This is a genomic window from Escherichia sp. MOD1-EC6162, from assembly GCF_002965125.1.
GTDB classification, from domain to species: Bacteria; Pseudomonadota; Gammaproteobacteria; order Enterobacterales; family Enterobacteriaceae; genus Escherichia; species Escherichia marmotae.
The window spans coordinates 57,672-159,105 of sequence record NZ_PTSB01000009.1; the positions used below are offsets into that span (position 1 = coordinate 57,672).

Annotated in this window: 92 protein-coding genes, 1 tRNA gene, 4 pseudogenes and 1 other annotated feature (1 of these 98 running past the window's edge); of the genes and pseudogenes, 39 read left to right on the forward strand and 58 right to left on the reverse strand. The window is 51.1% G+C overall.

Annotated elements, in window-relative coordinates:
• The 3 genes in view from spoT to recG are tightly spaced (at most 6 nt apart) and all read left to right on the forward strand, a layout consistent with a single transcriptional unit that may run on beyond the window.
• Window positions 1–1,793: the 3' portion of a bifunctional GTP diphosphokinase/guanosine-3',5'-bis pyrophosphate 3'-pyrophosphohydrolase gene (gene spoT / locus A9587_RS09750; RefSeq protein ID WP_000280466.1), read on the forward strand. It extends 316 nt beyond the left edge of the window; the window shows 1,793 of its 2,109 coding nt (coding positions 317–2,109); its start codon lies off the left edge, out of view; the stop codon is at window positions 1,791–1,793.
• Window positions 1,794–1,799: 6 nt separating this feature from the next.
• Entirely contained in the window at window positions 1,800–2,489 is a 690-nt protein-coding gene (gene trmH, locus A9587_RS09755) for a tRNA (guanosine(18)-2'-O)-methyltransferase TrmH (protein ID WP_001070171.1), read from the forward strand.
• Between the two features lie 5 nt (window positions 2,490–2,494).
• Window positions 2,495–4,576, forward strand: coding sequence for an ATP-dependent DNA helicase RecG (recG, locus tag A9587_RS09760; protein ID WP_105263480.1), 2,082 nt, complete (start codon window positions 2,495–2,497; stop codon window positions 4,574–4,576).
• 33 nt (window positions 4,577–4,609) lie between these two features.
• Here the strand turns inward: recG and gltS are convergent, their stop codons facing one another.
• A complete protein-coding gene (gene gltS / locus A9587_RS09765) occupies window positions 4,610–5,815 on the reverse strand; it encodes a sodium/glutamate symporter (RefSeq protein WP_000468834.1) in 1,206 nt (401 codons plus the stop codon).
• 278 nt (window positions 5,816–6,093) lie between these two features.
• On the opposite strand from gltS, the gene xanP reads away from it, so the two are divergent.
• Together xanP and A9587_RS09775 are read left to right on the forward strand one after the other, a co-directional pair.
• Window positions 6,094–7,485: a xanthine/proton symporter XanP gene (gene xanP / locus A9587_RS09770; protein WP_001517446.1), complete on the forward strand. Its 1,392-nt coding sequence runs from the start codon at window positions 6,094–6,096 to the stop codon at window positions 7,483–7,485.
• A gap of 120 nt (window positions 7,486–7,605) precedes the next feature.
• Window positions 7,606–9,315 (forward strand): AsmA family protein, encoded by a 1,710-nt coding sequence (locus A9587_RS09775; RefSeq protein WP_105263481.1) that lies wholly within the window; start codon window positions 7,606–7,608, stop codon window positions 9,313–9,315.
• 51 nt (window positions 9,316–9,366) lie between these two features.
• On the opposite strand, the gene yicI is transcribed toward A9587_RS09775, so the two are convergent.
• Entirely contained in the window at window positions 9,367–11,685 is a 2,319-nt protein-coding gene (yicI, locus tag A9587_RS09780) for an alpha-xylosidase (RefSeq protein ID WP_105263482.1), read from the reverse strand.
• Between the two features lie 9 nt (window positions 11,686–11,694).
• Window positions 11,695–13,077, reverse strand: a complete 1,383-nt coding sequence (locus tag A9587_RS09785) for a glycoside-pentoside-hexuronide family transporter (RefSeq protein ID WP_000834449.1) — start codon at window positions 13,075–13,077, stop codon at window positions 11,695–11,697.
• Window positions 13,078–13,369: 292 nt separating this feature from the next.
• On the opposite strand from A9587_RS09785, the gene A9587_RS09790 reads away from it, so the two are divergent.
• From A9587_RS09790 to A9587_RS09800, 3 genes and pseudogenes are all read left to right on the forward strand, one after another.
• Window positions 13,370–13,464 (forward strand) — tRNA-Sec (locus A9587_RS09790).
• Between the two features lie 185 nt (window positions 13,465–13,649).
• Window positions 13,650–13,754 (forward strand): annotated as a pseudogene (locus A9587_RS09795) (DUF4942 domain-containing protein); the annotation flags it as partial.
• Between the two features lie 73 nt (window positions 13,755–13,827).
• Window positions 13,828–14,865 (forward strand): virulence RhuM family protein, encoded by a 1,038-nt coding sequence (locus A9587_RS09800; RefSeq protein WP_001280590.1) that lies wholly within the window; start codon window positions 13,828–13,830, stop codon window positions 14,863–14,865.
• A gap of 413 nt (window positions 14,866–15,278) precedes the next feature.
• Here A9587_RS09800 and fliB read toward each other — a convergent pair whose 3' ends face one another.
• Entirely contained in the window at window positions 15,279–16,493 is a 1,215-nt protein-coding gene (fliB, locus tag A9587_RS09810; protein WP_001517443.1) for a flagellin lysine-N-methylase, read from the reverse strand.
• Between the two features lie 186 nt (window positions 16,494–16,679).
• On the opposite strand from fliB, the pseudogene A9587_RS09815 reads away from it, so the two are divergent.
• A pseudogene (locus A9587_RS09815) lies at window positions 16,680–17,604 on the forward strand (carboxylate/amino acid/amine transporter).
• 3 nt (window positions 17,605–17,607) lie between these two features.
• On the opposite strand, the gene nlpA reads toward A9587_RS09815, so the two are convergent.
• On the reverse strand, window positions 17,608–18,426 hold the full coding sequence (gene nlpA / locus A9587_RS09820) for a lipoprotein NlpA (protein ID WP_000779416.1): 819 nt from the start codon (window positions 18,424–18,426) through the stop codon (window positions 17,608–17,610).
• Between the two features lie 220 nt (window positions 18,427–18,646).
• Between nlpA and yicS the strand changes: the two genes are divergently transcribed.
• The gene (gene yicS, locus A9587_RS09825; RefSeq protein WP_000843473.1) at window positions 18,647–18,940 is read left to right on the forward strand and encodes a protein YicS; all 294 of its coding nucleotides are present in this window, start codon (window positions 18,647–18,649) and stop codon (window positions 18,938–18,940) included.
• 41 nt (window positions 18,941–18,981) lie between these two features.
• On the opposite strand, the gene nepI is transcribed toward yicS, so the two are convergent.
• The 3 genes from nepI to adeQ form a co-directional block, all read right to left on the reverse strand.
• A complete protein-coding gene (gene nepI, locus A9587_RS09830; RefSeq protein ID WP_105263483.1) occupies window positions 18,982–20,172 on the reverse strand; it encodes a purine ribonucleoside efflux pump NepI in 1,191 nt (396 codons plus the stop codon).
• 219 nt (window positions 20,173–20,391) lie between these two features.
• Entirely contained in the window at window positions 20,392–20,844 is a 453-nt protein-coding gene (locus A9587_RS09840) for a DUF1198 domain-containing protein (RefSeq protein WP_001517442.1), read from the reverse strand.
• 52 nt (window positions 20,845–20,896) lie between these two features.
• Window positions 20,897–22,231, reverse strand: a complete 1,335-nt coding sequence (gene adeQ / locus A9587_RS09845; RefSeq protein ID WP_010377843.1) for an adenine permease AdeQ — start codon at window positions 22,229–22,231, stop codon at window positions 20,897–20,899.
• A gap of 174 nt (window positions 22,232–22,405) precedes the next feature.
• On the opposite strand from adeQ, the gene adeD reads away from it, so the two are divergent.
• The gene (gene adeD / locus A9587_RS09850; RefSeq protein ID WP_061090988.1) at window positions 22,406–24,172 is read left to right on the forward strand and encodes an adenine deaminase; all 1,767 of its coding nucleotides are present in this window, start codon (window positions 22,406–22,408) and stop codon (window positions 24,170–24,172) included.
• Between the two features lie 42 nt (window positions 24,173–24,214).
• Here adeD and uhpT read toward each other — a convergent pair whose 3' ends face one another.
• The 7 genes from uhpT to ivbL all read right to left on the reverse strand — a co-directional run bounded on the left by uhpT (window position 24,215) and on the right by ivbL (window position 31,429).
• Window positions 24,215–25,606 (reverse strand): hexose-6-phosphate:phosphate antiporter, encoded by a 1,392-nt coding sequence (gene uhpT, locus A9587_RS09855; RefSeq protein WP_000879190.1) that lies wholly within the window; start codon window positions 25,604–25,606, stop codon window positions 24,215–24,217.
• A gap of 137 nt (window positions 25,607–25,743) precedes the next feature.
• Entirely contained in the window at window positions 25,744–27,063 is a 1,320-nt protein-coding gene (gene uhpC, locus A9587_RS09860; protein ID WP_001517439.1) for an MFS transporter family glucose-6-phosphate receptor UhpC, read from the reverse strand.
• A 9-nt stretch (window positions 27,064–27,072) separates the two neighbouring features.
• Window positions 27,073–28,581 carry a signal transduction histidine-protein kinase/phosphatase UhpB gene (gene uhpB / locus A9587_RS09865; RefSeq protein ID WP_001517438.1) on the reverse strand — a complete coding sequence of 503 codons (1,509 nt, stop codon included), beginning with the start codon at window positions 28,579–28,581 and terminating at the stop codon, window positions 27,073–27,075.
• Window positions 28,581–29,171 (reverse strand): transcriptional regulator UhpA, encoded by a 591-nt coding sequence (gene uhpA, locus A9587_RS09870; RefSeq protein WP_000633662.1) that lies wholly within the window; start codon window positions 29,169–29,171, stop codon window positions 28,581–28,583. The genes uhpB and uhpA overlap by 1 nt, the downstream gene beginning before the upstream one ends.
• Before the next feature lie 72 nt (window positions 29,172–29,243).
• Window positions 29,244–29,534, reverse strand: coding sequence for an acetolactate synthase small subunit (gene ilvN, locus A9587_RS09875; protein ID WP_001181706.1), 291 nt, complete (start codon window positions 29,532–29,534; stop codon window positions 29,244–29,246).
• A gap of 3 nt (window positions 29,535–29,537) precedes the next feature.
• Window positions 29,538–31,226, reverse strand: a complete 1,689-nt coding sequence (gene ilvB, locus A9587_RS09880) for an acetolactate synthase large subunit (protein WP_105263484.1) — start codon at window positions 31,224–31,226, stop codon at window positions 29,538–29,540.
• A 104-nt stretch (window positions 31,227–31,330) separates the two neighbouring features.
• Window positions 31,331–31,429 (reverse strand): ilvB operon leader peptide IvbL, encoded by a 99-nt coding sequence (gene ivbL / locus A9587_RS09885; protein WP_001300753.1) that lies wholly within the window; start codon window positions 31,427–31,429, stop codon window positions 31,331–31,333.
• Window positions 31,430–31,832: 403 nt separating this feature from the next.
• Here ivbL and emrD point away from each other — a divergent pair, with 403 nt between their 5' ends.
• Window positions 31,833–33,017: a multidrug efflux MFS transporter EmrD gene (gene emrD / locus A9587_RS09890; protein ID WP_001517436.1), complete on the forward strand. Its 1,185-nt coding sequence runs from the start codon at window positions 31,833–31,835 to the stop codon at window positions 33,015–33,017.
• Window positions 33,018–33,024: 7 nt separating this feature from the next.
• On the opposite strand, the gene A9587_RS09895 is transcribed toward emrD, so the two are convergent.
• From A9587_RS09895 to A9587_RS09905, 3 genes are read right to left on the reverse strand one after another with little or no spacing between them, the layout of a single operon-like run.
• Window positions 33,025–33,522 (reverse strand): radical SAM protein, encoded by a 498-nt coding sequence (locus tag A9587_RS09895; RefSeq protein ID WP_000148082.1) that lies wholly within the window; start codon window positions 33,520–33,522, stop codon window positions 33,025–33,027.
• Window positions 33,519–33,881 (reverse strand): DUF202 domain-containing protein, encoded by a 363-nt coding sequence (locus tag A9587_RS09900; protein ID WP_001113441.1) that lies wholly within the window; start codon window positions 33,879–33,881, stop codon window positions 33,519–33,521. The genes A9587_RS09895 and A9587_RS09900 overlap by 4 nt, the downstream gene beginning before the upstream one ends.
• On the reverse strand, window positions 33,871–34,218 hold the full coding sequence (locus A9587_RS09905; protein WP_000703955.1) for a YidH family protein: 348 nt from the start codon (window positions 34,216–34,218) through the stop codon (window positions 33,871–33,873). Before A9587_RS09905 ends, A9587_RS09900 begins: the two co-directional genes overlap by 11 nt.
• Before the next feature lie 106 nt (window positions 34,219–34,324).
• Between A9587_RS09905 and yidI the strand changes: the two genes are divergently transcribed.
• The gene (yidI, locus tag A9587_RS09910) at window positions 34,325–34,774 is read left to right on the forward strand and encodes a protein YidI (RefSeq protein ID WP_105263485.1); all 450 of its coding nucleotides are present in this window, start codon (window positions 34,325–34,327) and stop codon (window positions 34,772–34,774) included.
• Window positions 34,771–34,854 (forward strand): annotated as a pseudogene (locus A9587_RS24715) (GntR family transcriptional regulator); the annotation flags it as partial. The gene yidI and the pseudogene A9587_RS24715, both read left to right, overlap by 4 nt.
• On the opposite strand, the gene A9587_RS09915 reads toward A9587_RS24715, so the two are convergent.
• The 3 genes from A9587_RS09915 to ibpA all read right to left on the reverse strand — a co-directional run bounded on the left by A9587_RS09915 (window position 34,851) and on the right by ibpA (window position 37,661).
• Window positions 34,851–36,512: a putative transporter gene (locus A9587_RS09915; RefSeq protein WP_001279777.1), complete on the reverse strand. Its 1,662-nt coding sequence runs from the start codon at window positions 36,510–36,512 to the stop codon at window positions 34,851–34,853. The pseudogene A9587_RS24715 and the gene A9587_RS09915 sit on opposite strands and share 4 nt — an antisense overlap.
• A 195-nt stretch (window positions 36,513–36,707) precedes the next feature.
• Complete coding sequence (gene ibpB / locus A9587_RS09920) at window positions 36,708–37,136, reverse strand: small heat shock chaperone IbpB (protein WP_001243426.1); 429 nt, start codon at window positions 37,134–37,136, stop codon at window positions 36,708–36,710.
• 111 nt (window positions 37,137–37,247) lie between these two features.
• Window positions 37,248–37,661, reverse strand: a complete 414-nt coding sequence (gene ibpA, locus A9587_RS09925; RefSeq protein ID WP_001243437.1) for a small heat shock chaperone IbpA — start codon at window positions 37,659–37,661, stop codon at window positions 37,248–37,250.
• Window positions 37,655–37,727: a sequence feature (ROSE (Repression Of Heat Shock gene Expression) occurs in the 5'-region of heat shock genes and acts as an RNA thermometer to modulate expression.), on the reverse strand. Its footprint overlaps the gene before it by 7 nt.
• Window positions 37,728–37,965: 238 nt before the next feature.
• On the opposite strand from ibpA, the gene A9587_RS09930 reads away from it, so the two are divergent.
• A complete protein-coding gene (locus tag A9587_RS09930) occupies window positions 37,966–38,298 on the forward strand; it encodes a YceK/YidQ family lipoprotein (RefSeq protein WP_010377863.1) in 333 nt (110 codons plus the stop codon).
• A gap of 1 nt (window position 38,299) precedes the next feature.
• On the opposite strand, the gene A9587_RS09935 is transcribed toward A9587_RS09930, so the two are convergent.
• Complete coding sequence (locus A9587_RS09935; protein WP_016249427.1) at window positions 38,300–39,514, reverse strand: DUF3748 domain-containing protein; 1,215 nt, start codon at window positions 39,512–39,514, stop codon at window positions 38,300–38,302.
• Between the two features lie 100 nt (window positions 39,515–39,614).
• Between A9587_RS09935 and cbrA the strand changes: the two genes are divergently transcribed.
• Window positions 39,615–40,715, forward strand: a complete 1,101-nt coding sequence (cbrA, locus tag A9587_RS09940; RefSeq protein WP_016249428.1) for a colicin M resistance lipid reductase CbrA — start codon at window positions 39,615–39,617, stop codon at window positions 40,713–40,715.
• On the opposite strand, the gene A9587_RS09945 is transcribed toward cbrA, so the two are convergent.
• From A9587_RS09945 to dgoR, 5 genes are all read right to left on the reverse strand, one after another.
• Window positions 40,676–41,968, reverse strand: coding sequence for an MFS transporter (locus A9587_RS09945; RefSeq protein ID WP_000354284.1), 1,293 nt, complete (start codon window positions 41,966–41,968; stop codon window positions 40,676–40,678). The two genes, cbrA and A9587_RS09945, sit on opposite strands and share 40 nt — an antisense overlap.
• A 119-nt stretch (window positions 41,969–42,087) precedes the next feature.
• Complete coding sequence (dgoD, locus tag A9587_RS09950; protein WP_000705001.1) at window positions 42,088–43,236, reverse strand: galactonate dehydratase; 1,149 nt, start codon at window positions 43,234–43,236, stop codon at window positions 42,088–42,090.
• Window positions 43,233–43,850 (reverse strand): 2-dehydro-3-deoxy-6-phosphogalactonate aldolase, encoded by a 618-nt coding sequence (gene dgoA / locus A9587_RS09955; protein ID WP_105263486.1) that lies wholly within the window; start codon window positions 43,848–43,850, stop codon window positions 43,233–43,235. The genes dgoD and dgoA overlap by 4 nt, the downstream gene beginning before the upstream one ends.
• Window positions 43,834–44,712 (reverse strand): 2-dehydro-3-deoxygalactonokinase, encoded by an 879-nt coding sequence (gene dgoK / locus A9587_RS09960; RefSeq protein ID WP_016249429.1) that lies wholly within the window; start codon window positions 44,710–44,712, stop codon window positions 43,834–43,836. Before dgoK ends, dgoA begins: the two co-directional genes overlap by 17 nt.
• Window positions 44,709–45,398, reverse strand: a complete 690-nt coding sequence (gene dgoR / locus A9587_RS09965; RefSeq protein WP_001517430.1) for a D-galactonate utilization transcriptional regulator DgoR — start codon at window positions 45,396–45,398, stop codon at window positions 44,709–44,711. The genes dgoK and dgoR overlap by 4 nt, the downstream gene beginning before the upstream one ends.
• A 279-nt stretch (window positions 45,399–45,677) precedes the next feature.
• Between dgoR and A9587_RS09970 the strand changes: the two genes are divergently transcribed.
• Window positions 45,678–46,334 carry a hypothetical protein gene (locus tag A9587_RS09970; RefSeq protein ID WP_105263487.1) on the forward strand — a complete coding sequence of 219 codons (657 nt, stop codon included), beginning with the start codon at window positions 45,678–45,680 and terminating at the stop codon, window positions 46,332–46,334.
• Window positions 46,335–46,377: 43 nt separating this feature from the next.
• On the opposite strand, the gene yidA is transcribed toward A9587_RS09970, so the two are convergent.
• From yidA to dnaA, 6 genes are all read right to left on the reverse strand, one after another.
• The gene (gene yidA / locus A9587_RS09975) at window positions 46,378–47,190 is read right to left on the reverse strand and encodes a sugar-phosphatase (protein WP_061090992.1); all 813 of its coding nucleotides are present in this window, start codon (window positions 47,188–47,190) and stop codon (window positions 46,378–46,380) included.
• A 114-nt stretch (window positions 47,191–47,304) separates the two neighbouring features.
• Window positions 47,305–47,703, reverse strand: a complete 399-nt coding sequence (locus A9587_RS09980; RefSeq protein ID WP_000522197.1) for a YidB family protein — start codon at window positions 47,701–47,703, stop codon at window positions 47,305–47,307.
• A 239-nt stretch (window positions 47,704–47,942) separates the two neighbouring features.
• Window positions 47,943–50,357 carry a DNA topoisomerase (ATP-hydrolyzing) subunit B gene (gene gyrB / locus A9587_RS09985; protein ID WP_000072079.1) on the reverse strand — a complete coding sequence of 805 codons (2,415 nt, stop codon included), beginning with the start codon at window positions 50,355–50,357 and terminating at the stop codon, window positions 47,943–47,945.
• Between the two features lie 28 nt (window positions 50,358–50,385).
• A complete protein-coding gene (recF, locus tag A9587_RS09990) occupies window positions 50,386–51,459 on the reverse strand; it encodes a DNA replication/repair protein RecF (RefSeq protein ID WP_000060099.1) in 1,074 nt (357 codons plus the stop codon).
• Window positions 51,459–52,559 (reverse strand): DNA polymerase III subunit beta, encoded by a 1,101-nt coding sequence (gene dnaN / locus A9587_RS09995; RefSeq protein ID WP_000673456.1) that lies wholly within the window; start codon window positions 52,557–52,559, stop codon window positions 51,459–51,461. The genes recF and dnaN overlap by 1 nt, the downstream gene beginning before the upstream one ends.
• 4 nt (window positions 52,560–52,563) lie before the next feature.
• Window positions 52,564–53,964 (reverse strand): chromosomal replication initiator protein DnaA, encoded by a 1,401-nt coding sequence (dnaA, locus tag A9587_RS10000; protein ID WP_016249432.1) that lies wholly within the window; start codon window positions 53,962–53,964, stop codon window positions 52,564–52,566.
• 296 nt (window positions 53,965–54,260) lie between these two features.
• On the opposite strand from dnaA, the gene A9587_RS25650 reads away from it, so the two are divergent.
• The 13 genes from A9587_RS25650 (at window position 54,261) to yieF (ending at window position 65,453) form a co-directional block, all read left to right on the forward strand.
• A complete protein-coding gene (locus A9587_RS25650) occupies window positions 54,261–54,332 on the forward strand; it encodes a hypothetical protein (RefSeq protein WP_122983130.1) in 72 nt (23 codons plus the stop codon).
• A 238-nt stretch (window positions 54,333–54,570) separates the two neighbouring features.
• A complete protein-coding gene (gene rpmH, locus A9587_RS10010) occupies window positions 54,571–54,711 on the forward strand; it encodes a 50S ribosomal protein L34 (RefSeq protein WP_000831330.1) in 141 nt (46 codons plus the stop codon).
• Window positions 54,712–54,727: 16 nt separating this feature from the next.
• Window positions 54,728–55,087 (forward strand): ribonuclease P protein component, encoded by a 360-nt coding sequence (rnpA, locus tag A9587_RS10015; protein WP_000239730.1) that lies wholly within the window; start codon window positions 54,728–54,730, stop codon window positions 55,085–55,087.
• Entirely contained in the window at window positions 55,051–55,308 is a 258-nt protein-coding gene (yidD, locus tag A9587_RS10020) for a membrane protein insertion efficiency factor YidD (RefSeq protein WP_001307474.1), read from the forward strand. The genes rnpA and yidD overlap by 37 nt, the downstream gene beginning before the upstream one ends.
• Window positions 55,309–55,310: 2 nt before the next feature.
• Window positions 55,311–56,957, forward strand: a complete 1,647-nt coding sequence (gene yidC, locus A9587_RS10025) for a membrane protein insertase YidC (protein ID WP_000378258.1) — start codon at window positions 55,311–55,313, stop codon at window positions 56,955–56,957.
• Window positions 56,958–57,062: 105 nt separating this feature from the next.
• Window positions 57,063–58,427, forward strand: coding sequence for a tRNA uridine-5-carboxymethylaminomethyl(34) synthesis GTPase MnmE (gene mnmE, locus A9587_RS10030; RefSeq protein ID WP_001282361.1), 1,365 nt, complete (start codon window positions 57,063–57,065; stop codon window positions 58,425–58,427).
• Between the two features lie 242 nt (window positions 58,428–58,669).
• Window positions 58,670–58,744 carry a tryptophanase leader peptide gene (gene tnaC / locus A9587_RS10035; protein WP_010377944.1) on the forward strand — a complete coding sequence of 25 codons (75 nt, stop codon included), beginning with the start codon at window positions 58,670–58,672 and terminating at the stop codon, window positions 58,742–58,744.
• 218 nt (window positions 58,745–58,962) lie between these two features.
• Window positions 58,963–60,378, forward strand: a complete 1,416-nt coding sequence (tnaA, locus tag A9587_RS10040; RefSeq protein WP_001517426.1) for a tryptophanase — start codon at window positions 58,963–58,965, stop codon at window positions 60,376–60,378.
• Window positions 60,379–60,469: 91 nt separating this feature from the next.
• Entirely contained in the window at window positions 60,470–61,717 is a 1,248-nt protein-coding gene (gene tnaB, locus A9587_RS10045; RefSeq protein ID WP_105263488.1) for a low affinity tryptophan permease TnaB, read from the forward strand.
• Between the two features lie 132 nt (window positions 61,718–61,849).
• Window positions 61,850–63,025: a multidrug efflux MFS transporter MdtL gene (mdtL, locus tag A9587_RS10050; protein ID WP_000086015.1), complete on the forward strand. Its 1,176-nt coding sequence runs from the start codon at window positions 61,850–61,852 to the stop codon at window positions 63,023–63,025.
• Window positions 63,000–63,959: an HTH-type transcriptional regulator YidZ gene (gene yidZ, locus A9587_RS10055; protein WP_001517424.1), complete on the forward strand. Its 960-nt coding sequence runs from the start codon at window positions 63,000–63,002 to the stop codon at window positions 63,957–63,959. The genes mdtL and yidZ overlap by 26 nt, the downstream gene beginning before the upstream one ends.
• A 156-nt stretch (window positions 63,960–64,115) precedes the next feature.
• Window positions 64,116–64,865 (forward strand): 4'-phosphopantetheinyl transferase family protein, encoded by a 750-nt coding sequence (locus A9587_RS10060; RefSeq protein WP_001517423.1) that lies wholly within the window; start codon window positions 64,116–64,118, stop codon window positions 64,863–64,865.
• 21 nt (window positions 64,866–64,886) lie between these two features.
• Window positions 64,887–65,453 carry a class I chromate reductase YieF gene (gene yieF / locus A9587_RS10065; protein ID WP_001517422.1) on the forward strand — a complete coding sequence of 189 codons (567 nt, stop codon included), beginning with the start codon at window positions 64,887–64,889 and terminating at the stop codon, window positions 65,451–65,453.
• A gap of 54 nt (window positions 65,454–65,507) precedes the next feature.
• Here yieF and adeP read toward each other — a convergent pair whose 3' ends face one another.
• Window positions 65,508–66,845, reverse strand: coding sequence for an adenine permease AdeP (adeP, locus tag A9587_RS10070; protein WP_010377951.1), 1,338 nt, complete (start codon window positions 66,843–66,845; stop codon window positions 65,508–65,510).
• Window positions 66,846–67,011: 166 nt separating this feature from the next.
• Here adeP and yieH point away from each other — a divergent pair, with 166 nt between their 5' ends.
• Window positions 67,012–67,677 carry a 6-phosphogluconate phosphatase gene (gene yieH / locus A9587_RS10075; protein WP_000078042.1) on the forward strand — a complete coding sequence of 222 codons (666 nt, stop codon included), beginning with the start codon at window positions 67,012–67,014 and terminating at the stop codon, window positions 67,675–67,677.
• Window positions 67,678–67,770: 93 nt separating this feature from the next.
• On the opposite strand, the gene phoU is transcribed toward yieH, so the two are convergent.
• From phoU to asnC, 20 genes are all read right to left on the reverse strand, one after another.
• Window positions 67,771–68,496, reverse strand: coding sequence for a phosphate signaling complex protein PhoU (gene phoU / locus A9587_RS10080; RefSeq protein WP_000377803.1), 726 nt, complete (start codon window positions 68,494–68,496; stop codon window positions 67,771–67,773).
• A 14-nt stretch (window positions 68,497–68,510) separates the two neighbouring features.
• Window positions 68,511–69,284 carry a phosphate ABC transporter ATP-binding protein PstB gene (gene pstB / locus A9587_RS10085; protein WP_000063126.1) on the reverse strand — a complete coding sequence of 258 codons (774 nt, stop codon included), beginning with the start codon at window positions 69,282–69,284 and terminating at the stop codon, window positions 68,511–68,513.
• 90 nt (window positions 69,285–69,374) lie between these two features.
• A complete protein-coding gene (gene pstA / locus A9587_RS10090) occupies window positions 69,375–70,265 on the reverse strand; it encodes a phosphate ABC transporter permease PstA (protein WP_001252002.1) in 891 nt (296 codons plus the stop codon).
• The gene (pstC, locus tag A9587_RS10095) at window positions 70,265–71,224 is read right to left on the reverse strand and encodes a phosphate ABC transporter permease PstC (protein WP_105263489.1); all 960 of its coding nucleotides are present in this window, start codon (window positions 71,222–71,224) and stop codon (window positions 70,265–70,267) included. The genes pstA and pstC overlap by 1 nt, the downstream gene beginning before the upstream one ends.
• An 86-nt stretch (window positions 71,225–71,310) precedes the next feature.
• A complete protein-coding gene (pstS, locus tag A9587_RS10100; RefSeq protein ID WP_000867170.1) occupies window positions 71,311–72,351 on the reverse strand; it encodes a phosphate ABC transporter substrate-binding protein PstS in 1,041 nt (346 codons plus the stop codon).
• A 310-nt stretch (window positions 72,352–72,661) separates the two neighbouring features.
• The gene (gene glmS / locus A9587_RS10105) at window positions 72,662–74,491 is read right to left on the reverse strand and encodes a glutamine--fructose-6-phosphate transaminase (isomerizing) (RefSeq protein ID WP_000334041.1); all 1,830 of its coding nucleotides are present in this window, start codon (window positions 74,489–74,491) and stop codon (window positions 72,662–72,664) included.
• 161 nt (window positions 74,492–74,652) lie between these two features.
• Window positions 74,653–76,023, reverse strand: coding sequence for a bifunctional UDP-N-acetylglucosamine diphosphorylase/glucosamine-1-phosphate N-acetyltransferase GlmU (glmU, locus tag A9587_RS10110; RefSeq protein WP_000933745.1), 1,371 nt, complete (start codon window positions 76,021–76,023; stop codon window positions 74,653–74,655).
• A gap of 377 nt (window positions 76,024–76,400) precedes the next feature.
• Entirely contained in the window at window positions 76,401–76,820 is a 420-nt protein-coding gene (locus A9587_RS10115) for a F0F1 ATP synthase subunit epsilon (protein WP_001251965.1), read from the reverse strand.
• A gap of 20 nt (window positions 76,821–76,840) precedes the next feature.
• A complete protein-coding gene (gene atpD, locus A9587_RS10120) occupies window positions 76,841–78,223 on the reverse strand; it encodes a F0F1 ATP synthase subunit beta (protein WP_000190506.1) in 1,383 nt (460 codons plus the stop codon).
• Between the two features lie 26 nt (window positions 78,224–78,249).
• Window positions 78,250–79,113, reverse strand: coding sequence for a F0F1 ATP synthase subunit gamma (atpG, locus tag A9587_RS10125; RefSeq protein ID WP_000896498.1), 864 nt, complete (start codon window positions 79,111–79,113; stop codon window positions 78,250–78,252).
• A 50-nt stretch (window positions 79,114–79,163) separates the two neighbouring features.
• The gene (gene atpA / locus A9587_RS10130; RefSeq protein WP_001176745.1) at window positions 79,164–80,705 is read right to left on the reverse strand and encodes a F0F1 ATP synthase subunit alpha; all 1,542 of its coding nucleotides are present in this window, start codon (window positions 80,703–80,705) and stop codon (window positions 79,164–79,166) included.
• 12 nt (window positions 80,706–80,717) lie between these two features.
• Complete coding sequence (gene atpH, locus A9587_RS10135) at window positions 80,718–81,251, reverse strand: F0F1 ATP synthase subunit delta (protein ID WP_105263490.1); 534 nt, start codon at window positions 81,249–81,251, stop codon at window positions 80,718–80,720.
• 14 nt (window positions 81,252–81,265) lie between these two features.
• Window positions 81,266–81,736 (reverse strand): F0F1 ATP synthase subunit B, encoded by a 471-nt coding sequence (gene atpF, locus A9587_RS10140; RefSeq protein ID WP_001052219.1) that lies wholly within the window; start codon window positions 81,734–81,736, stop codon window positions 81,266–81,268.
• A 61-nt stretch (window positions 81,737–81,797) separates the two neighbouring features.
• Window positions 81,798–82,037, reverse strand: a complete 240-nt coding sequence (gene atpE, locus A9587_RS10145) for a F0F1 ATP synthase subunit C (protein ID WP_000429386.1) — start codon at window positions 82,035–82,037, stop codon at window positions 81,798–81,800.
• Window positions 82,038–82,083: 46 nt separating this feature from the next.
• The gene (gene atpB, locus A9587_RS10150) at window positions 82,084–82,899 is read right to left on the reverse strand and encodes a F0F1 ATP synthase subunit A (protein WP_000135618.1); all 816 of its coding nucleotides are present in this window, start codon (window positions 82,897–82,899) and stop codon (window positions 82,084–82,086) included.
• An 8-nt stretch (window positions 82,900–82,907) separates the two neighbouring features.
• The gene (gene atpI, locus A9587_RS10155; RefSeq protein WP_000116664.1) at window positions 82,908–83,288 is read right to left on the reverse strand and encodes a F0F1 ATP synthase subunit I; all 381 of its coding nucleotides are present in this window, start codon (window positions 83,286–83,288) and stop codon (window positions 82,908–82,910) included.
• Window positions 83,289–83,904: 616 nt separating this feature from the next.
• Window positions 83,905–84,528 (reverse strand): 16S rRNA (guanine(527)-N(7))-methyltransferase RsmG, encoded by a 624-nt coding sequence (gene rsmG, locus A9587_RS10160; protein WP_000932858.1) that lies wholly within the window; start codon window positions 84,526–84,528, stop codon window positions 83,905–83,907.
• A 63-nt stretch (window positions 84,529–84,591) separates the two neighbouring features.
• The gene (mnmG, locus tag A9587_RS10165; RefSeq protein ID WP_001517417.1) at window positions 84,592–86,481 is read right to left on the reverse strand and encodes a tRNA uridine-5-carboxymethylaminomethyl(34) synthesis enzyme MnmG; all 1,890 of its coding nucleotides are present in this window, start codon (window positions 86,479–86,481) and stop codon (window positions 84,592–84,594) included.
• A 378-nt stretch (window positions 86,482–86,859) separates the two neighbouring features.
• A complete protein-coding gene (gene mioC, locus A9587_RS10170; RefSeq protein ID WP_000763754.1) occupies window positions 86,860–87,303 on the reverse strand; it encodes an FMN-binding protein MioC in 444 nt (147 codons plus the stop codon).
• Window positions 87,304–87,392: 89 nt separating this feature from the next.
• The gene (gene asnC, locus A9587_RS10175; protein WP_000433019.1) at window positions 87,393–87,851 is read right to left on the reverse strand and encodes a transcriptional regulator AsnC; all 459 of its coding nucleotides are present in this window, start codon (window positions 87,849–87,851) and stop codon (window positions 87,393–87,395) included.
• Between the two features lie 151 nt (window positions 87,852–88,002).
• Here asnC and asnA point away from each other — a divergent pair, with 151 nt between their 5' ends.
• Window positions 88,003–88,995: an aspartate--ammonia ligase gene (gene asnA, locus A9587_RS10180; RefSeq protein ID WP_000845139.1), complete on the forward strand. Its 993-nt coding sequence runs from the start codon at window positions 88,003–88,005 to the stop codon at window positions 88,993–88,995.
• 4 nt (window positions 88,996–88,999) lie between these two features.
• Here asnA and viaA read toward each other — a convergent pair whose 3' ends face one another.
• Window positions 89,000–90,451 (reverse strand): ATPase RavA stimulator ViaA, encoded by a 1,452-nt coding sequence (viaA, locus tag A9587_RS10185; RefSeq protein WP_001517416.1) that lies wholly within the window; start codon window positions 90,449–90,451, stop codon window positions 89,000–89,002.
• Window positions 90,445–91,941, reverse strand: coding sequence for an ATPase RavA (gene ravA / locus A9587_RS10190; protein ID WP_105263491.1), 1,497 nt, complete (start codon window positions 91,939–91,941; stop codon window positions 90,445–90,447). Before ravA ends, viaA begins: the two co-directional genes overlap by 7 nt.
• 222 nt (window positions 91,942–92,163) lie before the next feature.
• Here ravA and kup point away from each other — a divergent pair, with 222 nt between their 5' ends.
• The 7 genes from kup to rbsR all read left to right on the forward strand — a co-directional run bounded on the left by kup (window position 92,164) and on the right by rbsR (window position 100,069).
• On the forward strand, window positions 92,164–94,032 hold the full coding sequence (gene kup, locus A9587_RS10195; RefSeq protein WP_000102299.1) for a low affinity potassium transporter Kup: 1,869 nt from the start codon (window positions 92,164–92,166) through the stop codon (window positions 94,030–94,032).
• Window positions 94,033–94,199: 167 nt separating this feature from the next.
• Window positions 94,200–94,619, forward strand: coding sequence for a D-ribose pyranase (gene rbsD / locus A9587_RS10200; protein ID WP_001517414.1), 420 nt, complete (start codon window positions 94,200–94,202; stop codon window positions 94,617–94,619).
• A gap of 7 nt (window positions 94,620–94,626) precedes the next feature.
• Complete coding sequence (gene rbsA / locus A9587_RS10205) at window positions 94,627–96,132, forward strand: ribose ABC transporter ATP-binding protein RbsA (protein WP_000387763.1); 1,506 nt, start codon at window positions 94,627–94,629, stop codon at window positions 96,130–96,132.
• A gap of 4 nt (window positions 96,133–96,136) precedes the next feature.
• Window positions 96,137–97,102: a ribose ABC transporter permease gene (gene rbsC / locus A9587_RS10210; protein ID WP_000211871.1), complete on the forward strand. Its 966-nt coding sequence runs from the start codon at window positions 96,137–96,139 to the stop codon at window positions 97,100–97,102.
• Between the two features lie 24 nt (window positions 97,103–97,126).
• A complete protein-coding gene (rbsB, locus tag A9587_RS10215) occupies window positions 97,127–98,017 on the forward strand; it encodes a ribose ABC transporter substrate-binding protein RbsB (RefSeq protein ID WP_001056270.1) in 891 nt (296 codons plus the stop codon).
• Between the two features lie 126 nt (window positions 98,018–98,143).
• Window positions 98,144–99,073 carry a ribokinase gene (gene rbsK, locus A9587_RS10220; RefSeq protein WP_001517412.1) on the forward strand — a complete coding sequence of 310 codons (930 nt, stop codon included), beginning with the start codon at window positions 98,144–98,146 and terminating at the stop codon, window positions 99,071–99,073.
• Between the two features lie 3 nt (window positions 99,074–99,076).
• A complete protein-coding gene (gene rbsR / locus A9587_RS10225) occupies window positions 99,077–100,069 on the forward strand; it encodes a ribose operon transcriptional repressor RbsR (RefSeq protein ID WP_000224458.1) in 993 nt (330 codons plus the stop codon).
• 13 nt (window positions 100,070–100,082) lie between these two features.
• Here rbsR and A9587_RS10230 read toward each other — a convergent pair.
• Both A9587_RS10230 and A9587_RS10235 read right to left on the reverse strand, forming a co-directional pair.
• Window positions 100,083–100,262: pseudogene (locus tag A9587_RS10230) on the reverse strand (MFS transporter); the annotation flags it as partial.
• A gap of 21 nt (window positions 100,263–100,283) precedes the next feature.
• Complete coding sequence (locus tag A9587_RS10235; protein ID WP_001131156.1) at window positions 100,284–100,976, reverse strand: FadR/GntR family transcriptional regulator; 693 nt, start codon at window positions 100,974–100,976, stop codon at window positions 100,284–100,286.
• Between the last annotated feature and the right edge of the window lie 458 nt (window positions 100,977–101,434).

Sequence of the window (101,434 nt, forward strand, 5' to 3'; positions counted from 1 at the left end):
TCAAGTTCCGCGATAAGAAAGAGGCGCAGGCCGAAAACTTTCGCAAGATGATTATGGCGATGGTGCAAGATATCCGCGTCATTCTCATCAAACTCGCAGACCGTACCCACAACATGCGCACGCTGGGCTCACTCCGCCCGGACAAACGTCGCCGCATCGCCCGTGAAACCCTTGAAATATACAGTCCGCTGGCACACCGTTTAGGTATCCACCACATTAAAACCGAACTCGAAGAGCTGGGTTTTGAAGCGCTGTACCCCAACCGCTACCGCGTGATTAAAGAAGTGGTGAAAGCTGCACGCGGCAACCGTAAAGAGATGATCCAAAAAATCCTCTCTGAAATCGAAGGGCGTTTGCAGGAAGCGGGAATACCATGCCGTGTCAGTGGTCGCGAGAAACATCTTTATTCGATTTACTGCAAAATGGTGCTCAAAGAGCAGCGTTTTCACTCGATCATGGACATCTATGCTTTTCGCGTAATCGTCCATGATGCCGATACCTGTTATCGCGTGCTCGGTCAGATGCACAGCCTGTACAAGCCGCGTCCGGGGCGCGTGAAAGACTACATCGCCATCCCAAAAGCGAACGGCTATCAGTCTTTACACACCTCAATGATTGGCCCGCACGGCGTTCCGGTTGAAGTCCAGATTCGTACCGAAGATATGGACCAGATGGCGGAGATGGGTGTTGCCGCGCACTGGGCGTATAAAGAGCACGGCGAAACCAGCACTACTGCACAAATCCGCGCCCAGCGTTGGATGCAGAGCCTGTTGGAGCTGCAGCAAAGCGCCGGCAGCTCGTTCGAATTTATCGAGAGCGTTAAATCCGATCTCTTCCCGGATGAGATTTACGTTTTCACACCGGAAGGGCGCATTGTCGAGTTGCCTGCCGGTGCCACACCTGTCGACTTCGCATACGCAGTGCATACCGATATCGGTCACGCCTGCGTGGGCGCGCGCGTCGACCGCCAGCCGTACCCGCTATCGCAGCCGCTATCCAGTGGTCAAACCGTTGAAATCATTACCGCACCGGGCGCTCGCCCGAATGCCGCATGGCTGAACTTTGTCGTCAGCTCGAAAGCGCGCGCCAAAATTCGCCAGTTGCTGAAAAACCTCAAGCGTGATGATTCCGTAAGCCTCGGTCGCCGTCTGCTCAACCATGCATTAGGTGGCAGCCGCAAGCTGAATGAAATTCCGCAGGAGAATATCCAGCGCGAACTGGACCGCATGAAGCTGGCAACGCTTGACGATCTGCTGGCTGAAATTGGCCTTGGTAACGCAATGAGCGTGGTGGTCGCGAAAAATCTGCAACATGGTGACGCCTCTATTCCACCAGCGACCCAAAGTCACGGGCATCTGCCGATCAAAGGTGCCGATGGCGTGCTGATCACCTTTGCGAAATGCTGCCGCCCAATTCCTGGCGACCCGATTATCGCCCACGTCAGCCCCGGTAAGGGTCTGGTGATCCACCATGAATCCTGCCGTAACATCCGTGGCTATCAGAAAGAGCCAGAGAAGTTTATGGCTGTGGAATGGGATAAAGAGACGGCGCAGGAGTTCATCACCGAAATAAAAGTTGAGATGTTCAACCATCAGGGCGCACTGGCAAACCTGACAGCAGCGATCAACACCACTAATTCCAATATTCAAAGTCTGAATACAGAAGAGAAAGATGGTCGCGTCTACAGTGCCTTTATTCGTCTGACCGCACGTGACCGCGTACATCTGGCAAATATCATGCGCAAAATCCGCGTGATGCCAGACGTAATTAAAGTCACCCGAAACAGAAATTAATGTTTTATGAACCCAACACGTTATGCACGCATCTGCGAAATGCTCGCCAGGCGGCAGCCTGACCTGACCGTCTGCATGGAACAGGTTCACAAACCCCATAACGTTTCTGCGATCATTCGTACCGCAGATGCCGTTGGCGTACACGAAGTTCACGCTGTCTGGCCTGGTAGCCGGATGCGCACCATGGCTTCGGCTGCTGCTGGTAGTAACAGTTGGGTACAGGTGAAAACACACCGCACCATTGGCGATGCAGTCGCCCACCTGAAAGGTCAGGGTATGCAAATTCTGGCAACCCACCTTTCTGATAAAGCCGTCGATTTTCGCGAAATCGATTACACCCGCCCGACCTGTATTTTAATGGGACAGGAAAAAACGGGCATCACGCAGGAAGCATTAGAACTGGCAGATCAGGACATCATCATTCCGATGATCGGCATGGTGCAGTCGCTTAATGTCTCCGTCGCCTCCGCACTTATTCTTTACGAAGCCCAGCGTCAGCGGCAAAACGCGGGTATGTATCTGCGTGAAAACAGTATGTTGCCGGAAGCAGAGCAACAACGCCTGCTGTTTGAAGGTGGCTATCCGGTGCTGGCTAAAGTCGCGAAACGCAAAGGCCTGCCCTACCCCCACGTCAATCAACAAGGCGAGATTGAAGCCGATGCTGAGTGGTGGGCTACCATGCAGGCCGCAGGGTAAGCGCTATGAAAGGTCGCCTGTTAGATGCTGTCCCGCTCAGTTCCCTAACGGGCGTTGGCGCGGCGCAAAGTAACAAACTGGCGAAAATCAACCTGCATACCGTGCAGGATTTACTGTTACACCTTCCCCTGCGCTATGAAGATCGCACCCATCTCTATCCCATAGGTGAGCTGTTGCCGGGCATTTATGCCACGGTGGAAGGCGAAGTACTGAACTGCAATATCTCCTTCGGCGGTCGCCGGATGATGACCTGTCAGATTAGCGACGGTTCCGGCATTCTCACCATGCGCTTTTTCAACTTTAACGCCGCGATGAAAAATAGCCTGGCGACAGGTCGACGCGTGCTGGCCTATGGCGAAGCAAAGCGCGGCAAATATGGCGCGGAGATGATCCACCCGGAATACCGCGTACAGGGCGATCTCAGCACGCCGGAGTTGCAGGAGACGCTCACGCCAGTTTATCCAACCACCGAAGGCGTAAAGCAGGCAACGCTGCGCAAATTAACCGACCAGGCGCTGGATCTGCTCGACACCTGCGCCATTGAAGAACTCCTGCCGCCAGAACTGTCACAAGGAATGATGACGCTGCCGGAAGCGTTGCGCACTTTGCACCGCCCGCCACCGACATTGCAACTTAGCGATCTGGAAACCGGGCAGCATCCGGCGCAACGTCGTCTGATTCTGGAAGAACTGCTGGCGCACAACCTCAGCATGTTAGCGTTACGCGCCGGTGCCCAACGTTTTCATGCTCAGCCGCTTAGCGCCAGTGACGCGCTGAAGGACAAACTGCTCGCTGCCTTACCGTTCAAGCCAACGGGCGCGCAGGCGCGTGTGGTGGCGGAGATTGAGCGCGATATGGCGCTGGATGTGCCAATGATGCGTCTGGTACAGGGCGATGTAGGTTCCGGTAAAACACTGGTTGCCGCTCTCGCTGCGCTGCGTGCTATCGCTCACGGCAAACAAGTGGCACTGATGGCACCAACCGAATTGCTTGCCGAACAGCACGCCAATAATTTCCGCAACTGGTTTGAACCGCTCGGTATCGAAGTGGGCTGGCTGGCGGGCAAACAGAAGGGCAAAGCGCGGCTGGCACAGCAAGAAGCCATCGCCAGCGGTCAGGTGCAGATGATTGTCGGCACCCACGCTATCTTCCAGGAACAGGTACAGTTTAACGGTCTGGCGCTGGTGATTATCGACGAACAGCATCGTTTTGGCGTGCATCAACGCCTGGCGTTATGGGAGAAAGGCCAGCAGCAGGGCTTTCATCCTCATCAGTTGATCATGACCGCCACGCCAATTCCCCGCACTCTGGCGATGACCGCGTATGCCGATCTCGATACCTCGGTCATTGATGAACTGCCGCCAGGACGTACCCCAGTGACGACAGTGGCGATCCCGGATACGCGTCGTAACGACATTATCGACCGCGTGCGCCACGCCTGCATAACGGAAGGCCGTCAGGCGTACTGGGTTTGTACATTGATTGAAGAATCGGAATTACTGGAAGCGCAGGCAGCCGAAGCAACGTGGGAAGAGTTAAAACTGGCGCTGCCGGAACTGAACGTCGGTCTGGTTCATGGGCGGATGAAACCTGCCGAAAAGCAAGCGGTAATGGCGTCGTTTAAACAAGGCGAGCTACACCTGCTGGTTGCGACGACTGTTATTGAAGTAGGCGTCGATGTCCCCAACGCCAGCCTGATGATTATCGAGAACCCGGAGCGTCTGGGTCTGGCGCAGTTACACCAGTTGCGCGGGCGCGTAGGTCGTGGCGCAGTGGCTTCTCACTGTGTGCTGCTTTACAAAACACCACTCTCCAAAACGGCGCAAGTCCGCCTGCAAGTGCTACGCGACAGCAACGACGGATTTGTGATTGCGCAAAAAGATTTAGAGATTCGCGGCCCTGGTGAACTGCTGGGCACGCGCCAGACAGGCAATGCAGAGTTTAAAGTGGCTGATTTGCTGCGCGATCAGGCCATGATCCCGGAAGTTCAGCGCCTGGCACGCCATATTCACGAACGTTATCCCCAGCAGGCAAAAGCCCTGATAGAACGCTGGATGCCGGAGACGGAACGCTATTCGAATGCGTAAAAAGCGGCGGTATTTGCACCGCCGCTTCATCAGTTAACCCGCAAAAATCGGCAACATCAGGTAGAGCTTAATCACCAGGGCATTGACAATATCGATAAAGAACGCACCGACCATCGGCACCACCAGGAAGGCCATGTGCGACGGGCCAAAGCGTTCGGTGATCGCCTGCATGTTGGCGATTGCCGTGGGCGTTGCACCAAGGCCAAAACCACAGTGCCCCGCGGCCAGCACCGCCGCATCGTAGTTTTTCCCCATCATGCGCCAGGTGACAAAGATAGCGTACAACGCCATGAAGATGGTTTGCGCGACCAGAATCGCCAGCATCGGCAACGCCAGCGAAGCCAGCTCCCACAGTTTCAGCCCCATCAACGCCATCGCCAGGAACAGCGACAGGCTTACGTTACCAAGTACGGATACCGCGCGCTCAAAGACGCGGTAAAAGCCCAACATTGACAAGCCGTTGCTCAGAATCACGCCCACAAACAGCACGCAAACAAAGGTTGGCAATTCAAAAGCAGTGCCAGCCAAAAGTTGCGCAACGATTTTCCCTACCGTCAGACAGATAGCAATCAGCGCGATAGTTTCAATCAGTACCAGCGAGGTGATCATGCGCCCTACGTCGGGCTTTTCAAATGCGGTGGGGACTTCCTGGTCATCAGGTATGCCGTTCGGCGTGGTGGAGTGTTTCACCAGGTAACGCGCCACCGGGCCGCCAATCAGCCCACCCAGAACCAGACCAAACGTCGCACAGGCCATCGCCACTTCCGTCGCGTTGGTGAAGCCATAACGTTCAATGAACAATTTACTCCACGCTGCGCCGGTCCCGTGACCGCCAGAAAGCGTAATAGACCCCGCCAACAGCCCCATCAGCGGATCAAGCCCTAACAGGCTAGCCATGCCAATGCCGATGGCATTTTGCATCACCAACAGACCAACAACCACAATGAGGAAAATCCCCACTACGCGTCCACCGGCACGCAGGCTGGCAATATTGGCGTTCAGGCCAATGGTGGCGAAGAAAGCCAGCATTAATGGATCGCGCAAGGACATATCAAAATTAACTTCCCAGCCCATGCTTTTTTTCAACACCAGCAGAGCCAGTGCCACCAACAACCCTCCGGCAACCGGTTCTGGTATGGTGTATTTTTTCAGAAAGGAGACGGAATGGACCAACTTGCGCCCGAGCAGCAACGTCAGCGTTGCGGCAACAAGCGTTGCTAAAGTATCGAGATGAAACATAGTTACTCCTTTGTATCCGCACCACTCTTCATACTCGTCATACTTCATCGCGCAATCATAGTAAGACGAAATATGACGAGTATCGAGTCATGCTTTCCCGGTTCGAATTCTTAGCTGAAAATAAAAAAATGGCATGGATTTTAAGCAGAAAACAACCAAAAGTTATATAAAAAAGTGCATTTATCGCATTTAAATATTTAGAAGAATGATTGGCAAACGTTTGCTTTTGCCTTTCGGTCAGCTAAAATGCCCGCTTTGCTACCACGGGATTGTTTTCGATGTCTGTTTCCACCTTCGAGTCAGAAAATGCGCAACCGGTTGCGCAGACTCAAAACAGCGAACTGATTTACCGTCTTGAAGATCGTCCGCCGCTTGCTCAAACTCTGTTTGCCGCCTGTCAGCACCTGCTGGCGATGTTTGTCGCGGTAATCACGCCAGCATTGTTAATCTGCCAGGCGCTGGGTTTACCAGCACAGGACACGCAACACATTATTAGTATGTCGCTGTTTGCCTCTGGTGTGGCATCAATTATCCAAATTAAAGCCTGGGGTCCGGTTGGCTCCGGTTTGTTGTCTATTCAGGGCACCAGCTTTAACTTCGTTGCTCCGCTGATTATGGGCGGAACAGCGCTGAAGACCGGTGGTGCCGATGTTCCTACGATGATGGCGGCTCTGTTCGGCACACTGATGCTGGCAAGCTGCACCGAAATGGTTATCTCCCGCGTTCTGCATCTGGCGCGCCGCATTATTACGCCGCTGGTTTCCGGCGTCGTGGTGATGATTATTGGCCTGTCACTGATTCAGGTTGGGCTAACATCCATTGGTGGCGGTTATGCGGCCATGAGCGATAACACCTTTGGTGCACCGAAAAATCTGCTACTGGCGGGCGTGGTCTTAGCTTTAATCATCCTGCTTAATCGCCAACGTAACCCCTACTTACGCGTAGCCTCGCTGGTGATTGCGATGGCGGCAGGATATGCACTGGCGTGGTTTATGGACATGTTGCCAGAAAGCAACGAGCCGATGACGCAAGAGCTGATTATGGTGCCAACGCCGCTCTATTACGGACTTGGTATTGAATGGAGCCTGCTGCTACCACTGATGCTGGTCTTTATGATCACCTCACTGGAAACTATTGGCGATATCACAGCCACCTCCGACGTTTCCGAACAACCGGTTTCTGGCCCACTGTACATGAAACGTCTGAAAGGCGGCGTGCTGGCAAACGGCCTGAACTCGTTTGTGTCGGCGGTGTTTAACACCTTCCCGAACTCCTGCTTCGGGCAGAACAACGGTGTGATCCAATTGACCGGTGTTGCCAGCCGTTATGTCGGTTTTGTCGTGGCGCTGATGTTGATCGTGCTGGGCCTGTTCCCTGCGGTGAGCGGTTTTGTCCAACACATTCCCGAACCTGTTCTGGGCGGCGCTACGCTGGTGATGTTTGGTACTATCGCCGCATCCGGTGTGCGTATCGTTTCTCGTGAGCCACTGAACCGTCGGGCGATTCTGATTATTGCCCTGTCGCTGGCGGTCGGTCTGGGTGTTTCTCAGCAGCCACTGATTTTGCAGTTTGCCCCTGACTGGCTGAAAAATCTGCTCTCCTCCGGGATTGCCGCTGGCGGTATCACTGCCATTGTACTGAATCTGATTTTCCCGCCAGAAAAGCAGTAATTTACTCGCGGCGGTAAAATTCTTTACCGCCGTAACCACTCTCTTTCTCCATTCCTGCCTTGAGGAATGCGCGTAAATCGTGCATAACTCCCTTATGTGCATTTCACGGGATGGAAGACCATGAAATTTATTGGGAAGCTGCTTCTCTACATTTTCATCACGCTGTTAGTGGCGATAGTTGGCCTCTATTTCCTTCTGCAAACCCGCTGGGGAGCAGAGCATATCAGCGCATGGATTTCCGAGAATAGCGACTATCATCTGGCCTTCGGGGCGATGGATCACCGTTTTTCCGCGCCGTCTCATATCTTGCTGGAGAACGTCACATTCGGTCGTGATGGTCAACCCGCCACTCTGGTTGCAAAAAGTGTCGATATCGCGCTAAGTAGTCGGCAACTGAGCGAGCCACGGCATGTCGATACTATCCTGCTGGAAAACGGGACGCTGAATCTCACCGACCAGACCGCGCCGCTACCGTTTAAAGCGGATCGTTTGCAACTGCGTGATATGGCATTTAACAGTCCCAATAGCGAGTGGAATCTTAGCGCACAGCGAGTCAATGGCGGCGTCGTTCCGTGGTCGCCGGAAGCCGGTAAAGTACTAGGCTCAAAAGCACAAATTCAGTTCAGTGCTGGCTCTCTGTCGCTCAATGATGTTCCTGCCACCAATGTGTTGATTGAAGGGAATATTGATAACGATCGCGTCACACTGACTAATCTGGGTGCCGACATCGCCCGCGGGACATTAACCGGAAATGCGCAGCGTAACGCCGACGGTAGCTGGCAGGTGGAAAATCTGCGCCTGGCGGATATCCGTCTGCAAAGCGAAAAATCGCTCACCGACTTCTTTGCGCCCTTGCGCTCTGTCCCGTCATTGCAGATTGGCCGCCTGGAAGTGATCGACGCCCGCCTGCAAGGCCCGGACTGGGCGGTGACCGATCTCGATCTCAGCTTGCGCAATATGACCTTTATTAAAGATGACTGGCAGACACAGGAAGGCAAGCTATCAATGAACGCCAGCGAGTTTATTTATGGTTCGCTGCATTTATTTGACCCGATTATAAACGCGGAATTTTCCCCGCAAGGCGTAGCGCTGCGCCAGTTCACCAGCCGCTGGGAAGGGGGGATGGTCAGAACGTCAGGAAACTGGCAGCGCGATGGAAAAACGCTGATCCTCGACGATACAGCGATTGTTGGACTGGAATATACCTTACCTAAAAACTGGCAACAGTTATGGATGCAGCAAACTCCCGCCTGGTTAAACACTCTGCAACTGAAGAGATTCAGCGCCAGCCGCAATCTAATCATTGATATTGACCCAGCCTTCCCGTGGCAGCTCACAGCGCTGGATGGCTACGGCGCGAATCTGACACTGGTAGCCGATCATAAGTGGGGCGTCTGGAGTGGCACGGCAAATCTGAATGCTGCCGCTGCAACATTCAATCGTGTTGATGTGCGCCGCCCGTCGCTGGCGCTAACCGCCAACAGCAGCACGGTGAATATCAGCGAACTTAGCGCGTTTACCGAGAAAGGCATTCTGGAAGCCACTGCCAGCGTCTCACAAACGCCGCAGCGCCAGACCCATATCAGCCTGAACGGACGCGGTGTACCGGTAAATATTTTGCAACAATGGGGATGGCCAGAATTACCCATCACTGGAGATGGCAATATTCAGCTCACCGCCAGCGGCGATATTCAGGCCGATGCACCGCTAAAACCCACGGTTAACGGACAGCTCCACGCCGTAAATGCTGAAAAACAACAAGTGACCCAAACCATGAATGCTGGCGTGGTTTCCAGTGGTGAAGTTACATCGACGGAGCCGGTACAGTAAAATCAATCTCGCCGGGTACGACACAGACGTACCCGGTATTTCTTCAACAAATTACAGCGTAATTGTCAGCTCATTCCCTTGCGGGGTCACCACCACACCCAACTCACTTTCAGCCTGCGAACCGCCTTGCAGACCATTTACTTTAGCGATATTGCGTAAGCACAGCGTCCAGTTCTTCGCTTCTCCCGTACCAGTCACAGTAATGATGTTGCCAGTACGTGCCGCTTTCAGGGTGAAGATCACCGAACCATCAGCGGCTGGGACTTCGCAGACGGCTTCACGCCCGTCTTGCAGATTAAAGAGCTGGAAGGCCGTGCCTTCGTGCCACGCATAATCGGGGCGTTGTTCATTGTTGCCCAGCCCCAGTAGGGTGTTATCACGCACATATACCGGCAGACTCTGAAAGCCGTGTTGTTGTTTATGCCAGCGGCTGCCGTCTATTTCATCGTTATGCCACAGGTGCGTCCAGCGACCTTCAGGCAAGTAGAATTGCACATCGCCAGCTTCAGTGAACACCGGCACGACCATCACGCTGCCGCCCAACATGTATTGGCGATCAAGGTAATCACAGGCCGGATCGTCCGGAAACTCCATTACCATTGCGCGCATCATCGGCGTACCCAGCGCGTTCGCACGAGCAGCTTCACGATAAAGATACGGCATCATGCGGCATTTCAGTTGCGTGAAGAAGCGCACCACGTCACAGGACTCATCATCGTAGGCCCACGGCACACGATAAGATTTGCTGCCATGTAAACGGCTATGGCTGGAGAGCAAACCAAACGCGCACCAGCGTTTGTAAACGTGCGCCGGAGCGGTATTCTCAAAGCCGCCGATATCGTGGCTCCAGAAGCCAAAACCAGAAAGGCCAATAGACAAACCTCCGCGCAGGCTTTCCGCCATTGATTCGTAATTGGCGTAGCAATCACCGCCCCAGTGCACCGGAAATTTCTGCGCACCTACGGAAGCCGAGCGGGCAAACAAGACGGCTTCTTCCTCGCCAACGGTTTCCTTCAGCACGTTCCATACCAGTTCGTTGTAGATGTATGCATAATGGTTATGCATTTTCTGTGGATCACAACCGTTAAACCACTGAACGTCTGTTGGAATACGTTCGCCAAAGTCGGTCTTAAAACAATCGACACCCATCGCGATCAGACCTTTCAGTTTATCGGCGTACCATTTGCAGGCATCCGGATTAGTAAAGTCATAAATCGCCAGCCCTGGCTGCCATTTATCCCATTGCCATAGCGAGCCGTCCGGGCGTTTGAGTAAATAGCCTTTCTCTTGTAACTCCTTAAAGACTGGAGATTTCTGCCCAATATAGGGGTTAATCCAGACGCAGATTTTCAGCCCTTTTGCTTTCAGGCGGCGGATCATGCCTTCCGGGTCCGGAAAGGTCAGCGGATCCCACTCAAAATCGCACCATTGGAAGGCTTTCATCCAGAAACAGTCAAAGTGGAAAACATGCAGCGGCAGATTGCGTTCCGCCATACCATCGATAAAACAGTTAACCGTCGCTTCGTCGTAGTTAGTGGTAAATGAAGTGGTTAACCACAGACCGAAGGACCACGCGGGCGGCAGCGCCGGACGGCCGGTAAAACGGGTATAACGATCAAGTACCGCTTTCGGCGTCGGGCCGTCGATAACAAAGTATTCGAGGTATTCACTCTCCACGCTGAACTGCACTTTGGAGACTTTCTCCGATCCCACTTCAAAAGAGACGCATTGGGGATGATTGACCAGTACACCATAACCACGGTTAGTCATGTAGAACGGGATATTTTTATACGCCTGTTCAGTACTTGTGCCGCCATCCCGGTTCCAGGTTTCTACCGTCTGACCATTGCGCACCAGGGCAGTAAAACGCTCTCCCAGCCCGTAAACCGTTTCACCGACGCCAAGATCCAGCCGCTCAAACATATAATTTCGTTGATTATTAGTGTCCTGCACATAGCCATTATTTTTCACCTGGCTACCGGTAATACGTTCGCCATTACGCAGAAAATCCAGTGACCAGAACTCACCTTTACTGACACGCGCGCTTAAGTTGCCACTTTTAAACTCAGCGTAACTTTCTGTGTTTTCGATTGTGACATTCGCGTCCTGCAAAATATTGAGCGGATAATGAGGGCCGTTATCCAGCGCCCCCTGAAAATGCTCAATCCGTACACCGACAATACCTTCCTGTGGGGAGAAAAAACGCAGCGTAAATAAAGGCGTGTCAAGCTGCCAGGTACGTTCACGCACATCACGGGGGGCAGCATAGACCACCATTTCATCACCCTGCTGTTCAACCTCGAACACCTGAAGCGGGTGAATCAAATTGAGGCCAGGTTGAATCAACCAGTTTCCATCGCTAATTTTCATTGCCGTTCCTTAGTTCTGCACTTCTTGAGAGGTGAATTGCTGCTGGCAACGGCGTTTGCCCTGAGCCAACTGTTCCATAACGGTTTTCAGATTGTGCGTTGTGAGAGAGTAGTAGCGTTTAGCGACAATCGCGCTCAGCAAATAACAGATCGCCGGAACAATCGTGAATAGCGCGATAATGATGCTAATTGTGGCGCTGTTCTGCGCTTTTTCTGCTGCATCATATCCACCGTAAGCCAGCATCCATCCGATAAGTGCGCCTCCGAAGGCCAACCCCAGTTTGAGCACAAACAGCGTGCCAGCAAAACTGATCCCGGTGAGTCGTTTACCATTACACCACTCGCCGTAGTCAACGGTATCGGACATCATTACCCACTGGATAGGTGTCACCAGTTGATGCAACACACCAATCACGAAGATGAAGACAAACATGGTGATGCTGGCCTGCATGGGAACGAAGAACATCGCGAGGCTAATCACGGCCAGCAGGGCGTTCGTCCACCAGAAGACAGAGACTTTACATTTCCAGTCGGTCAGCGGTTTTGCCAGTGCGGAGCCAATCAGGTTACCCACGCAATAAGTAGTGAGAAAAGCGACAAACACTTCCGGCGTACCCAGAATCCACGTGACGTAATACATCATCGCCCCACCACGTACACACACCGCCAGAATATTAAAAATGGTGAGAATACCGACAATACGCCACTGGTCGTTTTGCCAGATATCACGTAAATCTTCCCGCATAGGCGTCGTCGTAGGTGGCGCTTCAACGCGTTCTTTAGTGGTGAAGAAACAGAAAGCCAGCATCATAAATGCCACCACGGAAAGCACCGCGATGCCGCCCTGGAAACCGAGTGGTTTATTATCACCACCAATTAAATTAACCAGCGGCATCATCAGCACAGTGGAGAGCATGCCTCCCGCGGTCGCCAGCACAAAACGCCAGGATTGCAGCGAGATACGCTGAGTCGGGTCATTGGTAATTACACCACCCAATGCGCAGTAAGGGATATTGACGACGGTATAAAGTAAGGTAAGTAGGGTATAAGTAATTGCTGCATAGATCATTTTACCGTTCATACTGAGATCTGGCGTGCTATATGCCAGTACACAGACCACACCAAATGGCAGTGCGCCAAACAGTACCCACGGTCGAAATTTACCCCAGCGAGAGCGCGTTCGATCGGCCAGCAACCCCATGCAAGGATCGGAAATCGCATCCAGTGCACGAGCGACCAAAAACATGGTTCCGACAAATCCGGCAGGAATACCAAAAATATCGGTGTAAAAGAACATCATATATAACATTACGTTATCGAAGATAATGTGGCTGGCGGCATCTCCCATGCCATAACCAATTTTCTCTTTAACGGACAACACTTCACTCTTCATCTGCTTTTCCTTGATGCTATGGGGGTGCTGAGACCGATAAAGAGTTTTGTAAACCATCCCTGCCAGAGTGAATATTCCGATATCTGGTTATTAATTTATGATTCTTGTTTTATGTGATCGTGGTAGCGATAAACCTACCCATATATCATTGGAATATATGATATTTATGTTAATTATAATGGGTTAGTGATAAAGCTTTGCGCATATTGCCCGGAAAAAAATGAACCAGGGGATGTAGAAACTCAAGGAAGTAGCTATAATGCGCCCCGCCTCCATGTAGCAATCGAGGCGCGGAAGATCGTCGTCTCCGGTGAGGCGGCTGGACTTCAAATCCAGTTGGGGCCGCCAGCGGTCCCGGGCAGGTTCGACTCCTGTGATCTTCCGCCAATTTGCCTCTTCTGAACTCTCCCGACATTCACAAAACCTCTTCTATTTCCTTATATACCTGGCTTTATTTGTATCCTGTGACCCGTCCTGAATAGCGTTATTTTTGGGGTATCAGGTTAGTTACTGGCGCACATCCCCCTGGATGATGGATTCGTCAAAAGCCGGAGGATGTCATGGCACTCGATTACCAGAAAGGCAGTGGGCATATCACATTCAAGCGGCTGGATCTGGTGGGTAAGATGAATGACATGGTGGCGAAGCACTATCCGTCAGCGTTATCAGCAAAATAACACTGTTCATATGCGGTTCTCTGGCATACTACGTGAGTTATAGCATTGCGGATTTGATTCTAACGGAGGCGGCATGTCAGACAAAGACTTAACCCAGTCCCCAGAAGGCGAATTTATTATGTTTGCCAGCGGTGACGGAGAAGTGCGTGTTGAATGTCGCTTTGAACAAGAAACACTCTGGCTCCCTCAGGCAACCATCGCAAACCTTTATCAGATCACTCCTCAGGCCGTCACGCAGCACATTAAAGCGATCTATGAAGAAGGCGAACTTGACCAAAACGCAACCTGTAAGTCTTACTTACAAGTTCAACAGGAAGGTAACCGCCAGGTAAGTCGCAACAAGCTACATTACAGCCTGCCTGTAATACTCGCTGTTGGCTATCGCGTTCGCTCGCCTCGCGGCACTCAATTCCGTCAGTGGGCAACGCAGACGCTTCAGGAATACCTGATCAAAGGTTTTGTGATGGACGATGAGCGACTGAAGAATCCCCCTGTCGGTTCATCGGTTGTGCCCGACTATTTTGATGAGATGCTCGAACGTATCCGCGATATTCGCGCCAGCGAGCGCCGGGTATATTTGCGGGTGCGGGAGATCTTTGCATTAGCTGCTGACTATCAGCCTTCGTTAAAAGAAACCACGCAATTTTTTCAAACCATCCAGAACAAACTGCATTTTGCCTGTACCGGGCATACCGCTGCTGAACTCATTCATCTGCGTGCCGATGCCAGCCAGCCGCATATGGGGCTGACCAGCTATAAAGGTGAAGAGGTGCGTAAGAGCGACGTGACGGTGGCAAAAAATTATCTCACCCAGGATGAAGTCAGCGAGCTTAATCGCGTGGTTAACATGTGGCTGGACTTTGCCGAGGATCAGGCCCGTCGTCGTCAGCAGGTCTTTTTGCGCGACTGGCAGGATAAGCTGGATCAGTTCCTGCAATTTAATGACCGTGAGGTTCTACACGGCGCGGGTAAAATCAGTAAGAAAATGGCCGATGAAAAAGCGCAGACGGAGTATGTTCAGTTTGCCAAACAACAACGGTGCTTAAAAGAGGCCGAAGGCGAGAAGGATATTGCCGCTTTGCTACAGTGGAATAAAGAGTCGAAAAAGTAGCTCAGAATGCCCCCAACTCCATATGCAAAACCATTTGGGGATACTTATGGGGGTTACTCATTTATCCAATTCAAAATATGAATATTAAATCAATAAATTAACCATCAAATACGACCCCGATAATCTTCCGCCAATTTGCCTCTTCTGAACTCTCCCGACATTCACAAAACCTCTTCTATTTCCTTATATACCAGGTTTTATTTGTATCCTGAGGTCAACCGACCTCAACCTGCGGCACGTTATTTTTGGGGGGTCATTGGGGGTATCTTACCTGACTGATCTGGCCGCAATCACCGGGAAATCCTGTTCCCCGATGCTGCTTCATATCGACCTGGCTTTACCAGCGCTAATGAAACAACGGGAGCTGAAGCTGGCATTCCCTGGGATTTCTGGCTTACTACTGCGCCTGTTTTTCAACAAATCAACAGCAAGCAGGAGAGATCGTCCCCGGTATTGATCATGTCGATCGCTTTATCCATCCGCTGATTGATAATTGGCGAATGCAAGGTTTTCTCAGCAAGGCTCGCCACAATCTTCAGCACCGTTGCCTCATCTGGAGTGACTTCCAGCGATATCACACTCAGCAAATGCTTTGTGTAGAAATAGTCGAGGATCAAACGGTAAACCTGGCGCATAACCGTTGAGAAATCAGCCTCAGGAAAATGGCTGTGGTAAATTTTGTAAGTCAGTAAATTGCGCAATACATGCGGAGCGCTGAGGATAGATTCCTGGCAAAGCTGCTGCCACTGCTTGTCCAGAACTGCAAACTTGTCAGCCAGAACCTGCTTATCCGGGCTGTTTGCTACGTCTAAATACACTGCCATCTTTCGATGCGCATCAGCAATAATACGATCCCTGCTGCTCTTATTCGCGACAAGCGAACCCAATACCGTCAGCGCACGCACCTTCAATCCCACCGACTCAGTAGGCGTTGATTGACTCATCAGGCTAATACCTGCCGCCAGCTCGCTTAATAACTCCTGATGGTACTGTTCAGCCTGCACAAAATAGCGGTGCAGATCGAACTCAATGCGCTGTAGGTAAACCATAAACTGTGCCAGCGCCATCAGATTCTCTTCAACGTTCAACGATGGCGACTGCAGGAGGTGCCAGGCAAAGAGATGCACAATCTGGTGGATCTGATTAACCGGCTGCCTGGCAGTGAAGGGGGTTTTCGCCTTCGCCAACAGCTCATCCTGTTCGTGCACTAACATGCTGTCGGCATCAAACAATACCAGTCGGGCTACTTCTGGACATGAGAGCACCATCGAATGGCGAGTTGTATCCGCGTAGTGCCTTTTGTTACGTGGATAAGTAGAACAGGTTTCTGAAAGCGCTTCTTCTCCCAGATCGCGATGAACCAGGCAGAGTTTATTTTCATCGAGAAACGGACACTGCCCCTGCGCGTCCAGTTTGATTATCGAATAGCGGCTTTTACCATTTCGCACCCGTAATAGATTCTCTTTCGCCAACTGGGCAATTTTCGGGTGTTGTTCGTTGAGGTAAGTATGATGGGTTTTCTTGTCGATGTGTATATTCCATCCCTGACAGCAGGAAATCAGGCAGTTGGGACCGACGCAGGAAAACTTCTTCACAAACTCGGGGGTTATTACTTTATGGATTTGCATAGCATTCTTCGCGTTTAAAAAGCGAACAGTAGCACGCTGTCAAAAAAAAGTGATAACGCCATAACATGACAGTTTAACAAGCATTTCACTGGTTTTATAAATATGCCTTGCACGAACACGGCCATCCTCGCCATTTTTGCTATCATGCCTGCAACATAAACGACAAAACAGTATGCAGAGGAAAATATGAGTTCCACCAGAAAGGGAATGCTGAACGTTCTAATTGCCGCCGTTTTGTGGGGGAGTTCAGGGGTCTGCGCACAATACATCATGGAGCAAAGCCAGATGTCATCGCAGTTTCTTACCATGACGCGACTGATATTTGCCGGGTTTATTCTGCTGACACTCTCATTTGTCCACGGCGATAAAGTCTTCTCAATCATTAGAAATCATAAAGATGCCATCAGCCTGCTGATTTTTTCCATCGTTGGCGCGCTGACCGTCCAGCTTACTTTCTTACTGACCATCGAAAAATCCAATGCCGCTACAGCAACGGTGCTGCAATTTTTATCACCAACGATTATCGTGGCCTGGTTCTCACTAGTACGTAAATCACGCCCCGGCATTCTGGTATTTACCGCGATTTTGACCTCTCTCGTGGGCACCTTTTTGTTGGTCACCCACGGTAATCCGACATCGTTATCGATCTCTCCCGCCGCGCTGTTCTGGGGGATAGCTTCAGCCTTCGCTGCCGCATTCTATACAACATACCCCTCAACGCTCATTGCCCGTTACGGCACGCTGCCCGTCGTTGGCTGGAGTATGCTCATTGGTGGTCTGATCCTGCTACCTTTTTATGCCGGGCAAGGAACAAATTTCGTGGTTAATGGCAGCCTGATCCTGGCGTTTTTCTATCTGGTGGTAATTGGAACTTCACTGACCTTTAGTCTGTATTTGAAGGGCGCACAGTTAATTGGCGGGCCGAAAGCCAGCATTTTGAGTTGCGCAGAACCGTTAAGTAGCGCGCTGCTTTCTTTGCTGTTACTGGGGATCACCTTCACATTACCAGACTGGTTAGGGACACTATTGATTCTTTCATCAGTAATATTAATTTCTGTAGATTCCCGCCGCCGCGCCAGAAAAATTTAACTATCCAGCGCGGTACGGTTGATGATTACCAGCCCGGCACCGCGCCACCGTTAAAGATAGTTTCTGCCGCTTTAGCCACTTCCGGTGATTGATAAGATTGCAAAAATTCCTTCACATTTTCTGCATCCTTATTATCTGCCCGCGCCACCAGAATATTCACATACGGCGAATTTTTATCTTCAATAAAAACGCTGTCATGCACCGGGGAAAGCCCGGTTTGCTGAATATAAGTCGTGCTGATAATTGCCACATCCACTTTCGGATCATCCAGCACTCGCGGTAATTGTGCCCCTTCCAGCTCCATTATCTGCAAATGGCGCGGGTTCCCGGTAATATCCAGCGCCGTTGGCAGTAAACCTTTTCCCTCTTGCAGGGTGATCAGTTTCTCTTTTTGCAGCAGTAACAGCGCACGCCCCAGATTGGTCGGATCATTCGGAATTGCTACTGTCGCCCCATCTTCTAGCTGATCGACCGTTTTGATTTTTTTCGAATAACCAGCCATCGGGAAGACAAAGGTATTTCCCACCGCCACCAGCTTGTAACCATGAGCCTGATTATCCTGTTCAAGGAAAGGGCGATGCTGGAAAACGTTGGCATCCAGTTCACCATGATTTGTTGCATCATTAGGCAGCAATGAGCCACTAAATCCTACCAGTTCAACCTCAAGGCCATACTTCTCTTTGGCCACTTTTTTAGCGACTTCCGCCACATCCTGTTCAGCACCGTTAATTACGCCAACTTTAATGTGTTTTGTATCGCTGCTTTGCTGGTCGCAGCCTGCCAGCAAGATCCCCGCCAGTAATAATGCAGCCCCTGTCCGTAGATGATGTGTTGTCAGTTTCATTTTTTATCCTTTTATTAATGATTACCTGACTATAGCGGTAAGGTCGCTGCGGTTTAAAAAACGAAACGCTATCGATAAGAATAAAAAGGAATAAAAGAGGCATATAAGGTCTGGCACTTCTTACTGACTACACAAGCGCGTTTCGTACAGCATGATGAGAGCGAATAAAGCAAACTACACTTATGCTTTATTCGATGCGCATTTGTAAGAGGTTGAATCCATGAAATCAACGACACTACTGCTTATTTTCACCGTTTTTACTGTGCCAGATATCGTATACGCCGAGTCACCTTTTAGCTCATTACAATCCGCAAAAGAGAAAAATACGGTATTGCAGGATTTGCGGAAAATTTGCACCCCACAGGCTTCATTGTCAGATGAAGCATGGGAAAAGTTAATGTTGTCAGATGAAGGCAATAAACAACACATACGCGAAGCCATCGTGGCGATGGAGCGTAATAATCAGAATAACTACTGGGAAGCGTTGGGTCGGGTAGAATGCCCGGATATGTAAGAGTGGCAATGACCTCTGACTAACGCCTCTTTAACCTGACATCAGGATTTCTTCATTTTCACCTTTGCGGTAACCAACAGTGCGGTAAGCAACATCAACGTACCGGACAATATTAACGGCGAAGTCAGGCCAATGTTATCCAACGCATAACCGCCGATTGCCGCGCCACAGGTATTGGCAAGCTGAATAACGGCCACCTGAATAGACCCGGCTTTTTCTGCTTGATCAGCCAGTGAGCGGGTGATCCACGTTGACCAGCCAACGGGAATTAAAGCAAAGGTCAGCCCCCAGATAATCGCCACGCCGGTAGCAACAATTTTATCGCTTCCCCACAACACCAGTATCAGCGCGCTAAAGGCGAGCACTAACGGTGCGCCCGCTAAGGCCAGTTTTACCGAACGTTTAAGAATGATCGACGAAAGCGATGTACCGACAAAGCTGGCGAGACCAAAACTCAGCAGTACCAGCGTTAAGCCATCTACGCCGAATCCCGCCAGATTCATATACACAGGGCGAATATAAGTGAAGAAAGCGAATTGCCCCGCAAAGGACATAAAGATAGCGATCATCCCGGCCATCACCCCCGGACGCTGCAACAGGCGGAAGGTATTTTGCTTCTGATGTGACGGTTCGCCAGGCAGTGAGGGCAATGATTTAATAATCCAGAAAATACACAGAACGCCCATCACTGCCGCCGCGTTAAAGACATTGCGCCAGCCGATAAGCTCGCCTAAAAAGCTGCCTAACGGCGCGGCAATCACCAGCGCGATAGAAACGGCACCGAAGATCACCGACAGAGCCTTCGGCACCATTCGAGGCGGCACCAGCCGCATGGTCAGCGACGCTGACATTGCCCAGAACCCACCCAGCGCCAGTCCCAGACAAGCGCGGCCGATTAACAACATCCTGAAGGAACCGGCAAAGGAAACCAGCAAGCAAGAGAGCGTCAGCAAAACGGCAAACAAAATAACAACGTAGCGACGGTCAGTGGCCTGAATTGTCTGGGTAATAAACAAACTGGCAAACATCGCTACAAAGGCGGTAATAGTCACCGATTGTCCGGCAACACCTTCCGAAATACCTAAATCCTGAGCCATTGGCGTCAATAAACTGACAGGCAAAAACTCAACGATAATCAGGCAAGCGACGCAAAACGCCACCGAGAAAACGGCTGACCAGTTCGGTCGGCTGATGGCACCCGCGCCGCGGTTTTCTGTAATAAATTCACTCATGGTGTTACTCGAGGCATGTTTCAGGGGAAAAGCCGACCACTTTAACATTGAAATGTGTGATGCATTTAACGTTTTTGCAACTTTTACGGTGTCGCATGAGGTAGGGGTAAGATTGAAACGGAACAAGACAAAGATTGCCGGATGCGGCGTGAACGCCTTATCCGTACTCGGTCTGTAGGCCTGATAAGACGCGCCAGCGTCGCATCAGGCAAAGCGGTTTTAATGCAGCCAGTGAACGCCCTCAGTAGGCTGAAAAAACGCGTTATAGCGCATCTGGAAAGCGGTAATTTCCTGCATTTCAGGCTCTGTCTCTCGTAGAAAACCCAGCGCCAGCCTCACCTGTGCATCGGTAATGGGTGCGGCGAGACGGGCTTTTTGCAAAATTCGATGCCACTGATGCAGGTTCTGTTCACTGCCATCGACAATGACAATTTGCCAGATGAGCAACACCTGCGCGGCGTTTTGCAAGTGCGACTCATCCGGGCGATGCAGATAACGTAAAAATTCGTCACCGGCTAATTTTCCCATCTGATCGACCATCGATTCGACAGGCACCACGTCAATATTCAGCCGATCGCTCAGGCGGCGAATCGCTTTTCTGGCCCCGGATGTCAGCACCCGAAAACCAACCACAAACACCACCGCCAGCGTGGCAAGCATTATCCAGATCATGAGTTCTCCTGCGTAAACGGCACTCATGATATCTGGAAACACTTATCAGATACTAATCCACCAGGATGATTTTCAACGCAAATAGCGCCGCTACCACCACCACACACAGGTTCAGATCGCGCCAGCGCCCGGTGCACACTTTCATGATGCAGTACGACATAAAGCCCAGCGCGATACCTTCAGTAATTGAAAAGGTAAAAGGCATCATTACCGTGGTAATAAATGCGGGCACCGATTCGGTAAAATCATCCCAGTTAACGCGCGCCAGACTTGAAGTCATCAACACACCAACAAAGATTAACGCCCCGGCGGTTGCGTAAGGAGGAACCATCGCCACCAGCGGCGAGAAAAACATAACCAGCAGGAACATAACGCCGACCACTACCGCAGTCAGCCCCGTGCGACCACCGACCGCCACACCAGAAGTACTTTCAATATAGGCGGTAACAGAAGAGGTGCCGATAAACGCGCCAGCCACCGAACTGACGCTATCGACATACAGCGCCTTATTCATATTCGGGAATTTACCGTGACTATCTATTAAGCCAGCTTTATCAGTTACGCCAATTAATGTTCCTGATGAATCAAATAGGTTGATCAACATAAAGGAGAAAATGATACCGGCCAGTTCAAGCGACAATGCTCCGCTCAAATCAACTTCACCAATAACACCGCTAATATCAGGTGGAATGGAATAGATGCCGCTAAAATGAACATCACCAAAAAATAATCCACAGCAGGAAGTAACAACAATAGAAACCAACACCGCGGCGTGAAAATTACGTGATGACAACACGGTTATAATAAAAAAACCTAAAATACCCAACAACACACCATGAGAACTTAAATCACCAATCATCACCAGCGTATCTTTATTGGCGACAATAACACCGGTGTTTTTTAATCCCATTAAGGCAATAAATAACCCGATGCCACTGGTGATACCAATACGTAAACTTAACGGAATGTTAGATATCATCCAGTAACGTATACGAAAAAGCGTGAGCAAAAATAGCCCTATTGCGCCCCAGAATATAGCGCCCATACCGGTCTGCCAGGAGATGCCCATTGCCCCCACCACCACAAACGCAAAGAAGGCATTCAGCCCCATTGCTGGAGCCAGCGCTACGGGTAAGTTAGCAAATATCCCCATCGCAATGCTGCCGATACCGGCAATCAGACAGGTGGTGACAAACACCACTTTCGGATCCATTTGCGCCGCACCGAGAATTTGCGGGTTAACGAAAACGATGTACACCATGGTTAAAAAAGTGGTCATCCCTGCAATCAATTCTGTGCGGACGGTGGTCCCATGTTGCGGCAGTTTAAATAATCGCGAAAGCGTCCCTGATTCATTACTCACGTAATCGGTATTGTCATTATTCATTTTTTTGTCCATTGAAGGAGATTTAATCCCTTGCTTTTGTAAAACAAATGACAACAACGGTTCAGTGATAATTATCACATTTCAATTGCACATTAATGGATATTCTTTAATAATCTCGCGACGTTTCTTTATGATAAATAATAATCAAACTGATAAAATCAAAATGAGAAAAACATGAATAATTCTATTAGCCATAAATTTCATCACATTAGTCGGGGCGAATACCAGGAATTGTTAGCCGTATCCCGTGGAGAAGCCGTTGCCGATTATATTATTGATAATGTCTCTATTCTGGATCTGATCAATGGCGGAGAAATTTCCGGCCCGATAGTGATTAAAGGGCGTTACATTGCCGGTGTTGGCGCAGAATACGCCGACGCTCCGGCTTTGCATCGAATTGATGCTAACGGCGCAACGGCAGTGCCGGGGTTTATTGATGCTCACCTGCATATTGAATCCAGCATGATGACGCCAGTCACCTTTGAAACCGCCACCCTGCCGCGTGGCCTGACAACCGTCATTTGCGACCCTCATGAAATCGTCAACGTCATGGGTGAAGCCGGATTCGCCTGGTTTGCCCGCTGCGCTGAACAGGCAAGGCAGAATCAGTATTTGCAGGTCAGTTCTTGCGTTCCCGCCCTGGAAGGCTGCGATGTAAACGGTGCCAGTTTTACCCTCGAACAGATGCTCACCTGGCGGGATCATCCGCAGGTTACCGGTCTGGCCGAGATGATGGACTATCCAGGCGTGATTAGCGGCCAAAATGCGCTACTCGATAAACTGGACGCGTTTCGCCATCTGACGCTGGACGGTCACTGTCCCGGTTTGGGTGGTAAAGAACTTAACGCTTATATTGCTGCGGGTATTGAAAACTGCCACGAAAGTTATCTGCTGGAAGAAGGTCGCCGGAAATTACAACTCGGTATGTCGTTGATGATCCGCGAAGGGTCCGCCGCCCGCAATCTCAATGCACTGGCACCGTTGATCAACGAATTTAACAGCCCGCAATGCATGCTCTGTACCGATGACCGTAACCCGTGGGAAATTGCCCATGAAGGGCATATCGACGCCTTAATCCGCCGCCTGATCGAACAACACAATGTGCCGCTGCATGTGGCATATCGTGTAGCCAGTTGGTCGACGGCGCGTCATTTTGGTCTTAATCATCTCGGTTTACTGGCACCAGGCAAACAGGCCGATATCGTTCTGCTAAGTGACGCGCGTAAGGTCACAGTACAACAGGTACTGGTGAAAGGCGAACCGATTGACGCACAAACCTTACAGGCACAAGAGTCGGTAAGACTGGCGCAATCTGCCCCGCCGTATGGCAATACCATTGCCCGCCAGCCAGTTTCCGCCAGCGACTTTGCGCTGCAATTTACTCCCGGAAAACGCTATCGTGTCATTGACGTTATTCATAACGAACTGATTACGCACTCCCGCTCCTGCGTTTACAGCGAAAACGGTTTTGATCGCGATGATGTGTGCTTTATTGCCGTGCTTGAGCGCTACGGGCAACGACTGGCTCCGGCCTGTGGTTTGCTCGGCGGCTTTGGCCTGAACGAAGGCGCGATGGCGGCGACGGTCAGCCATGACAGCCATAATATTGTGGTGATCGGTCGTAGCACCGAAGAAATGGCGCTGGCGGTGAATCAGGTTATTCAGGACGGCGGTGGGCTTTGCGTAGTACGTAACGGTCAGGTACAGAGCCACCTGCCGTTGCCCATTGCCGGGCTGATGAGCACCGACACAGCGCAGTCACTGGCGGAACAAATTGACGCATTGAAAGTCGCCGCCCGTGAATGTGGTCCACTACCGGATGAACCGTTTATTCAGATGGCATTTCTTTCCCTGCCAGTGATCCCCGCGCTGAAACTGACCAGCCAGGGTTTGTTTGATGGCGAAACGTTTTCCTTCACTACGCTTGAGATCGCGGAATAAAAAAAGCCCGGCATCATGCCGGGCAAAAGTCACCAGTTACGTTTATGCCACTGTCAACTGCTGAATTTTTTTCTCGCGGCGGATTTTGCGTTCTTCCATCACCGCGACTATCGCCATCAGGCAGATACAGCCAATTGCGGCGATATCCAGCGCGGCGAAGGTTCCAGCCCAGCCGGTAAGGCCGAATACCGGAGTACCATCGGCAATCATCCCCAGACCTAACTTGGCAAAGCTGTCACCAATCAGGTAGGCGAAGGTGCCTTTAATCCCGTCGGCAGCGCCGATCGCTTTTTTCGGTACAAAGCCAACAGCCGCCACGCCAATCAACAGTTGCGGACCAAATACCAGGAAACCTAATGCAAAGAGAGAAGCCAGGTAGATATATTGATTGCTGGCGTGCTGATACACACCGAGTGTCGCGATAATCAGTGCCAGCGCGATGCAGGCCACCAGGCCACGGCGACCATTCGCCAGGTCGGAGAGCCAGCCCCACAGCAGCGTACCGACCAGTGCGCCTGCTTCAAACAGCGTAAAGCCCTGAATCGCTACCGCTTTAGAGAGTTTGAGTTCCTGGAAAGCGTAGACGGTTGACCACTGGTCGATACCAATACGCACCACGTACAGGAAGATGTTGGCGAAGCACAGCAGCCAGATCACTTTGTTTTTCAAAACATATTCGACAAAGATCTGCCACTTGGTCATATCCGTGGATTCCGTCTCTTTGTCCTCTTCGCTGATCTCTTCACCGAACAGTTCTTCGGCTTTGCCAAGACCATAAGCTTCAGGGGAGTCACTTCCGTAACGCAGACCGATAAAACCGACAATCAGTGCAATAATCGACGGGAAAATAAACATGCCAATCACGTGGCCATCGAACAGGTAATTTGCGCCGAACAGCGCCACACCCGCCGCACCCGCGCCGCCGAGGTTGTGGGAAATGTTCCAGAAACCGAGGAACGTCCCGCGCTTACGACGCGGCGTCCATTTGGTGATGGTGGAGTAACTGCACGAACCGCCGGTGCTCTGGAAAAAGCCGCTTAAGGCGTAGAAAGCAATCATCAGGAACAGGCTAACCGAGCCGCTGCCCATACTGGCGCTGAACCCCAGCATACAAATAGCTGAAAGGATCAGCATGAATGGCAGGAACTGCTTAGTATTTTTGCCGTCAGCGTAATAGGAAACCAGCGTTTTACCCACGCCATAGGTGATGGAGAAGCCCAGTCCTATCATCCCCAACTGCGTCATGCTCAGCCCGTAGGTGGAGATCATGTCGTTCTGCGCAATGTTAAAGTTCTTACGAATCAGGTACATCGTCAGGTAGCCAATAAAGACCACCAGGTAGGATTGCATGAACGGTTTGAACCACATTTTGCGCCGCACTTCGAGCGGAAGATCCAGAGTCGGCTTGCGAACCTGGTTGAGGAAAGCCAGCATGGGTTACTCCTGAAATGAATACCTGCGTGAGGTATTCATTGTAAAAATCAGCAGCAAATCAGGCCTGGGATAGCGTCCAGGCAAAACCAGGAAAATTTCTTAGTTTTGCCGGATATGAAGTAAAAAGGTGAGATGCATCACGCTTCGCGTGGTGCCTGAGCATTCAAAAAGGGCAGTAACAGCAGCGCCGAAATCCCAGCGGCGATAGCGATAACCACAAAAAAACCGCTCCAGTGCCAGGTATCGAGCACTTTCGCCAGCGGCCAACCGGCGAGCGATGCCCCAAGATAAGCAAACAAGCCGACAAACCCCGTCGCTGCCCCTGCCGCCTCTTTGTGAGAACACTCTGCCGCTGCCATGCCGATTAACATCTGCGGGCCAAAAACAAAAAAGCCAATGGTGAAAAAGCAGGTCGCCTGCATCACGTAACTGGCAAACGGCATCAGCCACAGCGAGCCGACAGAAAGCAAAATCCCCGCGGCGAATATCAAATTCATCGGCCCACGGTTACCGTTAAACAGTTTGTCCGATCCCCAGCCTGCAACCAGCGCACCGATAAATCCGCCCAGTTCAAACATGGTTACCGCGGTATTCGCCGTCACCAAATCGACGCCCAGCGTCTCGGACATGTACAAGTTGCCCCAGTCGTTAATCGCTGCACGAACCACGTAAACCAGCACGTAGCAGAACGAAAGCAGCCAGATGTATGGATTCAGCAACACATATTTGGTGAGGATCTCTTTACGTGTCAACCCCGCCCCTTCCTGTTGCTGGGCTACCTCCAGTGCGTCGTGCCGCCATTCTCCGACCGCCGGTAAACCTAACGCCTGCGGGCGGTCGCGTAGCCGCCAGCAGAGAAAAACCCCCACTATAATGGCTAAACTTCCGGCAATCATCATCCCGATACGCCAGCTATAATGCAGCGCAACTGCCGCCATCACGATGGGGATCAACGCACCGCCAACGTTATGTGCCGTATTCCACAGCGCCCACCAACCGCCACGCTCGGTACGTGAATACCAGGCAGTTAACAGACGCGCACAAACCGGCGACCCCCAGCCCTGGAAAAAGGCGTTCAACACCCAGAGCACGGCAAACGCCCATAGCGAAGTGGAAAATCCAAACAGAATGTTGATGATGCCAGTCGCGATAAGCCCAATCCCCATAAAATAACGCGCATTTGAGCGGTCGCTGACAATGCCGGAGACAAACTTCGACAAACCGTAGGTGATATAAAACAGGGTTGCTAACAGGCCAATATCGCTACGACTTAGCACGCCGGTAGCAAGGATTTCCGGCATAGCGGCGTTAAAACTTTTACGCGTGAAATAAAACAGCGCATAACCTAACCAGATGGTCAACAAAATATGCCGACGCCAGTAGCGGTAGCAGGCATCAATTTCACGTTTATCACTCATCAGCGGCGCGTCGGCAGGCGCTTTCAGAAACTGCAACATCATCAAGCCTTAGACATAACGTTGGGGGAGAGAGACACTGACGCGTGTGCCGTGCAGACAGGAGATGGTTAAGGTGCCGCCCAGCGCCGTTACACGCTCACGCATTCCGGTGAGGCCAAAACCGTGTTGCCCTGAGTCTGGCGGCAAACCGCTACCATCGTCTTCAATCACCAGCATTAACCGCTCATCCTGCTGCCAGCCTTGCAGCGTGACCGCACTGGCATCGGCATGTTTCACAATGTTGTTCAGCCCTTCCTGGCAGACACGAAACAGCGTTACTCGCTGGTTTTCACTTAACGCCGATTCATCTATCCGCCATTCGAGATGACTGATAATACCGCGCCCCTCCAGTTCCATTTCTCGCATCAGTGAACGGATGGCCTGCTCAAGAGTGAGGTCATCCAACTGACGTGGGCGTAACCGCCCTAACAAGCGGCGCACCGCGTCGTAAACGCCCAGCGACAGTTGTTCGATTAGCTGCCCACTCTGCTTCACACTGGCGTTATCCGCTGCCAATCGCTGAACAATGCCCGCCTGAGTGCGAATAGCGGTGATGGTCTGGCCGATATCATCGTGCAGTTCACGCGCTACGTCGCGGCGCACGCTCTCTTCGGTTTCCAGCAAACGTTCGGCAAGATGCTGATTGCGCGCCAGTTCCTTTTGCAGCGACTGGTTAAGCTCGCGCAGTCGCTGAATACCTGCACCAAGCAACAAGCCTGTAAGGCTTTGCACCAGCAGCGAGAGCAATAAATCCACCGGATGATCATGCCATGTCTGGCTGGCAATCAACGCAATGGCGTTCATCAGCGTCGCAATCAGCGCTCCTTGCCAGCCATAGTGCCAGGCCAGGGCAATAATCGGCAGCGCCAGGCAGAATGGCGTAAAGCGCGACAGTTCGTTCGGCAGCCCCAGTTGCAGCCAGAGACTGATAACAAACAGCAGCAAGTACCAGACCAGATGGCGTCCACGCCAGTTTATCGGCTGAGAAACCAGCGACGGCCCCAGCGGTAGCCAGGTGTTATTCGCCAGGTAATGCCAGAACACGAGACAAACAGGAGCCAGCGTCAGACCGCCAGTTAAGGTCAATAACAGCGCGTTCCACGACTCGTTTCCATACCTGTGCCAAAGCCAGGGCAGTGACTGTAACAACGCTGCCGCCGTCAACGCTGCTCCTTGTAACAGCAACGTGCGCCAGTCACGCTGATGGCGATAGCGAGAAATCAACGCCACGGGCAGTAACGTCAGTAAACTACCGATCATCAATAACGGAAAATGCGTTAACCCAACCGCCTGCATCAACCAGTAAATCAGCAACCATTCCGCGCCCAGCAATACGGGCCAGTATCCGCGCGGGCATTGCAACATCAGTCCCAGCCGCAAGCCAAACGGGAACAGCAGCACAGCCAGCTCCGGGCGTTCAACCAAATGCAGGCTGATACTCCACAGGCAAAACCACGCGGCAGAGAAAATAAAAAAGCAGGCAATAACGGTAATTAAGCGGGAAAAAAACGTCTTCATCACCAGCCATCAAACATACGGCGAGCCAGTTCAACGTCGTTACTGACGCCCAGTTTTTCCATCAGATTAGCGCGATGTACGTGCACTGTTTTAGGCGACAACCCCAGTTCAGCGGCGATCTCTTTTACTGCCATCCCTTGCGCCAGCTTTTCCGCCACCTGACGTTCGCGTTTGGTCAGTGGATCCTGGCGGCCGGATGCCAGCTTAATGGCGATGTCCGGCGTCAGATAACAGCCGCCCGTGGCAACTGTATGCACGGCGGCGATCAGTTCGTCCGGGCTACAACGTTTGGAGAGAAAACCGCGCGCGCCCGCATTAAGCGCCTGTTCAACCAGCGCCGGACTGTCATGAACGGAGAGCATAATTGTCGCCATCCCTTTTGGTAGCAGACTTAGCAACTCCAGCCCCGAAATATCCGGCATTGAGATGTCGCAAATACACACCTGCACACCGCGCCCAGGCAATCCGGCCAGCGCCTCGCGCCCCGAGCCAAACTCAGCAACTACCTGCAAATCAGGTTCCAGCCCCAGCAACTGCGCAAAGCCGGAGCGGACGATAAGGTGATCGTCTATAAGGGCAACGGTGATCATGGTCTTGTCCTGGCGGGTAAAAAAACGCGCTTACCTTAACGATAAGCGCGCCGCTGTTCAAGCCTTGAGCGGTTACTGAAAGAACACTGCAATCTTGTTAAACATGGTCGGGTCAGACTGATTACGCTGCACTTTGACCACATCTTCCAGTTTGTCGATTTGGCTTATCATCTGCTCCAGCCGCTGGTCATCATTAACCAGTAGCCAAATATGGCTTTTGTCGCTGTCCTGAATCGGCAGGCAGAGAATACCCTCGACGTTAAAGGCGCGGCGGGCAAAAAGCCCACAAACGTGGGTCATTACGCCCGGATGGTTGCGAACGGTGAGTTCCAGAATCACGTTGTCATGAGTTGTGTTTTGCATGGTTTATTCCCCCACCATTTCAGTATTCGCCGCACCTGGCGGCACCATCGGGTAAACTTTTTCTTCGGCATCAATGCGCACGTGGATCAGCGCCGGGCCAGGGCGATTAATAATTTCCTGCAACGCGGCCTGCGGATCGGCTTCGTTATTCAAATCACAGGTTTCGAGGCCGAATCCGGCGGCTATTTGCATAAAGTTGATTTTGCCCGGATAGGTGGCGGCAAAAACGCCCTGCTTGTAGAACAGGCTTTGCTGCTGATGCACCAACCCTAACGCTTCGTTGTTCATCAGAATGATTTTGACATCCAGTTGGTTTTCGCTGGCGGTGGCCATCTCCTGAATATTCATCATCAGACTGCCGTCACCGGAGAAACATAAAACTTTGCGATCCGGGTTTGCCAGCGCTGCGCCAATCGCCGCTGGCAGGCCAAAGCCCATGGTTCCCAGCCCACCGGAGGTCAGCCACTGACGAGGACGATTGAGCGGATACGCTTGTGCGGTCCACATCTGGTGCTGACCAACATCGGTCGTGATAATCGCGTTGTCATCCACACAGGCGGCAACGGCGTTGATCAGGCCGTAATGCGTTAACGGATCGCATGCTTTCGGGATAGGGCACGGGAATTCGCGTTGTAAATCAGCCACCTGTTGGTGCCACTCTGTACGCGGTTGGACTTCCACCTGTGGGATTAATTGCGCCAACACATCATCAACATCCGCCTGAATCGCCACGTGCGCTTGCTTAACTTTGCCCAGCTCTGCGCGGTCGATATCAACATGAATGATTTTCGCGTTCGGGCAGAACTCCTCGGTTTTGCCTATCGCCCGATCATCAAAACGTGCACCGAGAACAATCAGCAGATCCGCCTCCTGCAAGATAAAGTTGGTGCTGCGTACACCGTGCATTCCCAGCATACCCAGCGACAGCGGATGCGCTTTTGGCAACATGCCCAGCGCCATTAAGGTCATGGTGGTGGGCAGTTGCGCTTTCTCTGCCAGTTCACGCACCCGCGCAGGCGCGTTGATCACACCGCCTCCCAGATAAAGCACCGGGCGTTTGGCTGCGTTAATCATCGCTGCCGCGTCACGAATGCTCTCTTCACTAAAGGCAGGCGCGGCGGCTTTTTCTACCGGAGCAGGTTGTTCTTCAATCTCAAAAACCGCTGTTTGCACATCCTTAGGAATGTCTATCCACACCGGGCCAGGGCGGCCTGATTGCGCAATGCGAAAGGCATCGCTCATGACCTGCGGAAGTTCTTCGATATGTCTGACCAGATAGTTATGTTTGGTGATGGGGATAGAGATGCCGTAGGTATCGACTTCCTGGAAGGCGTCGGTGCCAATCATTGAGGCCGGAACCTGACCGGTGATGCAAATCAGCGGAATGGAGTCCAGCCTCGCATCGGCAATGGCAGTCACCAGATTAGTCGCTCCCGGCCCACTGCAGGCCATGCAAACCGCTGGTTTTCCGTCGGTGCGCGCCATCCCCTGGGCGATAAATCCCGCTCCTTGTTCGTGACGGGCCAGAATATGGCGGATTTGTGTACTTTGGCTTAAGGCGTCATAGACAGGGAGAATTGAGCCACCAGGGATCCCCGTCACAACCTTAATGCCCTGTTGTTCCAGGAAATAAACGATAAATTCTGCGCCAGTAAAGCGCTTACGTGTCGATGTTGTGCCCGAACTTGCCATGCTCCAGTCCTTTTCTTCTGGGCCGACTTTCCGGGGGTGCTTAAACGAAAAACCCCGCCCGGTTTGCGCCGGCGGGGTTTTGGAATCGTGTGTTGTTCCAGTCCCTACGGCGCATTGCCGACGACCACCACCACACGCACGACGACCACTGCGGCGGATGGCGCAGTTGGTAGTAGTTTTGCGTTGAGCATGGAAGTAGTCATTGGGGACCTTGTTTGTTTTGTGTTTAACAATATTTATACAAGCACAGGTTTACAGGAGAGACAATGGAAAATTTTTCATCAGGGAAAAAATGAGGGACTGATCACGTTTTGTACTGAAACGTAAGAAGTAAAAGACCACCTCCTGAGGAGGTGGTCTTTTACATTCTGCTGGCAGATTCGTGTCGATGCGATGCTGACGCATCGTATCTACAGAATTTATTTAAACTACAATCCATTCCGGAAACATTTATTGCCGCTGTTGTTTATATATTCTGCCGCTTCGTTATTCATCATTCCATATATATATCTGGCTAACATTTATCAATGTGATAGATTCCTCTCCCGCATTTATTGGAATGCGTAGCAACTTATTCTAAATATTCTTATATAAGCATCTGTGATAATGAAAACGCATAGAAACATCAATTTATTATTGATGTTGGTATTACTCGTGGCTGTCGGTCAGATGGCACAAACTATTTATATTCCAGCTATTGCCGATATGGCGCGCGATCTCAACGTCCGTGAAGGGGCGGTGCAGAGCGTAATGGGCGCGTATCTGCTGACCTACGGTGTCTCACAACTGTTTTATGGCCCAATTTCCGACCGTGTGGGTCGCCGCCCGGTGATCCTCGTCGGAATGTCCATTTTTATGTTAGCAACGCTGGTGGCGGTCACCACCTCCAGCCTGACGGTATTAATTACTGCCAGCGCAATGCAGGGAATGGGAACCGGTGTCGGTGGTGTGATGGCGCGTACATTACCGCGTGATCTGTATGAACGGACACAGCTACGTCACGCTAATAGCATGTTAAATATGGGTATTCTCGTCAGCCCTTTGCTTGCGCCATTAATTGGCGGTCTGCTGAATACCATGTGGAACTGGCGGGCCTGTTACCTGTTTTTGCTGGTGCTCTGTGCCGGTGTGACGTTCAGTATGGCGCGCTGGATGCCGGAAACGCGCCCTGTCGATGCGCCACGCACGCGCCTACTGACCAGTTATAAAACTCTTTTCGGTAACGGCGGTTTCAACTGCTATTTACTGATGCTTATTGGCGGTCTGGCAGGAATTGCCGCTTTCGAAGCCTGTTCTGGTGTGTTGATGGGCGCAGTATTAGGGCTGAGCAGTATGACGGTCAGTATTTTATTTATTCTGCCAATCCCGGCGGCATTTTTCGGCGCATGGTTTGCCGGACGCCCGAATAAACGGTTCTCTTCGTTAATGTGGCAGTCAGTTATCTGTTGCCTGCTGGCAGGACTGATGATGTGGATCCCTGGCTGGTTTGGTGTGATGAATGTCTGGACACTACTCGTTCCCGCCGCGCTGTTCTTTTTTGGTGCCGGAATGCTATTTCCGCTGGCCACCAGCGGCGCGATGGAGCCGTTTCCATTCCTGGCAGGTACTGCTGGCGCACTGGTTGGCGGCCTGCAAAACATTGGTTCCGGCGTACTGGCGTCGCTCTCTGCGATGCTGCCGCAAACCGGCCAGGGAAGTCTGGGGCTGTTGATGACCTTAATGGGGTTATTGATTGTGCTTTGCTGGCTGCCGCTGGCAACGCGGATATCACACCAGGGGCAGGCCGTTTAAGCTCGCATCACCGCAGCATCGTCATCAACTCCATGGGAGAACGATGCTGCTTTATCAAGTCGCGCATCACCCGCATGTACGGTGCCGAGTGGGAATAAAAAGCTTGATAGCCAGCACAAAGCACGTCGTCCGGCTGATCATCCCATGCTTGTGGGCAAAGACGATGCCAGTCACATCCCTGACAGCCTCGCCGGGGTTGCAGTTTTTCGCTCCTGCACCATTTTTGCAGGGTGGCGTCGAAAAGCTCAATTGATATACGACTGATATCTGCCCGCACCCAACACTCGAACAGGGCAATTAAAAATTGCCCCCACAGCTCCTCTGTCATCGAAGCTGCCGTCAGCTCGCCCCGGTCATCAAATTCAATGTGGGGAATAAGTTGCACGGAGCGGATGCCTCGCTGTTTGAAATTTTGATAAAAATCGGCAGGTTGCAGAGCGTCTTTATACTCTATAACCAATTTGTGCCTGTCCTCTTCAGCATTTCTAACCTGACTTCCTGTCATGTGATTCTCTCAATTAATACGATAATTTGATGTATATGCGTTACAGCAAACAGTATTGCAAGAGATAACACCGCGAGGGAGATCATAAATTTGTCACGGATTACGTAAAATTGGGAAAAATCGCTATTAGTGACATCCATTAAATTGCGATTGCGGGTATAGCGCCAGAGGATCAATGCCACAAAGGAAAGGATGCCAATAGAAATCCAGAACAATGTGCCTGACTGATGCCAGTTGTGTTTGATTGCCAACGCCATCAACGCACCGTAACCCAGCATGGTGCGAAACCATGCCAGCGATGTGCGTTCCGGCTGAAGACCCGGGTCGGCAATCCGTCTGGCTTTGCGGCTATCCGGCATACAGTACCAGTCCCATAACGATCACCGCCACAATCATCAATATTAAGCTAATGATTAATAAGCTGTTGGTGTAGGGTAAATCTTCTTTCAGACGCATCGCCTTTTCGTTACGTAGCCAGCGCAGGTAACCATACATCGCTAACCCGCCGGAAAACAGACACAACAACAATGCCAGCAGTTCGCGAATGACCGGCGTGGCGAAATCCGGCGCAAGCTGATCCAGCCCAACACCTGCCGCCAGAAAACCCAGCGCAGTTCGGATCCACGCCAGAAAGGTACGCTCATTAGCCAGAGAAAAACGGTAATCGGGCGCTTCTCCGAGTCGGGAAATTTTCACTATGGCTCCTTAGTCGTTTCGCAATAGCGATGTCTTATTCGTCTATTTTTAGGAATGTCGTCCGGCGCTTTCCTGATATGCTTGCCATCCGCTACAAGGAGGTCAGATGGGTATCATAGCGCAAAATAAAATCAGTTCACTGGGTATGCTGTTCGGTGCTATCGCTTTAATAATGGGCATTATCCACTTTTCATTCGGCCCTTTTTCCACGCCGTCGCCAACGCTGGAAAGCGTTATTGCAGAAAAAACGGCGGAAATTAAAAGAGGTCTTCTCGCCGGAATAAAAGGCGAAAAAATCACCACGACGCAGAAAAAAGAGGACGTTGATGTCGATAAAATCCTCGATCACGGCGGTATCGCCCTGGCCATTGCCGCGCTACTCTGCGCGTTTGTTGCCGGTATGCGTAAAGAAAATCGCTGGGGCATTCGCGGTGCACTGTTTTTTGGTAGCGGGACGCTGGCTTTCCATACCTTGCTTTTTGGTATCGGCATCATCTGTGGAATTGTGCTGATATTCCTGATCTTTTCTTTCCTGACCGGTGGTTCACTGGTTTAAGTAACTCAGTAATGTTCAGAAACGCCTGTGAATACCGGGTGGAGTACCATTTACGGCGACTCCACCCGGAAAAGGGTTAACCTATGCCCCAGAAAAGCACCGCAAGTAACTGTGGTGTGATGATGCGCAGAAACATGACTAATGGATACACCGTGGCGTAAGAGAGAGCCGCTGCACCACTGGTTGGATGAAGATTATTGGCAAACGCCAGCGCCGGTGGATCGGTCATTGAACCCGCCAACATCCCACACATAGTGAGATAATTCATTTTGGCTAACATCCGCGCCAGAATGCCGGCTGTGATCAGCGGAATCGCGGTAATCAATGCACCATAGCCTATCCAACTTAGCCCTTCGCCATTAACCAATGTATGGATAAAATCGCCGCCGGATTTCAGACCAACAACTGAAAGGAACAGTACGATACCCAGTTCGCGCAGTGCCAGGTTGGCACTTGGCGGCATAAACCAGTACAGCTTACCGATACTGCCGATACGTCCAAGGATCAGCGCCATAATCAGCGGACCACCCGCCAGCCCCAGCTTCAACGCCGCCGGGAATCCTGGCACGAACACCGGAATGGAGCCTAACAATACGCCAAGACCGATACCAATAAACACGGGTAACATCTGAACCTGTTGCAGTTTTTGCTGCGCATTACCTAATACATTGGCAACGGCATCAATAGCCGACGGGCGTCCAACCAGGTTGAGGATATCGCCAAATTGCAGGCTAATATCGCCACTGGCGACCAGTTCAACCCCGGCACGATTCAGTCGCGAAATGACGACATCATAGCGCTCCTTAAAATGCAGGTCGCGAATACGCTTGCCTAGCACATTTTCATTGGTGACCACCACGCGTTCGACACGCAAATCGGTGCCTTTCGTCGACAGCGAAGTATCCACTTCCTGACCAATCACCAGTTGTGCATTATGTAAATCCGCAGGCTGCCCCACCAGATGCAGTAAATCTCCCAACTGAATAATGGTCTCTGGCGAAGGTACTTTTAGGGTTTCTTCTCGTTTCAATCGCGAGCAGATAACTTTATCGCCATTGAGAATCGGCACATCTTTAATGGCTAAATTATGCAAATTAGGATTCTCAACACGGATATTAATCGTCCTGATTAGCGCACCGCCGTTGGTTCGTGTCGACTCGTGCTGCAGGGCTTCCGTCTCAACATTGACGCGAAAAATAACCCGCAGTATCCACATGGTGAACAAAATCCCGCAAATGCCGAATGGATACGCCATCGCATAGCTCATCCCCATCTGATCAACCATCTCCATCGGTGTGCCGAGGTCGCGTAAGATCTGCTGACCTGCGCCCAGCGCTGGCGTATTGGTGACCGCGCCGGAGAAAATCCCCAGCACCACGGGAAGTGGGATATCGAACAATTTATGCAGGATGGCGGTGACCAGGCCACCGATGATGACAACCAAAACGGCAAACAAATTAAGGCGTAATCCGGAGACACGCAACGAGGCAAAGAATCCCGGCCCCACTTGAATGCCGATAGTGTAAACGAACAGGATCAGACCAAATTCCTGGATAACATGCAGCATGTCGCTACTTAATGTCATCCCAGCCTGTGAAACAAAATGGCCGACGATGATCCCACCGAACAGTACGCCGCCAATGCCCAATCCAACGCCGCGAAACTTGACGTTGCCGATAAACAAACCGACGACCGCCACCAAAGCCAGAATACTGACTGTTAATGCTATATCACTCATCGTCCATTTCTCTTGAGATAACATTTTAATTGCTATGGATTATGGCTGAATCGGTGAAGCAGATTTGCCTTATGGCGCACATTATCACGGGAAAGAGAGTGCAGGAACATCTTAAATTGGCGAAAATTAACACATTGTTGAAGATGGTAAATAAAAAAAGCCCCACCAGGCTGGCGGGGCAAAAAGAATAGCTAATTAGCTATTTAACGCGGGACGTTCGCTGATAGCGATACGCTGCGCTGCGATGGGTTCAGGCTCATTACGAATTAAATCAATATGCAGCAAACCATTTACGAAGGTTGCACCAGAGACTTCCATATTTTCTGCCAGCGTAAAACTCAGGCTAAAAGGCTGATTCATAAGACCTTGATGCAGCCATTTTTTCTCTTCTTTGGGCTGCTCCGGCGTGCCTTTTACGCTCAGGCGAGTACCTTCCAGTTGAATATCTAAATCTTCCTGACGGAAGCCCGCCAGCGCAAGAGTAATGCGGTAGTGGTTATCGTCGCTTTTCTCAATGTTGTACGGCGGGAAGCTCTGGCTTTCACCGGCGTTTTGCAGTGCGTTGGCCAGTTTGTCAAAACCGATCCATTGACGCATCAGTGGGGATAAATCGAAGTTACGCATAGTCATTTCTCCTTCTAAGAAGCGAGTAAGTACCTGCAAATCCGAGGATTCGCATATGCTCCCTGACGGCGAGCATGAAGTTGCCAGGCCGCACCAGGCGGCCTTAGAGAATTAGTTGATTTCGATACGGCGCGGTTTTTTCGCTTCCGGAATCACGCGTTCGAGATCGATATACAGCAGACCGTTCACCAGGTTAGCGCCACGAACATGAATGTTTTCTGCTAACTGGAATTTGCGTTCGAAGTTGCGTTCAGCGATGCCCTGGTACAGATAGGTGCGCTCTTTTTGTTCGTCGGCGTGAGCACCTTTCACCACCAGCAGATTGTCCTGGGCGGTAATTTCCAGTTCACTCTCAGCAAAACCAGCTACAGCGATAGCAATGCGATAATGGTTTTCGTCTACCAGTTCAACGTTATACGGAGGGTAGCCACCATTACTCTGGCTCTGGTTGTTTTCTAAGTGGTTAAACAAACGGTCAAATCCAATTGCAGAACGATAAAGCGGGGATAAATCAAAGTTACGCATAATCAATAGCTCCTGAAATCAGCGAGAATGTAAGACCTTCCACAATGGACAGGTCGGATAGCCAGAACACCCATCAGGCGCGTTCTCATCGGCTACGGTATAAAAATGGGTCTGGATATGCACTTTTCAAGTCTTTCCAACGGACTTTTTTTTGCAGTTTATGGTCTATTGCATAGACTGAGGGGCAGCACGAAACGTTAAAGTGCGATAGCCGCCACAGTGCGACATGATGATGATGTTATTTTCAGCAAGGGATCGCTATAACACATCATGCCAACACCAACGATCAACTGATGAATTTATTATGATAAGAAATGTGTTGTTAGCACTCTTAATGTGCAGCGGGATGGCGTTAATGACAGGATGTTCCAGCGTGATGTCCCATACAGGGGGCAAAGAGGGAACATACCCTGGCACCCGTGCCAGCGCCACCATGATTGGTGACAATGAAACCAACTGGGGCACTAAGTCACTGGTGATTCTTGATATGCCGTTTACCGCTGTTATGGACACGCTTTTACTGCCGTGGGATGCATTCCGCAAAGACAGTTCAGTGCGCTCACGCGTGGAAAAAAGTGAAGCCGACGCGCAGGCCATCAATGCCGTCATTCCACCAGCCCGAATGCCAACGAACTGAATTAGTGGCCAGTTTCGGTGACCCACAACTGGCCAGCTTCCATCCACGCCAGCCATTGACCATCTGGCGAGAAGACCACGGCGTCTGCCGAAGGTTGGTTGGCGTGATTTTCGGTTAAATACTCAACTTCACCGCTTTGCGCATGTGCACAGGCAATACGATTATCCAGCACAAAACCCAGCCATTCTCCTGACGGATGCCAGTTAAACGCTGACTGAATATCCGTTTTGTTATCGGTTAACTGGCGCGGTTCGCCGCCCTGTGGGGAGATAAGCCACAATTGCACAATACCGTTATCGTCACGCATTAAAAACGCGATTTGCGTCCCCTGTGGGTTACAACGCACCCAATGGCGTGGAACGTTGACTAACCCTGGGTAAGTACGATGGTGAGTAAAGGTTAAACGTCGCTGCACGACACCACGCGGCGGCGCTGGCAGGGTTGATTCCGTGCCGCTTAACGGCTCCTCACCAGCCGCTTTCCAGCCGTTTTCATTTTGTGGCAGCTCTACAATAAACAGCTCCGGTACTTTCTCGCCGTTCAGCGAAAGTGTGTCGCCAATAAACGCCAGCGCGTGGTTTCCGACCCATCCCTCTTCATAAGCGCGATTGATTTCATCACTGCCCGGCTGCGGCGTGGGCGTGGTTTTACTTACCAGCACGCACCAGTGGCTGCCGCTGTATTCGCGCGGATGCTGTTTGTGTACGTTAACCGGGCCAAACGGTGCCGCAACCCCGACGTTTCGCAAATCCAGCGCCGGGCGGCATTCATGTAGTACATGGTCGTTATAGGTAAAACTCACCATTTCACCGTTCGGGCTAAAGACATGTACATGACTGCCGCCACGTAGCGCCCCAGGAGTGTACGGAACGGTAATATCCATGGCATCGAGATTGCTCATCTTTCCGCCTTCAACAATCACGCCGCGGCGGTGATGGAAATCGTAATGCCATGTTTCATCAGGATTTTCTGGGCCGTGGATGAAGACATATTTCTCCAGCTTCGGATGAACGGTCACCACGCCAACGTGTGCACCCTGTGACGCCTGGTAAATAACTTCAACCTCGCCGGTATGGATATTCACACGCTCAATTGTCTCGCCGGTAAACGACGCGCCAGAAGGCCGCACGTCAAATACCAGCCACTGGCTATCGGGTGTCCAGGTGTTGGTATTGGTGAGCAGGTGGTTTCGTGAAGCGTTGGTGAGTTGTTTCATGGCGTGATCCTGATACAAAACGGTTTCCGCCATCATACTTCACAAGGACTTCACTTTCAGACAATAGTCTTTTGCCATCGTGATGAATGTGAGTAAAAAGATGGAACATTTTGACGTAGCGATTATCGGCCTCGGCCCGGCGGGTTCCGCACTGGCGCGGCAGTTAGCAGGAAAAATGCAGGTGATTGCACTGGATAAAAAGCACCAGTGCGGTACAGAAGGTTTCAGCAAACCTTGCGGTGGTCTGCTGGCACCGGACGCGCAGCGTTCTTTTATTCGCGACGGGCTAACGCTCCCTGTCGATGTGATCGCCAACCCACAGATTTTCAGCGTCAAAACCGTCGACGTCACAGCATCGCTCACGCGTAACTACCAGCGAAGCTATATCAATATTAATCGTCATGCCTTCGACTTGTGGATGAAATCGCTGATCCCTACCAGCGTTGAGGTTTACCACGACAGCCTGTGCCGGAAAATCTGGCGTGAGGATGATAAATGGCATGTTATTTTTCGCGCCGATGGCTGGGAGCAACACATTACTGCCCGCTATCTGGTCGGTGCTGATGGTGCAAACTCGATGGTGCGGCGACATCTCTACCCGGATCATCAGATTCGTAAATATGTCGCTATCCAGCAGTGGTTCACAGAGAAACATCCGACGCCGTTCTACTCCTGTATCTTTGATAATGCGATAACTGACTGTTACTCATGGAGTATCAGCAAAGACGGTTATTTTATTTTTGGCGGTGCCTATCCGATGAAAGACGGCCAGGCGCGTTTTGCGGCGCTGAAAGAGAAAATGAACGCCTTTCAGTTCCAGTTTGGCAAAGCGGTGAAAAGTGAAAAATGCACCGTGTTGTTTCCCTCACGCTGGCAGGATTTTGTCTGCGGTAAAGACAATGCTTTTCTTATTGGCGAAGCAGCGGGATTTATCAGTGCCAGCTCGCTGGAGGGGATTAGCTATGCGCTGGATAGCGCGGAAATACTGCGTTCGGTGCTACTGAAGCAGCCGGAGAAAATCAATGCCGCTTACTGGCACGCCACCCGCAAACTGCGTTTAAAACTCTACGGTAAGATCCTGAAAAGCCGATGCCTGACCGCACCGGCCTTAAGAAAGTGGATTATGCGCAGTGGCATTGCACATATTCCACAGTTGAGAGATTACCCAACGCGCTTCACATCGCCTACCAGCAGGATGTAAGAGAGCGCGCCAATCAACGCGACGGCGGAGATATAAACCAGTGCAGGTGCAAAACCGTAACCCTGCGCCAGGTAACCCACCACCAGCGGAACGGTGATACCCCCCAAACCACCGGCGAAGTTAAACACCCCGCCGGTTAAACCAATCAGGCGCATCGGTGCCAAAGAAGAGACCAGCGACCAGGTAATCGAAGCAAAACCGTTACCGAAGAATGCCAGCGCCATCAGACACATAATCATCATCGGGTCATTGGTATAGTTAGCACCCATAATGCAGGTGGAGATCAACAAGCCGCAGATTATTGGTGTTTTACGCGCAAAGCCCAGCGAAAAGCCCTTCCGCACCAGCAGATCCGCTACCCATCCTGAGAGCAGTACACCGACAAACGCAGCGAGAAATGGCACCGTGGTCATAAAACCCGCTTTCAACGCCGTTATCCCTTTTTCCTGGGTTAAATAGTTCGGGAACCAGGTTAAGAAGAACCACAGCGTAGACGCCACCGCAAATTGCCCGAGATAGACGCCGATCAGTTTACGATGGAACACCAGTTTCCAGTCTTTTGCCGTTAACGGCTGACGCGCCTCTTTTTTCACCGGCGCATCGCCATCCACCAGACCGCCACCATCACGAATGTAATCCAGCTCAGCTTTGCTGATGCCTTTAGTCAGGCGCGGCGGCTGGTAAACTTTAAACCAAATCAGCGACCAGATAATGCCGATACCGCCGGTGACAATGAACACCCAGTGCCAGCTCAACATCTCCTGAATCCAGATCAGCAGCGGAGTCAGAAACGCCAGACCGACAAACTGACCAGAGGTATAAAAACCAACGGCAGAAGCACGTTCATGTTCCGGGAACCAACTGGTCACCATACGGTTATTGGTCGGGAAAGCGGGCGCTTCGAAAATACCGGTTATCGCCCGCAGACCAATTAATGACATTAAGCCCGTGGCAAATCCCTGGAATAATGTCGCCACCGACCAGCCAAATATCGCAATAAAATAAGTCACACGTGAACCCACGCGATCTAAAAACCAACCGCCGGGGATCTGACATAAGGTATAAAGCCAGGCGAAGGCCGAAAATACATAGCCCATTTCGGCTTTAGTAATACCGAACTCTTCCTGAATATGGGCGGAAGCCACGGCCAGGTTGGCGCGATCGACATAACAAATCACTACCGTAATAAAAATCATCACTAACGTCAGATAACGCCGACGCCCCGGCTTTGCTGCATTTACGGGAATATCCATAGCGAGCTATCTCCTGATTTTGGGCATAGCGAGGCCGCTCACCATGCCCTGTAAGTTACAGAGGGTTATATTTTTGTATTGCTGTTTTAGTGCCCGATGAGGGGCTTACGTGGCAGGAATTACCACTCTGCTACGCTGTTATCTTCATGACGCCAGAGCGGATTACGCCAGTCCGGGGCATTTTTACTGAACTCAATGACTTTGGCTTCGTCGATTTCCACGCCTAAGCCCGGTTTCGTTAGCGGTTTAAAGAAGCCGCCGACCATGCTGAAGTCCTCTTTGTTTTTCACAAAGTCGAGTAACTCCGCGCCTTTGTTGTAATGAATGCCCATACTTTGTTCCTGAAGTACGGCGTTATAGGAGACAAAGTCGATATGCAGGCAAGCAGCCAGTGCAATGGGGCCGAGCGGACAGTGCGGCGCAAGAGTCACGTCATAGGCTTCCGCCATTCCGGCAATTTTGTAGCATTCGGTAATACCGCCCGCGTGGGAGAGATCCGGTTGCAGGATCGAAATTCCCCCCGCCTCCAGCACGCGTTTAAAATCGAAGCGCGAGAACATGCGTTCCCCAGCTGCCAGCGGAATGTGAGTTTGCGCCGCCAGTTTCGGGTAGTATTCGGCTTGTTCCGCCAGCACCGGCTCTTCAATAAATAGCGGGCGATACGGTTCCAGTTCTTTAATCAGCACTTTCGCCATCGGCGCGCTGACGCGACCGTGAAAATCAAGGCCAAACTCAATCTGATTACCAAAGGCTTCACGAATTTGTGCCACGGTGTTGACCGCCGCATCTACCGCGCGGGAGTTATCAATCAGACCCAGTTCTTCACAACCGTTCAGTTTGAAAGTATCGAAGCCGATTTCACGCAGGGTTTTAATGCCGTCGATAACATCCGCCGGACGATCGCCGCCGACCCAACTGTAGGCTTTGATTTTGTCGCGGACCAGGCCACCCATTAGTTGCCAGACGGGCGCATTCAGCACTTTGCCTTTGATATCCCATAACGCCTGGTCGATCCCGGCGATGGCGCTCATCAGAATGGGGCCGCCACGATAAAAACCGGCGCGATACATCACTTGCCATAAGTCGTTGATGCGCGATGGATCCTGACCAATAAGATAGTCACCCAGCTCGTGAACTGCCGCTTCCACCGTGCGGGCGCGGCCCTCAATCACCGGTTCGCCCCAACCGACCACGCCTTCATCGGTTTCAATTTTCAGGAACATCCAGCGGGGAGGTAAACGATACGTGGTAATTTTGGTAATTTTCATTGCACTGCCTCTCGATACGCCTTAACAAATGCTGCTGCCTGCTGCGCGGTACGTTCCACGGACTGTCCGGCGCGATAGAGATCGCTACCTAAGCCCGCTCCAGCACAACCAGCGTCTATCCACTGCGCCAGGTTTTCTGGCGTCACGCCGCCAACGGCAAAGACCGCGATGTCCTGCGGTAATACCGCTTTTAATGCTTTGATGTATTGCGGGCCAAAAGCCGATGACGGAAATATTTTCAGTGCCTGCGCGCCTGCTTCGAGCGCGCTAAAGGCTTCGGTCGCCGTCGCACAACCGGGGCAAACGGTCATGCCGTAACCCACCGCACGACGAATGACCTCACTATGGATATTGGGCGTAACGATGAGCTGGCAGCCCATCCTGGCGAGCGTATCAACCTGCTCAGGTTTCAGTACCGTACCTGCGCCAATCAACGCTTTGTCGCCGTATGCTTCAACGACTGCGGGAATGCTTTGCTCCCATTGGGGAGAATTCAGCGGGATTTCAACCGCGTCGAACCCGGCGTCAATCACCGAGCCAACATGCGCCAGCGCCTCGTCAGGCGTAATGCCGCGCAAAATGGCGATCAGTGGGAGTTTAGTTTGCCACTGCATGAGCAATGCTCCTTATACCAGCCAGAAATGCCGTGTCGCCCGCCACCGCCGTTACGTCGCAACCCATAGCCTGAAAGGCTTGTTGGTAACGCACGGTCAGCGATGTTCCGGCGACAAGGGTGATAGCCTGTTGATGAGCCACGTCGTCGCGCATACTGCCGACCTCAGCACCAATCAACAAACCAGAGAGAAATTCGCTGACCTGTTCGCGGGGAAGCGTTCCCAGCACATGCGAGGCGCGAACTTCAAAAAGTTGCGGCAATACGGCGGGAGCATTAAGGCCGCGTTCAAGACCGGCCGCGAAGGCATCGGCAGAGTTTTCCTGCGGCGGCAAACCAGCCCCAATCAATGACTGATTTAGCAGTAAATGGTGCAATTCACCGGTCATCACGGTGCGAAAATCGTTGATTTGCTGGCTATCGGCTTGCACCCATTTGCAATGCGTACCGGGCATAACATAAAGAGAGGAAGGAGCAAGAGCACGCGCGCCAAGCAATTGTGTTTCTTCGCCGCGCATCACATTGTGGTTATCATCATGAGAGACGCATAATCCGGGAATAATCCAGATATTGTCGCCAACAGACGTTAACTGTTCACCAATAGATGAGAAACAGGCAGGAACGGATAAATAAGGAGCGACTTTCCAGCCAACATTGCTGCCGACCATTCCTGCCATCACCACTGGCGTATTCTCTTCACGCCAGCCTGCTATCACTTCTGCTAACACCGCAGCCGGAGATTTTCCGTTCAGGCGCGTGACGCCTGCTTCTGATTGCCTGCTGTCCAGGCAGTTGTCGCTCTGATAAAGCCAGGCGCGCAGATTGGTCGATCCCCAGTCAATTGCGATGTAGCGAGCTGTCATGTGATTTCCTTTAATCTTCGTGTCGAGCTGGCGATCATGGTAAGCGCCGCCTGCTCTGCCGCATCGCCGTCCTGATGCCGTATCGCATCGAACAGCGCCTTATGTTCCTGAAGCGTTTGCGGCATGTTGGCCTCATCGCCCATCCAGGTTCGTTCAAAAACTGCCCGCTGCAGCGAACTAATCGCGATGCTAAGTTGCTGTAACACCGGGTTATGTACCGACTGAAGTACCGCCTCGTGGTAGCGAATATCAGCTTCGTTAAACGCCTCGCGATCCTGATTGTTGGCAATCATCTCGTTCAGCGCCGATTCAATCTGCGCCAGATCGCTGGAGGTCGCGCGCTCCGCCGCCCAGCGGGCAATCGCTGGTTCCACCAGATTTCGTACTTCGCTCATTGCACTGATAAGCCGTGGGTCGTAGTCGTTTTCCAACACCCATTGCAGTACGTCAGTGTCGAGGTAATTCCACTGATTACGCGGTGCCACAAATGCGCCGCGATAACGCTTCATTTCAATCAGCCGCTTCGCCATCAGCGAGCGGAACACTTCACGAATGATGTTGCGCGAGGTTTCAAACTCCTCACAGAGTTCCGCCTCGGCCGGAAGCGGCGAGCCAGGTACATATTTACCGTGAACGATCTGTTTACCCAGTGTAATGACAATGCGATCGGTTTTATTGAGAGTCATGAAGAGTCCTTGTGCTCTGTATGTTCTGCTCTACTTTACCCCGATCGATGCATAACGCGGCAACTTTGTAGTACCAACATGATGATATTCGCGTTTACTGTGCGTGTAATGTAGTACAAACACGTATTGTTGTACTACAATTTAGATCACAAAAAGAACAATACATAAGAAAATGGCATCCATCAGGCACAAATCTGAAAAGGGTTGTCAGGGAGTAAACAGGCGGGGAAATAAAGGTATGCTTCCAACGGCTTAGCATTCTTGTTTAAAGGATTAATCATGCAATTGAATTTTCAGGGATTTATTAAAGCAGCCTGTTTATGTTCTTTAGCATTCGCGTTGACCGGATGTCTAACCGCTGGACTGGTTTTCAATACCGCAAGCTCTCCACATGCCCAGCAATGGCGCTCAGACACGATTAAGGGTCTATCGCTGGCAGAGGATAGTAACGGTACGAAAGGCTATGTTTTTGTTGGAGAGTCGCTGGACTACCTGTTGACCAACGGCGGCGATGAGGTGGTTAAAATGCTGAACGACCCGGCAATTCATGGCGAAAGAATCACCGTTTCCGATAACGCGAAATTTATTTTAAGCAGCGGTGATACGAATTTTTCTGGTGCCATAACGCTCTATTACGACTGGGATAATGAGGAAGATAAAGCACTGGCGACACAATATGGCTTTGTGTGTGATACCCAGCGTTGTACATGGATGCTGGACGGCCTGAAAGGCTCTATCCACCAGAAAAATAAAAAAGCGGATTACTCAAACGTGATGGTTTTCCATCAACCCTTTACAGTGGGATTTTATAAGTACAAAACAACAGATGGCGTCCCGCGCGGCCTCGCTAACGCGTTGCTGCCAGTCACTCTTACGCTGGATATAGTAACATCACCACTCCAGTTCCTGATTTTATGCACGACCAGAAATTGTTAATCGCTGCGGGCAAACGCGTTTATGCAGTTTGCCCGCCCACTGATTAATTCAGCACATACTTTTCAATAGCAAACGCCACGCCATCTTCAAGGTTGGATTTGGTGACAAAGTTCGCCACTTCTTTCACCGAAGGAATAGCGTTATCCATCGCCACACCGACGCCTGCATATTCAATCATTGCGATGTCGTTTTCCTGATCGCCAATCGCCATGATTTCTTCCGGTTTAATGCCCAGCACATCCGCCAGCGATTTCACACCGGTACCTTTATTGACGCGTTTGTCGAGGATTTCGAGGAAGTACGGCGCGCTTTTCAGTACGGTATATTTCTCTTTCACTTCCTGCGGAATACGCGCGATGGCCTGGTCGAGGATGGCGGGTTCATCAATCATCATCACTTTCAGGAACTGGGTGTCAGGGTCCATTTTCTCCGCTTCGCAGAACACCAACGGAATGGTCGCCACAAATGATTCATGTACCGTGTAATAGCTGATGTCACGGTTGGCGGTGTATAGCGTGGTGCGATCCAGTGCATGGAAATGAGAACCGACTTCGCGAGAGAGTTTTTCCAGGAAACGGTAGTCGTCATAACTCAGGGCTGTTTGCGCCACGGTGCTGCCATCAGCGGCCTTCTGCACCAGTGCGCCGTTATAAGTAATACAGTAGTCGCCCGGCTGTTCCATATGTAGCTCTTTCAGGTAGCTGTGAACACCTGCATAAGGACGACCTGTCGTCAGCACGACATTCACCCCGCGAGCGCGAGCTGCGGCAATCGCATTTTTAACGGCGGGTGAAATGGTGTGATCGGGCAGCAGAAGGGTGCCATCCATATCGATAGCAATGAGTTTGATAGCCATGAGTTCCCCAGGTAGATTGATTCCTGACCCATGCTAACGCGATTCCGCTCAAAAATCAGTACAACACCCGAGGGAAAAGGGGGATGCAACGCGCCTTGCGTGCTCCCCTTTTGCTTAGCGGAAGAGTTTCCCTTTCAGCAACTCCATGCCTGCGGAAAGCAGATCGTTATTGGCTTGCGGTGAAACTTCGCCCTGCGGAGATAGCGCATCAATAATCTTCGGCAATTGTTCTGCCAGCATGTTGGAAGCAGCACTGGTATCTACGCCGAGTTTTTGCCCGAGATCGGCTACTGCATTCGTACCCAGTGCCGATTCCAGTTGTTCGCCGCTAACCGGTTGATTGCCCTGTTGATTACTCAACCAGGTTGAGAGAATGGCACCTAAGCCGCCACTTTGCAGTTTCTCCAGCAGCACCTGGATGCCTCCCTGCTCTTCAACCCAGCTCAGAATGGCCTGATATTTCCCCGCATCGCCTTTCAGAAAGGCACCGACAACTTCATCGAAAAGTCCCATGATAATCACCTGTAAAGCGTTACGTGTTGACTCAGAAAGTATAGTTCTGCGGGATGATAGTTGCGGATTACAGGAGTAAAAAGGGCGGAGATCATCTCCGCCCTTTTCTTATAGCTTCTTGCCGGATGCGGCGTAACCGCCTTATCCGGCCTACAAAATCATGAAAATTCAATATATTGCATGAGTATTGTAGGCCTGATAAGCGTAGCGCATCAGGCACGCTCGCATTGCTAATGCCATTAAATATCGATATTCGCCGCTTTCAGAGCGTTCTCTTCGATAAACGCACGACGCGGTTCAACGGCATCACCCATCAGAGTTGTGAACAACTGGTCGGCAGCAATCGCATCTTTAACGGTAACGCGCAGCATACGACGGCTTTCCGGATCCATAGTGGTTTCCCACAACTGCTCCGGGTTCATTTCGCCCAGACCTTTATAACGCTGGATGGAGAGGCCACGACGGGACTCTTTCACCAGCCAGTCCAGCGCCTGCTCGAAGCTGGCTACCGGCTGACGACGCTCACCACGTTCGATAAACGCATCTTCTTCCAGCAAGCCACGCAGTTTCTCGCCCAGCGTGCAGATACGACGATATTCGCCACCGGTGATGAACTCGTGATCCAGCGGGTAGTCAGTATCCACGCCGTGGGTACGCACGCGAACAATCGGCTCGAACAGGTTTTTCTCGGCATTGGTGTGGACATCAAACTTCCACTGGCTGCCATGCTGCTCTTTATCGTTCAGTTCTGTCACCAGCGCATTCACCCAACGGGTAACAACCTGCTCGTCAGAGAGATCCGCTTCCGTCAGCGTCGGCTGATAGATAAGCTCTTTCAGCATCGCCTTCGGATAACGACGTTCCATACGAACGATCATTTTCTGCGCCGCATTGTACTCAGACACCAGCTTTTCTAACGCTTCGCCAGCTAAAGCTGGTGCACTGGCGTTGGTATGCAAAGAAGCACCATCCAGCGCGATGGAGATTTGGTACTGATCCATCGCCTCATCGTCTTTAATGTACTGTTCCTGCTTGCCTTTCTTCACTTTGTACAGCGGCGGCTGGGCAATGTAGACGTGACCGCGTTCAATGATTTCCGGCATCTGACGATAGAAGAAGGTCAACAGCAACGTACGAATGTGCGAGCCGTCGACGTCCGCATCGGTCATGATGATAATGCTGTGATAACGCAGTTTGTCCGGGTTGTACTCGTCACGACCGATACCGCAGCCAAGCGCGGTGATGAGCGTTGCCACTTCCTGGGAAGCCAGCATCTTATCGAAACGGGCTTTCTCGACGTTGAGGATTTTACCCTTCAACGGCAGAATCGCCTGGTTTTTGCGGTTACGCCCCTGCTTCGCAGAGCCGCCCGCGGAGTCCCCTTCCACAAGGTACAGTTCAGAAAGCGCCGGATCGCGTTCCTGGCAGTCCGCCAGTTTGCCCGGCAGGCCGGCTAAGTCCAGTGCACCTTTACGACGCGTCATTTCACGCGCACGACGTGCCGCTTCACGGGCGCGGGCAGCATCGATAATTTTACCAACCACGATTTTCGCATCGGTTGGGTTTTCCAGCAGGTATTCTGCCAGCAGTTCGTTCATCTGCTGTTCTACCGCCGATTTCACCTCAGAAGAAACCAGTTTGTCTTTAGTCTGGGAGGAGAATTTCGGATCTGGTACTTTCACGGACACAACCGCAATCAGGCCTTCACGCGCATCGTCGCCGGTGGCGCTGACTTTGGCTTTTTTGCTGTAACCTTCTTTGTCCATGTAGGCGTTCAGAGTACGGGTCATCGCCGCACGGAAGCCCGCCAGGTGAGTACCGCCATCACGCTGCGGAATGTTGTTGGTAAAGCAGTAGATGTTTTCCTGGAAGCCATCGTTCCACTGCAATGCCACTTCAACGCCGATACCGTCTTTTTCGGTGGAGAAGTAGAAGATGTTCGGGTGGATCGGCGTTTTATTCTTGTTCAGATACTCAACGAACGCCTTGATACCGCCTTCATAGTGGAAGTGGTCTTCTTTGCCGTCACGTTTGTCTTTCAGGCGAATGGAAACGCCGGAGTTAAGGAAGGATAACTCTCGCAGGCGTTTCGCCAGAATTTCATATTCAAACTCGGTTACATTGGTGAAGGTTTCGAGGCTCGGCCAGAAACGTACCATAGTGCCGGTTTTATCGGTATCGCCGGTAACCGCCAGCGGTGCCTGCGGTACACCGTGCACGTAGATCTGACGGTGAATTTTACCTTCACGCTGGATAACCAGCTCCAGTTTTTGCGACAGGGCGTTTACTACCGAAACACCAACGCCGTGCAGACCGCCGGACACTTTATAGGAGTTATCGTCAAATTTACCGCCTGCGTGCAGCACGGTCATGATCACTTCTGCCGCCGATACACCCTCTTCCGGGTGAATACCGGTCGGAATGCCACGCCCGTCATCCTGTACAGAGACGGAATTATCAGCATGAATAGTGACGATAATTTCTTTACAGTGACCCGCGAGCGCTTCGTCGATAGCGTTATCTACCACCTCGAATACCATGTGGTGCAGACCGGTGCCGTCATCCGTGTCGCCGATATACATACCAGGGCGCTTACGCACCGCATCCAGCCCTTTCAGGACTTTGATACTGGAGGAGTCATAAGAATTCGACATCAACGTTTCTCGCTCATTTATACTTGGGTTAATCCGTTATTTTACCCTTTTCCACGGTAAACATCTTCGAATTTTCGTCCGACATGTCTATAACGTGTTCAGCACTGATCGCGCTGACAAAGACCTGTGATTGCGTCGCTTTTAAGCGGCTGGCAAGCAGCCCGCGACGCTCATCATCAAGCTCAGAGGCAAAATCATCTATCAGGTAGAGACACCGCCGCCCGCTTTCACGGGTGAGGAACTCTCCTTGCGCCAGACGTAAGGCGCACATCAGCAGCTTAAGCTGCCCACGCGATAAGGTATCTTCCACCGGCGCACCGTCGGCGCGAATGCGTAAGTCCGCTTTATGCGGGCCGTGCGCGGTGTAGGTTAGCTGGCGATCGCGTTCAAAATTACGTTCCAGCACCTCAGCGTACTCTGTCTCTTTCTCCCAGCCGCGCTGGAAAGAGAAAGTCAGAGAAAACTCAGGGAGAAATTGCTTACAGGTATCGGCCATATCGGCGGCGATACCGGCGCTGTACTGGGCGCGCCAGGCGCTGATTTGCTCCGCCAGCGGGATCAGTTCTTTATCCCACGGGCGGAGCTGTTCGTAACGTGACACCTGCCTCAGCGCCGCATTACGCTGCTTGAGCAATCGCTTGAGATTGCTCCAGGCGGTGAAAAATCCGGGTTCGTTGTGAAAGCATCCCCAGTCGAGGAATGCTCTTCTGTATTTGGGGCCACCGTTGAGTAAAGTAAACCCCTCAGGCGTTATCAACTGCATCGGCATCAGGTGCGCCAGTTCCGCAACTTTATGCCCGTCAGTACCGTCAATACGGACTTTACTGTCGCCCTGTTTGTCTTTGGTTAAGCCAATCGCCGTCTCGCGCTCTGCGCCCTGTAAACGCCCGTGAAGAACAAACGCCTCCTGCTCGTGGCGAATGACGCGACCAATCTGCAAACTGCGAAACGCCCGGCCGTGGCCGAGCGTATAGATAGCTTCCAGCACGCTGGTTTTGCCACTGCCGTTGGCACCCACCAGAAAGTTAAAGCCGGGAGATAAAGCGAGATCCGCGGTTTCGATATTGCGGAAATCGCGGATCAACAAGCGGGTGAGGGACATTACAGTCTCATTGGCATGACAACATAAGCCGCACTCTGGCTGGCCGCATCTTCAATCTGCACGCTGGAAACTGAATCGGTCAGCATCATGCGCACGTTTTCACATTTCAGCGCGTTCAGAACATCCAGCACATAGCTGACGTTAAAGCCGATTTCCATCTCCGCGCCGCTGTAGGTGACGTCGAGGATCTCTTCCGCTTCTTCCTGTTCCGGGTTGTTGGCGGTGATCTTCAGTTGATTTTCACTGACATACAGACGCACGCCACGGAATTTCTCGTTAGAGAGAATTGCCGCACGAGCAAACGCCTGCTTGAGCAGATCGCAGCCTGCTTCCAGATGTTTGTCCGGGTTCTTCGGCAGAACGCGACGGTAATCCGGGAATCGACCATCCACCAGTTTGGAGGTAAAAATAAAGTCACCTACGTGGGCGCGAATGTTGTTGCTGCCAATCTGCACGCGCAGCGGATTGTCGCCGCCGTCGAGCATACGCATCAGTTCAATCACGCCTTTACGCGGCACGATCACCGAATGGCTCGGCAAAGACTGACCAATTGGCATTGAACAGACCGCCAGGCGGTGGCCGTCAGTCGCCACGGTGCGCAGTTCTTCACCTTCGGTTTCGAACAGCATACCATTTAAGTAATAGCGAACGTCCTGATGCGCCATCGAAAACTGGGTCGCTTCAATCAGACGTTTCATCGTTGCCTGCGGCAGGGTAAATTCAACTTCGCTCTGCCAGTCATCAAGGTTCGGGAAATCCGCCGCTGGCAGAGTAGAAAGCGAAAAACGGCTGCGCCCGGAGCGCACCAGCATCCGCTCACCTTCCAGTTGCACAGCAATTTCCGCGCCTTCAGGCAGACCACGGCAGATATCAAAGAATTTGCGCGCCGGAACGGTCGTCGCCCCTGGTTCGTGCGGCTGAATCAGCGCAACACGAGCCACCATTTCCATCTCGAGATCAGTACCGGTCAGCGACAACGTACCGTCAGCAACCTGTAACAGCAGATTACCGAGAATCGGTAGCGTAGGACGACCACCTAACGGACCGCTTACCTGTTGTAGCGGTTTTAATAAATGCTCACGTTCTACGGTAAATTTCATAGGTTTACGATGACAATGTTCTGATTAAATTTGAAAAATCTTCTTTGATATCATGGCTCTCTTCACGCAACTGCTCGATCTTACGGCAGGCATGAAGCACCGTTGTATGGTCACGACCGCCAAACGCATCACCGATCTCCGGCAGACTGTGGTTAGTCAGCTCTTTCGCCAACGCCATCGCCATCTGGCGCGGACGTGCCACCGAGCGAGATCGACGCTTGGAAAGGAGATCTGCGACTTTGATCTTGTAGTACTCCGCCACCGTCTTCTGAATATTGTCGATGGTGACCAGTTTTTCCTGCAATGCCAGCAAATCGCGCAACGCTTCGCGCACGAAGTCAATGGTGATCGCCCGTCCGGTAAAGTTGGCGTTAGCAATAACACGGTTCAGCGCCCCTTCCAGCTCACGCACATTAGAGCGTAGACGCTTGGCGATAAAGAATGCCACTTCACCCGGCAGACGAATGTCATTTTCGTCTGCCTTTTTCATAAGGATCGCCACACGGGTTTCCAGCTCTGGCGGTTCGATCGCCACAGTCAACCCCCAGCCGAAGCGGGATTTCAAACGATCCTCAACGCCGTTGATCTCTTTCGGATAACGATCCGAAGTAAGAATGATCTGTTGATTACCTTCCAGCAAGGCGTTAAAGGTGTGGAAAAACTCTTCCTGGGATCGTTCTTTATTAGCAAAAAACTGAATATCGTCGATCAGCAGCGCGTCAACAGAACGGTAGTAGCGTTTAAAGTCTTCGATCGCGTTGTTTTGCAGGGCTTTTACCATGTCCTGAACAAAGCGTTCGGAGTGCATATAAACCACTTTGGCATTCGGCTTGCGCGCCATAATGCCATTGCCCACCGCATGTAGCAGGTGAGTTTTACCCAGCCCCGTGCCGCCATAAAGGAACAGCGGGTTATAGGCACCGCCAGGGTTGTCTGCCACCTGACGAGCCGCCGCGCGCGCCAGTTGGTTAGATTTACCTTCGACGAAGTTATCAAATGTATGTTTAACGTTAACGTTGGAACGATAGGTCGGTTCTGCCGGAGCCGGAACGTTATCCCAACCTGAGCGCGTAGAAGGCGCAGCACGTTGCGGTTGCACCTGAGCAGCCTGAGCCGGTGCAACTGTATTGCTGGCAGGGACTTTCAGCGTTTGTGTCACGGGCTTTGTGCCCACTTCAAAACGCAACTGTGGGGCATCCGCTCCGCAGAAACTGGTTAGCAGTCCATTGATATTATTGAGGTACTTGTCCCGTACCCAATCGAGGACAAAACGGTTTGGCGCGTACAAGGCCAGCGTGTTATCGCTCAGTTCCGCCTGCAATGGGCGTATCCACATACTGAATTCTGTGGCTGGTAACTCATCCTGCAATCGGGCAAGACATTGCTGCCAAAGCGAAAGTGACACGGCGGACTCCACTCGAACAAAAGTCGATTATGACTAAGGCTGAAACATTCATGATTGTTGACGCACGTCGAAAAGACCCTGCATAAGGGTGACGCACGAACCGCTGTCTGCGGTTATATGCCCGATCAAGATCCTGCAAAACGATCGGGACCGCGGATCATAGCCTAAACTGCGCAAGAGATCTTCTGTTTCTCACAGATTTTCCCGATTTATCCACAGGATGATCCAGAACCCGCTAAGTGTAAACGATCCAGACACCAGGCGGGCACGATTTAAGCCGCATATTGGAAAATTTAATGACCATAGACAAAATTAGGCTTAATCGATCTAATAAAGATCCTGGACGATCCTTGCGCTTTATCCGGTAGCCCGTATAATCCTCCACCCGGCGCGTAATGCTGGTTTTCACCGGTATATAGTTGTACTTTTTCCCTGTGAAAAGGTGCGGAAAAGCGCGGTAAATAAGGAAAGAGAATTGACTCCGGAGTGTACAATTATTACAATCCGGCCTCTTTAATCACCCATGGCTTCGGTGTCCATCGTTCGGTTTTCGGGCGGATATCCAATAAAGCCATTGAATTTATTCAAGTTTAGGTAGAAATCGCCATGAAACGCACTTTTCAACCGTCTGTACTGAAGCGCAACCGTTCTCACGGCTTCCGTGCTCGTATGGCTACTAAAAATGGTCGTCAGGTACTGGCACGTCGTCGTGCTAAAGGCCGTGCTCGTCTGACCGTTTCTAAGTAATAAAGCTAACCCCTGAGTGGTTAAGCTCGCATTTCCCAGGGAGTTACGCTTGTTAACTCCCAGTCAATTCACATTCGTCTTCCAGCAGCCACAACGGGCTGGCACGCCGCAAATCACCATCCTCGGCCGCCTGAATTCGCTGGGGCATCCCCGTATCGGTCTTACAGTCGCCAAGAAAAACGTTCGACGAGCGCATGAACGCAATCGGATTAAACGTCTGACGCGTGAAAGCTTCCGTCTACGCCAACATGAACTCCCGGCTATGGATTTCGTGGTGGTGGCGAAAAAAGGGGTTGCCGACCTCGATAACCGTGCTCTCTCGGAAGCGTTGGAAAAATTATGGCGCCGCCACTGTCGCCTGGCTCGCGGGTCCTGATAGCCCTCATTCGGGTCTACCAACGCCTGATTAGTCCGCTACTCGGGCCGCATTGTCGTTTCACTCCAACTTGTTCAAGCTACGGAATTGAGGCATTGCGCAGGTTTGGAGTGATAAAAGGCAGTTGGTTGACGGTGAAACGCGTATTAAAATGCCACCCTTTACACCCTGGTGGTGACGATCCCGTCCCGCCCGGACCATTTGATACCAGAGAACACTAACGATGGATTCGCAACGCAATCTTTTAGTCATCGCTTTGCTGTTCGTGTCTTTCATGATCTGGCAAGCCTGGGAGCAGGATAAAAACCCGCAACCTCAGGCTCAACAGACCACGCAGACAACGACCACCGCAGCGGGTAGCGCCGCCGACCAGGGCGTACCGGCCAGTGGCCAGGGGAAACTGATTTCGGTAAAAACCGACGTGCTTGATCTGACCATCAACACCCGTGGTGGTGATGTTGAGCAGGCTCTGCTGCCGGCTTACCCGAAAGAGCTGAACTCTACCCAGCCGTTCCAGTTGCTGGAAACCTCACCGCAGTTTATTTATCAGGCACAGAGCGGTCTGACCGGTCGTGATGGCCCGGATAATCCGGCTAACGGCCCGCGTCCACTGTATAACGTCGAAAAAGACGCTTATGTGCTGGCCGAAGGTCAAAACGAACTGCAGGTGCCGATGACGTATACCGACGCAGCAGGCAACACGTTTACTAAAACGTTTGTCCTGAAACGTGGTGATTACGCTGTCAACGTCAACTACAACGTGCAGAACGCTGGCGAAAAACCGCTGGAGATCTCCACCTTTGGTCAGTTGAAGCAATCCATCACTCTGCCACCGCATCTCGACACCGGAAGCAGCAACTTCGCACTGCACACTTTCCGTGGCGCGGCGTACTCCACGCCTGACGAAAAATACGAGAAATACAAGTTCGATACTATTGCCGACAACGAAAACCTGAACATCTCTTCGAAAGGTGGTTGGGTCGCGATGCTGCAACAGTATTTCGCGACGGCATGGATCCCGCATAACGACGGCACCAACAACTTCTATACCGCTAATCTGGGTAACGGCATCGCCGCTATCGGCTATAAGTCTCAGCCGGTACTGGTTCAGCCTGGTCAGACTGGCGCGATGAACAGCACCCTGTGGGTTGGCCCGGAAATCCAGGACAAAATGGCGGCAGTTGCTCCGCATCTGGATCTGACCGTTGATTACGGTTGGTTGTGGTTCATCTCTCAGCCGCTGTTCAAATTGCTGAAATGGATCCATAGCTTTGTGGGTAACTGGGGCTTCTCCATTATCATCATCACCTTTATCGTTCGTGGCATCATGTACCCGCTGACCAAAGCGCAGTACACCTCCATGGCGAAGATGCGTATGCTGCAGCCTAAGATTCAGGCCATGCGTGAGCGTCTGGGCGATGACAAACAGCGTATCAGCCAGGAAATGATGGCGCTGTACAAAGCTGAGAAGGTTAACCCGCTGGGCGGCTGCTTCCCGCTGCTGATCCAGATGCCAATCTTCCTGGCGTTGTACTACATGCTGATGGGTTCCGTTGAACTGCGTCAGGCACCGTTTGCACTGTGGATCCATGACCTGTCTGCACAGGACCCATACTACATCCTGCCGATCCTGATGGGCGTAACGATGTTCTTCATTCAGAAGATGTCACCGACCACCGTGACCGACCCGATGCAGCAGAAGATCATGACCTTTATGCCGGTCATCTTCACCGTGTTCTTCCTGTGGTTCCCGTCAGGTCTGGTGCTGTACTATATCGTCAGCAACCTGGTAACCATTATCCAGCAGCAGTTGATTTACCGTGGTCTGGAAAAACGTGGCCTGCATAGCCGCGAGAAGAAAAAATCCTGATTCGGTGAGTTTTCGCTAAAATAAGGGCGGTCAGTTGACCGCCTTTTTTCTTTTCGTAGGGCGGATAAGCACAGCGCATCCGCCAAACAAAGCAACAGGAACATCATGAGCGATAATGACACTATCGTAGCCCAGGCCACGCCTCCAGGACGTGGCGGTGTGGGTATCCTGCGCATCTCCGGCCTCAAAGCGCGCGAGGTTGCCGAAACCGTGCTGGGTAAGTTACCCAAACCGCGCTACGCCGATTATCTTCCGTTTAAAGACGCCGACGGCAGCGTGCTGGATCAGGGCATCGCGCTATGGTTCCCCGGCCCGAACTCGTTCACCGGCGAAGATGTGCTGGAGCTGCAAGGTCATGGCGGTCCGGTGATCCTCGACCTGCTGTTAAAACGTATCCTGACCATTCCAGGCCTGCGGATTGCCCGCCCAGGTGAGTTTTCAGAGCGCGCATTTCTCAACGATAAACTTGATTTAGCCCAGGCCGAAGCGATTGCGGATCTTATCGACGCCAGCTCCGAACAGGCGGCTCGCTCGGCGCTTAACTCACTGCAAGGCGCATTCTCTGCACGAGTTAATCATCTGGTAGAAGCCCTCACCCACTTGCGCATTTACGTCGAAGCGGCGATTGATTTCCCCGATGAAGAGATCGATTTCCTCTCCGACGGCAAAATTGAAGCCCAGCTTAATGACGTGATTGCCGATCTCGACGCGGTACGCGCCGAAGCACGTCAGGGCAGCCTGCTGCGTGAAGGCATGAAAGTGGTGATTGCCGGGCGTCCTAACGCCGGTAAATCGAGCCTGCTAAACGCGCTGGCGGGCCGTGAAGCCGCTATCGTTACCGATATCGCCGGAACCACGCGTGACGTACTGCGTGAGCATATCCACATTGATGGGATGCCGCTGCATATCATCGATACCGCCGGGTTACGCGAAGCCAGCGACGAAGTCGAACGCATTGGTATCGAGCGCGCATGGCAGGAAATTGAACAGGCCGACCGCGTGCTGTTTATGGTCGATGGCACCACGACAGACGCCGTAGATCCGGCAGAAATCTGGCCGGAATTTATTGCCCGTCTGCCTGCCAAACTGCCGATCACCGTGGTGCGCAATAAAGCCGATATTACTGGCGAAACGCTGGGGATGAGTGAAGTTAACGGCCATGCATTGATTCGCCTCTCAGCACGCACTGGCGAAGGTGTGGACGTTCTGCGTAACCATCTCAAACAGAGCATGGGCTTTGATACCAATATGGAAGGTGGTTTCCTGGCGCGTCGCCGTCACTTACAGGCGCTGGAGCAAGCGGCGGAGCATCTGCAGCAGGGTAAAGCGCAACTGCTGGGCGCATGGGCGGGTGAATTACTGGCGGAAGAACTGCGTCTGGCGCAGCAGAACTTAAGCGAGATCACAGGAGAGTTTACTTCTGACGATCTGCTGGGACGGATTTTCTCCAGCTTCTGTATTGGTAAGTAACCCGCAATTACGAAGCCGCATTCTGATTGTCAGATGCGGTTTCGCTTTCTTGTTGGCACTCTTATTATTAATCAACCCTTTTTATAAAAATTAAACTTCTCACATAATTTATTCTCTTAAAAAGAGCATTTAATATTGCTTCACGACCGTTTGTGATTCGATTCACATTTAAACAATTTCAGAATAGACAAAAATCTTGAGTATTATACTGTAGCGTCGTGTCTTTCGAGGATAAGTGCATTATGAATACCTTACATATATGTGTGACCTCAAAGTGGTTTAATATTGACAACAAGATTGTCGATCACCGCCCTTAATTTGCCCTTCTGTCGCCATCACCAGAGTCAAACCGATTAGATTCAATGTGATCTATGAGTTTGCTATATCTTTATTTTCCTTTTTATCTACGTTATTTCCGTCTTAATTGCTTTATTAAGCTAATAATTGTAGATGTATATATTCTGGAAATTAATAGATATTGCAAATGTAATATTCACAGGGATCATTGCAATTAAAATAAATGAAGGATTATGTAATGGAAAACTTTAAACATCTCCCTGAACCGTTCCGCATTCGTGTTATTGAACCCGTAAAACGTACTACCCGCGCTTATCGTGAAGAAGCGATTATTAAATCCGGTATGAACCCATTTCTGCTGGATAGCGAAGATGTGTTTATCGATTTACTGACCGACAGCGGCACCGGGGCGGTGACGCAGAGTATGCAGGCAGCGATGATGCGCGGCGACGAAGCCTATAGCGGCAGTCGTAGCTACTATGCATTAGCTGAGTCAGTAAAAAATATCTTTGGTTATCAATACACCATTCCAACGCACCAGGGCCGAGGTGCAGAGCAAATCTATATTCCGGTACTGATTAAAAAGCGTGAGCAGGAAAAAGGCCTGGATCGCAGCAAAATGGTGGCGTTCTCTAACTATTTCTTCGACACCACTCAGGGCCATAGCCAGATTAACGGCTGTACCGTACGCAACGTCTATATCAAAGAAGCCTTCGATACTGGCGTGCGTTATGACTTTAAAGGTAACTTTGACCTTGAAGGATTAGAACGCGGTATTGAAGAAGTTGGCCCGAATAATGTGCCATATATCGTCGCGACCATCACCAGTAACTCCGCAGGCGGCCAGCCGGTTTCACTGGCGAACATGAAAGCGATGTACAGCATTGCGAAGAAATATGACATTCCAGTGGTAATGGACTCCGCACGCTTTGCCGAAAACGCCTATTTCATCAAACAGCGCGAAGCGGAATATAAAGACTGGACTATCGAGCAGATCACCCGTGAAACCTACAAATATGCCGATATGCTGGCGATGTCCGCCAAGAAAGATGCGATGGTGCCAATGGGTGGCCTGCTGTGCGTGAAAGATGACAGCTTCTTCGATGTCTACACCGAGTGCAGAACTCTTTGCGTGGTGCAGGAAGGCTTCCCGACATATGGCGGTCTGGAAGGCGGCGCAATGGAACGTCTGGCGGTAGGTCTGTATGACGGCATGAATCTGGACTGGCTGGCCTATCGTATTGCGCAGGTGCAGTATCTGGTCGATGGCCTGGAAGAGATTGGCGTAGTGTGTCAGCAGGCGGGCGGTCACGCGGCATTCGTGGATGCCGGTAAACTGTTGCCGCATATCCCTGCAGACCAGTTTCCGGCACAGGCGCTGGCCTGCGAGCTGTATAAAGTCGCGGGGATTCGTGCGGTAGAAATTGGCTCTTTCCTGTTAGGTCGCGATCCGAAAACCGGTAAACAATTACCATGTCCGGCTGAGCTGCTGCGTTTAACCATTCCACGCGCAACTTATACGCAAACACATATGGACTTCATTATTGAAGCCTTCAAACATGTGAAAGAGAACGCGGCAAATATTAAAGGGTTAACCTTTACATACGAACCCAAAGTATTACGTCACTTCACCGCAAAACTGAAAGAAGTTTAATTAATATACTCAGAGTGGCTATAAGGATGTTAGCCACTCTTATTCTCTACATCCTCAATAACAAAAATAGCCTTCCTCTAAAGGTGGCATCATGACTGAACAATCAGAAAAAAAACACTCTGCATTTTGGGGTGTCATGGTTATAGCGGGTACAGTAATTGGTGGAGGTATGTTTGCTTTACCTGTTGATCTAGCTGGTGCCTGGTTTTTTTGGGGCGCATTTATCCTCATCATTGCCTGGTTTTCAATGCTACATTCTGGGTTATTGTTATTAGAAGCAAATTTAAATTATCCCGTCGGCTCTAGTTTTAATACCATCACCAAAGATTTAATCGGTAACACCTGGAACATTATTAGTGGTATTACGGTGGCTTTCGTTCTCTATATTCTCACCTACGCCTATATCTCCGCTAACGGCGCAATCATTAGCGAAACGATATCGATAAATTTCGGCTATCACGCTAATCCTCGCATTGTTGGGATCTGCACGGCCATTTTCGTCGCCAGCGTACTGTGGATAAGTTCGTTAGCCGCCAGTCGTATTACCTCGTTGTTTCTCGGCCTGAAAATTATCTCCTTTGTGATTGTGTTTGGTTCTTTCTTCTTCCAGGTCGATTATTCCATTCTGCGCGATGCCACCAGCACGACTTCGGGGACGTCTTACTTCCCATATATCTTTATGGCTTTGCCGGTATGCCTGGCGTCATTTGGTTTCCACGGCAATATTCCCAGCCTGATTATTTGCTATGGCAAACGCAAAGATAAGCTAATCAAAAGCGTGATCTTCGGTTCGCTGCTGGCGTTGGTGATTTATCTCTTCTGGCTGTATTGCACAATGGGGAATATTCCGCGAGAAAGCTTTAAGGCGATTATCTCTTCGGGCGGCAATGTTGATTCGCTGGTAAAATCGTTCCTCGGCACCAAACAGCATGGCATTATCGAGTTTTGCCTGCTGGTGTTCTCAAACTTAGCTGTTGCCAGTTCATTCTTTGGCGTCACGCTGGGGCTGTTCGATTATCTGGCGGATCTGTTTAAGATTGATAACTCCCACGCCGGACGTTGCAAAACCGTGCTGTTAACCTTCCTGCCACCCGCTTTGTTGTATCTGGTCTTCCCTAATGGCTTTATTTACGGGATCGGCGGTGCCGGGTTGTGCGCCACCATCTGGGCGGTGATTATCCCCGCGGTACTGGCTATCAAAGCCCGCAAGAAATTTCCCAACCAGATATTCACAGTTTGGGGCGGTAATCTTATTCCGGCGATTGTTATTCTCTTTGGCATAACCGTGATTTTGTGCTGGTTTGGTAACGTCTTTAATGTGTTACCCAAATTTGGTTAAGCACTTCAAAAAGCCAGCGGTCATTCGCTGGCTTTTTGCCTGTCAGGAAATCACTCATGTCCAAATGGCAACTCGCCTGATTCTCTTTCACCACGTATGCTTTGCGTCACCTTACCGTCAGGACGCTAGCCCATGTCCCGCTTTTTGATTTGTAGTTTTGCTCTGGTTTTACTTTATCCCGCAGGTATTGATATGTATCTGGTCGGCTTGCCACGCATTGCCGCCGATCTCAATGCCAGCGAAGCGCAGTTGCATATAGCTTTCTCGGTTTATCTGGCGGGGATGGCGGCAGCAATGCTGTTTGCCGGTAAAGTGGCCGATCGTTCAGGAAGAAAACCTGTCGCCATTCCCGGCGCGGCGCTATTTATTATCGCCTCTGTGCTCTGTTCACTGTCTGAAACCAGCACGCTATTTCTTGTCGGACGCTTTATGCAAGGGCTGGGCGCTGGCTGCTGTTATGTCGTCGCATTCGCGATTTTACGCGACACGCTGGATGATCGACGCAGAGCAAAAGTGCTGTCATTGCTCAATGGTATTACCTGCATCATTCCGGTGTTAGCTCCGGTACTCGGGCACCTGATTATGCTCAAATTTCCGTGGCAGAGCCTGTTCTGGACAATGGCGATGATGGGCATCACTGTACTCATGTTGTCTTTGTTTATTTTAAAAGAAACACGCCCTGCTGCACCTGCTGCTTCGGACAGACCACGAGAGAATACCGAGTCGCTGCTTAATCGTTTTTTCCTTAGCCGTGTGCTTATCACCACTCTCAGCGTTTCCGTGATTCTTACCTTCGTGAATACGTCGCCTGTATTGATGATGGAAATTATGGGCTTCGAACGTGGTGAATACGCCACCATTATGGCGTTAACCGCAGGCGTCAGCATGACCGTTTCGTTTTCCACGCCGTTTGCATTGGGAATTTTTAAGCCGCGCACACTGATGATCACCTCGCAAATGTTATTCCTGGCGGCGGGTATCATCCTTGCAGTTTCGCCTTCCCATGCGGTTTCGCTGTTTGGCATCACGCTGATTTGCGCCGGTTTCTCAGTGGGCTTCGGCGTGGCAATGAGCCAGGCATTAGGCCCGTTTTCATTACGCGCAGGCGTGGCCAGCTCGACGTTAGGCATTGCACAGGTTTGTGGCTCGTCACTGTGGATTTGGCTGGCAGCAGTGATTGGCATCAGCGCCTGGAATATGCTGATCGGGATTCTGATTGCCTGTAGCATAGTAAGCCTGTTGCTGATTATGCTCGTCGCACCTGGACGCCCTGTTGCCGCTCATGAAGAAATCCATCACCACGCTTGATCTCAATTTACTGCTCTGCCTGCAATTACTGATGCAGGAGCGCAGCGTGACCAAAGCGGCGAAGCGGATGAACGTAACACCTTCGGCAGTGAGTAAATCGCTGGCAAAGCTTCGGACATGGTTTGATGATCCGCTCTTTGTGAACTCCCCGTTGGGTCTGACGCCCACACCGCTGATGGTCAGCATGGAGCAAAATCTGGCGGAGTGGATGCAAATGAGTAATCAACTGCTGGACAAACCGCATCATGAAACGCCGCGCGGCCTGAAATTTGAGCTGGCGGCGGAGTCGCCGCTGATGATGATCATGTTTAATGCGCTATCGAAACAGATCTACCAGCGTTACCCCCAGGCGACTATTAAATTACGTAACTGGGATTACGATTCGCTGGATGCCATTACTCGTGGTGAAGTGGATATCGGTTTTTCCGGGCGTGAAAGTCATCCACGCTCCCGGGAACTGCTAAGTTCACTGCCGTTATCCATTGATTATGAAGTGCTATTTAGCGATTTACCCTGCGTCTGGCTGCGTAAAGATCATCCGGTGCTGAATGAAGCGTGGAACCTGGACTCGTTTCTGCGTTATCCGCATATCAGCATTTGCTGGGAACAGAGCGATACCTGGGCGCTGGACAATGTATTGCAAGAATCAGGACGCGAACGCACGATTGCTATGAGTCTACCGGAATTTGAGCAGGCGCTATTTATGGCGGCGCAGCCTGACAATCTGCTACTGGCGACCGCGCCACGCTACTGTCAGTACTACAACCAGCTCCATCAGCTTCCGCTGGTTGCTCTCCCTCTCCCGTTTGATGAAATCCAGCAAAAAAAGCTGGAAGTACCGTTTACTCTGCTGTGGCACAAACGGAATAGCCATAACCCGAAGATTGTCTGGTTACGAGAAACCATTAAAAATCTTTACGCCTCGATGGCATAATCAAGTTGTATGAAATACGACCATATCTCGCGTTAAAATGTAAAATATATGTAATAAGTTTATCCGAATCGAACTTTTCGCCGCTTTAGTCTGTCCATAGTTCCAGTAAATGATTACTCTTGTATTCATAATGGACCATTAAGCATGGAGCGAAAAATGGCGACTCACTTTGCCCGAGGAACGTTAACGGAAGGACATCTGATATCTGTTCGCCTACCCTCGCAGTGTCATCAAGAAACCCAAAATATTCCCCCTCATCGTCAAAGCCGTTTCCTGGCGTCCAGAGGTTTACTCGCAGAACTGATGTTCATGCTGTATGGCATTAGTGAATTGCCGGAAATCGTCACCCAGGCTAAAGGAAAGCCAGTTTTCCGCGATAAAAGTTTGCCATCATTTTCAATATCCTATGCCGGAAATATCGTCGGTGTGGCGTTAACAACCGAAGGCGAATGCGGCCTCGATATGGAACTCCAGCGCGCGACACGCGGGTTTCATAGCCCCCATGCACCCGATAACCCTATTTTTTCCAGCAATGAATCGTTATGGATCAGCAAACAGAACGATCCTAACGAAGCACGAGCGCAACTCATTACTTTGCGTCGAAGCGTGCTAAAACTTACCGGCGATGTACTGAATGACGACCCGCGCGATCTGCAATTGATGCCCATTGCGGGACGCCTGAAATGTGCCCATCTCAATCATGTAGAAGTATTATGCGACGCAGAGGACGTGCTGGTGTGGTCCGTGGCAGTCACTCCGGCAATTGAAAAGCTCAATGTCTGGGAGTTTGATGGCAAACAAGGCTGGAAAAGCCTGCCTGATATTCACAACCGTGCCAACAACCCCACCAGCCGGATGATGCGTTTTGCCCAGCTCTCTACCGTGAAGTCTTTTTCGCCAAATTAATAAACAACCACAGGAGTCATCATGTCTGAAAAATTGAAGGTGGTTACGTTATTGGGGAGCCTGCGTAAAGGTTCATTTAATGGCATGGTTGCACGTACGCTGCCGAAAATTGCCCCGGCGGGTATGGAAGTCAACGCGTTGCCTTCCATTGCCGATATTCCCCTGTATGACGCAGATGTTCAGCAGGAAGAAGGCTTTCCCGCGACAGTTGAAGCTCTGGCGGAACAGATCCGTCAGGCTGACGGTGTGGTGATTGTCACGCCGGAATATAACTACTCGGTGCCGGGTGGGCTGAAAAATGCCATCGACTGGCTATCTCGCCTGCCGGATCAACCGTTGGCCGGTAAACCGGTGCTGATTCAGACCAGTTCAATGGGTGTGATTGGCGGCGCACGTTGTCAGTATCACCTGCGCCAGATTCTGGTCTTCCTCGATGCGATGGTAATGAACAAACCTGAGTTTATGGGCGGCGTGATTCAGAACAAAGTCGATCCGCAAACCAGAGAGGTGATTGATCAGGGAACGCTGGATCACCTGGCCGGGCAGTTAACTGCGTTTGGCGAGTTTATTCAGCGGGTGAAAATCTAAATAAAAAACCCGCCAGCAATAACGCATGGCGGGTTTTTTAGCGTGCTATCGATTTTAATGAGCGTCAATAAACACAATTTTCAGGATAAACAGCAGTGCAACGATGACTACGCACGGGCTTAGATCACGCAGACGTCCTGTGCCGATCTTCATCACGCAGTAGGAGATAAAGCCCAGCGCGATACCTTCGGTAATCGAGAAACTGAACGGCATCATCACAGCGGTAATAAACGCCGGAACGGATTCAGTCAGATCCTGCCATTTCACGCGTGCTAAACTGGAAGTCATCAGTACGCCAACGTAAATCAGCGCACCAGCAGCAGCATAGCCAGGCACCATTCCCGCCAGCGGCGACAAGAAGATAACCAGCAGGAACAGCAAACCAACAACCACTGCCGTCAGACCGGTACGACCGCCAACGGAAACACCAGAAGAAGATTCAATATACGCCGTGACAGAAGATGTACCGATAAACGAACCGGTAACAGAAGAGATACTGTCGACATACAGCGCCTGCTTCATGCGCGGGAATTTACCCTTTTCATCAGCCAGACCCGCCTTATCGGTCACGCCAATCAGGGTGCCGGAGGAGTCAAACAGGTTGACCAGCATGAAAGAGAAAATTACGCCTGCCAGGCCGAGGTTAAACGACCCGGCCAAATCCACATGCCCCACCACCGTCATTACGCTCGGTGGCGCAGAGACGATGCCGTTGTAGTGCACATCACCCAGCATCCAGCCCAGAAGCGTCGTCACCACGATGGAAACCAGCACCGCCGCGTGAATGTTGCGCGAGGCCAGAATAGCAATGATGAAGAAGCCGAGGATACCCAGCAGTACGCTGTGAGATGTCAGGTTACCGATACTCACCAGCGTTTCCGGGTTAGCAACAATCACCCCCGCGTTTTTCAGCCCCATCATACCAATGAACAGACCGATACCGCTGGTAATGCCCACACGCAGACTTACTGGAATGTTGGCAATCATCCAGTAGCGAACGCGGAAAATAGTCAGCAGCAGCAGACCAATCGCGCCCCAGAAAATTGCGCCCATCCCGACTTGCCACGGCAAGCCCATCGCCTGCACCACTACAAAAGCGAAGAACGCGTTCAGGCCCATAGCGGGAGCCAGCGCGACTGGCAGGTTAGCAAACAGCCCCATCAGAATACTGCCGAACGCAGCAATCAGACAGGTGGTGACGAAGACGGCGCTGGTGTCCATGCCAGCTACGCCAAGAATTTGCGGATTAACAAAAACGATGTAAACCATCGTCAGGAAAGTGGTAAAACCGGCGATCACTTCGGTCCGTGCCGTCGTGCCATGTTCGCGCAGTTTAAACACGCGTTCCAGCATCCCCTGGCCAGAAGCCTGGGTTGTGTGTTGTTGACTCATTATCTATTTCCGAACAAGGAGGGAAAATCCGTCGCTATCCTATACCAAAATGAGACAATATGGACGGCTGAAGATAACTTTTTTTAATTGTATTTGCTTATACGGCAACGATTGCGTCACTCAAATCTGCATGACGAAAACGTTAAACTAACGATAAAGGAAAGACATGTCCCAGATAGAAGCGGTATTTTTCGACTGCGACGGTACGCTGGTCGACAGCGAGGTTATTTGCTCTCGTGCCTATGTCACGATGTTCAAAGAGTTTGGCATTAACGTTGACCTTGAAGAGATTTTTACCCGCTTTAAAGGCGTAAAACTCTACGAAATCATCGACATCATTAGCAAAGAACAGGGCGTAGAAATAGTCCGTGCCGATGCCGAACACGTTTATCGTGCAGAGGTGGCGCGTCTGTTTGATAGCGAACTGGAGGTGATTGCGGGAGCAAACGCCTTACTGGAAAGCGTGAAAGTGCCGATGTGCGTCGTCTCTAACGGTCCGGTCAACAAAATGCAGCATTCACTCGGCAAGCTCAACATGCTGCACTATTTCCCGGAAAAACTGTTCAGCGGTTACGACATTCAGCGTTGGAAACCCGATCCGGCATTAATGTTCCACGCCGCAAAAGCAATGAATGTGAACGTTGAAAACTGCATTCTGGTCGATGACTCCAGCGCAGGAGCACAGTCAGGAATCGATGCCGGTATGGAAGTGTTTTACTTCTGCGCTGACCCGCACAATAAGCCGATCGTTCATCCGAAAGTCACTACCTTTACCCATCTTTCGCAATTGCCGGAACTGTGGAAGGCGCGTGGCTGGGATATTACACGGTAAATAAAGAAACCCGGTGATATGTTCACCGGGCAGATTACGTATTCACATTTTGCCGGATGCGGCGTAAACGCCTTATCCGTCCTACAGTTAGCGTTACTTTTTCGGTTCTTTTTCTGCCAGCAGTTTATCCAGCTCATCACCGCCTACGTGGCGGAAATCTTGCCCCTTCACGTAGTAGAAGATGTATTCGCAGATATTCTGGCAGCGGTCACCAATACGTTCGATGGAGCGTGCACAGAACAGCGCGGTAAGTACGCTCGGAATGGTGCGCGAATCTTCCATCATGTAGGTCATCAGTTGACGAACAATACCTTCGTACTCCTGATCAACTTTTTTATCTTCACGATAGATTCGTACCGCTTCGTCAATGTCCATGCGCGCGAACGCGTCCAGCACGTCGTGCAGCATTTGGATGGTGTGACGCCCCAGCGACTCCAGACTGACTAACAATGGCTGATGCTGCTGGGAGAATTTCTCCAGCGCAGTACGGCAGATTTTGTCCGCCACATCACCAATACGCTCCAGCTCAGCGATAGTTTTACTGATCACCATCACCAGACGCAGGTCGCTCGCCGTCGGCTGACGTTTGGCAATAATGCGCACGCAGGCTTCATCGATCGCCACTTCCATCATGTTGACGTTTTTGTCGCCTTCGATCACGCGCTTCGCCAGATCGCTGTCCTGGTTGTGCATCGCAGTGATGGCATCGGTAAGCTGTTGCTCCACCATCCCGCCCATGGTCATCACCTGCGTGCGGATGCTTTCCAGTTCGGCGTTGAACTGGCCGGAAATATGTTTATTAAGATTGAGACTGTCCATAACGCACTCCTGAATCAACCGTAACGACCGGTGATGTAGTCTTCTGTTTGTTTCTTCGCTGGCTTGGTGAACAGATCGTCCGTGTTGCTGAACTCAATCAATTCGCCCAGGTACATAAACGCCGTGTGGTCAGAACAACGCGCAGCCTGCTGCATGTTGTGAGTTACGATCACTACGGTGTAATCCTGCTTCAATTCGGTGATCAGCTCTTCAATACGCCCGGTGGAGATAGGGTCGAGTGCCGAACACGGTTCATCGAGCAACAACACCTCCGGGCGAATAGCGATACCACGCGCAATGCACAGACGTTGTTGCTGACCACCAGAGAGAGAGTAACCACTCTGGTGTAATTTATCTTTGGTTTCGTTCCACAATGCGGCCTTGGTCAATGCCCACTGTACACGCTCGTCCATGTCGGCACGGGAGAGTTTCTCAAACAGACGGACACCAAAGGCAATGTTGTCGTAAATGGACATCGGGAACGGCGTCGGTTTCTGGAACACCATGCCCACTTTCGCACGCAGCAGGGCGATATCCTGAGTGTTGGTCAGGATGTTGTCGCCATCAAGCAGAATTTCACCTTCCGCACGCTGCTCCGGATACAGTTCAAACATTTTGTTGAAGGTACGCAGCAGCGTCGATTTACCGCAGCCAGACGGCCCGATAAACGCCGTAACCTGGTTTTTAGCGATATCCAGGTTGATGTTTTTCAGGGCATGGAATTTGCCGTAGTAGAAGTTCAAATTACGAACCTGAATTTTACTCGGGGCAGTTTCAACCATACTCATTGCAATCTTTTCCTCATCGTGCCTGATGCACTTCGCTAATCAGGCTTACCGTAGGCCGGATAAGGCGTTCACGCCGCATCCGGCAAAGTGTTAACCGTGTTTATTCTTGGCAAAAACAACGCGCGCCAGAATGTTCAGCAGCAGTACGCACAGGGTAATGATCAACACACCAGCCCAGGCCAGTTGCTGCCATTCCGCAAACGGGCTCATCGCGAACTTAAAGATCGTTACCGGCAGGTTAGCGATCGGCTGCATCATGTCCGTGCTCCAGAACTGGTTGGAGAGCGCGGTAAACAGCAGCGGCGCGGTTTCACCCGCAATACGAGCAATCGCCAGCAGAATACCGGTCATAATCCCGGAGACCGACGCTTTCAGAGTAATCGCGGAGATCATCTTCCACTTCGGCGTCCCCAGCGCATAAGCCGCTTCACGCAGGCTGTCCGGCACCAGTTTCAGCATGTTCTCGGTGGTGCGGATAACAATCGGCACCTGCAACAGTGCCAGGGCAATCACGCCAGCCCAACCGGAGAAGTGCTCCATCTGAGCCACCACGATGGTATAAACAAACAGACCAACAACAATCGACGGCGCGGAGAGCAGAATGTCGTTAATGAAGCGAATAACTTCAGCCAGCCAGGATTTACGTCCATATTCCGCCAGATAAATCCCCGCCATAATCCCCAGCGGCGTACCGAATACCGTGGCCCACAAAATTAACAGGCCGCTACCCGCCAGGGCGTTCGCCAGGCCACCACCTTCTGTATTTGGCGGCGGCGTCATTTCGGTGAACAGCGCCAGAGACATACCGTCGATACCGCGGGTGATGGTGGACATTAAAATCCAGATCAGCCAGAACAGACCGAAAGCCATCGTCGCCATTGAGAGCGTCAGCGCAATACGGTTTTTGAGGCGGCGACGCGCCTGCATTTTGCGGCGGGATTCTGCCAGCGCCGCGGTAGTTTGTGTTTCAACCATAGCCATTAGCGTGCCCCCTCATTCTTAGCCAGGCGCATAATCATAAACTTCGATGCGGCCAGGACGATGAAGGTAATCACAAACAGGATCAGGCCGAGTTCCATCAGTGCAGCCACGTGCAGACCGGATTCTGCTTCCGCAAATTCGTTCGCCAACGCGGAAGTAATACTGTTACCTGGCATATACAGCGAGGCGCTGTCGAGCTGGTAGGTGTTACCGATGATAAAGGTCACCGCCATCGTTTCACCGAGCGCGCGCCCCAGACCCAGCATAATGCCGCCGATCACACCATTTTTGGTGAACGGAAGAACGATACGCCAGATAACTTCCCAGGTGGTGCAGCCGATACCGTAGGCTGACTCTTTCATCATCACCGGGGTTTGTTCGAAGACATCGCGCATTACCGCCGCAATGTACGGAATGATCATAATGGCGAGGATCACGCCCGCCGCGAGGATACCGATACCAAATGCCGGGCCGGAGAACAGCGAGCCAACAATCGGGATATTCGACATGATATTGCCGACTGGTTCCTGGAAGTAGACGGCAAACAGCGGTGCAAAAATAAACAGCCCCCACATGCCGTAAACGATACTTGGAATGGCTGCCAGCAGTTCAATGGCGATACCCAGCGGGCGCTTCAGCCAGCCTGGCGCAAGCTCTGTCAGGAACAGGGCAATCCCGAAACTCACCGGGACGGCGATCAGCAGCGCGATAAACGAAGTCACCAGCGTACCGTAGATCGGCACCAGCGCCCCGTAAATATCGTTCGGCGCATCCCACTCTTTGGTCCACAGGAAAGCCAGACCAAATTTCTGAATGCTCGGCCAGGAGGAGATGATCAGAGAGACAATAATGCCACCCAACATCAATAGCACAATCAGCGCCGCCAGTTTTACCAGCACGCTGAAAATTATGTCGCCCTTTTTACCCGGTGGGTTAAAAGCAGGCTTGGTTGCAGCCATAAGTTACTCTTCAGTTAAACGCGTTTACAAAGTCATTTTGTAATGCCGGATACGGTGTAAAACGCCTTATCCGGCCTGGAGTTTTATTAGTACAGCGGCTTACCGCTACTGTCTTTAATATTGGTCTTCCACGCAGCGCGAACCTGTTCAACTACGCTATCCGGCAGGCTGGCGTAATCCAGGTCGTTGGCCTGTTTAGCTCCGGTTTTGTATGCCCAGTCGAAGAACTTCAGCACTTCTGCACCTTGCTCTGGTTTCTTCTGATCTTTGTGAACCAGAATGAACGTGGTAGAGGTGATCGGCCACGCATCTTCGCCTTTCTGGTTGGTCAGATCCTGAGCGAATGTTTTGCTCCAGTCTGCGCCTTTTGCCGCATTTGCGAAGTTCTCTTCGGTCGGCGCAACAGGTTTACCATCAGCGGAGATCAGTTTGGTGTAGGCGAGGTTGTTTTGCTTCGCGTAAGCATATTCAACGTAGCCAATTGCCCCCGGCAGACGCTGAACAAATGCGGCAATACCGTCGTTACCTTTACCACCAAGACCGATCGGCCATTTTACGGTAGAGCCAGTACCAACGCTGTTTTTCCACTCTTCATTTACTTTCGCCAGGTAGCTGGTGAAAACGAAAGAAGTCCCGGAGCCATCTGCGCGGCGCACCACGGCGATGTTCTGTGAAGGCAGTTTCAGACCCGGATTCAGTTTGACGATCGCTTCGTCATCCCACTTTTTAATTTTGCCCAGGTAGATGTCACCGAGGGTTTTACCATCCAGCACCAATTCGCCAGATTTAAGACCCGGCAGGTTAACTGCCAGCACGACGCCGCCAATCACGGTCGGAAATTGGAACAGTCCTTCCTGAGCCAGTTTTTCGTCAGACAGCGGTGCGTCAGAAGCACCGAAATCAACGGTGTTAGCGATAATCTGTTTTACGCCACCAGAAGAACCAATCCCCTGGTAGTTAACTTTATTACCGGTTTCTTTCTGGTAAGTGTCAGCCCATTTGGCATACACCGGCGCAGGGAAGGTTGCACCTGCACCTGTCAGGCTTGCTTCTGCAAACACAGAGAAAGCACTCATCGATAAGGTCGCGGCGACAACAGTTGCGACGGTGGTACGCATAACTTTCATAATGTCTCCTGGGAGGATTCATAAAGCATTGTTTGTTGGCTACAAGAAGCAAAATAGGACAAACAGGTGACAGTTATATGTAAGGTTTATGACAGTTTTATGACAGAGAAAGAAAGCCTTCACTCTTATTTAAATAACCATTTAAATTCAGTATGTTACAAATATTAATAAAGAAGAGATAACAGAAAATTTTCACTCTGTGACAGTGAAAAAATAGCCGAAGATGACGATTTGTCACATGACGTGGGCTGGATGTTTGATTAAAAACATAACAGGAAAAAATGCCCTGCGAAAGCAGGGCATCTGTGTATTACTCAACCGTAACCGATTTTGCCAGGTTACGCGGCTGGTCAACGTCGGTGCCTTTGATCAGCGCGACGTGGTACGCCAATAGTTGCAGCGGAACGGTATAGAAGATCGGAGCAATCACTTCTTCCACATGCGGCATCTCGATGATGTGCATGTTATCGCTGCTCACAAATCCTGCATCCTGATCGGCAAAGACGTACAACTGACCGCCACGCGCACGAACTTCTTCGATGTTGGATTTTAGTTTTTCCAGCAGTTCGTTGTTCGGTGCAACGACGATAACCGGCATATCAGCGTCAATCAGCGCCAGCGGGCCGTGTTTCAGTTCGCCCGCAGCATAGGCTTCGGCGTGAATGTAGGAGATCTCTTTCAGCTTCAATGCGCCTTCCAGCGCGATGGGGTACTGATCGCCACGGCCCAGGAACAACGCGTGGTGTTTATCAGAGAAATCTTCCGCCAGAGCTTCAATACGTTTGTCCTGAGACAGCATCTGCTCGATACGGCTCGGCAGCGCCTGCAGACCATGCACGATGTCATGTTCAATGGAGGCATCCAGGCCTTTCAGGCGGGACAGTTTTGCCACCAGCATCAACAGCACAGTTAACTGAGTGGTGAATGCTTTGGTGGACGCCACGCCAATTTCAGTACCTGCGTTGGTCATCAGCGCCAAATCGGATTCACGAACCAGAGAAGAGCCTGCAACGTTACAGATCGCCAGCGAGCCGAGATATCCCAGCTCTTTCGACAGGCGCAGGCCAGCCAGTGTATCCGCGGTTTCTCCCGACTGCGACAGGGTGATCATCAGACTGTTACGGCGAACAGCAGATTTGCGATAGCGGAATTCAGAGGCGATTTCGACGTCGCACGGAATACCAGCCAGCGATTCAAACCAGTAACGGGAAACCATACCTGAATTGTACGAAGTACCACAGGCGAGGATCTGAATATGCTCAACCTTCGACAGCAGTTCATCTGCGTTCGGCCCCAGTTCACTTAGATCCACCTGACCGTGGCTGATACGCCCGGCAAGAGTGTTTTTGATCGCGTTCGGCTGTTCGTAGATCTCTTTCTGCATGTAATGACGGTAAATGCCTTTATCGCCCGCATCATATTGCAGATTGGATTCGATATCCTGGCGTTTAACTTCCGCGCCAGATTTATCGAAGATGTTTACTGAACGGCGAGTGATTTCCGCAATATCACCCTCTTCAAGGAAGATAAAGCGACGGGTCACCGGCAGCAGTGCCAGTTGGTCAGAAGCGATAAAGTTTTCGCCCATGCCAAGGCCGATAACCAGCGGACTACCGGAACGAGCCGCCAGCAGGGTATCCGGGTGACGGGTATCCATAATTACCGTACCGTAAGCGCCACGCAGTTGCGGGATAGCACGCAGAACAGCTTCACGCAGGGTGCCGCCCTGTTTCAGTTCCCAGTTAACCAAATGCGCAATCACTTCGGTGTCGGTTTCAGAAACGAAGGTATAGCCACGCGCTTTTAACTCTTCACGCAGTGGTTCATGGTTTTCGATGATGCCGTTATGCACCACCACAATGTGTTCAGAAACATGCGGATGCGCATTCACTTCTGAAGGTTCACCGTGGGTCGCCCAACGGGTATGAGCAATACCCGTTCCGCCATGCAGAGGATGTTCTTCCGCTGCCTGGGCCAGCATTTGCACTTTACCGAGACGACGCAGACGGGTCATATTACCGTCCGCATCGACTACTGCCAGGCCAGCAGAGTCATAACCGCGGTATTCCAGACGACGTAAACCTTCAAGAAGGATTTCAGCTACATCACGTTGCGCGATCGCGCCAACAATTCCACACATAGTTTTTAATTCCGATTGATATCGTTGTCGGTCAACCTGTATGCCCGTTTTTCCGGGCGCCCCGAGCCTTGTAGAGAGTGGGGTTATTTTTATAGTTACTGCTTGCGGGCGGGAGATTATGTTATCTCTTCATCCCAGGAGGCCGGATTACCCGGCCAGAATTACTTTTTCTTTACTGGACGACGCCAACCTTCTTTTTGCGACTGCGGCACGCGGCTAATTGCCAGAGCGTTTTCGCCAACATTGCGCGTTACGGTAGTACCCGCAGCAATAGTCGCGCCTTTACCAACCGTTACCGGTGCAACAAGTTGGGTGTCAGAGCCGACAAACACATCGTCGCCAATAATGGTTTTAAATTTATTCGCACCATCATAGTTGCAGGTAATGGTTCCTGCACCGATGTTAACGTTATCACCGATTTCCGCATCGCCCAGATAAGTCAGATGACCGGCTTTTGAACCTTTACCCAGACGCGCTTTTTTCATCTCAACAAAGTTACCGACGTGTGCGCCTTCAAGCAGCTCTGCCCCCGGGCGCAGACGGGCAAACGGGCCAATGGTACAGGCCGCTGCCAGATTCGCGTCTTCCACCACTGTATATGGGCTGATTTCGCAATCATCACCAATCACGCTGTTTTTAATCACGCAACCAGTGCCAATTTTCACGCGATTGCCGAGAGTAACATTACCCTCGATGATAACGTTAGTATCAATTTCAACATCACGCCCGTGAGTAAGCGTTCCGCGCAGATCAAAACGGGCCGGATCGCGTAGCATAACCCCTGCCAACAGCAGTTTTTCAGCCTGTTCGGACTGATAAACGCGCTCCAGACGGGAGAGTTGCAGGCGGTTATTCACGCCTTCAACTTCGCTTAAGCGTTGCGGATGTACAGCGACGATTTCACGCCCTTCCTGATACGCCAGCGCAATAATATCGGTGATGTAGTATTCGCCCTGAGCGTTATTGTTAGTCAGCTTCGCCAGCCAGCGTTTCATATCTGCGCCGTTGGCGATCAGAATGCCGGTGTTGATTTCCTGAATCTGACGCTGCTCATCGGTGGCATCTTTATGTTCAACAATGCCAGTAACTTTGCCGTTTTCACGGGTGATACGACCATAACCGGTCGGGTCATCCAGTTTCACCGTCAACAGGCCAATGCCGCCCTGCGGTTTAGCATCACGCAGACGCTGGAGTGTTTCGACAGAGATCAGCGGTACGTCGCCGTAAAGCATTAAAATGTCTTCATCATCGGCAAAGAAAGGCGCAGCCTGCTGCATCGCATGACCAGTACCCAGTTGCTCTGCCTGAAGTACCCAGTTCAGGTTGTCATCTTTCAGCGCCTGTTTAAGCAGATCGCCACCGTGACCATACACCAGATGAACGTGTGCTGCGCCTAATTCATTCGCAGCATCAATGACATGCTGAACCATCGCTTTCCCGGCAAGGGTATGCAGCACTTTCGGAAGATCGGAATACATGCGAGTGCCTTTGCCCGCGGCAAGGATCACTACGCTCATAGCATTATTCAACATACGCGTCCTGACTGTAATTTGAGAACGAATTTAAACCGCTTCACCTTGAAAAAACTACATTTTTTTCATCGTGAAATGGACAGAGGATAAATTGTTCAATAACGGATTATCCTCGCTGGCGAAAGCACCATTTTCGACCATCGTCACGCCTTTTGTCTGCATAAAAGTAAGGCATCACCTTCATTTAAGCGTCAGCCTGATGTTTTTGCTCTTATTTCGTTCAATGAATAAACAAGAAAACCAACGAAGGATTTCGCTGAGTTATAAAGACGGTTTAATTGCGGGATATAAAAACATAGCAGAACAAATCTCGCGGCGACGCGCGAAAAAAAAGCCAGCCTGTTTCCAGACTGGCTTTTGTGCTTTTCAAGCCGGTGTTACATCGCTTTTTTAGTCAACTCGATAACGCGCAACTGCGCGATCGCTTTGGCCAGTTCCGCAGACGCCTGAGCGTAATCTACGTCGCCGTGAGAGCTGCTAATGTGCTCTTCAGCCTTACGTTTCGCTTCCATGGCTCGCGCTTCGTCGAGATCCTGGCCGCGAATTGCGGTGTCGGCCAGAACGGTCACGTTGCCAGGCTGCACTTCAAGAATGCCGCCAGACAGATAGATAAACTCTTCGTGACCGTGCTGTTTCACGATGCGAATCATACCAGGCTTAATGGCGGTGAGCAGCGGTGCGTGGCCCGGGTAAATTCCCAGTTCACCTTCGCTACCCGTTACCTGGATTTTCTCGACCAGACCAGAGAACATTTGTTGCTCTGCGCTGACGACGTCCAGGTGGTAAGTCATTGCCATATCACCCTCCGATTAAGGCGTTAAAGTTTTTTGGCTTTTTCCACAGCTTCTTCGATGGAACCGACCATGTAGAACGCCTGCTCCGGCAGGTGATCGTATTCGCCTTCCATGATGCCTTTAAAGCCACGGATGGTGTCTTTCAGGGAGACGTATTTACCCGGAGAACCGGTGAATACTTCTGCCACGAAGAACGGCTGGGACAGGAAGCGCTGGATCTTACGAGCGCGCGCTACCACCAGTTTATCTTCTTCAGACAGTTCATCCATACCCAGGATGGCGATGATGTCTTTCAGTTCCTGATAACGTTGCAGGATGGACTGTACGCCACGCGCGGTGTCGTAGTGTTCCTGACCAACTACCAGCGGGTCCAACTGACGGCTGGTGGAGTCCAGCGGGTCAACGGCCGGGTAGATACCCAGAGACGCGATCTGACGGCTCAGTACCACGGTTGCGTCAAGGTGCGCAAAGGTGGTGGCCGGTGATGGGTCAGTCAAGTCATCCGCAGGTACGTATACCGCCTGAACGGAGGTGATAGAACCTGTTTTGGTGGAGGTGATACGTTCCTGCAGAACACCCATCTCTTCCGCCAGGGTCGGCTGATAACCTACCGCTGAAGGCATACGGCCAAGCAGTGCGGATACTTCCGTACCGGCCAGGGTGTAACGATAGATGTTGTCAACGAACAGCAGAACGTCACGACCTTCGTCACGGAATTTCTCCGCCATGGTCAGGCCGGTCAGTGCAACGCGCAGACGGTTTCCCGGCGGCTCGTTCATCTGGCCATACACCAGGGATACTTTATCGATAACGTTGGAGTCGGTCATTTCGTGGTAGAAGTCGTTACCCTCACGAGTACGTTCACCTACGCCCGCAAACACAGAGTAACCGGAGTGCTCGATCGCGATGTTACGAATAAGCTCCATCATGTTTACGGTTTTACCAACACCCGCACCACCGAACAGACCAACTTTACCGCCCTTCGCGAACGGACACATCAGGTCGATAACTTTGATACCGGTTTCCAGCAGTTCCTGAGAGTTTGACAGCTCTTCGTAGGAAGGTGCTGCGCGGTGAATCGCCCAACGCTCTTCTTCACCGATCTCGCCTTTCATGTCGACCGGTTCGCCCAGTACGTTCATGATACGGCCCAGAGTCGCTTTACCTACAGGGACTTCGATCGGGTGTTCGAGGTCTTTTACATCCAGACCGCGACGCAGACCGTCGGAGGAACCCATTGCGATGGTACGCACGATACCGCCGCCGAGCTGCTGCTGAACTTCCAGCACCAGACGCTCATTACCATTTTGCACCTCAAGAGCATCGTACACGCGCGGTACGGCATCCTGAGGGAATTCGACGTCAACTACGGCGCCGATTACCTGGACAATCTTTCCAGTAGCCATCTTAAATCCTCTACGAAATAACCTGTTTAAACCGCGGCGGCCCCCGAGACGATCTCGGTGAGTTCCTGAGTAATGCTGGCCTGACGAGCTTTGTTGTATACCAACTGCAGCTCTTTAATCAGGCTGCCGCCATTGTCGGTCGCGGCTTTCATCGCCACCATACGGGCGGCCTGCTCGCTGGCCAGGTTTTCAACCACGCCCTGATAAACCTGAGATTCGACATAACGACGCAGCAGGGTATCCAGCAACGCCTTCGGATCGGGTTCGTACAGGTAATCCCAGGATTTATGTTTCAGATCATCATCATCTGACGCCGGTAACGGCAGCAGTTGGCTGATAGTCGGAACCTGAGACATGGTGTTAATAAATTTGTTGCTGACAATGTAAAGCTTGTCCAGACGGCCTTCGTCGTAGGCCTGCAACATCACTTTTACCGGACCGATCAGTTCGGACAGGGAAGGGTTATCCCCCATACCTGTAACCTGGGCAACAACATTGCCGCCCACGGAGTTGAAGAACGACACACCTTTCGAGCCGATCATTGCGAGGTCGCATTGAACGCCTTTGTCGGTCCAGGTCTTCATTTCCGCCAGCAGTTTTTTGAACAGGTTAATGTTCAAACCACCGCACAAACCACGGTCGGTCGACACCACCAGGTAGCCCACGCGTTTAACGTCGCGATCTTCCAGGTATGGGTGCTTATATTCCAGATTACCGTGTGCAAGGTGACCAATCACTTTGCGCATGGTTTCTGCATAAGGACGGCTGGCCGCCATGCGATCCTGCGATTTACGCATTTTGGAAGCGGCGACCATCTCCATCGCTTTAGTGATCTTTTGCGTGTTCTGGACGCTTGCGATCTTACTACGTATCTCTTTTGCGCCGGCCATGAGCTTCTCCTCAATGCCTTGCGGCCTGCCCTAAGGCAAGCCGCCAGACGTTACCAGGATTGGGTTGCTTTGAAGGAATCGAGGATGCCTTTCAGCTTGCCTTCGATTTCGTCGTTGTAGCCACCGGTCTGGTTGATCTCTTGCATCAACGGAGCGTGATCACGGTCGACGTAAGCCAGCAGAGCGGCTTCGAAGCTGCCGATTTTCGACAGTTCAACATCCGCCAGGTAACCACGTTCTGCTGCGAACAGAACCAGAGACTGCTGCGCAACGGACATCGGCGCATACTGTTTCTGTTTCAGCAGTTCGGTCACTTTCTGACCGTGGTCAAGCTGCTTACGCGTTGCATCGTCAAGGTCGGATGCAAACTGAGAGAACGCTGCCAGTTCACGATACTGCGCCAGAGCGGTACGGATACCACCGGACAGTTTTTTCATGATCTTGGTCTGTGCTGCCCCACCAACACGGGATACGGAGATACCCGGGTTAACCGCAGGACGAATACCGGCGTTGAACAGGTTGGTTTCCAGGAAGATCTGACCATCGGTAATAGAGATTACGTTGGTCGGAACGAACGCAGAAACGTCACCAGCCTGAGTTTCGATAATCGGCAGCGCGGTCAGAGAACCGGTTTTCCCTTTCACTTCACCTTTGGTGAAAGCTTCAACGTATTCGGCGTTAACACGCGCAGCACGCTCCAGCAGACGAGAGTGGAGGTAGAATACGTCACCCGGGAATGCTTCACGTCCTGGCGGACGACGGAGCAGCAGGGAGATCTGACGGTAAGCAACAGCCTGTTTAGACAGGTCATCGTAAATGATCAGCGCATCTTCACCACGGTCACGGAAGTATTCGCCCATTGCGCAACCCGCATACGGTGCTAGGTATTGCAGTGCAGCGGATTCAGACGCGGTTGCTACCACAACGATGGTGTTAGCCAGTGCGCCGTGCTCTTCCAGTTTACGTACCACGTTAGAAATGGTGGACGCTTTCTGACCGATAGCAACATAGATACATTTGATACCGGAATCGCGCTGGTTGATGATGGCATCGATAGCCAGTGCGGTTTTACCGGTCTGACGGTCACCGATGATCAATTCACGCTGACCACGACCGATTGGGATCATGGAGTCAACAGCTTTATAACCAGTCTGTACCGGCTGATCTACGGACTGACGTTCGATAACGCCCGGAGCGATAGCTTCTACAGCAGAGAAGCCGTCGTGATCCAGCGGACCTTTACCGTCGATTGGCGCACCCAGAGTGTTAACCACACGGCCCAGCAGGCCACGGCCAACCGGAACTTCCAGGATACGGCCAGTACACTTAACTTTCATGCCTTCGGCAAGGTCAGCGTACGGCCCCATAACAACCGCACCTACAGAGTCGCGCTCGAGGTTCAGTGCGATAGCGTAACGGTTACCCGGCAGGGAGATCATTTCACCCTGCATACAATCGGCCAGGCCGTGGATGCGGATAACACCGTCACTTACAGAAACAATAGTACCTTCGTTGTGAGCTTCACTCACAACATTGAACTGAGCAATGCGCTGCTTGATCAGTTCGCTGATTTCGGTGGAATTCAGTTGCATGCTCCAGTCCCCTTAAGACTGCAAGACGTCTGCAAGGCGCTCAAGACGACCGCGTACGCTGCCATCAATGACCATATCACCCGCTCGGATGATAACGCCTGCCATTACAGACTTATCGATTTTGCAATTCAGCTTAACTTTGCGTGACAGACGTTTTTCCATCGCAGCAGAAATTTTCGCGAGCTGTTGTTCACTCAGCGCGGCAGCGGAAATGACGTCTACCTCAACGGTAGCCTCACTCACAGCACGCAGGTGAATAAACTGCTCCAGAACATCCGGGAGCGCGTTAAGACGACCATTTTCAGCCATAACCCGAATCAGGTTCTGACCGTTTTCGTCCAGTTGCTCACCACAAACTGCGATAAACGACCCGGCGAGCGTTTCTGGTGCCAGTGCACCAGACAGAAGCTCTGCCATCTGTTCGTTTTTGGTTACCTCGGCGGCAAACGCCAGCATGTCCTGCCAGCGTTCTACACTTTGGTGTTCGACGGCAAAGTCAAAAGCTGCTTTGGCGTAGGGGCGAGCTACCGTAATAAATTCAGACATCAGCCCCTCCCTCCTTACAGTTCAGCGACAAGTTTATCCACGATGTCGCTGTTAGCAGCTTCATCCACGGAACGTTCGATGATCTTCTCGGCGCCAGCAACAGCCAGGATAGCAACTTGCTTACGCAGCTCTTCACGGGCACGTTTACGCTCGGCTTCAATTTCCGCCTGCGCCTGAGCCACGATTTTAGTACGTTCCTGTTCTGCCTCAGCTTTAGCTTCGTCCAGAATCTGAGAGCGACGTTTGTTCGCCTGCTCGATGATTACCTGGGCTTCCGCTTTCGCTTTTTTCAGCTGGTCGGTCGCGCTGGCCTTTGCAAGGTCAAGGTCCTTGTGTGCTCGTTCTGCGGAAGCAAGACCGTCAGCAATTTCTTTTTGACGTTTTTCGATGGCAGCCATTAATGGCGGCCATACGTACTTCATGCAGAACAGAACGAACAGGACAAACGCGATGGCCTGGCCGAGGATTGTTGCGTTAAGATTCACAGCACAATGCCTCTATTTAGTTAACGTTCTGATATTGCTCTTTAAATAAAAGCAACGCTTACTACGCGACAGCGAACATCACGTACAGACCCAGACCTACAGCGATCATCGGGATAGCATCCACCAGACCCATAACGATAAAGAACTGAGTACGCAGCAGTGGAATCAGATCCGGTTGACGCGCTGCGCCTTCCAGGAATTTACCCCCGAGGATGCCGATACCGATCGCAGCACCGATTGCCGCCAGACCCATCATCACAGCGGCAGCCATGTACAGCAGATCCATATTCAGGTTTTCCATGACAGTCTCCAGTTTGTTTCAGTTAAAACGTAGTAGTGTTGGTAAATTAATGTTCTTCAGACGCCATCGACAGATAGACGATCGTCAGAACCATGAAGATGAAGGCTTGCAGCGTAATAATCAGGATGTGGAAAATGGCCCACGGCACATTCAGGATCCACTGTGACCACCACGGCAACAGACCAGCAATCAGAATGAAAATCAGCTCACCCGCGTACATGTTACCGAACAGTCGCAAACCGAGTGAAACAGGTTTGGACAGCAGGCTTACCCCTTCAAGGATTAAGTTGACAGGAATGAACGCCCAGTGATTGAACGGCTGCAGCGTCAACTCTTTCGTGAAGCCGCCGATGCCTTTCATTTTGATGCTGTAGAACAGAATCAGGATAAATACGCCCAGTGCCATAGACAGCGTTACGTTCACGTCAGCAGACGGAACCACACGCAGAGCAGGCAGCCCCAGTACATGTTCAGCAATGTACGGCAGCAGATCGATAGGCAGTAAGTCCATCAGGTTCATCAGGAACACCCAGACAAAAATCGTCAGGGCCAGCGGAGCAATCAGCTTACTTTTGCCATGGTACATGTCTTTCACGCTACCATTAACAAAGCCGATTACCAGCTCAATCGCGGTCTGAAACTTACCTGGTACGCCGCTGGTTGCCTTTTTGGCTACGCTACGGAATAAAACCAGGAACAACAGACCCAGCACCACCGAGAAGAACATGGAGTCAATATTAATTGTCCAGAAGGTGGCTGGGGGGTTATGCGGATCCACCAGCGAGAATGTACGCAGGTCCAGCTGAAGGTTATTCAGGTGGTGTCCTATGTAATCCTGCGGCGTCATATTTTCTGAAGCCATGATGCCTTTTACCCTTTGTTGTTAATTACAGCCGGCGCCAGTATCTGAACCACCAGCACCAAAACCCACGTAACGATCAGCGGCAAGAATACCGCCTTTAAAACCGCCAACGCCACCACCAGTAACACCAACATTGCCAGAACTTTGAAAGCTTCGCCTAAAGCGAATGTCCAGGCTACCCGGCCTTTCGCTGGTGTATGCGCCTGGTGACGCCAGGCAAATATCATAAACAAAACGTTAGGCAGAAAGACTGCCAGGCCCCCGCTTAACGCAGAGACGCCCCAGAAGGGGTCTTTGAGGCTGAACAGCAATCCACTTGCTATCACCACCAGTAACTGAACGAGCAGAAGCTTCCGAGCAACGTTTCGACTCAAGAGCGACACAGACATCACGTTTTTCACTCCTGCTCCCTTCGAGGTATGCCGCGTGTCGTATAAAACTTTCTTTAAGGCTTAGAGTCAAGCATCAAAAAGCGGTCAAATTATACGGTGCGCCCCCGTGATTTCAAACAATAAGTAGCCAAAAGGTGAATAAATGTTTAAATATTTTTCCAGTGCATACAATTGCGACTTTTCTGCTAACCATGTCGGATCATGAAAAACTGTAAATAACGCGTAAACACTGGTGATAAAGCGTGCTTCAGATCACATATCGCGCATGTTCGCGCACAGCATATTTATTTACTTGGCAAATGATGCCATTGCAAGCTTCTGATATTTCAGTCTAAAAACAGATACTGTTTTCATAAATGACATTTACATAACAAAAACCAGCCATTGACATTCTTAATAATATTTTAACAGCAAGTTATGCTTCTTAGCGCCGATTTTTAGCCGGCTGATATTTTCACTAATGACTTATTTTCTGCTTATCAAAAAAAGCCACGTTACAGTATTGAATCAAAATCGTGAACGTGGCGTTAAATGTAACCAGTTATATCAGTAAAAAACCCGGTTGTTGTTAACAGTCAAACCGATTAATTTTTTATGATTTTTTTGATAAAAATTAAATTTTATTTGCTTTAATCACCACCAGATGACGTTCGCCATCCAGAGCCGGAACCTGAAGTTTAACCACTGATTCAACCTGATATTCTGCTGGTAGCAGGGCCATTTCATCTTCTGGCATTTGGCCTTTCAGCGCATAAAAACGACCTTGTTCACCAGGAAGATGATGGCACCAGCTCACCATATCGTTCAGAGAGGCAAAAGCACGGCTAATCACACCATCAAACGGTGGCTCTGACGGAAACTCTTCTACCCTACTCTGTACTGGCTCAATGTTCTCCAGTTTTAACTCATGTTGCACCTGACGAAGGAAGCGCACGCGTTTACCGAGGCTATCCAGCAACGTGAAGTGGGCCTCAGGACGCACAATAGAGAGTGGAATACCTGGCAGACCCGGTCCTGTACCGACATCGATAAAACGTTCACCTTGCAGATACGGTGCCACGACAATGCTGTCGAGAATATGGCGTACCAGCATCTCATTAGGATCGCGGACCGAAGTCAGGTTGTACGCCTTATTCCATTTATGCAGCATATTTACGTAGGCAATAAGCTGATTTTTCTGGTGATCGGTAAGCGAAATTCCTGCGTCTTTCAGCAGTGAAGAGAGTTTGTTGAGCACGGTGATTACCTGTTCTTGATGCGTTGCCCGGTAAGCGGGTGCTTACCAGGCATTTTTAATGCGTTATGCGCTACGACGCAGCATACCTTGTTTTTTCAGCCACACCAGCAGAATGGAGATGGCCGCAGGCGTGACGCCAGAAATACGCGAAGCCTGACCAATAGAGGCCGGTTTGTGATCGTTGAGTTTAGCGATCACTTCGTTAGACAGACCGGATACCTGGCGGTAATCCAGTGTCGCAGGCAGCAGTGTGTTCTCGTTACGCTGCTGTTTTTCGATCTCATCCTGTTGGCGCGCAATATAACCCTCATATTTAACCTGAATCTCAACCTGTTCCGCCGCCTGCTCGTCTGTCAACGCAGGGGCAAACGGCGTCAGCGAGGTTAATTTTTCATAGGTCATTTCCGGACGACGCAACAGATCTTCACCACTGGCTTCACGGGAAAGCGGCGCAGTCAGGTGAGCATTCACTTCGGCAGCAGCTTCCGCCGACGGGGTTACCCAAGTGGATTTCAGACGCTGACGCTCACGCTCGATATTTTCGAGTTTCTCGTTAAAGCGCGCCCAACGTTCATCGTCAACCAGCCCCAGCTCACGTCCGATTTCAGTCAGACGCAGGTCGGCGTTATCTTCGCGCAGCATCAGACGATATTCCGCACGAGAGGTAAACATACGATACGGTTCTTTAGTACCCAGTGTGCAGAGGTCATCTACCAGTACGCCGAGGTACGCCTGGGAGCGCGCCGGTGCCCAGCCTTCTTTGTCTGCAGACAGGCGAGCGGCGTTAAGACCGGCCAGCAAACCTTGCGCCGCCGCTTCTTCGTAACCTGTAGTGCCATTAATTTGACCGGCAAAGAACAGCCCCTGGATAAACTTGCTCTCCAGCGTAGGTTTCAGGTCACGCGGATCGAAGAAGTCATATTCAATGGCATAACCCGGACGCACGATCTTCGCGTTTTCCATCCCCTGCATGGAGCGGACGATTTGCATCTGCACATCGAACGGCAGGCTGGTGGAGATACCGTTCGGATAAATTTCGTTAGACGTTAACCCTTCTGGCTCAAGGAAGATCTGATGCTGGTTTCTGTCAGCAAAGCGCATGACTTTGTCTTCGATCGACGGACAGTAGCGTGGGCCGACACCTTCGATCACTCCGGCATACATCGGACTGCGATCGAGGTTACTGCGGATCACGTCATGCGTTTTTTCGTTGGTATGGGTGATGTAGCACGGCACCTGCTGTGGATGCTGGGCCGCATTGCCCATAAACGAGAACACCGGCATCGGGTTATCGCCATGCTGTTGTGCAAGGACGCTAAAGTCGATGGTACGCGCATCAATACGCGGCGGTGTCCCGGTTTTCAGACGACCAACACGCAGCGGAAGTTCACGTAAACGGCGCGAGAGCGGAATGGATGGAGGATCGCCAGCACGACCACCGCTGTAATTATCCAGACCGATATGAATCTTACCGTCAAGGAAAGTCCCGACAGTAAGAACGACAGCTTTGGCACGGAATTTCAGGCCCATTTGGGTAACAGCGCCGACCACGCGATCGTTTTCGACAATAAGATCTTCAACCGCCTGCTGGAAGATCATCAGGTTCGGTTGATTCTCCAAAGCAGTACGTACCGCTTGACGATAGAGCACGCGATCCGCCTGTGCCCGGGTAGCCCGAACCGCTGGCCCCTTGCTGGCGTTTAGTATCCTAAACTGAATACCTGCATGGTCGATCGCTTTTGCCATCAGACCGCCGAGTGCATCCACTTCTTTTACCAGATGTCCCTTCCCAATACCGCCGATCGCCGGGTTGCAGCTCATCTGCCCCAGAGTGTCGATATTGTGTGTCAAAAGCAGAGTCTGTTGACCCATACGCGCCGCGGCCATCGCTGCCTCGGTGCCTGCATGACCCCCGCCAATGATGATGACGTCAAAAGGATCCGGATAAAACATGGTGATTGCCTCGCATAACGCGGTATGAAAATGGATTGAAGCCCGGGCCGTGGATTCTACTCAACTTTGACGGCTTGAGAAAGACCTGGGATCCTGAGTATTAAAAAGAAGATCTTTTTATTTAGAGATCTGTTCTATTGTGATCTCTTATTAGGATCGACCTGGTCTGTGGATAACAAGGATCTGGCTTTTAAGATCAATGACCTGCTGAGGATCATTAGCTGTGAATGATCGGTGATCCTGGTCAGTATAAGCTGGGATCAGAATGAGGAGTTATACACAACTCAAAAACTGAACAACAGTTGTTCTTTGGATAACTACCGGTTGATCCAAGCTTCCTACCAGAGTTATCCACAGTAGATCGCACGATCTGTATAGTTATTTGAGTAAATTAACCCACGATCCCAGCCATTCTTCTGCCGGATCTTCCGGAATGTCATGATCAAGGATGTTGATCTTCAGTGTTTCGCCAATCTGTTTCGCACCGGAATTTTTGAGTTCAGCATCGAGTTTATCGATAGCACCACAAAAAGTGTCGTATTCACGACTACCAATGCCGATTGCGCCAAAGCGTACCGCAGAAAGATCGGTTTTTTGTTCCAGCAATGCTTCATAGAAAGGAGAGAGGTTGTCCGGAATGTCTCCGGCACCGTGGGTAGAACTGATAACCAGCCAGATCCCAGAGGTAGATAACTCTTCTAACAACGGGCCGTGCAGCGTTTCGGTGGTAAAACCTGCCTCTTCCAGCTTTTCAGCCAGGTGTTCTGCCACATATTCGGCACCACCGAGGGTGCTGCCGCTGATAAGAGTAATATCTGCCATAAACCGCCACCTTTTTTAAGAGTGGCGTATTGTACGCTGTGAACGCTTTGGGATCTACCTGTGGAAAAGTATGGGATTAAAAAAGTCGATCATGGCTTGATAGTACGCATGATCGGGTTCTGCAGTACGATCAGAGTTTCAGTGGACTGAATTTCATCAATTGTTTGGATCTTGTTGATAAGTACATGCTGGAGAGCGTCGATCGAGCGGCACATTACCTTAATAAAGATGCTGTAGTGGCCGGTGGTGTAATAGGCTTCAGTTACTTCATCAAGGCTTTCCAGTTTTGCCAGCGCGGAAGGATAGTCTTTGGCGCTCTTCAATATAATGCCGATAAAGCAGCCTACGTCATAACCGAGCTGTTTCGGGCTAACATCAATCCGAGCACCAGTAATAATCCCTGCCTGCTTCATTTTCTCTACGCGAACGTGGATCGTTCCCGGACTGACGCCAAATTGTTTCGCCAGTTCGGCGTAAGCGGTACGCGCATTGCCCATTAATGCTTCCAGAATGCCGCGGTCCAGATTGTCGATTTGATAATTTTCCATAGATTTTTCTTATGAATATTAATGATTCAGTCTATTTTAGCCTTAATTTTTAATGAATCAAAAGTAAGCAAGGCTTTTTATTGAATGATTATTGCATGTGTGCCGGTTTTTGTTGCTTAATCATAAGCAACAGGACGCAGGAGTATAAAAAATGAAAACCGCTTACATTGCCAAACAACGTCAAATTAGCTTCGTGAAATCTCACTTTTCTCGTCAACTGGAAGAACGCTTAGGGCTGATTGAAGTCCAGGCGCCAATCCTTAGCCGTGTGGGGGATGGCACGCAGGATAACTTGTCGGGCTGTGAAAAAGCGGTGCAGGTAAAAGTGAAAGCGCTGCCTGACGCCCAGTTCGAAGTGGTTCATTCACTGGCGAAGTGGAAACGTCAGACATTAGGGCAACACGACTTCAGCGTGGGCGAAGGGCTTTACACGCACATGAAAGCCCTTCGCCCCGATGAAGACCGTCTTTCCCCGTTGCACTCGGTCTATGTTGATCAGTGGGATTGGGAACGCGTAATGGGCGACGGTGAGCGCCAATTCTCCACTCTGAAAAGCACGGTAGAGGCGATCTGGGCGGGAATTAAAGCGACCGAAGCCGCAGTTAGCAAAGAGTTTGGCCTGGCACCGTTCCTGCCGGATCAGATCCACTTTGTACATAGTCAGGAATTACTGTCCCGTTATCCGGATCTTGATGCCAAAGGGCGTGAGCGGGCGATTGCGAAAGATCTTGGCGCGGTATTCCTCGTCGGAATTGGCGGCAAGTTAAGCGATGGCCACCGCCACGACGTGCGCGCACCGGATTATGATGACTGGAGTACTCCTTCAGAGCTTGGATATGCGGGGTTGAACGGCGATATTCTGGTGTGGAACCCCGTACTGGAAGATGCGTTTGAGCTTTCTTCAATGGGTATCCGTGTGGATGCCGAGACGTTGAAACATCAACTGGCGCTGACCGGTGATGAAGATCGTCTGCAACTGGAGTGGCATCAGGCGCTGCTGCGCGGCGAAATGCCACAGACTATCGGCGGCGGTATCGGTCAGTCTCGTTTAACCATGTTGTTGCTGCAACTGCCACATATTGGGCAGGTTCAGTGCGGCGTATGGCCTGCGGCCGTTCGCGAGAGCGTCTCTTCTCTGTTGTAATGACTTATCGCCGCCAGCGTCTGAGCAGGCGGCTACGCATCCCGGTATCAAAGCGCCAGATATGATCGAAAATGCGCATGATGCCGGGTTTGCCGTGCGCCGACATCGCCACGGCATGAAAGCGATGCTGATGTACCCGCTGCAACTCTTTTACTTTACTCGTCACGTCGTCAGGCAACCGTTGGGCGATAAAATCAGAAATCACCACCGCATCGGCGTCAAACCATTCCCGGCTTTGCAAGCGCTCCATAATGGCGCGAAAACAACTGGCAAGATCGGTGCCGCCACGAAACTGCTGGCTTAAAAAACGGATCGCTTGCTCGATGCCTTGTGGGCCTGAAAGCTCATAACGGACGATCTCGGTGGAAAATAACATAATAAAGCAGCGCCTATTTTCAGCGAGGGCAATGCGCATCAAGGCCAGACAGAACGCTTTCGCGCACTGTTCATTAAAGCCGCCCATTGAGCCAGATGTATCTACGCAGACAATAAACGGCCCGCGCGGCTGTTCGTCATAATCTTTATGGACGACCGGACGTTCGATAACTTTTTCACGCCATGATTCACCGTGCAGGCGATAAGTGAGCAACTGTTTTTCCACCAGCCGACGGTAAAATTCATACTCCAGTTCAGTAATGCCCAGAGTCGCCAGTTCCGGCGGCAGAAGGCGTAAAATATCATCGCTTTGCTGCAAGCCATCAACCTGCTCAGGAACGGTCGCTGGTTCGCGTACCATTGTGCGGAAGGTTTCCATCTGCGCATCGTTGCGGGGGATCGATTTTGCTTCCCGTGAACGCCCTAACTGTTCTGCCAGACGTTTCAGCTCCGGCTGCTCGTTAAGAAATTCACCATATTTCACAATTAACTGATAGTCGCCGCGTTTGAGCTGACCGGCGCTCATATCCCACAGGCGACCGGCTGCGGTGTTGTTTTCCGCCAGAACAGGTTCAAGTTGACCGCTTAACGTCATGCGTTCCTGAACCTCGCTCAACAGTTGTTCACGTTCTTCTTCTAATAATTGTTGATTTAACGTCGTCGCTTGCACGATCAGACTTAAGCGCCAACGTTGGAGAAAAAGCGTGTGTAATGCTGGGGTGATCGTGCTGTTGGCATCAACCAACTGCCGGGCTTGTTCGGCCCATGGGGAATTTAGTCGATGCAGTAAGTCCAGGATCTGCGGTAACTGCACAATAAATTGCGGTGTGGAGAGAAGTTGGCTTTGCTGATAGCACATGACCTCTTCAGTGAGTTCCTGTGGGACGCGTGCATCTTTCAGCCGACTGCGCAGCGCCTCACGCCAGCGGGGAATATCATCAGTGATTGCCGCCTTCAGGCGTGGGAATTTTTCAAAGAAAACAGCCAGTTGTGGCGAGGCCAACAGCGTGATGATCATCTCTTCGATCAATCCCTCTTCGCTGACGGCCAGCATTACATTAAGCGTATCCAGTGTTAGCATTGTTGCGCCTGGCGAATCTGGGCACCGACATCCTGTAGGCTGGCTTCAATGCGACCTAACCAGTCGCTATGGATAAACAGACATTTTTGCTGTTCGCTGAATAAAACTTGTTGTTTACGCCAGTCACTTTCAAGCTCTTCCAGTTGTTGTTTTATTTCGCCAGGCAGGCCTTCTGCAGATGTGCCGGGGAGAGCCAGTGTCGTACCCTGCAAACTGACATCACGGACAACAAGATGTTGGGCGCTATCAACTTCCATATTCAGCTTCTGGGCAAAACCAATACCATTTAATTTGCCGCGAATTTCACCGCCTTTGTTCAGCCACTGTTCCAGTGCGCTACGCTCAAAAGCGATATGAACCACTTCCATATCATGCAGTTTTAATGGTTTTTGCAGCAGCAGGGTCAACGTGGAAGCGGTAACGTTGGCTGGAAGTTGATATTGTGGGCGACGGCTGAACATACCGCCCTGACGAATCACGGTAAAAGCCGTTTTATCGCTTTGTTGTTGCTGAAGTTGCAGGCGACGCTGCACAATCGCGCCCAGGCGAGTCAACATCCCTTGCTGTTGCCATGCGTGACCGGTCATCAATACATCAATTTGTTGTTGAATCAAATTCAGGCTTTGCGCGTCATACCACAGGCAATCTTTCAGCAAGATCAGATCAATCGGGGCTACCGCATTGCGACCGCTAAAAAAGGCGCTGGCCTGCAGTAAACGGATTGCTTTTTTCCAGCGGCGATCGGAAATATAGGGGGCATCCGGCAATTTATCCAGTTGTTGGCGCAGCATAAAAATCAGCTCAAATACATGATCGGGCAGCGTAATTTCACTAATCTCTTTCTGCCAACGTTCATATTCCTCATCTGTAACCTGTAGAGAGGGAGGAACGGGATTGTCATTTTCATCCTGTTGGCTGGTCAACATGGAGCGGAAATTCGCTTTATCCTGCACTTTATCTAACCACAGACGAATCAGCATACGGTCATATAACGCTTCCAGGCTACTGTCTGCTTCCGGCAGTTCGTTGGAGGCCGCCACCAGCAGGCGCATAGGAATTTTTTCGACATGTGCACCGTTGCGGAAGTGGCGTTCATTAATAGCGGTCAGTAGGGTATTAAGAATCGCTGGCCCGGCTTTCCAGATCTCATCAAGAAAGACGATTTCTGCTTCCGGCAGGTAACCGGTGGTTAAACGCTCATAGCGGCCTTCATCTTTTAGCGCCTGAATGGAAAGCGGGCCAAAAACTTCTTCCGGGGTGGAGAAGCGGGTCATCAGATATTCAAACGCGCGAGCATTCTGAAAGGCGAATTTTAAACGCCGGGCAATCAGACTTTTGGCAATACCTGGCGGGCCGAGCAGGAATACGCTTTCGCCGCTTAATGCCGCTAACAAACACAGGCGGATGGCGTGGCTACGTTCATAAAGCCCCTTTTCCAGCGAACTGCTCAGGCGGGAAATTCTTTCCGCTAATAAATGAGGGTGAGCCATAATGAAGTGGCGTCCTTTCGTCAAAAGTTCTGCGTAAACTGCGAGTATAGACGTTTCTTGATGGTGGCAAAAATAGTCTCAAAGGAGGGCTATTTTTCTTTGAGCCAGGTTAATGTGACCGCATTTAGGAGTACGATTTTGCCGTTAATCGTGCATACTGAACGCTTTTTTGTGGGCCAAGGGACTACGCACACATTTCATATTTCAACGAAAGACTAGTCTATGAGCACTGATAATAAGCAATCGTTGCCCGCGATTACCCTCGCGGCGATTGGAGTTGTCTACGGCGATATTGGTACCAGCCCGTTATATACGCTTCGTGAATGTTTGTCCGGCCAGTTTGGTTTTGGCGTTGAACGCGATGCCGTGTTTGGCTTTTTATCGCTGATCTTCTGGCTGCTAATCTTTGTGGTTTCCATAAAATATCTCACCTTCGTGATGCGTGCAGATAACGCCGGTGAAGGGGGAATTCTGACGCTGATGTCGCTTGCCGGGCGCAATACGTCGGCGCGAACGACCTCAATTCTGGTGATTATGGGGCTAATAGGCGGCAGCTTTTTCTATGGTGAAGTTGTCATAACACCCGCCATTTCGGTAATGTCTGCCATCGAAGGTCTGGAAATCGTCGCCCCACAACTGGACACCTGGATTGTTCCCCTCTCAATCATCGTTCTCACGTTACTGTTTATGATTCAAAAACATGGCACTGCTATGGTCGGTAAGCTTTTTGCGCCGATTATGCTGACCTGGTTTTTGATTCTGGCAGCTCTTGGGTTACGTAGCATTATTGCCAATCCAGAAGTGTTGCATGCCTTAAACCCAATGTGGGCGGTGCATTTCTTCCTTGAATATAAAACCGTTTCCTTTATTGCGTTAGGCGCGGTGGTTCTGTCGATTACCGGTGTTGAGGCGCTGTACGCTGATATGGGGCACTTTGGTAAGTTCCCGATTCGCCTGGCATGGTTTACCGTCGTACTGCCTTCTTTAACCCTTAACTACTTCGGTCAGGGGGCGCTGCTGTTAAAGAACCCGGAAGCGATTAAAAACCCGTTTTTTCTGTTGGCACCGGACTGGGCGCTGATCCCGCTGCTGATCATCGCCGCACTGGCAACGGTAATTGCCTCGCAGGCGGTTATCTCTGGTGTCTTCTCATTGACGCGTCAGGCGGTACGTCTGGGCTATTTGTCTCCGATGCGCATTATTCACACTTCTGAAATGGAATCGGGGCAAATCTACATTCCATTTGTGAACTGGATGCTTTATGTCGCAGTCGTGATTGTGATAGTCAGCTTTGAGCACTCCAGTAACCTGGCGGCGGCATATGGGATTGCAGTTACCGGAACTATGGTACTGACGTCTATTCTTTCAACTACCGTGGCGCGCCAGAACTGGCACTGGAATAAGTATTTTGTTGCGCTGATTCTGATTGCCTTCTTGTGTGTTGATATCCCGCTGTTTACCGCTAACCTCGATAAACTGCTCTCCGGTGGCTGGTTGCCATTGAGCCTCGGTACGGTGATGTTTATCGTGATGACCACCTGGAAGAGTGAGCGTTTCCGCCTGCTGCGGCGGATGCATGAACATGGTAACTCTCTGGAGGCGATGATTGCTTCGCTGGAGAAATCACCGCCTGTTCGTGTGCCCGGAACTGCGGTGTATATGTCGCGCGCAATCAATGTCATTCCCTTTGCTCTAATGCATAACCTCAAACATAACAAGGTATTGCACGAGCGGGTTATTCTGTTAACTCTGCGTACTGAAGACGCGCCATATGTCCATAACGTCCGTCGGGTACAGATTGAACAACTGTCGCCTACTTTCTGGCGCGTGGTGGCAAGTTACGGCTGGCGGGAAACGCCAAACGTAGAAGAAGTTTTCCACCGCTGTGGTCTGGAAGGGTTAAGTTGTCGAATGATGGAAACGTCCTTCTTTATGTCACATGAATCACTGATCCTCGGCAAACGTCCGTGGTACTTACGTTTGCGCGGCAAGCTGTATTTGCTGTTGCAACGTAATGCGTTGCGCGCTCCGGATCAGTTTGAAATCCCACCAAACCGGGTTATCGAGTTGGGTACACAGGTCGAGATCTAACCCCAGACGCCTCCTTTCTCCATAAGGGGGCGTTTTTATTTTCATTGTTTGCTCTCGATATAAAACGTTTCGATGTTGATCACATTTCTGCAACGTTGCGATGGTTTTCCTTAATTAGACGGGATTAAACTGCGGGTCAGCGAAACGTTTCGCTGATGGAGAAAAAAATGAAAAAAGGCGCCGTTCTTAATTCAGGTATTTCGTCGGTGATCTCCCGCCTGGGGCATACCGATACGCTGGTGGTGTGTGATGCTGGTTTACCTATCCCCAAAAGTACAACGCGTATCGATATGGCATTAACCCAGGGCGTACCTTCTTTTATGCAGGTGCTGGGCGTCGTCACAAGTGAAATGCAGGTCGAGGCTGCCATTATTGCGGAAGAGATCAAACAACATAATCCGCAACTCCACGAAACGTTGCTCTCACATCTTGAGACGCTGCAAAAACACCAGGGAAATTTCATTGAAATTCGTTACATCACGCATGAACAATTCAAACAACAAACCGCAAACAGTCAGGCGGTAATTCGCAGCGGGGAGTGTTCCCCGTATGCGAATATCATTCTCTGTGCTGGCGTGACGTTCTGAGGCCGCCATGGAAGCATTACTACAGCTTAAAGGTATCGATAAAGCCTTCCCGGGCGTAAAAGCGCTTTCGGGAGCCGCGCTAAATGTCTATCCGGGTCGCGTGATGGCGCTGGTAGGTGAAAATGGCGCGGGTAAATCCACCATGATGAAAGTGCTTACCGGTATCTATACCCGTGATGCCGGTACGCTTTTATGGCTGGGCAAAGAAACGACGTTTACCGGGCCGAAATCTTCTCAGGAAGCTGGAATTGGCATTATCCACCAGGAACTGAATCTGATCCCGCAACTGACCATTGCGGAAAATATTTTCCTCGGCCGAGAGTTTGTGAATCGTTTTGGCAAAATTGACTGGAAAACCATGTATGCCGAAGCGGATAAATTGCTGGCTAAACTTAATCTGCGGTTTAAAAGCGACAAGCTGGTGGGCGATCTTTCCATCGGTGACCAGCAGATGGTTGAAATCGCGAAGGTATTAAGCTTTGAGTCGAAAGTTATCATTATGGATGAACCGACCGATGCGCTGACCGATACCGAAACCGAATCCCTGTTCCGCGTCATTCGCGAGCTGAAATTGCAAGGGCGCGGCGTTGTCTATATTTCCCACCGTATGAAAGAAATCTTCGAGATTTGTGATGACGTTACGGTTTTTCGTGACGGGCAATTTATTGCCGAGCGTGAAGTGGCATCACTAACCGAAGATTCGCTGATTGAGATGATGGTAGGCCGCAAACTGGAAGAACAATATCCACACCTGGAAAAAGCGCCGGGAGATATCCGTCTGAAAGTTGATAATCTCTGCGGACCTGGCGTTAACGATGTCTCTTTTACCCTACGTAAAGGTGAAATTCTCGGCGTCTCTGGTTTGATGGGCGCCGGCCGCACCGAACTGATGAAAGTGCTCTACGGCGCACTGCCGCGCACCAGCGGTTACGTCACTCTGGATGGGCATGAAGTTGTTACCCGTTCACCGCAGGATGGCCTGGCAAATGGCATTGTGTATATCTCCGAAGACCGCAAACGCGACGGTTTAGTGCTGGGCATGTCAGTAAAAGAGAACATGTCGCTAACTGCCCTGCGTTACTTCAGCCGTGCTGATGGCAGTCTGAAGCATGCCGATGAGCAACAGGCGGTGAGTGATTTTATTCGTCTGTTCAATGTGAAAACGCCGTCGATGGAACAGGCAATTGGTCTGCTTTCCGGTGGCAATCAGCAAAAAGTGGCGATTGCCCGCGGTCTGATGACGCGCCCGAAAGTGCTTATCCTTGATGAACCCACCCGTGGCGTGGATGTCGGCGCGAAAAAAGAGATTTATCAACTGATCAACCAGTTCAAAGCCGATGGTTTGAGCATCATTCTGGTGTCATCGGAAATGCCAGAAGTATTAGGCATGAGCGATCGCATCATCGTTATGCATGAAGGGCATCTCAGCGGGGAATTTACTCGTGAGCAGGCCACCCAGGAAGTGTTAATGGCTGCCGCTGTGGGCAAGCTTAATCGCGTGAATCAGGAGTAAAAAAATGACAACCCAGACTGTCTCTGGTCGCCGTTATTTCACGAAAGCGTGGCTGATGGAGCAGAAATCGCTTATCGCTCTGCTGGTGCTGATCGCGATTGTCTCGACGTTAAGTCCGAACTTTTTCACCGTTAATAACTTATTCAATATTCTCCAGCAAACCTCGGTTAACGCCATTATGGCGGTCGGCATGACGCTGGTGATCCTGACGTCGGGTATCGACCTGTCCGTCGGTTCTCTGCTGGCGCTAACTGGCGCAGTTGCTGCCTCCATCGTTGGCATTGAAGTTAACGCGTTGGTGGCTGTTGCTGCCGCACTGGCATTAGGAGCTGCAATTGGCGCGGTAACCGGGGTGATTGTAGCGAAAGGCCGCGTCCAGGCGTTTATCGCTACCCTGGTGATGATGCTTTTACTGCGTGGCGTGACGATGGTTTACACCAACGGTAGCCCGGTGAATACCGGCTTTACCGAGAACGCCGACCTGTTTGGCTGGTTTGGTATTGGTCGTCCGCTGGGCGTACCGACGCCTGTGTGGATCATGGGTATTGTCTTCCTCGCGGCCTGGTACATGCTGCATCACACGCGTCTGGGGCGTTACATCTACGCGCTGGGTGGCAACGAAGCGGCAACGCGTCTTTCTGGTATCAATGTCAATAGAATCAAAATCATCGTCTACTCTCTTTGTGGACTGCTGGCATCGCTGGCTGGGATCATTGAAGTAGCGCGTCTTTCCTCTGCGCAACCGACGGCGGGGACTGGTTACGAGCTGGATGCCATTGCCGCGGTGGTTCTGGGGGGTACGAGTCTGGCAGGCGGAAAAGGTCGCATTGTTGGGACATTGATCGGCGCATTAATTCTTGGCTTCCTTAATAATGGTTTGAATTTGTTAGGTGTTTCCTCCTATTACCAGATGATCGTCAAAGCGGTGGTGATTTTGCTGGCGGTGCTGGTAGACAACAAAAAGCAGTAATAACGACTACAGGACATCTTGAATATGAACATGAAAAAACTGGCTACCCTGGTTTCTGCTGTTGCGTTAAGCGCCACCGTCAGTGCGAATGCAATGGCAAAAGATACCATTGCGCTGGTGGTTTCCACGCTCAATAACCCGTTCTTTGTATCGCTGAAAGATGGCGCGCAGAAAGAGGCGGATAAACTCGGCTATAACCTGGTGGTGCTGGACTCCCAGAACAACCCGGCAAAAGAACTGGCGAATGTGCAGGACTTAACTGTTCGCGGCACCAAAATTCTGCTGATTAACCCGACCGACTCCGACGCGGTAGGTAACGCCGTGAAGATGGCCAACCAGGCGAACATCCCGGTAATCACTCTTGACCGCCAGGCAACGAAAGGCGACGTTGTTAGCCACATTGCTTCCGATAACGTACTGGGCGGCAAAATTGCCGGTGATTACATCGCGAAGAAAGCAGGTGAAGGGGCGAAAGTTATCGAATTGCAGGGCATCGCCGGTACATCCGCTGCTCGCGAACGTGGCGAAGGCTTCCAGCAGGCCGTTGCAGCTCACAAATTTAACGTTCTCGCCAGCCAGCCAGCAGACTTCGACCGTACCAAAGGTCTGAACGTGATGCAGAACTTGCTGACGGCGCACCCGGATGTGCAGGCTGTATTCGCGCAGAACGATGAAATGGCGCTGGGCGCACTGCGCGCTCTGCAAACTGCCGGTAAATCGGATGTGATGGTTGTCGGATTTGACGGTACGCCGGATGGCGAAAAAGCGGTTAATGATGGCAAACTAGCAGCGACTATCGCTCAGTTACCCGATCAGATTGGCGCGAAAGGCGTCGAAACCGCCGATAAAGTGCTGAAAGGCGAGAAAGTTCAGGCTAAGTATCCGGTTGATCTGAAACTGGTTGTTAAGCAGTAGTCTTTAATCAGGTTTTATAACCTGATGGTGGCATAAATACGGCATCGACAGATGAACGTGTAATATAAAGAAAAGCAGGGCACGCGCCACCCTAACCCGGTGGCGCATTTTATGGACATCCCGAATATGCAAAATGCAGGCAGCCTCGTTGTTCTTGGCAGCATTAATGCTGACCATATCCTTAATCTTCAATCTTTTCCTACTCCAGGCGAAACCGTAACCGGTAACCACTATCAGGTCGCATTCGGCGGTAAAGGCGCGAATCAGGCTGTGGCCGCAGGGCGTAGTGGCGCGAATATTGCGTTCATTGCATGCACAGGGGATGACAGCATTGGTGAGAGTGTTCGTCAGCAACTCGCCACTGATAATATTGATATTTCTCCGGTCAGTGTGATCAAGGGCGAATCGACAGGCGTAGCGCTGATTTTTGTTAATGCCGAAGGCGAGAACGTTATCGGCATTCATGCCGGGGCTAACGCAGCCCTTTCCCCAACGCTGGTGGAAGCGCAACGTGAGCGTATTGCCAACGCGTCGGCATTATTAATGCAGTTGGAATCACCACTCGAAAGTGTGATGGCAGCGGCGAAAATCGCCCATCAAAATAAAACTATCGTTGCACTTAACCCGGCTCCGGCTCGTGAACTTCCTGACGAATTGCTGGCGCTGGTGGACATCATCACGCCAAACGAAACGGAAGCAGAAAAGCTCACCGGTATTCGTGTTGAAAATGATGAAGATGCGGCGAAAGCTGCGCAGATACTACATGAGAAAGGTATCCGTACTGTACTGATTACCTTAGGGAGCCGTGGCGTGTGGGCCAGTGTGAATGGCGAAGGTCAGCGCGTACCTGGATTCCGGGTTCAGGCTGTTGATACTATTGCTGCCGGAGATACTTTTAATGGCGCGTTAATCACGGCGTTGCTGGAAGAAAAAACATTGCCTGAGGCGATTCGTTTTGCCCATGCTGCCGCTGCGATTGCTGTGACACGTAAAGGTGCACAACCTTCCGTTCCCTGGCGTGAAGAGATCGATACCTTCTTAGACAGGCAGAGGTGACGCTTGGCTACAATGAAAGATGTTGCCCGTCTGGCGGGCGTTTCTACATCGACAGTTTCTCACGTCATCAATAAAGATCGCTTCGTCAGCGAAGCGATTACCGCCAAAGTTGAAGCGGCGATTAAAGAACTCAATTACGCGCCATCAGCTCTGGCACGTAGTCTCAAGCTCAATCAAACACATACTATTGGCATGTTGATCACTGCCAGTACCAATCCTTTCTATTCTGAACTGGTGCGTGGCGTTGAACGGAGTTGCTTTGAACGCGGTTATAGCCTTGTTCTCTGCAATACCGAAGGCGATGAGCAGCGAATGAATCGCAATCTGGAAACGTTGATGCAAAAACGTGTCGATGGTTTGCTATTACTCTGTACTGAAACACACCAGCCTTCGCGTGAGATCATGCAACGCTATCCAACAATTCCTACCGTGATGATGGACTGGGCGCCGTTCGATGGCGACAGCGATCTCATTCAGGATAACTCGTTTCTGGGGGGGGATTTAGCGACGCAATATCTGATCGACAAAGGCTATACCCGTATTGCCTGTATTACCGGCCCGCTGGATAAAACGCCTGCACGTTTGCGGCTGGAAGGTTACCGGGCGGCAATGGATCGTGCTGGACTGGAAGTTCCTGATGGCTATGAAGTGACAGGCGATTTTGAATTTAACGGCGGGTTTGACGCGATGCAGCAGTTATTATCGCATCCGTTACGTCCCCAGGCTGTGTTTACTGGAAATGACGCGATGGCGGTCGGTGTGTACCAGGCGTTATACCAGGCTGGGTTACATGTTCCGCAGGACATCGCGGTGATTGGTTATGACGATATTGAACTGGCACGTTATATGACGCCACCGCTCACCACAATTCATCAACCGAAAGATGAACTGGGAGAGCTGGCAATTGATGTACTTATCCACCGGATGGCTCAACCAACCTTACAGCAACAACGATTACAACTCACCCCGATTCTGATGGAGCGCGGTTCTGCTTAGATTTTAAGCAAAATATTGCCGCCGTTAACGTATAACTGATAATGGCCGATTGCATGGCAAGGGGTGAGCGATTGAGGCTATGAGCGATAGCGGGGAAGGAAGTATTCAGAATGGCGGCATCGAGAGTCTGCATAAAGAAGGTCATTGCCGCAATCCACAATAAACTCGCCATACCACGCTTTTTATCGCTCATTCAGTGTTTCGTTAGGCTGTCTCACTTCTCGAGGGGAAGTAGCAGTGCCTGACAAGCTTTGAAAGCTGCGTTGCCATCACTATGGATTATCGCATCAACGATCGCCTGGTGCTGATCCAGTTTTATTACAGTGTTGCTGGTTATCGATGTAAAGTAGGTGTGATAAACCGAATGAAATAACGAGGCGAAAGAGGTCAAAAACGGGTTAGCACTCATTTTATAAATGTGTTCATGCCAGGCCATATCAACCTCAACCCAACGTTCCCGGCGGAAATTTTCTTTTAATGCCACCATTTCGGCCATCAGCGTATTAAGATGTGCCTTCTGTTCTGCGGTGCCCATCGTTGCTGCCAGTAAGCAGGCTTGCGGTTCCAGACAGATACGCATAACCAGAAAATGATCAATAACTTGATGAAAGTTATCTTCCGTCATCCACCAGGTAAGCAACTCTTGATCAAGAAAGTTCCAGTTGGATTGCGGCATGACACGCGTACCAATTCGTGGACGTGGCAAAACCATTCCTTTTGCCGTTAACGTCTTGACCGCTTCGCGTACCGCAGTACGGCTCACTCCAAATTGCTCACCCAGCTCAATTTCACCAGGCAGAATGGTGCCGGGTGCGTATTCACCTTTTAAGATCCGTTGCGCCAGCTTCTCAGCCAGAACATACGAAAGGTTTTTCTGTGCAGCTAACTGTTGTGCGCTTAATGGCATACTCATCTTCCTTATTCTTTTTTTCATCCTTAGTATGCCACCAGGAAGTGTGATTGCGGTTGCAAAAACGGCAAATTGCTTGTTTTATGGCGCATTAACAGGTGTTTTGATGAAAAAACACGCATTCGGAAAATTATTTTAAATTTCCTCTTGTCAGGCCGGAATAACTCCCTATAATGCGCCACCACTGACACGGAACAACGGCAAATAAGCCGCCGGGTCAGCGGGGTTCTCCTGAGAACTTCGACAGAGAAAAGCGAAAAAATGCTTGACTCTGTAGCGGGAAAGCGTATTATGCACACCCCGCGCCGCTGAGAAAAAGCGAAGCGGCACTGCTCTTTAACAATTTATCAGACAATCTGTGTGGGCACTCGAAGATACGGATTCTTAACGTCGCAAGACGCTAAATGAATACCAAGTCTCAAGAGTGAACACGTAATTCATTACGAAGTTTAATT

Coding starts and splice junctions, on each gene's coding strand:
- glmU (WP_000933745.1), bottom strand. CDS start 76,023: ATGTTGAATAATGCTATGAGCGTAGTGATCCTTGCCGCGGGCAAAGGC.
- ibpA (WP_001243437.1), bottom strand. CDS start 37,661: ATGCGTAACTTTGATTTATCCCCGCTTTATCGTTCTGCAATTGGATTT.
- A9587_RS09900 (WP_001113441.1), bottom strand. CDS start 33,881: ATGCCGGATAGCCGCAAAGCCAGACGGATTGCCGACCCGGGTCTTCAG.
- xanP (WP_001517446.1), top strand. CDS start 6,094: ATGTCTGTTTCCACCTTCGAGTCAGAAAATGCGCAACCGGTTGCGCAG.
- atpG (WP_000896498.1), bottom strand. CDS start 79,113: ATGGCCGGCGCAAAAGAGATACGTAGTAAGATCGCAAGCGTCCAGAAC.
- yieH (WP_000078042.1), top strand. CDS start 67,012: ATGTCCCAGATAGAAGCGGTATTTTTCGACTGCGACGGTACGCTGGTC.
- A9587_RS09785 (WP_000834449.1), bottom strand. CDS start 13,077: ATGAAGAGTGAAGTGTTGTCCGTTAAAGAGAAAATTGGTTATGGCATG.
- A9587_RS09930 (WP_010377863.1), top strand. CDS start 37,966: ATGATAAGAAATGTGTTGTTAGCACTCTTAATGTGCAGCGGGATGGCG.
- uhpT (WP_000879190.1), bottom strand. CDS start 25,606: ATGCTGGCTTTCCTCAACCAGGTTCGCAAGCCGACTCTGGATCTTCCG.
- dgoR (WP_001517430.1), bottom strand. CDS start 45,398: ATGACTCTCAATAAAACCGATCGCATTGTCATTACACTGGGTAAACAG.
- dgoK (WP_016249429.1), bottom strand. CDS start 44,712: ATGACAGCTCGCTACATCGCAATTGACTGGGGATCGACCAATCTGCGC.
- atpB (WP_000135618.1), bottom strand. CDS start 82,899: ATGGCTTCAGAAAATATGACGCCGCAGGATTACATAGGACACCACCTG.
- dgoD (WP_000705001.1), bottom strand. CDS start 43,236: ATGAAAATTACCAAAATTACCACGTATCGTTTACCTCCCCGCTGGATG.
- atpH (WP_105263490.1), bottom strand. CDS start 81,251: ATGTCTGAATTTATTACGGTAGCTCGCCCCTACGCCAAAGCAGCTTTT.
- recG (WP_105263480.1), top strand. CDS start 2,495: ATGAAAGGTCGCCTGTTAGATGCTGTCCCGCTCAGTTCCCTAACGGGC.
- atpE (WP_000429386.1), bottom strand. CDS start 82,037: ATGGAAAACCTGAATATGGATCTGCTGTACATGGCTGCCGCTGTGATG.
- A9587_RS09775 (WP_105263481.1), top strand. CDS start 7,606: ATGAAATTTATTGGGAAGCTGCTTCTCTACATTTTCATCACGCTGTTA.
- mioC (WP_000763754.1), bottom strand. CDS start 87,303: ATGGCAGATATTACTCTTATCAGCGGCAGCACCCTCGGTGGTGCCGAA.
- adeQ (WP_010377843.1), bottom strand. CDS start 22,231: ATGAATAATGACAATACCGATTACGTGAGTAATGAATCAGGGACGCTT.
- atpI (WP_000116664.1), bottom strand. CDS start 83,288: ATGTCTGTGTCGCTCTTGAGTCGAAACGTTGCTCGGAAGCTTCTGCTC.
- ilvB (WP_105263484.1), bottom strand. CDS start 31,226: ATGGCAAGTTCGGGCACAACATCGACACGTAAGCGCTTTACTGGCGCA.
- ravA (WP_105263491.1), bottom strand. CDS start 91,941: ATGGCTCACCCTCATTTATTAGCGGAAAGAATTTCCCGCCTGAGCAGT.
- yicI (WP_105263482.1), bottom strand. CDS start 11,685: ATGAAAATTAGCGATGGAAACTGGTTGATTCAACCTGGCCTCAATTTG.
- nepI (WP_105263483.1), bottom strand. CDS start 20,172: ATGAGTGAATTTATTACAGAAAACCGCGGCGCGGGTGCCATCAGCCGA.
- viaA (WP_001517416.1), bottom strand. CDS start 90,451: ATGCTAACACTGGATACGCTTAATGTAATGCTGGCCGTCAGCGAAGAG.
- asnA (WP_000845139.1), top strand. CDS start 88,003: ATGAAAACCGCTTACATTGCCAAACAACGTCAAATTAGCTTCGTGAAA.
- gyrB (WP_000072079.1), bottom strand. CDS start 50,357: ATGTCGAATTCTTATGACTCCTCCAGTATCAAAGTCCTGAAAGGGCTG.
- pstA (WP_001252002.1), bottom strand. CDS start 70,265: ATGGCTATGGTTGAAACACAAACTACCGCGGCGCTGGCAGAATCCCGC.
- nlpA (WP_000779416.1), bottom strand. CDS start 18,426: ATGAAACTGACAACACATCATCTACGGACAGGGGCTGCATTATTACTG.
- A9587_RS10235 (WP_001131156.1), bottom strand. CDS start 100,976: ATGCCATTAAGCGCACAACAGTTAGCTGCACAGAAAAACCTTTCGTAT.
- atpA (WP_001176745.1), bottom strand. CDS start 80,705: ATGCAACTGAATTCCACCGAAATCAGCGAACTGATCAAGCAGCGCATT.
- tnaB (WP_105263488.1), top strand. CDS start 60,470: ATGACTGAACAATCAGAAAAAAAACACTCTGCATTTTGGGGTGTCATG.
- tnaA (WP_001517426.1), top strand. CDS start 58,963: ATGGAAAACTTTAAACATCTCCCTGAACCGTTCCGCATTCGTGTTATT.
- rbsC (WP_000211871.1), top strand. CDS start 96,137: ATGACAACCCAGACTGTCTCTGGTCGCCGTTATTTCACGAAAGCGTGG.
- yieF (WP_001517422.1), top strand. CDS start 64,887: ATGTCTGAAAAATTGAAGGTGGTTACGTTATTGGGGAGCCTGCGTAAA.
- yidZ (WP_001517424.1), top strand. CDS start 63,000: ATGAAGAAATCCATCACCACGCTTGATCTCAATTTACTGCTCTGCCTG.
- emrD (WP_001517436.1), top strand. CDS start 31,833: ATGAAAACGCATAGAAACATCAATTTATTATTGATGTTGGTATTACTC.
- mnmE (WP_001282361.1), top strand. CDS start 57,063: ATGAGCGATAATGACACTATCGTAGCCCAGGCCACGCCTCCAGGACGT.
- A9587_RS09980 (WP_000522197.1), bottom strand. CDS start 47,703: ATGGGACTTTTCGATGAAGTTGTCGGTGCCTTTCTGAAAGGCGATGCG.
- ibpB (WP_001243426.1), bottom strand. CDS start 37,136: ATGCGTAACTTCGATTTATCCCCACTGATGCGTCAATGGATCGGTTTT.
- A9587_RS10115 (WP_001251965.1), bottom strand. CDS start 76,820: ATGGCAATGACTTACCACCTGGACGTCGTCAGCGCAGAGCAACAAATG.
- rbsD (WP_001517414.1), top strand. CDS start 94,200: ATGAAAAAAGGCGCCGTTCTTAATTCAGGTATTTCGTCGGTGATCTCC.
- pstS (WP_000867170.1), bottom strand. CDS start 72,351: ATGAAAGTTATGCGTACCACCGTCGCAACTGTTGTCGCCGCGACCTTA.
- fliB (WP_001517443.1), bottom strand. CDS start 16,493: ATGCAAATCCATAAAGTAATAACCCCCGAGTTTGTGAAGAAGTTTTCC.
- glmS (WP_000334041.1), bottom strand. CDS start 74,491: ATGTGTGGAATTGTTGGCGCGATCGCGCAACGTGATGTAGCTGAAATC.
- uhpB (WP_001517438.1), bottom strand. CDS start 28,581: ATGAAGACGTTTTTTTCCCGCTTAATTACCGTTATTGCCTGCTTTTTT.
- A9587_RS09945 (WP_000354284.1), bottom strand. CDS start 41,968: ATGGATATTCCCGTAAATGCAGCAAAGCCGGGGCGTCGGCGTTATCTG.
- uhpA (WP_000633662.1), bottom strand. CDS start 29,171: ATGATCACCGTTGCCCTTATAGACGATCACCTTATCGTCCGCTCCGGC.
- rbsB (WP_001056270.1), top strand. CDS start 97,127: ATGAACATGAAAAAACTGGCTACCCTGGTTTCTGCTGTTGCGTTAAGC.
- A9587_RS09840 (WP_001517442.1), bottom strand. CDS start 20,844: ATGATCTGGATAATGCTTGCCACGCTGGCGGTGGTGTTTGTGGTTGGT.
- atpD (WP_000190506.1), bottom strand. CDS start 78,223: ATGGCTACTGGAAAGATTGTCCAGGTAATCGGCGCCGTAGTTGACGTC.
- dgoA (WP_105263486.1), bottom strand. CDS start 43,850: ATGCAGTGGCAAACTAAACTCCCACTGATCGCCATTTTGCGCGGCATT.
- yidC (WP_000378258.1), top strand. CDS start 55,311: ATGGATTCGCAACGCAATCTTTTAGTCATCGCTTTGCTGTTCGTGTCT.
- yicS (WP_000843473.1), top strand. CDS start 18,647: ATGAAATCAACGACACTACTGCTTATTTTCACCGTTTTTACTGTGCCA.
- pstC (WP_105263489.1), bottom strand. CDS start 71,224: ATGGCTGCAACCAAGCCTGCTTTTAACCCACCGGGTAAAAAGGGCGAC.
- dnaN (WP_000673456.1), bottom strand. CDS start 52,559: ATGAAATTTACCGTAGAACGTGAGCATTTATTAAAACCGCTACAACAG.
- ilvN (WP_001181706.1), bottom strand. CDS start 29,534: ATGCAAAACACAACTCATGACAACGTGATTCTGGAACTCACCGTTCGC.
- yidD (WP_001307474.1), top strand. CDS start 55,051: ATGGCGCCGCCACTGTCGCCTGGCTCGCGGGTCCTGATAGCCCTCATT.
- pstB (WP_000063126.1), bottom strand. CDS start 69,284: ATGAGTATGGTTGAAACTGCCCCGAGTAAAATTCAGGTTCGTAATTTG.
- recF (WP_000060099.1), bottom strand. CDS start 51,459: ATGTCCCTCACCCGCTTGTTGATCCGCGATTTCCGCAATATCGAAACC.
- adeP (WP_010377951.1), bottom strand. CDS start 66,845: ATGAGTCAACAACACACAACCCAGGCTTCTGGCCAGGGGATGCTGGAA.
- yidA (WP_061090992.1), bottom strand. CDS start 47,190: ATGGCTATCAAACTCATTGCTATCGATATGGATGGCACCCTTCTGCTG.
- rbsA (WP_000387763.1), top strand. CDS start 94,627: ATGGAAGCATTACTACAGCTTAAAGGTATCGATAAAGCCTTCCCGGGC.
- A9587_RS09895 (WP_000148082.1), bottom strand. CDS start 33,522: ATGACAGGAAGTCAGGTTAGAAATGCTGAAGAGGACAGGCACAAATTG.
- A9587_RS10060 (WP_001517423.1), top strand. CDS start 64,116: ATGGCGACTCACTTTGCCCGAGGAACGTTAACGGAAGGACATCTGATA.
- adeD (WP_061090988.1), top strand. CDS start 22,406: ATGAATAATTCTATTAGCCATAAATTTCATCACATTAGTCGGGGCGAA.
- mnmG (WP_001517417.1), bottom strand. CDS start 86,481: ATGTTTTATCCGGATCCTTTTGACGTCATCATCATTGGCGGGGGTCAT.
- A9587_RS09970 (WP_105263487.1), top strand. CDS start 45,678: ATGCAATTGAATTTTCAGGGATTTATTAAAGCAGCCTGTTTATGTTCT.
- asnC (WP_000433019.1), bottom strand. CDS start 87,851: ATGGAAAATTATCAAATCGACAATCTGGACCGCGGCATTCTGGAAGCA.
- trmH (WP_001070171.1), top strand. CDS start 1,800: ATGAACCCAACACGTTATGCACGCATCTGCGAAATGCTCGCCAGGCGG.
- ivbL (WP_001300753.1), bottom strand. CDS start 31,429: ATGACTACTTCCATGCTCAACGCAAAACTACTACCAACTGCGCCATCC.
- mdtL (WP_000086015.1), top strand. CDS start 61,850: ATGTCCCGCTTTTTGATTTGTAGTTTTGCTCTGGTTTTACTTTATCCC.
- rpmH (WP_000831330.1), top strand. CDS start 54,571: ATGAAACGCACTTTTCAACCGTCTGTACTGAAGCGCAACCGTTCTCAC.
- A9587_RS09915 (WP_001279777.1), bottom strand. CDS start 36,512: ATGAGTGATATAGCATTAACAGTCAGTATTCTGGCTTTGGTGGCGGTC.
- yidI (WP_105263485.1), top strand. CDS start 34,325: ATGGGTATCATAGCGCAAAATAAAATCAGTTCACTGGGTATGCTGTTC.
- kup (WP_000102299.1), top strand. CDS start 92,164: ATGAGCACTGATAATAAGCAATCGTTGCCCGCGATTACCCTCGCGGCG.
- A9587_RS09800 (WP_001280590.1), top strand. CDS start 13,828: ATGTCAGACAAAGACTTAACCCAGTCCCCAGAAGGCGAATTTATTATG.
- rbsK (WP_001517412.1), top strand. CDS start 98,144: ATGCAAAATGCAGGCAGCCTCGTTGTTCTTGGCAGCATTAATGCTGAC.
- phoU (WP_000377803.1), bottom strand. CDS start 68,496: ATGGACAGTCTCAATCTTAATAAACATATTTCCGGCCAGTTCAACGCC.
- gltS (WP_000468834.1), bottom strand. CDS start 5,815: ATGTTTCATCTCGATACTTTAGCAACGCTTGTTGCCGCAACGCTGACG.
- A9587_RS09935 (WP_016249427.1), bottom strand. CDS start 39,514: ATGAAACAACTCACCAACGCTTCACGAAACCACCTGCTCACCAATACC.
- uhpC (WP_001517439.1), bottom strand. CDS start 27,063: ATGTTGCAGTTTCTGAAAGCGCCTGCCGACGCGCCGCTGATGAGTGAT.
- cbrA (WP_016249428.1), top strand. CDS start 39,615: ATGGAACATTTTGACGTAGCGATTATCGGCCTCGGCCCGGCGGGTTCC.